This window comes from Gimibacter soli, from assembly GCF_028463845.1.
Taxonomy (GTDB): Bacteria; Pseudomonadota; Alphaproteobacteria; order Sphingomonadales; family Kordiimonadaceae; genus Gimibacter; species Gimibacter soli.
The window spans coordinates 1,928,089-2,043,165 of the sequence record NZ_CP116805.1; the positions used below are offsets into that span (position 1 = coordinate 1,928,089).

98 protein-coding genes (2 of these 98 cut by a window edge) are annotated in these 115,077 nt (G+C 60.9%); 49 read left to right on the top strand and 49 right to left on the bottom strand.

Features of this window, described 5'->3' with window-relative positions; translation table 11 throughout:
• The 6 genes from PH603_RS09050 to PH603_RS09075 form a co-directional block, all read right to left on the bottom strand.
• Positions 1-3,271, bottom strand: the 5' portion of a protein-coding gene (locus tag PH603_RS09050) for an indolepyruvate ferredoxin oxidoreductase family protein (RefSeq protein ID WP_289502017.1). 218 nt of this gene lie to the left of the window's left edge; 3,271 of the gene's 3,489 nt are visible here — the first part of the coding sequence; the start codon lies at positions 3,269-3,271; its stop codon lies beyond the left edge, outside the window.
• A 231-nt stretch (positions 3,272-3,502) separates the two neighbouring features.
• On the bottom strand, positions 3,503-3,937 hold the full coding sequence (mscL, locus tag PH603_RS09055) for a large conductance mechanosensitive channel protein MscL (protein WP_289502019.1): 435 nt from the start codon (positions 3,935-3,937) through the stop codon (positions 3,503-3,505).
• 82 nt (positions 3,938-4,019) lie between these two features.
• On the bottom strand, positions 4,020-5,168 hold the full coding sequence (locus PH603_RS09060) for an isovaleryl-CoA dehydrogenase (protein ID WP_491844600.1): 1,149 nt from the start codon (positions 5,166-5,168) through the stop codon (positions 4,020-4,022).
• 49 nt (positions 5,169-5,217) lie between these two features.
• Positions 5,218-7,218 (bottom strand): acetyl/propionyl/methylcrotonyl-CoA carboxylase subunit alpha, encoded by a 2,001-nt coding sequence (locus PH603_RS09065; RefSeq protein WP_289502023.1) that lies wholly within the window; start codon positions 7,216-7,218, stop codon positions 5,218-5,220.
• Positions 7,218-8,003: an enoyl-CoA hydratase-related protein gene (locus PH603_RS09070; protein WP_289502025.1), complete on the bottom strand. Its 786-nt coding sequence runs from the start codon at positions 8,001-8,003 to the stop codon at positions 7,218-7,220. Before PH603_RS09070 ends, PH603_RS09065 begins: the two co-directional genes overlap by 1 nt.
• Positions 8,004-8,014: 11 nt before the next feature.
• Positions 8,015-9,622 carry a carboxyl transferase domain-containing protein gene (locus PH603_RS09075; RefSeq protein WP_289502027.1) on the bottom strand — a complete coding sequence of 536 codons (1,608 nt, stop codon included), beginning with the start codon at positions 9,620-9,622 and terminating at the stop codon, positions 8,015-8,017.
• Between the two features lie 124 nt (positions 9,623-9,746).
• Here PH603_RS09075 and PH603_RS09080 point away from each other — a divergent pair, with 124 nt between their 5' ends.
• The 3 genes from PH603_RS09080 (at position 9,747) to PH603_RS09090 (ending at position 15,016) form a co-directional block, all read left to right on the top strand.
• The gene (locus PH603_RS09080) at positions 9,747-10,616 is read left to right on the top strand and encodes a LysR family transcriptional regulator (protein WP_289502029.1); all 870 of its coding nucleotides are present in this window, start codon (positions 9,747-9,749) and stop codon (positions 10,614-10,616) included.
• 177 nt (positions 10,617-10,793) lie between these two features.
• Complete coding sequence (locus PH603_RS09085) at positions 10,794-11,891, top strand: efflux RND transporter periplasmic adaptor subunit (protein WP_289502031.1); 1,098 nt, start codon at positions 10,794-10,796, stop codon at positions 11,889-11,891.
• Positions 11,888-15,016, top strand: a complete 3,129-nt coding sequence (locus PH603_RS09090) for an efflux RND transporter permease subunit (protein WP_289502033.1) — start codon at positions 11,888-11,890, stop codon at positions 15,014-15,016. The genes PH603_RS09085 and PH603_RS09090 overlap by 4 nt, the downstream gene beginning before the upstream one ends.
• A 48-nt stretch (positions 15,017-15,064) precedes the next feature.
• On the opposite strand, the gene PH603_RS09095 is transcribed toward PH603_RS09090, so the two are convergent.
• The 5 genes from PH603_RS09095 to PH603_RS09115 form a co-directional block, all read right to left on the bottom strand.
• On the bottom strand, positions 15,065-15,463 hold the full coding sequence (locus tag PH603_RS09095; protein WP_289502034.1) for a group III truncated hemoglobin: 399 nt from the start codon (positions 15,461-15,463) through the stop codon (positions 15,065-15,067).
• A gap of 123 nt (positions 15,464-15,586) precedes the next feature.
• Positions 15,587-16,807, bottom strand: a complete 1,221-nt coding sequence (locus PH603_RS09100; protein ID WP_289502036.1) for a threonine ammonia-lyase — start codon at positions 16,805-16,807, stop codon at positions 15,587-15,589.
• Positions 16,808-16,913: 106 nt separating this feature from the next.
• Positions 16,914-17,780, bottom strand: coding sequence for an alpha/beta fold hydrolase (locus tag PH603_RS09105; RefSeq protein WP_289502038.1), 867 nt, complete (start codon positions 17,778-17,780; stop codon positions 16,914-16,916).
• Positions 17,773-19,323: a class I adenylate-forming enzyme family protein gene (locus PH603_RS09110; protein WP_289502040.1), complete on the bottom strand. Its 1,551-nt coding sequence runs from the start codon at positions 19,321-19,323 to the stop codon at positions 17,773-17,775. The genes PH603_RS09105 and PH603_RS09110 overlap by 8 nt, the downstream gene beginning before the upstream one ends.
• Before the next feature lie 68 nt (positions 19,324-19,391).
• The gene (locus PH603_RS09115; RefSeq protein ID WP_289502042.1) at positions 19,392-21,656 is read right to left on the bottom strand and encodes a TonB-dependent receptor; all 2,265 of its coding nucleotides are present in this window, start codon (positions 21,654-21,656) and stop codon (positions 19,392-19,394) included.
• Positions 21,657-21,819: 163 nt separating this feature from the next.
• Here PH603_RS09115 and PH603_RS09120 point away from each other — a divergent pair, with 163 nt between their 5' ends.
• The 5 genes from PH603_RS09120 to PH603_RS09140 all read left to right on the top strand — a co-directional run bounded on the left by PH603_RS09120 (position 21,820) and on the right by PH603_RS09140 (position 27,783).
• Entirely contained in the window at positions 21,820-22,479 is a 660-nt protein-coding gene (locus tag PH603_RS09120; RefSeq protein ID WP_289502045.1) for a TetR/AcrR family transcriptional regulator, read from the top strand.
• 92 nt (positions 22,480-22,571) lie between these two features.
• The gene (locus PH603_RS09125) at positions 22,572-24,785 is read left to right on the top strand and encodes a S9 family peptidase (protein ID WP_289502048.1); all 2,214 of its coding nucleotides are present in this window, start codon (positions 22,572-22,574) and stop codon (positions 24,783-24,785) included.
• Positions 24,786-24,980: 195 nt separating this feature from the next.
• Positions 24,981-25,442, top strand: a complete 462-nt coding sequence (gene phaP, locus PH603_RS09130) for a phasin family protein (RefSeq protein ID WP_289502049.1) — start codon at positions 24,981-24,983, stop codon at positions 25,440-25,442.
• A 259-nt stretch (positions 25,443-25,701) separates the two neighbouring features.
• Entirely contained in the window at positions 25,702-27,285 is a 1,584-nt protein-coding gene (locus tag PH603_RS09135) for a peptide chain release factor 3 (protein ID WP_289502052.1), read from the top strand.
• A 78-nt stretch (positions 27,286-27,363) separates the two neighbouring features.
• Entirely contained in the window at positions 27,364-27,783 is a 420-nt protein-coding gene (locus PH603_RS09140) for a VOC family protein (protein WP_289502054.1), read from the top strand.
• Here the strand turns inward: PH603_RS09140 and chrA are convergent.
• Positions 27,780-29,030, bottom strand: a complete 1,251-nt coding sequence (gene chrA, locus PH603_RS09145; RefSeq protein ID WP_434783307.1) for a chromate efflux transporter — start codon at positions 29,028-29,030, stop codon at positions 27,780-27,782. The two genes, PH603_RS09140 and chrA, sit on opposite strands and share 4 nt — an antisense overlap.
• A 106-nt stretch (positions 29,031-29,136) precedes the next feature.
• Here chrA and PH603_RS09150 point away from each other — a divergent pair, with 106 nt between their 5' ends.
• Positions 29,137-30,213, top strand: coding sequence for an SMP-30/gluconolactonase/LRE family protein (locus tag PH603_RS09150; protein WP_289502057.1), 1,077 nt, complete (start codon positions 29,137-29,139; stop codon positions 30,211-30,213).
• Positions 30,214-30,217: 4 nt separating this feature from the next.
• Here PH603_RS09150 and fliP read toward each other — a convergent pair whose 3' ends face one another.
• The 3 genes from fliP to PH603_RS09165 are packed head-to-tail and all read right to left on the bottom strand — an operon-like array spanning position 30,218 to position 31,646.
• Positions 30,218-31,039, bottom strand: a complete 822-nt coding sequence (gene fliP, locus PH603_RS09155) for a flagellar type III secretion system pore protein FliP (RefSeq protein WP_289502059.1) — start codon at positions 31,037-31,039, stop codon at positions 30,218-30,220.
• A complete protein-coding gene (gene fliO / locus PH603_RS09160) occupies positions 31,036-31,320 on the bottom strand; it encodes a flagellar biosynthetic protein FliO (protein WP_289502061.1) in 285 nt (94 codons plus the stop codon). Before fliO ends, fliP begins: the two co-directional genes overlap by 4 nt.
• Entirely contained in the window at positions 31,317-31,646 is a 330-nt protein-coding gene (locus PH603_RS09165; protein ID WP_289502063.1) for an EscU/YscU/HrcU family type III secretion system export apparatus switch protein, read from the bottom strand. Before PH603_RS09165 ends, fliO begins: the two co-directional genes overlap by 4 nt.
• A gap of 161 nt (positions 31,647-31,807) precedes the next feature.
• Between PH603_RS09165 and flgB the strand changes: the two genes are divergently transcribed.
• The 7 genes from flgB (at position 31,808) to PH603_RS09200 (ending at position 37,696) form a co-directional block, all read left to right on the top strand.
• A complete protein-coding gene (flgB, locus tag PH603_RS09170; protein ID WP_289502064.1) occupies positions 31,808-32,230 on the top strand; it encodes a flagellar basal body rod protein FlgB in 423 nt (140 codons plus the stop codon).
• A gap of 22 nt (positions 32,231-32,252) precedes the next feature.
• The gene (gene flgC / locus PH603_RS09175; RefSeq protein WP_289502065.1) at positions 32,253-32,660 is read left to right on the top strand and encodes a flagellar basal body rod protein FlgC; all 408 of its coding nucleotides are present in this window, start codon (positions 32,253-32,255) and stop codon (positions 32,658-32,660) included.
• A gap of 12 nt (positions 32,661-32,672) precedes the next feature.
• On the top strand, positions 32,673-33,005 hold the full coding sequence (fliE, locus tag PH603_RS09180; protein ID WP_289502067.1) for a flagellar hook-basal body complex protein FliE: 333 nt from the start codon (positions 32,673-32,675) through the stop codon (positions 33,003-33,005).
• Positions 33,006-33,084: 79 nt separating this feature from the next.
• Complete coding sequence (gene fliQ / locus PH603_RS09185) at positions 33,085-33,351, top strand: flagellar biosynthesis protein FliQ (protein WP_289502070.1); 267 nt, start codon at positions 33,085-33,087, stop codon at positions 33,349-33,351.
• Between the two features lie 6 nt (positions 33,352-33,357).
• Positions 33,358-34,116 carry a flagellar biosynthetic protein FliR gene (gene fliR / locus PH603_RS09190; protein WP_289502072.1) on the top strand — a complete coding sequence of 253 codons (759 nt, stop codon included), beginning with the start codon at positions 33,358-33,360 and terminating at the stop codon, positions 34,114-34,116.
• A gap of 3 nt (positions 34,117-34,119) precedes the next feature.
• Positions 34,120-35,211, top strand: a complete 1,092-nt coding sequence (gene flhB / locus PH603_RS09195; RefSeq protein WP_289502074.1) for a flagellar biosynthesis protein FlhB — start codon at positions 34,120-34,122, stop codon at positions 35,209-35,211.
• Positions 35,212-35,296: 85 nt separating this feature from the next.
• Entirely contained in the window at positions 35,297-37,696 is a 2,400-nt protein-coding gene (locus tag PH603_RS09200; protein WP_289502076.1) for an ATP-binding protein, read from the top strand.
• Positions 37,697-37,707: 11 nt separating this feature from the next.
• Here the strand turns inward: PH603_RS09200 and PH603_RS09205 are convergent, their stop codons facing one another.
• Positions 37,708-38,121 (bottom strand): hypothetical protein, encoded by a 414-nt coding sequence (locus tag PH603_RS09205; RefSeq protein ID WP_289502077.1) that lies wholly within the window; start codon positions 38,119-38,121, stop codon positions 37,708-37,710.
• Positions 38,122-38,300: 179 nt separating this feature from the next.
• Between PH603_RS09205 and recA the strand changes: the two genes are divergently transcribed.
• The 3 genes from recA to PH603_RS09220 all read left to right on the top strand — a co-directional run bounded on the left by recA (position 38,301) and on the right by PH603_RS09220 (position 43,403).
• Positions 38,301-39,383, top strand: coding sequence for a recombinase RecA (gene recA, locus PH603_RS09210; protein ID WP_353507348.1), 1,083 nt, complete (start codon positions 38,301-38,303; stop codon positions 39,381-39,383).
• Positions 39,384-39,571: 188 nt separating this feature from the next.
• Complete coding sequence (alaS, locus tag PH603_RS09215; RefSeq protein ID WP_289502080.1) at positions 39,572-42,220, top strand: alanine--tRNA ligase; 2,649 nt, start codon at positions 39,572-39,574, stop codon at positions 42,218-42,220.
• A gap of 202 nt (positions 42,221-42,422) precedes the next feature.
• Positions 42,423-43,403 (top strand): substrate-binding domain-containing protein, encoded by a 981-nt coding sequence (locus tag PH603_RS09220; protein WP_289502082.1) that lies wholly within the window; start codon positions 42,423-42,425, stop codon positions 43,401-43,403.
• Positions 43,404-43,413: 10 nt separating this feature from the next.
• On the opposite strand, the gene PH603_RS09225 is transcribed toward PH603_RS09220, so the two are convergent.
• From PH603_RS09225 to PH603_RS09235, 3 genes are all read right to left on the bottom strand, one after another.
• On the bottom strand, positions 43,414-43,857 hold the full coding sequence (locus tag PH603_RS09225) for a DUF6265 family protein (RefSeq protein ID WP_289502084.1): 444 nt from the start codon (positions 43,855-43,857) through the stop codon (positions 43,414-43,416).
• A 101-nt stretch (positions 43,858-43,958) separates the two neighbouring features.
• Entirely contained in the window at positions 43,959-45,173 is a 1,215-nt protein-coding gene (locus PH603_RS09230; protein WP_289502086.1) for an NADP-dependent isocitrate dehydrogenase, read from the bottom strand.
• Between the two features lie 138 nt (positions 45,174-45,311).
• Positions 45,312-45,902: an LOG family protein gene (locus PH603_RS09235; protein ID WP_289502089.1), complete on the bottom strand. Its 591-nt coding sequence runs from the start codon at positions 45,900-45,902 to the stop codon at positions 45,312-45,314.
• Positions 45,903-46,054: 152 nt separating this feature from the next.
• On the opposite strand from PH603_RS09235, the gene PH603_RS09240 reads away from it, so the two are divergent.
• Positions 46,055-47,077 (top strand): LysM peptidoglycan-binding domain-containing protein, encoded by a 1,023-nt coding sequence (locus PH603_RS09240; protein ID WP_289502090.1) that lies wholly within the window; start codon positions 46,055-46,057, stop codon positions 47,075-47,077.
• A 9-nt stretch (positions 47,078-47,086) separates the two neighbouring features.
• Here PH603_RS09240 and PH603_RS09245 read toward each other — a convergent pair whose 3' ends face one another.
• Positions 47,087-47,497: a hypothetical protein gene (locus tag PH603_RS09245; RefSeq protein WP_289502092.1), complete on the bottom strand. Its 411-nt coding sequence runs from the start codon at positions 47,495-47,497 to the stop codon at positions 47,087-47,089.
• Positions 47,498-47,734: 237 nt separating this feature from the next.
• On the opposite strand from PH603_RS09245, the gene PH603_RS09250 reads away from it, so the two are divergent.
• Together PH603_RS09250 and PH603_RS09255 are read left to right on the top strand one after the other, a co-directional pair.
• Entirely contained in the window at positions 47,735-48,397 is a 663-nt protein-coding gene (locus PH603_RS09250; RefSeq protein WP_353507349.1) for a phosphatidylserine decarboxylase, read from the top strand.
• A gap of 16 nt (positions 48,398-48,413) precedes the next feature.
• A complete protein-coding gene (locus PH603_RS09255) occupies positions 48,414-49,202 on the top strand; it encodes a CDP-alcohol phosphatidyltransferase family protein (RefSeq protein WP_289502093.1) in 789 nt (262 codons plus the stop codon).
• Between the two features lie 14 nt (positions 49,203-49,216).
• On the opposite strand, the gene PH603_RS09260 is transcribed toward PH603_RS09255, so the two are convergent.
• The 3 genes from PH603_RS09260 to PH603_RS09270 form a co-directional block, all read right to left on the bottom strand.
• Positions 49,217-52,393, bottom strand: coding sequence for an efflux RND transporter permease subunit (locus tag PH603_RS09260; protein WP_289502095.1), 3,177 nt, complete (start codon positions 52,391-52,393; stop codon positions 49,217-49,219).
• Entirely contained in the window at positions 52,390-53,451 is a 1,062-nt protein-coding gene (locus PH603_RS09265; protein WP_289502097.1) for an efflux RND transporter periplasmic adaptor subunit, read from the bottom strand. The genes PH603_RS09260 and PH603_RS09265 overlap by 4 nt, the downstream gene beginning before the upstream one ends.
• A gap of 73 nt (positions 53,452-53,524) precedes the next feature.
• Positions 53,525-54,055 (bottom strand): PadR family transcriptional regulator, encoded by a 531-nt coding sequence (locus tag PH603_RS09270; RefSeq protein ID WP_289502098.1) that lies wholly within the window; start codon positions 54,053-54,055, stop codon positions 53,525-53,527.
• 185 nt (positions 54,056-54,240) lie between these two features.
• Here PH603_RS09270 and PH603_RS09275 point away from each other — a divergent pair, with 185 nt between their 5' ends.
• A complete protein-coding gene (locus tag PH603_RS09275) occupies positions 54,241-54,987 on the top strand; it encodes a hypothetical protein (protein WP_289502099.1) in 747 nt (248 codons plus the stop codon).
• 367 nt (positions 54,988-55,354) lie between these two features.
• Here PH603_RS09275 and PH603_RS09280 read toward each other — a convergent pair whose 3' ends face one another.
• The gene (locus tag PH603_RS09280) at positions 55,355-55,516 is read right to left on the bottom strand and encodes a hypothetical protein (protein ID WP_289502100.1); all 162 of its coding nucleotides are present in this window, start codon (positions 55,514-55,516) and stop codon (positions 55,355-55,357) included.
• 350 nt (positions 55,517-55,866) lie between these two features.
• On the opposite strand from PH603_RS09280, the gene PH603_RS09285 reads away from it, so the two are divergent.
• The 5 genes from PH603_RS09285 (at position 55,867) to PH603_RS09305 (ending at position 61,171) form a co-directional block, all read left to right on the top strand.
• Positions 55,867-56,877 (top strand): Ppx/GppA phosphatase family protein, encoded by a 1,011-nt coding sequence (locus PH603_RS09285; protein ID WP_289502102.1) that lies wholly within the window; start codon positions 55,867-55,869, stop codon positions 56,875-56,877.
• Positions 56,878-56,893: 16 nt separating this feature from the next.
• Entirely contained in the window at positions 56,894-57,634 is a 741-nt protein-coding gene (locus PH603_RS09290) for an RlmE family RNA methyltransferase (protein WP_289502104.1), read from the top strand.
• A gap of 134 nt (positions 57,635-57,768) precedes the next feature.
• Complete coding sequence (gene guaB / locus PH603_RS09295) at positions 57,769-59,238, top strand: IMP dehydrogenase (protein ID WP_289502106.1); 1,470 nt, start codon at positions 57,769-57,771, stop codon at positions 59,236-59,238.
• A gap of 12 nt (positions 59,239-59,250) precedes the next feature.
• Entirely contained in the window at positions 59,251-60,564 is a 1,314-nt protein-coding gene (locus PH603_RS09300) for an RsmB/NOP family class I SAM-dependent RNA methyltransferase (protein ID WP_289502107.1), read from the top strand.
• Positions 60,565-60,649: 85 nt separating this feature from the next.
• Positions 60,650-61,171: a tetratricopeptide repeat protein gene (locus tag PH603_RS09305; RefSeq protein WP_289502108.1), complete on the top strand. Its 522-nt coding sequence runs from the start codon at positions 60,650-60,652 to the stop codon at positions 61,169-61,171.
• Positions 61,172-61,174: 3 nt separating this feature from the next.
• Here PH603_RS09305 and trmFO read toward each other — a convergent pair whose 3' ends face one another.
• Entirely contained in the window at positions 61,175-62,530 is a 1,356-nt protein-coding gene (trmFO, locus tag PH603_RS09310) for a methylenetetrahydrofolate--tRNA-(uracil(54)-C(5))-methyltransferase (FADH(2)-oxidizing) TrmFO (protein ID WP_289502110.1), read from the bottom strand.
• 113 nt (positions 62,531-62,643) lie between these two features.
• On the opposite strand from trmFO, the gene PH603_RS09315 reads away from it, so the two are divergent.
• Genes PH603_RS09315 through PH603_RS09325 form a run of 3 tightly spaced genes read left to right on the top strand, consistent with a single transcriptional unit; the run spans position 62,644 to position 65,646 of the window.
• Complete coding sequence (locus PH603_RS09315; RefSeq protein ID WP_289502112.1) at positions 62,644-63,978, top strand: flavin monoamine oxidase family protein; 1,335 nt, start codon at positions 62,644-62,646, stop codon at positions 63,976-63,978.
• Entirely contained in the window at positions 63,965-65,107 is a 1,143-nt protein-coding gene (locus PH603_RS09320; RefSeq protein WP_289502114.1) for a M28 family peptidase, read from the top strand. Before PH603_RS09315 ends, PH603_RS09320 begins: the two co-directional genes overlap by 14 nt.
• Positions 65,104-65,646: a DUF924 family protein gene (locus PH603_RS09325; RefSeq protein ID WP_289502117.1), complete on the top strand. Its 543-nt coding sequence runs from the start codon at positions 65,104-65,106 to the stop codon at positions 65,644-65,646. Before PH603_RS09320 ends, PH603_RS09325 begins: the two co-directional genes overlap by 4 nt.
• On the opposite strand, the gene PH603_RS09330 is transcribed toward PH603_RS09325, so the two are convergent.
• Together PH603_RS09330 and uvrA are read right to left on the bottom strand one after the other, a co-directional pair.
• The gene (locus PH603_RS09330; protein ID WP_289502119.1) at positions 65,643-67,214 is read right to left on the bottom strand and encodes a mucoidy inhibitor MuiA family protein; all 1,572 of its coding nucleotides are present in this window, start codon (positions 67,212-67,214) and stop codon (positions 65,643-65,645) included. The two genes, PH603_RS09325 and PH603_RS09330, sit on opposite strands and share 4 nt — an antisense overlap.
• A gap of 132 nt (positions 67,215-67,346) precedes the next feature.
• Complete coding sequence (uvrA, locus tag PH603_RS09335) at positions 67,347-70,214, bottom strand: excinuclease ABC subunit UvrA (RefSeq protein WP_289502121.1); 2,868 nt, start codon at positions 70,212-70,214, stop codon at positions 67,347-67,349.
• A 128-nt stretch (positions 70,215-70,342) separates the two neighbouring features.
• On the opposite strand from uvrA, the gene PH603_RS09340 reads away from it, so the two are divergent.
• Positions 70,343-70,771 carry a GFA family protein gene (locus tag PH603_RS09340; protein WP_289502123.1) on the top strand — a complete coding sequence of 143 codons (429 nt, stop codon included), beginning with the start codon at positions 70,343-70,345 and terminating at the stop codon, positions 70,769-70,771.
• Here PH603_RS09340 and PH603_RS09345 read toward each other — a convergent pair.
• Positions 70,762-71,292, bottom strand: a complete 531-nt coding sequence (locus PH603_RS09345; protein WP_289502125.1) for a hypothetical protein — start codon at positions 71,290-71,292, stop codon at positions 70,762-70,764. The two genes, PH603_RS09340 and PH603_RS09345, sit on opposite strands and share 10 nt — an antisense overlap.
• Before the next feature lie 150 nt (positions 71,293-71,442).
• On the opposite strand from PH603_RS09345, the gene ssb reads away from it, so the two are divergent.
• The 3 genes from ssb (at position 71,443) to PH603_RS09360 (ending at position 73,401) form a co-directional block, all read left to right on the top strand.
• On the top strand, positions 71,443-71,964 hold the full coding sequence (gene ssb / locus PH603_RS09350) for a single-stranded DNA-binding protein (protein WP_289502127.1): 522 nt from the start codon (positions 71,443-71,445) through the stop codon (positions 71,962-71,964).
• Between the two features lie 83 nt (positions 71,965-72,047).
• Positions 72,048-72,467: a VOC family protein gene (locus PH603_RS09355; RefSeq protein WP_289502130.1), complete on the top strand. Its 420-nt coding sequence runs from the start codon at positions 72,048-72,050 to the stop codon at positions 72,465-72,467.
• Between the two features lie 94 nt (positions 72,468-72,561).
• Complete coding sequence (locus tag PH603_RS09360; RefSeq protein ID WP_289502132.1) at positions 72,562-73,401, top strand: patatin-like phospholipase family protein; 840 nt, start codon at positions 72,562-72,564, stop codon at positions 73,399-73,401.
• Between the two features lie 11 nt (positions 73,402-73,412).
• On the opposite strand, the gene PH603_RS09365 is transcribed toward PH603_RS09360, so the two are convergent.
• Both PH603_RS09365 and PH603_RS09370 read right to left on the bottom strand, forming a co-directional pair.
• Complete coding sequence (locus PH603_RS09365; RefSeq protein WP_289502135.1) at positions 73,413-74,546, bottom strand: acyl-CoA dehydrogenase family protein; 1,134 nt, start codon at positions 74,544-74,546, stop codon at positions 73,413-73,415.
• A 13-nt stretch (positions 74,547-74,559) separates the two neighbouring features.
• Positions 74,560-75,741: a thiolase family protein gene (locus PH603_RS09370; RefSeq protein WP_289502137.1), complete on the bottom strand. Its 1,182-nt coding sequence runs from the start codon at positions 75,739-75,741 to the stop codon at positions 74,560-74,562.
• Positions 75,742-75,933: 192 nt separating this feature from the next.
• Here PH603_RS09370 and PH603_RS09375 point away from each other — a divergent pair, with 192 nt between their 5' ends.
• A complete protein-coding gene (locus PH603_RS09375; RefSeq protein WP_289502139.1) occupies positions 75,934-76,110 on the top strand; it encodes a hypothetical protein in 177 nt (58 codons plus the stop codon).
• Positions 76,111-76,113: 3 nt separating this feature from the next.
• Here PH603_RS09375 and PH603_RS09380 read toward each other — a convergent pair whose 3' ends face one another.
• Together PH603_RS09380 and PH603_RS09385 are read right to left on the bottom strand one after the other, a co-directional pair.
• Positions 76,114-77,046 carry a sterol desaturase family protein gene (locus tag PH603_RS09380; protein WP_289502141.1) on the bottom strand — a complete coding sequence of 311 codons (933 nt, stop codon included), beginning with the start codon at positions 77,044-77,046 and terminating at the stop codon, positions 76,114-76,116.
• The gene (locus tag PH603_RS09385) at positions 77,036-77,461 is read right to left on the bottom strand and encodes a hypothetical protein (protein ID WP_289502142.1); all 426 of its coding nucleotides are present in this window, start codon (positions 77,459-77,461) and stop codon (positions 77,036-77,038) included. The genes PH603_RS09380 and PH603_RS09385 overlap by 11 nt, the downstream gene beginning before the upstream one ends.
• 78 nt (positions 77,462-77,539) lie before the next feature.
• Between PH603_RS09385 and PH603_RS09390 the strand changes: the two genes are divergently transcribed.
• Positions 77,540-78,532: a glycerophosphodiester phosphodiesterase family protein gene (locus PH603_RS09390; RefSeq protein ID WP_289502143.1), complete on the top strand. Its 993-nt coding sequence runs from the start codon at positions 77,540-77,542 to the stop codon at positions 78,530-78,532.
• Between the two features lie 68 nt (positions 78,533-78,600).
• Here the strand turns inward: PH603_RS09390 and PH603_RS09395 are convergent, their stop codons facing one another.
• Positions 78,601-79,215, bottom strand: coding sequence for a DUF4389 domain-containing protein (locus PH603_RS09395; protein ID WP_289502145.1), 615 nt, complete (start codon positions 79,213-79,215; stop codon positions 78,601-78,603).
• Between the two features lie 197 nt (positions 79,216-79,412).
• Between PH603_RS09395 and PH603_RS09400 the strand changes: the two genes are divergently transcribed.
• The 3 genes from PH603_RS09400 to PH603_RS09410 are packed head-to-tail and all read left to right on the top strand — an operon-like array spanning position 79,413 to position 80,281.
• The gene (locus tag PH603_RS09400; RefSeq protein ID WP_289502146.1) at positions 79,413-79,661 is read left to right on the top strand and encodes a hypothetical protein; all 249 of its coding nucleotides are present in this window, start codon (positions 79,413-79,415) and stop codon (positions 79,659-79,661) included.
• Positions 79,662-79,682: 21 nt separating this feature from the next.
• A complete protein-coding gene (locus tag PH603_RS09405; protein WP_289502147.1) occupies positions 79,683-80,093 on the top strand; it encodes a hypothetical protein in 411 nt (136 codons plus the stop codon).
• Positions 80,090-80,281 (top strand): helix-turn-helix transcriptional regulator, encoded by a 192-nt coding sequence (locus tag PH603_RS09410; protein ID WP_289502149.1) that lies wholly within the window; start codon positions 80,090-80,092, stop codon positions 80,279-80,281. Before PH603_RS09405 ends, PH603_RS09410 begins: the two co-directional genes overlap by 4 nt.
• A 21-nt stretch (positions 80,282-80,302) precedes the next feature.
• On the opposite strand, the gene PH603_RS09415 is transcribed toward PH603_RS09410, so the two are convergent.
• Positions 80,303-82,057, bottom strand: a complete 1,755-nt coding sequence (locus tag PH603_RS09415) for a sensor domain-containing protein (protein WP_289502151.1) — start codon at positions 82,055-82,057, stop codon at positions 80,303-80,305.
• Positions 82,058-82,330: 273 nt separating this feature from the next.
• The gene (locus PH603_RS09420; RefSeq protein WP_289502152.1) at positions 82,331-86,014 is read right to left on the bottom strand and encodes a vitamin B12-dependent ribonucleotide reductase; all 3,684 of its coding nucleotides are present in this window, start codon (positions 86,012-86,014) and stop codon (positions 82,331-82,333) included.
• A 442-nt stretch (positions 86,015-86,456) separates the two neighbouring features.
• Here PH603_RS09420 and PH603_RS09425 point away from each other — a divergent pair, with 442 nt between their 5' ends.
• The 3 genes from PH603_RS09425 to PH603_RS09435 are packed head-to-tail and all read left to right on the top strand — an operon-like array spanning position 86,457 to position 87,793.
• Positions 86,457-86,855 (top strand): NADH:ubiquinone oxidoreductase subunit NDUFA12, encoded by a 399-nt coding sequence (locus PH603_RS09425; protein WP_289502153.1) that lies wholly within the window; start codon positions 86,457-86,459, stop codon positions 86,853-86,855.
• A 25-nt stretch (positions 86,856-86,880) separates the two neighbouring features.
• Positions 86,881-87,357, top strand: a complete 477-nt coding sequence (mlaD, locus tag PH603_RS09430) for an outer membrane lipid asymmetry maintenance protein MlaD (protein WP_289502155.1) — start codon at positions 86,881-86,883, stop codon at positions 87,355-87,357.
• A complete protein-coding gene (locus PH603_RS09435) occupies positions 87,338-87,793 on the top strand; it encodes a DUF2155 domain-containing protein (protein WP_289502157.1) in 456 nt (151 codons plus the stop codon). The genes mlaD and PH603_RS09435 overlap by 20 nt, the downstream gene beginning before the upstream one ends.
• On the opposite strand, the gene aat is transcribed toward PH603_RS09435, so the two are convergent.
• The 4 genes from aat to aroQ all read right to left on the bottom strand — a co-directional run bounded on the left by aat (position 87,730) and on the right by aroQ (position 90,818).
• Positions 87,730-88,404, bottom strand: coding sequence for a leucyl/phenylalanyl-tRNA--protein transferase (aat, locus tag PH603_RS09440; RefSeq protein ID WP_434783308.1), 675 nt, complete (start codon positions 88,402-88,404; stop codon positions 87,730-87,732). The two genes, PH603_RS09435 and aat, sit on opposite strands and share 64 nt — an antisense overlap.
• A gap of 42 nt (positions 88,405-88,446) precedes the next feature.
• Positions 88,447-89,802, bottom strand: a complete 1,356-nt coding sequence (gene accC, locus PH603_RS09445) for an acetyl-CoA carboxylase biotin carboxylase subunit (RefSeq protein ID WP_289502161.1) — start codon at positions 89,800-89,802, stop codon at positions 88,447-88,449.
• A gap of 11 nt (positions 89,803-89,813) precedes the next feature.
• Positions 89,814-90,290 carry an acetyl-CoA carboxylase biotin carboxyl carrier protein gene (gene accB, locus PH603_RS09450; protein ID WP_289502163.1) on the bottom strand — a complete coding sequence of 159 codons (477 nt, stop codon included), beginning with the start codon at positions 90,288-90,290 and terminating at the stop codon, positions 89,814-89,816.
• Positions 90,291-90,356: 66 nt separating this feature from the next.
• The gene (aroQ, locus tag PH603_RS09455; protein WP_289502165.1) at positions 90,357-90,818 is read right to left on the bottom strand and encodes a type II 3-dehydroquinate dehydratase; all 462 of its coding nucleotides are present in this window, start codon (positions 90,816-90,818) and stop codon (positions 90,357-90,359) included.
• Between the two features lie 96 nt (positions 90,819-90,914).
• Here aroQ and thiS point away from each other — a divergent pair, with 96 nt between their 5' ends.
• Positions 90,915-91,937 (top strand): sulfur carrier protein ThiS, encoded by a 1,023-nt coding sequence (gene thiS / locus PH603_RS09460; RefSeq protein ID WP_353507398.1) that lies wholly within the window; start codon positions 90,915-90,917, stop codon positions 91,935-91,937.
• A 6-nt stretch (positions 91,938-91,943) separates the two neighbouring features.
• Here the strand turns inward: thiS and PH603_RS09465 are convergent, their stop codons facing one another.
• The 3 genes from PH603_RS09465 to PH603_RS09475 form a co-directional block, all read right to left on the bottom strand.
• The gene (locus tag PH603_RS09465; RefSeq protein ID WP_289502169.1) at positions 91,944-92,711 is read right to left on the bottom strand and encodes a DsbA family protein; all 768 of its coding nucleotides are present in this window, start codon (positions 92,709-92,711) and stop codon (positions 91,944-91,946) included.
• A gap of 29 nt (positions 92,712-92,740) precedes the next feature.
• On the bottom strand, positions 92,741-94,099 hold the full coding sequence (locus PH603_RS09470; protein WP_289502171.1) for a M48 family metalloprotease: 1,359 nt from the start codon (positions 94,097-94,099) through the stop codon (positions 92,741-92,743).
• A 155-nt stretch (positions 94,100-94,254) separates the two neighbouring features.
• Entirely contained in the window at positions 94,255-97,062 is a 2,808-nt protein-coding gene (locus tag PH603_RS09475; RefSeq protein WP_289502172.1) for an Rne/Rng family ribonuclease, read from the bottom strand.
• A gap of 487 nt (positions 97,063-97,549) precedes the next feature.
• Between PH603_RS09475 and PH603_RS09480 the strand changes: the two genes are divergently transcribed.
• From PH603_RS09480 to prfB, 3 genes are all read left to right on the top strand, one after another.
• Entirely contained in the window at positions 97,550-98,776 is a 1,227-nt protein-coding gene (locus PH603_RS09480) for an N-acetylmuramoyl-L-alanine amidase (protein ID WP_289502174.1), read from the top strand.
• Between the two features lie 97 nt (positions 98,777-98,873).
• Positions 98,874-101,411: a penicillin-binding protein 1A gene (locus PH603_RS09485; RefSeq protein WP_289502176.1), complete on the top strand. Its 2,538-nt coding sequence runs from the start codon at positions 98,874-98,876 to the stop codon at positions 101,409-101,411.
• 43 nt (positions 101,412-101,454) lie between these two features.
• Positions 101,455-102,583 (top strand): peptide chain release factor 2 gene (gene prfB, locus PH603_RS09490; protein WP_289502177.1). Its coding sequence is split into 2 segments (ribosomal slippage): positions 101,455-101,523 and positions 101,525-102,583, totalling 1,128 coding nucleotides; the frame shifts between segments, so codons are not numbered across the junction.
• 78 nt (positions 102,584-102,661) lie between these two features.
• Here prfB and PH603_RS09495 read toward each other — a convergent pair.
• The 5 genes from PH603_RS09495 to PH603_RS09515 are packed head-to-tail and all read right to left on the bottom strand — an operon-like array spanning position 102,662 to position 108,686.
• A complete protein-coding gene (locus PH603_RS09495) occupies positions 102,662-103,027 on the bottom strand; it encodes a bactofilin family protein (protein ID WP_289502178.1) in 366 nt (121 codons plus the stop codon).
• Positions 103,020-104,411, bottom strand: coding sequence for a M23 family metallopeptidase (locus tag PH603_RS09500; protein ID WP_353507350.1), 1,392 nt, complete (start codon positions 104,409-104,411; stop codon positions 103,020-103,022). Before PH603_RS09500 ends, PH603_RS09495 begins: the two co-directional genes overlap by 8 nt.
• Before the next feature lie 55 nt (positions 104,412-104,466).
• The gene (locus PH603_RS09505; protein ID WP_289502181.1) at positions 104,467-105,282 is read right to left on the bottom strand and encodes a ferritin-like domain-containing protein; all 816 of its coding nucleotides are present in this window, start codon (positions 105,280-105,282) and stop codon (positions 104,467-104,469) included.
• A 6-nt stretch (positions 105,283-105,288) separates the two neighbouring features.
• Complete coding sequence (gene bcp, locus PH603_RS09510) at positions 105,289-105,756, bottom strand: thioredoxin-dependent thiol peroxidase (protein WP_289502182.1); 468 nt, start codon at positions 105,754-105,756, stop codon at positions 105,289-105,291.
• Complete coding sequence (locus PH603_RS09515; protein WP_289502183.1) at positions 105,753-108,686, bottom strand: bifunctional [glutamine synthetase] adenylyltransferase/[glutamine synthetase]-adenylyl-L-tyrosine phosphorylase; 2,934 nt, start codon at positions 108,684-108,686, stop codon at positions 105,753-105,755. The genes bcp and PH603_RS09515 overlap by 4 nt, the downstream gene beginning before the upstream one ends.
• Before the next feature lie 113 nt (positions 108,687-108,799).
• On the opposite strand from PH603_RS09515, the gene PH603_RS09520 reads away from it, so the two are divergent.
• Positions 108,800-112,141: a YhdP family protein gene (locus tag PH603_RS09520; RefSeq protein ID WP_289502184.1), complete on the top strand. Its 3,342-nt coding sequence runs from the start codon at positions 108,800-108,802 to the stop codon at positions 112,139-112,141.
• 9 nt (positions 112,142-112,150) lie between these two features.
• Here the strand turns inward: PH603_RS09520 and tyrS are convergent, their stop codons facing one another.
• Positions 112,151-113,392: a tyrosine--tRNA ligase gene (tyrS, locus tag PH603_RS09525; RefSeq protein ID WP_289502186.1), complete on the bottom strand. Its 1,242-nt coding sequence runs from the start codon at positions 113,390-113,392 to the stop codon at positions 112,151-112,153.
• A 152-nt stretch (positions 113,393-113,544) separates the two neighbouring features.
• On the opposite strand from tyrS, the gene PH603_RS09530 reads away from it, so the two are divergent.
• Positions 113,545-114,663, top strand: coding sequence for an anhydro-N-acetylmuramic acid kinase (locus tag PH603_RS09530; protein ID WP_289502188.1), 1,119 nt, complete (start codon positions 113,545-113,547; stop codon positions 114,661-114,663).
• Between the two features lie 53 nt (positions 114,664-114,716).
• Here PH603_RS09530 and PH603_RS09535 read toward each other — a convergent pair whose 3' ends face one another.
• Positions 114,717-115,077 carry the 3' portion of an alpha/beta hydrolase gene (locus PH603_RS09535; RefSeq protein WP_289502189.1) on the bottom strand. The gene runs 287 nt beyond the window's last position, so only the last 361 of its 648 coding nucleotides appear in the window; its start codon lies beyond the right edge, outside the window — the gene reads right to left on this strand; its stop codon occupies positions 114,717-114,719.

Sequence of the window (115,077 nt, forward strand, 5' to 3'; positions counted from 1 at the left end):
GCGCCCGTTCCATCTTGCGTTCGGCGGTGTAGCCGACGAGATCGAGGGGCGTGCCGCGCAGACCCTTGAGTTTCGCGAGAAGGCGGAAGGCCGTGAAAATCCACGGGCCGAACTCGCGCTTCTTCGGGCGGCCGGTAGCGACGTCCTGGCCCGGCAGCAGCGGCGGGGCGAGATGCACGGAAAGGCGCATCTTGCCGTCGAACTGGGTGTTCAGCTTTTCCATGAACTCAGGCGCCGAATAGAGGCGCGCGACCTCATACTCGTCCTTGTAGGCAAGGACCTTGGCATAGTTCAGGGCAACTGCACGGGTGAGCTTCTCATCCTTGCCACCAGCTTTGGCTTCGGCTGCACGCACCTTTTCGACAAGGGCGGTGTAGCGGTCGGCATAGGCGGCATTCTGATAGGCCGTCAGATGCTTCACGCGGCTCGCAATGATTTCGTCCACGGTTTCGGGCAGCTTGGCTTTATCAAGCGTCGTGCCTTTCAGAACCTTCAGGACAGCATCGATATCGTGCGCTGCCATACGGCCCCAGAAGAAGGTGCGCAGATTGCCTTCCACGCCCACCTTGTTGAGGCGGATGGCGCCTTCGATAGCTTCATAGCTGAGCGGGATCAGGCCCTTCTGCCATGCATAGCCGAGAACGAAGGTATTGGTGGCAATGCTGTCACCCATCAGGGCCGCAGCAATTTCCTGTGCGGGTACACGGAAACGCTTGTCCTCGCGGGTCACTTCATCAAGCTGCTTCTGCACAGCCGCCTGCTTGAAGTCGATGTCCTTGTTGCGGACAAAGTCGGCAATCGGCGTGAGGTGCGAGTTGATAACGGCAGCCGAACGGTCAGCGCGCAGGACGCCGGTTGCGTCCTTCGAGGCCGCCACAATGCTGTCGCAGGCGAGAAGCGTGTGGGTACGGCCCGTCACGATGCGGGGGCTGCGCAGCTTGTCGCTGTCTGCGGCAATCCGCACGTGGCTGAGGACCGAGCCGCCTTTTTGCGCAAGGCCGGTCATGTCGAGGACCGACGAAGCCTTGCCGTCAAGGTGCGCCGCCATGCCGAGGATGGCACCAACGGTCAGTACGCCGGTGCCGCCGATCCCGGTGACGAGGATGTTATAATCGTCAAATTCGGGGTCGAAGTCCGGCAGCTTGGGCTCGGGCAGGGCAGGCAGGCCAAGCGTATCAAGCTCGCCGACACCAGCTTTCGATTTGCGCGGCTTGCCACCATGGACGCTGACGAACGAGGGGCAGAAGCCCTTCACGCAGCTGAAGTCCTTGTTGCAGCTCGACTGGTTGATCACCCGCTTGCGACCGAATTCGGTCTCCAGCGGTTCCACCGACACACAGTTCGATTGAACCGAGCAATCACCACAGCCTTCGCAGACGGCATCGTTGATGAAGACACGACGATCGGGATCTTCCATCAGGCCGCGCTTGCGGCGACGGCGTTTTTCGGCCGCACAGGTCTGGTCATAGATGATCGCGGTCACGCCCGGCGTTTCGCGCAGCTCTTCCTGCAAGCGCATCAGCATCGAGCGGTCGTGGACCTCAACGCCTTCCGGCAGCTTGACGAGCGCATAGTCGCCCGGCTTTTCGGAGGCGATGACCACACGGCCCACATGCTCCGACTTCAGCTGGTAGGCGATTTGCGGCACGGTGAGGCCGCCTTCAACTTCCTGCCCGCCGGTCATGGCGACAGCATCGTTGAAGAGGATCTTGTAGGTGATGTTCACACCAGCCGCGACGGCCTGACGGATTGCAAGGCTGCCCGAGTGATTATAGGTGCCGTCGCCAAGGTTCGCGAAGATGTGCTTTTCCTTGGTGAAGGGCGCCATGCCAACCCACGGAACCCCCTCGCCACCCATGTGGGTGAAGGTCTCGTTCCGGCGTTCCATATTGATTGCCATGATATGGCAACCGATACCGGCAGTCGCACGGCTGCCTTCCGGTACCTTCGTGGAGCTGTTGTGCGGGCAACCCGAGCAGAAATAGGGCGTGCGCTTGATTTCCGGCGTATAGCCTTCGGAGGCGCGGCGGCGCTCGGTGAAATAGTCGAGCTTCGCCTCGATATCCTTGTTCTTGTAAAGGCGCGACATGCGGGCTGCGATGACGTGGGCGATGATGCCGACATCAAGCTCGTTTTCAGGCGGCAGCAGCCAGTTATCCTTCTCGTCGTGTTTGCCGACGACAAGCGGACGCACGCTTTCTTTCCAGTTATAGAGCTGCCAGCGCAGCTGGTGCTCGATCATCTCGCGCTTTTCTTCGACGACGAGGACTTCTTCCAGCCCTTCGCAGAAGTGGCGGACCCCTTCGGGCTCCAGCGGCCAGGGCATGCCGACCTTGTAGAGCTTCAGGCCGATTTCCTTGGCAACTTCCTCGTCGATGCCAAGCTCATAGAGCGCCTGACGCACGTCCTGATAGGATTTGCCCGAGGTGATGATGCCGAATTTCGGTTTGGGGCTGTCCCAGATGACGCGATCGATGCCGTTGGCGCGCGCGAAAGCATGGGCTGCGAAGCCCTTGTAGCGCTGCAGACGGAAATCCTGATCGCGCCACACATCCGGCCAGCGGATATTGAGGCCGCCTTCGGGCATTTCAAAATCGGTCGGCAGGATGATCGAGCGGCGCTCGCCCACGAGATCAACGGTGCCCGACGATTCCACGACTTCGGCGTTCGCCTTGAAGCCGACCCACGTGCCGGTATAGCGGCTCATCGCAATGCCGAGGAGGCCGTATTCCACAAACTCGGAAATCGAGGCGGGATACAGTTCCGGCATGAAGGCGGCCATGAAGTTATGGTCCACCTGGTGCGGGATCGTGGAGGATTTGGCGCCGTGGTCGTCGCCGCCGATGCACAGCACGCCGCCATGCGGGGTGGTACCGGCAGCGTTGCCGTGCTTCACCACGTCCATCGAGCGGTCGAGGCCGGGGCCTTTGCCGTACCAGATGCCGAACACGCCGTCGTACATCTTGTGCTCTTCGTGGAGATCAATGAGCTGGGTACCCCAGACGGCGGTTGCGCCGAGGTCCTCGTTGATGCCGGGAACAAATTCGATGTTTTCAGGCTTCAGGTATTTTTCGGCCCGCATCAGTTCCTGGTCGTAGCCACCAAGCGGCGAGCCCCGATAGCCGGAAATGAACCCGGCTGTGTTGAGACCCGCTTCAGTGTCGCGCCAGCGTTGAACCAGCGGCAGACGCACCAGCGCCTGGACACCATTCATATAGACGCGGCCGTCGCGACGGACGTATTTATCGGCAAGGGTTACCTTGTCAGTCATCATATTCTCCCGCCCCACTCCCGGCAAAAGGGAGGTATCAAGTTGCCAGAGTATGCCACTCAGTTGAGGAAATGAGCTTTCGAAGATTCGCGATTTTCGCAATGTTCGGGAAGCGAAACGCAGCCGGATTGAAATAAGCTTGTCCGGGGGCCGTATATTGTAACTTACTGCAGCGCAATAAAAAAGAGGCGGAGAATCCCGCCTCTTTCCTCATCATTTGTTGAATTTGGCTTACTTGGCCTGCGCCTTCAGAAGGTCGCGGATCTCGGTCAGCAGCACTTCCTCGGCGGGCGGGGCCGGCGGCTCGGCAGGTGCAGCCGGGGCCTCAGCTTCCTTGCGCTTGGCGGTATTCACGGCTTTCACCAGCATGAAGACAGCAAAGGCAACGATGACGAACTCGATCGCCACATTGATGAACTGACCATAGGCAATCACCGGCACACCGGCGGCCTTCACTTCGGCGAGCGGAGCGCCCGCAGCCGTTTCGCCGAGGGCGATATAGAGATTGGAGAAATCGAGCTTCCCGAGCATGGGGCTGATTGCGGGCATGATGATGTCGTTGACAAGCGACGACACGATCTTGCCGAAGGCGGCACCAATGATGATACCGACAGCGAGGTCGATGACATTGCCCTTCACGGCAAAGTCGCGGAATTCCTTGAGCATGAAATCAGTCTCCCCTTAAAGAATGGACGGCGCCGAAGCGCCGCCCAGAGTAACACTGAATTTTGTGATCCGGAAAAGCGTTTCACGCTGTCTCGGTGAAAAGCTCGCGGCCGATCAGCATGCGGCGAATTTCGGATGTGCCGGCGCCGATCTCGTAAAGCTTGGCGTCGCGCCACAGGCGGCCGGTCGGATATTCGTTGATATAGCCGTTGCCGCCCAGCGCCTGGATCGCTTCGCCTGCCATCCATGTAGCCTTTTCTGCGGCATAAAGGATGCAGCCGGCGGCATCTTTACGGGTGGTTTCGCGGCGGTCGCAGGCGGCAGCGACGGCGTAAACATAGGCCCTCGCCGCACCCCAGGTGGCATACATGTCGGCAAGCTTGCCCTGCATCAGCTGGAAGGTGCCAATGGGTTGGCCGAACTGCTCGCGCTCATGCACATAGGGGATCACAGTATCGAGGCAGGACCGCATGATGCCCAAGGGGCCGCCCGACAGAACGACGCGCTCGTAATCCAGCCCGGACATCAGCACGCGGGCCCCGCGGCCTTCTTCGCCCATCACATTTTCAAACGGCACGAGGCAGTCCTCGAACACCAGCTCGCAAGTGTTGGAGCCGCGCATGCCAAGCTTGTCGAGCTTCTGCGCGGTCGAGAAGCCCTTCATGCCTTTTTCAACAAGGAAAGCGGTCACGCCGCGTGCCCCAGCGTCCATGTCGGTTTTTGCATAAACCACCAGCACGTCGGCATCCGGGCCGTTGGTGATCCACATTTTGTTGCCATTCAAGAGATAGCCATCGTTCCGCTTGTCGGCGCGCAGACGCATCGAGATGACGTCCGACCCGGCGCCGGGCTCGGACATGGCCAGTGCGCCCACATGCTCGCCCGAAATCAGTTTCGGCAGATATTTGGCGCGCTGCTCGTCATTGGCGTTACGCACAATCTGGTTCACGCAGAGGTTCGAATGGGCGCCGTAGGAAAGCCCGACAGCGCCGGACGCGCGGCTGATTTCTTCCATGGCGATGACATGGGCGAGATAGCCCATGTTGGCGCCGCCAAACTCCTCAGGCGCGGTGAGGCCGAGAACGCCAAGTTCGCCGAGCTTGGCCCAGAGGTCCGCCGGGAAGGCGTTGTTATGATCGATCTCGGCGGCACGCGGGGCGATCTCGTCGGCCGCGAAGCGCGCAACAGTGTCGCGCAGCATATCGATTTCTTCCGAATGGCCGAACTTCAGGTGGGGGAACTCGAACATGGCTGGACTTCCTTGTTTCTAAGGCTTGTTTTCAGGCTTCTTCGATGGTGAGGAGGAGGGCGCCGTCGGCCACCTGCTCGCCTGCGCGGGCAGCAAGGCCCTTCACGGTGCCGGCACGCGGGGCGGTCAACGTCTGTTCCATCTTCATGGCTTCGAGGATGAGGAGCGGCTGGCCTTTTTCGACCACATCGCCTTCCTTCACCTTCACTTCGAGCACCTTGCCGGGCATCGGCGTGACGATGGTGCCGGGGCCGTCCGCATCGTCGTCATGGGCGCCGGCACGGGCATGGCGCTTCAGATGCCTGGTGGCGCGGGCGGTGACGAGATGAACGTCGTCGTCACCGGTAAGCGCGTGGAAATGCTCGGTCAGGCCATCGATGGTGGCGCTAATGGCGGCTCCGTCTGCAGAAAGGGTGGATACGACGACTGACGTTTCGCCGGTTTGAGCGCGGTATGGCAGGCCACGACCGGTGACGGTCACTTTCACGGGCTCGCCTTCTTCTGCGTCAAACAGGAAGCTTTCAGCGGAGGGCAGGTTGACCTTGAAATTGTCGCGCACATCCCACGGATCGGTCGCCGCCACATGCGGGCGGTGAGCGATGATGGCGAGCACAGCCTTAATGTGATCGAGTGCCGTCACGGTCTTCGCCGGGACGAGTGCGGCTTCATGCTCGGCGATGAAACCGGTGTGCACGTCGCCCGAACGGAACACAGGGTGATCAAGCGCGCGGATCAGGAAGTCGCGGTTGGTGACGAGGGGCGCCACCGGTGTTTCTTCCATCAGGGTGATCAGCCGGTCGATCGCGGTGGCGCGGTCGGGGCCGTAGGCGATCATCTTGGCGACCATCGGGTCATAATGGATGGTCACGGCATCGCCAGCGCGGACACCGGCGTCGATCCGGCAGCCTTCGCCGAGCTTGCGCATGGGATCGAATAGGTCAATCGGGCCGGTCGCGGGCAGGAAACCCTTGTCGGGGTCTTCGGCATAAAGGCGCACCTCAACGGCATGGCCCTTGACCCGCGCGTCGATTTCATCCTGCGTGCGGGGCAGGGTTTCGCCCTCGGCGACCTTCAGCTGCCACGCGACAAGATCCTCGCCAGTGATTGCTTCCGTCACCGGATGCTCCACCTGCAGGCGGGTGTTCATTTCCATGAAATAGAAGGGCGCGCCGTCGATCCCGTTCGCGACATCGACGATGAATTCGACCGTACCCGCACCGCGGTAGCCGATGGCCTTGGCGGCGCGCACGGCGGCATCACCCATTTTGCTGCGCATGTCAGCACTGATGCCGGGGGCCGGGGCCTCTTCCACCACTTTCTGGTGGCGGCGCTGCAGCGAGCAATCCCGCTCGAACAGATGCACCGCATTGCCATGGGTATCGGCAAAGACCTGCACTTCAATATGGCGTGGTCGTTCGATCAGCTTTTCGATCAGCAGCGTGCCGTCGCCGAAGGAATTTTCGCCCTCGCGCTTTGCTGCAGCAACCGCTGCAGCAATTTCAGCTTCTCCGTAAACCTTGCGCATGCCCTTGCCGCCGCCACCGGCGACAGCTTTCAGCAGCACAGGATAACCTACGCGGGCGGCTTCACGGGTGAGGGTTTCGAGGCTTTGGTCGGCGCCGTGGTAGCCCGGCACGACCGGGACCTTGGCATCTTCCATCAGGGCCTTCGCCGCGCCTTTCAGGGCCATGGCGCGCATGGCGTCAGCGGTTGGCCCCACGAAGATGATGCCCGCGGCTTCGCAGGCCTCGGCAAAGCCGGGGTTTTCGGAAAGGAAGCCATAGCCCGGGTGAATGGCATCGGCACCCGTGCGTTTGGCAGCGTCCAGAAGCTTGGCGCCGACAAGATAGCTTTCCCCCGCACTGGCGGGGCCGATATGGACGGCTTCGTCAGCCGCTTCCACATGCCATGCCTTGGCGTCGGCGTCGGAATAAACGGCGACGGTGCGGATGCCGAGGGCCTTGGCGGTGCGCATCACACGAACGGCAATCTCGCCCCGGTTGGCGATCAGGAGCTTTCTGATCTTGCGCATCAGGCGTCTCCCTTCCAGCTGGGGCTGCGTTTTTCAAGGAATGCGGCAAGGCCTTCCTTGCCTTCGTCGCTGGCGCGGCGATAGGCGATCCGCTCAGCCGTTTCCTCGCGAAGTTCGTCATTGATTTCTTTGGATGCCACAAAGCTGGCGAGCGCCTTGGCGTCCGCCATCGCGCCGGGGGCGGCGTCAAGGCAGTGGCTGACCCATGCTTCAACGGCCTTTTGCGCGGCTTCCATGTCGGCGGCTACCTCATGCACAAGGCCGATCCGGTGGGCGAGGGCAGCGTCGAACCGCTCACCGCTCGTGAACAGGCGCCGGGCCTGCCGCGCACCGATGGCAGCCACCACGAAGGGGGAGATGGTGGCGGGCGTCAGGCCAAGCTTCACTTCCGAAAAGGCAAAACGGGTGCCTTCCACCGCCACCACGAAATCGGCGCAGGAAAGAAGCCCCGTGCCCCCGCCCATCACGGCGCCATGCGCGATGGCAGCCACGGGCTTCGGGCATTCATACAAGGTATCGAGCATTTCGGAGAGGCGCATCGCATCGTCCAGATTCTGCTCGTAATCATAATTGGCTGCCGCCTGCATCCAGTTGAGGTCAGCGCCTGCCGAGAAGCTTTTGCCGCTACCGGCAAGGACAATCGCCCGTACATCTGTCCGCTTGCCAAGGTCGGCAAAGGCATGGGTGAGGGCCGCGATCAGCTCGGCATTGAAGGCGTTATGCACATCGGGCCGGTTGAGCGTGACGGTGGCAACCCCGTTTTCAAGGAGATCGATATCAAGCATTCTGCCGTCTCCTACATGCGGAACACGCCGAAGCGTGTGTCTTCGATGGGGGCGTTGAGGGCTGCAGACAGGCCGAGCGCCAGCACACGGCGCGTGTCGGCGGGGTCGATGACGCCGTCGTCCCAGAGGCGGGCACTGGCATAATAGGGATGGCCCTGCGCTTCATACTGGTCGCGGATCGGGGCCTTGAAGGCTTCTTCCTCGTCCGCGCTCCACTGGCCGCCCTTGGCCTCGATCCCGTCGCGCTTGACGGTGGCCAGCACGCCAGCTGCCTGTTCGCCGCCCATCACCGAGATGCGGGCATTCGGCCACATCCACAGGAAGCGGGGCTGGTAGGCGCGGCCGCACATGCCATAGTTGCCGGCGCCGAAGCTGCCGCCGATGATGACGGTGAATTTCGGCACATTGGCCGAAGCCACGGCGGTCACCATCTTGGCGCCGTCGCTGGCTATGCCGCCGTTTTCATATTTGCGGCCGACCATGAAGCCGGTGATATTCTGCAGGAACACGAGCGGGATCTTGCGCTGGCAGCACAGTTCAACAAAATGCGCGCCCTTGAGCGCACTTTCGGAGAAGAGCACACCATTGTTGGCGACAATGCCAACCGGCATCCCGTGGATATGCGCGAAGCCTGTGACGAGCGTCTCACCGTACAGCTTCTTGAACTCGTCGAAATGGCTGCCGTCCACGATCCGGGCGATCACCTCGCGCACGTCATAGGGCTGACGCACATCTTTCGGGATCACGCCGTGCAGGGTGGCGGGGTCATAAAGCGGATCGACGGGCGCCTTGGTGACGACCGGCATTTCCTTGCGGCGATTGAGATTGCCAACGATATGACGCGCAAGGCCGAGCGCGTGGGTATCGTCCTTCGCCAGATGGTCGGCGACACCCGAGACACGGGCGTGTACGTCACCGCCGCCGAGGTCCTCAGCCGATACTACTTCGCCGGTGGCGGCTTTCACAAGCGGCGGGCCACCAAGGAAGATGGTGCCCTGGTTCTGGACGATGATGCTTTCGTCCGCCATCGCGGGCACATAGGCGCCGCCTGCGGTGCAGGAGCCCATGACGACGGCGATCTGCGGGATGCCGGCGCCGGACATGCGCGCCTGATTATAGAAGATGCGGCCGAAATGGTCGCGGTCGGGGAAAACGTCGTCCTGGTTCGGCAGGTTGGCGCCGCCGCTGTCCACGAGATAAACGCAGGGGAGCTTGTTCTCGGCAGCGATCTCCTGCGCCCGCAGGTGCTTCTTCACCGTGATCGGATAATAGGTTCCGCCCTTGACGGTGGCGTCGTTGCACACCACCACACATTCGCGGCCCGCCACGCGCCCGATGCCGGTGATAACACCCGCCGCCGGGATATCCTCGCCGTACATATTGTGCGCAGCAAGCGCCGACAGCTCGAGGAAGGGTGAGCCGGGATCGAGGAGCGTCTGCACCCGTTCGCGCGGCAGCAGTTTGCCGCGAGCCACATGCTTGGCACGGGCAGCTTCGCTGCCGCCTTCGGCAACCTTGGCGGACAGGGACTTCAGGTCATCAACAAGCGCGCCCATGTGGGCGGCATTGGCCTTGAAGCTCTCGGACGCGGGGTCGAGGGTGGATTTCAGCTGGCTCATCGAGCGGGTCTCCCAGGGTCAGGCCCGTTTTTGCTGCGGCTAGGCAGGCTTGTGGCTGGCATCCTATCCGGGGCTCTGCTATTGGTACAGTTGAAAGCAAATATGGTTACGATAGATAGCATCTATGATTGATCTGTATCTTCTGCGCTATTTTCTGGCGGTTGTTGAAACCGGCTCCTTCACGCGGGCGGCAGAGCGCGCCTTTGTCACGCAGCCCACGCTTTCGTCCGGGATCAAGAAGCTTGAAGCCGAGCTTGGCACCACGCTTTTCGACCGCTCGAGCAAGCGGGTTTTCCTGACGGATGCCGGCATCCGCTTCCTGCCGCGCGCCAAGGCGATCCTTCATGAGTGCAATCTGGCGGTGGAGGCCGTGCGGGCGGTGGAGGAAGTGCCGGTGCTGCGGCTGGGGCTTCTCGGCACCCTCGGCAACAGGCAGGTGGAAGCTTTCGTGGCGGGCTACCGGGAGCGTGGCCCCAAGGTGACACTGGAGATTTACGACGGTACCGAGCAGGAACTGTTGAACCGGCTGGATGACCGCAGCCTTGATTATGCAATCTCGATCTGGCGTGGAGATGACGGGCATGGGGCCATTCGCCTGGGCGGTGAGCCCTATGTTTTCATCCTGCCGCGCGACCATAAACTGGCGGAGCGGGAAAAGCTTTCAGCGACCGATCTGGTTGAGGAGCGTATGATTGTGCGCAGCCGCTGCGAGGTTCTCTCTGAGACCAGTCGCTATTTTACGGACCATAATGTGCGGCCCCGGCTGGTTTATCGCACACCAAACGATAGTCGGGCGGTTGCGATGGTGGCGGCGGGTGTCGGGGGGACTGTCGTTCCGTTCAGCCTTGCAGACGAACGGGTCGTCGCAAAACCCCTTGAAGGTTTTGCTTATCGGCGTGATCTGGCTTTGCTTAAACCGCGTTACCAGCCAACTCCTGCCATAGAACGTGTGGCGGGGGTTCTGGAACGTTGGGTTACCGACTTTTGGGGGTAGTCAGGTTTAGGTAAAACGCAAAGGGATCACAGATATGTGATCTCGAAGTTATGCCCTGTACGTATAACGGACGCAGGAAACTGCCTCTGACGGTCGTATATCTACGAGGCTAAAGAATTAGGGACATGGGCGCTGATCGCAGTGCCCGCATTGATTTGGTTATTGGGGGTCGTCTGTATGTCGCGCGCGAAGGTTTATCTGTCCGGTCTGTTGGTCGCCGTTATGGCGGGCAGCGCCTGGCTTCTGCTCTCTGACCCGAAAGGGGGCGAGGGGCAAGGTCGGGGCATGTCGGCCATCACGGTTCGGGCCGTTCCGGCGGAGAAGCGCAAGTTCGCCGATATTGTGGAAGCCATCGGCACAGCGCGTTCGAAAGAATCCGTGGTGCTGATGTCGCGCGTGTCGGAAACGGTCAGCAAAGTGCTTTTCGATGACGGGCAACTGGTTGAGGAAGGCCAGCTTCTGGTGAAGCTGACCGACGACGAGGAAAAGGCCGCAATCGAAGAGGCGGGTGCTTACCTGCGCGAGGCCCAGCAGCAGTATGACCGTATCACCGATCTGGTGCGTCGTGGCAACGCCTCCACCGCGACGCTCGATAATGCCAAGCGCCAGCTTGATGAAGCACAAGCACGGCTTGACGGTGCCAAGGCGCGGCTCAATGACCGCCGCATTGAAGCCCCCTTCGATGGTATCCTTGGCCTGCGGCAGGTCAGCGAAGGTTCGCTGATCACCACCACGACGCCTATCACCACAATCGACCAGATCGATGTGATGAAGGTTGATTTCTCGGTGCCGGAACGCTTCATCGCGGCCCTCAAGCCGGGTCAGAGCGTTGACGCGCGGGTCGAGGCCTATCAGGGCGAAACTTTCAGCGGCAAGGTGACCACGGTCAATAGCCGGGTTGACCCGATCTCGCGCACCATCATTGTGCGCGCGGAGGTCGATAACAAGGACCTGCGCCTGCGTCCCGGCATGCTGATGTCGGTGGAACTGACAAGCCGCACATGGGACGGTCTTGCCGTGCCCGAGGAGGCCGTGGTGCCCACTGCCGGCAAGGATTATGTGTTTGTCGTTGAAAACGGATTGTCGAACCGCAAGGAAGTGATGCTCGGCCTGCGCCGCCCCGGTTACGTGGAGATCACCGGCGGTCTCGGTGAAGGTGACCTCGTGGTGACCGAAGGCACGCTTCGTCTTGGTAATGACGATGTGCCGGTGCGGCTGCTGGGACAGGCGGCAGAAGCAGAAGCTGGCTCGAACACGGTGGAGGCCGCACAATGATCCTCTCCGAAGTTTCGGTCAAAAGGCCGGTTTTCGCCACTGTCATCAGCCTTCTGCTGATGGCGTTCGGCCTTCTGTCATTTTCCAAGATTTCCGTGCGCGAACTGCCGGACGTGGATCCGCCGATCGTTTCGATCAGCACCGATTATCCGGGCGCCAACGCGGCGGTTATCGAAACCCGCGTGACGCAACTTATCGAGAATGCGATTGCCGGTGTGGCCGGGATCAAGCTGATTGAATCGACGAGCCGTGACGGCCAGTCGAACATCGATATCGAGTTCAATCTGGACCGCGATATCGATGCCGCCGCCAACGACGTGCGCGACCGGATCAGCCGTATCCTTGACAACCTGCCCGAAGATACGCAGCCGCCCGAGGTCTCAAAAGCGGATTCGGATACGCGTCCGATCATGTATTTCAACCTGACCAGCCCTTCGATGGATACGTTGCAGCTGACCGACTTTGCCGAGCGCAACATTGTCGACCGGCTTTCGGTCGTCGACGGTGTGGCGGCAATCCGGGTAACCGGGTCCAGCCGCTATGCGATCCGCATCCATCTGTCGCGGCAGGCGATGGCGGCGCGCGGTGTGACCATTGGTGACGTGGAAGCGGCGCTTCGGTCTGAAAACATCGAACTGCCGGCAGGCAAGATCGAATCCGTGCACCGCGACACCATCGTTCGTATCAACCGCGAATATACGCGCCCCGAAGAGTTCAACGAGATCGTCGTGCGTCTGTCGAAAGACAGCGGGCAGGGCGAGTTCGTGCGGCTTGGCGATATCGCCCGGGTGGAGCTTGGCAGCGAGCGCGAGCGTCAGGAATTCCGTGGCAATGGCAACCCGCTTGTCGGCATTGCTGTTGTGAAGCAATCGACCGCCAACACGGTGGCGGTGGCCGAAGGCGTGCGGCAGGAAGTGGAACGTATCCGCCAGACGCTGCCTGAAAGCATGCGGCTGTTGTCATCCTATGATAGCTCGGTCTTTATCGAACGCGCGATTGATGAGGTTTACTTCACCCTCACCATTGCCATGAGCCTCGTGGTGCTGGTGCTGTATCTGTTCCTTGGCAATATCCGTACGGTGATTGTGCCCGCAGTAACTGTGCCTGTGTGCATCATCGCCAGCTTCTGGGCGCTGGCGGCGACCGATGTCAGCATCAACCTTATCACTCTCCTCGGCCTCGTGCTCGCCATCGGCCTTGTGGTCGATGACGCCATTGTGGTGCTGGAGAATATCTATCGCCGGGTGGAAGAGGGCGAGCCGGGCCTTCTGGCTGCCTACAACGGCGCCAAGCAGGTGGGTTTTGCGGTGATCGCAACCACGCTGGTGCTGATTGGTGTGTTTGTACCGATCATGTTCCTGACCGGGAACGTCGGCCGCCTGTTCGGCGAGCTTGCGATTACCATGTCTGCCGCCGTTGGATTCTCCAGTATCGTGGCGCTGACGCTGACCCCGATGATGTGCTCGCTTTTCGTGCGGCGCCGTCACAAGAAACCGGCCTTCGCCCAGTTCCTTGATCGCTTCTTTGCAAAGGTGCAGGACGGATATGGCCGCACGCTGCAATCCACGCTGGCCGCGAAGCCGCTTGTGATCCTTTGTTTCGTCGGTGCGTTTGCCGTGATCGGCGGGCTTGCCCGTCAGGTGCCGAGCGAACTGGCACCGATTGAAGACCGCAGCATGCTGTTCCTCAATATCCGTTCGCCGGAAGGCGCCAGCTTCGATTTCATGCGTGCCCGTGCCCGCGAGATTGAAACGCAGGTTCTGCCCCTTGTCGAAAAGGGCGAACTGGAACGCTTGCTTGTGCGTGTGGAATCCGATGGCGGCTTCGGCTTCATCGTGATGAAACCGTGGGAAGAACGTCAGCGTTCGGCCGGTGAAATCGCCGAGGAGCTCCGCCAGAAGCTTGAAGCCAATGTGCCGGGCGTGCGCGCCATCCCGATCCAGACATCGGGCCTGTCGTCCTCACGCGGTGGCGGATCGGATTTCGAGCTTGTCGTTGGCGCCAATACCTACGAAGACCTCGGCCGTTACCGCGACGTCCTTTTCGAAGCCATCCAGAAGTATCCGGGGCTCACGAACGCCGATATCGATTACCGGGAAGACCAGCCGCAATATGCGGTGAAGATCGACCGCACCCGCGCCGCCGACATGGGCGTTTCGGTGCAGACCATCGGCTCAACGCTTGAAACCATGATGGGTGGCCGCCGTGTGACCACCTATGTGAATGACGGCGAGGAATATGACGTGATCCTGCAGGCTGAAGCGCAGGACCGCGAACAGCCGATGGATATGACCAACCTCTATGTGGCGGCGCAGGGCGAGGGCAACCAGCTTATTCCGCTATCGAACCTCGTAAGGGTCGAGGAAGTCTCGGGCTCGGCAGCCCTTCGCCGCTTCAACCGCGTACGGGCCCTGACTATCGAAGGCAACCTCGCACCTGGTTACAATATGGGCGAGGTGCTGGAAGATATGGTGGCGCTGGTGCGCAGCGAAATCCCCGATGCGACCTCCATCGACTACAAGGGCGCGACCCGCGAATATGTGGAAGCAGGCTCGGACATCTATTTCACCTTCGCCATGGCGCTGGTGGTGGTGTTCCTGATTTTGGCTGCGCAGTTCGAAAGCTTCGTCCACCCGGTGGTTATCATGTTCACCGTGCCGCTCGCAGTGATGGGCGGACTTCTGGGGCTGTATCTCGCGGGCAGTACGCTCAATATCTACAGCCAGATCGGGCTGATCATGCTCATTGGCCTTGCCGCCAAGAACGGCATCCTGATCGTGGAGTTTGCGAACCAGCTGCGCGATGAGGGCCTTGAAATCCGTGACGCGCTCATCGGCGCCTCGAAACTGCGCCTGCGGCCGATCCTGATGACCAGCCTTTCGACCGCGATGGGCGCTGTGCCGCTGATGTTTGCAAGCGGCGCGGGCTCGGCCAGCCGCCAGACGATTGGCGTTGTGGTGTTCGGCGGGGTGATCGTCTCCACCATCTTCACCCTCTATATCGTGCCTGTTTTCTACGACATGCTCGCCAAATATACGAAGTCACCCGGCTTTGTGGCCGAGAAGCTGAAGAAGCAGCAGCATGAAGAAGAGGGCGGCACGCCAACAGGCGCGCCAGCCGAATGATTTGAAAGACCGGCCGGGAGGAAACTTCCGGCCGGTTTTGCATCCGGATTATTCCGCCGCGCGGGGGATAAGATCTTCCGGGCGGAAGAAGAGGGAAAGTTTCAGGCTTTCGCCGATGCGTGTGGCCTTTTCCTGCAGTTCAGCGGCGTCTACTGGCGTCATCAGCTCGTTGGTTGTTGCCGCCCAGAGGGCAAGCCATCGGTCGAACATTTCGGGCCGGATATGGGCCTTGTGCTTCATATGCGCAGGCATCGGGCGGCCCTTGTAGCGACCACTTGTCAGCATCACCGATGACCAGAAGGCGGAAAGCTGCTCCAGATGATGGGGCCAGTCGGAGATCGCATTGTTGAACACCCAGCCGATCATGTCGTCGGCGCGGACGCGGGCGTAGAAGGCATCCACGAGCCGGGCAAGGCCTTCGTCAGTGAGGGGCAGGGGCGGGGTCATCGCTGTCTCGTTTTAAGTGGTATTTAAAATACATCTATTATGGCGAGGCAAACGACGCAAGCAGAATGCACCGGGTGCGACAATCCGCCCCGTCACGTTCGGGTGAGCGGGGCGGGTGTCCGGTTATACGGTTTTGGCGGCGCTTACCGAGAAGCCGACGGCTTCCAAGGCCTCGACCAGACGGTCCGCGTGGGCGCGGTCCTTGGTTTCGACCACCAGTTCCATTTCGGTCATTTTCAGTGAAACGGCGCCGAATTCGCGCTGGTGCTTCACCTCGATGACGTTGGCGCCAAGGCGCGCGACGACTTCGGTAACACGGGCGAGATTGCCCGGCTGATCCATCATCTCGATCCGGAGGCGCGTCAGGCGGCCATCGCGGGCCATGCCGCGCATGATGGCGGAGGCCAGAAGGCGGCTGTCGATATTGCCGCCGGTCAGCACGATGCCGACCTTGCGACCGTGGAAATATTCCTTGTAGTGCATGAGGGCTGCGAGCCCGATGGCGCCGGCGCCTTCCACGACGACCTTCTCGACTTCCATCATAAGGAGGATGGCAGCTTCGATACGGCTTTCGGGCACGATCAGGATGTCATCGACCAGCGCCTTGACGACCTCGCGGGTTTTCTCGCCCGGCTTTTTCACGGCGATGCCCTCGGCTACCGTGACGGACGAGCCCTTGAGGTCGGTGCCGTCAACCACCGCTTTCATCGAGGGGAAAGCCTCGGTCTGCACGCCTACCACCTTGATGCCCGGCTTGATGGCCTTGGCGATGGTGGCGATGCCCGAGATGAGGCCGCCGCCACCGATCGGCACGATCAGGGTGTCAAGCTCGGGGCATTCATCGAGCATCTCGAGGCCGACTGTGCCCTGGCCCGCCATCACGAGCGGATCATCAAACGGATGCACGAAGGTGAGGCCTTCCTTCTCGGCAAGATCATAGGCGGCCTGTGTGGCTTCCTCGAACGTCTTGCCGGATAGCACAACGCGGGCGCCCAGTTCCTCGGTGCGCTTCACCTTGTTGAACGGGGTGCCTTCCGGCATCACGATGGTCGCCGGGATGCCAAGGCGACCGGCATGAAAGCTGACACCCTGCGCATGGTTGCCGGCGGACGCGGCGATCACGCCGTTCGTATCCTTGGGCAACGACAACAGCTTGTTCAGCGCACCGCGCTCCTTATAGGCGGCGGTGAACTGGAAAATCTCGAACTTCAGCCAGACGTCGGCGCCGGTGATGGCGCTGAGCGTGCGGGAGTGATGCATGGGTGTGTGCGGGATGGCGCCTTCAATGGCCATGGCCGCGCGGCGCACATCTTCAGCATTGATGGGCAGTTTTGCATCGGTCATGGGGGCCTCCTCGGTCATTATTCACGTGCGCGAGGCGGACAGGCCTGCGCCGGACTGCTGCTTTGCCACAGTCCGGCCCTGCCTGTCCATGGCTGAAATGAAGGGTTTAGCGGCCTTTGGCGATCACGGCGTCGATGGCGGCAAGGCATTCGGGCTCGTTGAGGATCGGTGTGTGGCCGACATTCGGGATGGTGACGGCGACCATGCCCTCGTGGCGGCGGCCCATCTCTTCCATCGTTTCGGCCGACAGAAGATCGGAAAGCCCGCCGCGTAGCACGGCCAAGGGGGTGCCCTTCAGGCTTTCAAATGCGGGCCAGATATCGGAGGGCGCCGCGTCAGACGTCGCATTCTTGAAAGGAAGGGCGATGTTCGGGTCATAATCGAGGATCGGCTGGCCATCCTTCTCGACAAAGATCTTGCGGGTGAAGCTGTCCCATTCCGCGTCCGTGAAATCGGGATACACATCGACTGCCATGGCCTTCACGCGTTGGATGGCCTCGGCCCAGTCCCTGGCCGGGGTGATCTTGCCGACATAGCCCTTGATGCGCTCGATGCCGACCTGATCAATCACCGGGCCGATATCGTTGAGCGTGGCGGATTTGAAGAAGCCGGGCTTCATCGAGGAGATGATCATCGTCATCAGCCCGCCAAGCGAGGTGCCGACGGCATGGACGCGGGCCACGCCGGCGTCCGCGAGCAGTGTGAACATGTCGCCGATATAGGTGCCGGGATGATAGTTCGCCGGGTTCGGGTCCCATGCCGAAAGACCACGGCCGCGCTGCTCGGCGACCAGCACCCGATAGCGGCCTTTCAGGTGATCGGCCACTTCGGTGAAGTCGCGCGCGTTGCGGGTGAGGCCCGGCATGCAAAGGACCGTTTCGACACAGTCGCCGGTGCCCGCCGCGTCATAATCGCGGTAGTGCAGGCGCAGGCCATCGCTGCTGGTGTAATAACGATCCTTATAGTCAGCCATAGTGTCGGTCCTTGTAACGTTCGCGCAGTTCGCGTTTCAGGATTTTGCCATTGGGGTTGCGCGGCAGTTCATCGATGAAATCGACCGCCGTCAAGCGTTGCTGGCGTCCGAGGCGCGCATTGGCCCAGTCGAGCATGGCACTTGCCTCGGCTTCTACCTTGCGGACGATCACTGCGAGCGGCGTTTCGCCCCAACGTTCGCTGGGCACACCAATGACAGCCACCTCGCTGACGGCCGGATGTTCCATGAGGACGGCTTCGATATCCTGCGGGTAGATATTCTGCCCGCCGGACAGGATCATGTCCTTCTTGCGGTCGACGATATAAAGATAGCCGTCTTCATCGAAGCGGCCGATATCGCCTGTCCTCAGCCATTTGTCGCCGTGGCCGTCGGTCCATGTGGCGTCGGCTGTGGCTTCCGGGCGGTTCCAGTAGCCGGGCATGACGATGCGGCCGCGCCCGACGATCTCGCCCGCGGTGCCGGTAGGGACTTCGATGCCTTCATCGTCGATCAGCTTCAGTTCCGTGCCGAAAAGTGGCAGGCCGACCGAGGCCCAGCGGCCTTCGGCGTCTTCGGGGTCGAGCGTGGTGATCAGCCCTTCGGTCAGGCCGTAAAGCTCGATCACCTTGGGGCCGAGGCGCGTGAAAAGCCGGCGCTTCAGGTCGGCATGCAGGGGTGAGCCGCAGCTCATAACCGCCTTGAGGGATGAAAGGTCAAAATCCGTTTCATCCGGCACATCCAGAAGGCGTTGATACTGGATCGGCACCATCGAGAAATGGCTGATGTGGTCGTCTTCGATCCGCTGTAGCACACGCCGGGCGTCAAAGCCGTTCTCGATATAAAGCGTGCCGCCACAAAGGAGGGTTCCGAGAAAGCCGACCCAGCTGATGTTGGAATATAGCCCGATGGTGAAAAGTGTGCGGGCCGCGCTATCGTAGCGCAGCGTGATGGCCAGATCGCGCGCCCAGCCCAATCGCCCGGCCTGCGTATGCACGATGCCTTTGGGCAGCCCCGTGGTGCCGGACGAATAGATGATGTTCATCGGTGTTGCCGGGTTCACTATCGGCAGGGTGTTAGGGCAGGGGCCTGTATCAAAGAGGCTCGTGAAATCCATCCAATCGGCGGGCAGGTCTGCGTCCGCCGCGATCCAGCGGATGCCGTCCAGTCGCCCTACGAGCGGCTGAAGGCGCGCGATCTGGTCACCTGTCGCGATCACGGCACGGGCGCCTGCGTCTTTCAGCATATTTTCAAGTGCGGCGTCGCTGACCGACAGGTTGATCGGCACGGAGGTGAGGCCTGCGGCGATACAGCCGATCAGCGCTTCGGCCATCGGGGCGCCGTTCGACATCACGATGCCGACCCGGTCGCCTTCATCAAGGCCAAGCGAGCGAAGTGCATGGGCAAGGTGGTTCATGCGGGCAGTGAGTTCGCCCCAAGTGAGCCGCACGCCATCCGCCACAAGGGCTGTCTTGCTGGCACGCTGCCGCCCGTGGAGTGCAAGAATGCGGGGGAGCAAGGGTGCCCTGTCATCGAATGCGGACATGATGGCCTCGACGCCTGGGTGAACCGGGAGGAAGGCAGGGGCCGAAGCCCCCGCCATAGACCTGTGTCTTAGAAATTGACACCGAGCGTCGCGGTTACGGTGCGCGGTGCGCCGTAATAGACGGTCGTATTGTTTTCGAGCCCGAGTGTCGGGAAATAATAGCCCGAGGTCCGGTAGCGCTCGTCGAAGATGTTTTTGCCATGCAGGCCAAGCGACCACATGCCGTCTTCCGATGTCCAGACGATGCTGGCGTTGAAGATATCGGTCGGGCCCTGATCGAGTTCGGTATAGGGCACTTCAAACTGCACGACCGAGCTCTTGTGCGCCCAAGCAGCATTGAGGTTGAGGCGGCCTGTCGAAAGTTCGCGGTTATAGTTGAGCGCGAGGTTCGACATGAATTCCGGCGTATTCTGCATGCGGCGCTGGTCAGCAACGTTCTGCCCGAAATAGTCCCATTCCTTGATTTTCGCATCAAGAAGCGACACGGCGAACTGGGCCGTCAGTTCTTCGGTAAGGAGGGCTGTACCTTCAAGTTCGATGCCCTTGATGGTCGACTTGCCGGCGTTCGTCAGCGTGCCAGCGAAGGAATCGTCGGTACCGTCGTTGTCTGAGTCATAGATCAGCGAACCCGGAATCTGCATGTCTTTATAATCGCTGTAATAAACGGCGATGTTGGTGCGCAGGCGACCATCGAGCCAGGTGGATTTCAATCCGGCTTCGAAGCTGTCGAGAATTTCAGGCTTGACGCCCTCGGCGATTTCCGGGTTCAGGAAGTTCGCACCGCGCGGGTCGAACATGCCGGCCTTGAAGCCACGGCTGTAGGACGCATAAACATTGGCGTCATCGGTCAGGTCATAGGCCAGCACGACGCGCGGCGAGAAGTTTTTATAGGTGCGCTCATTCTCGAAATCGCTGGTGACAGCCACAAGCGGGGCTGATGCGTTGCCGAAGAAGGGCGACTGCAAGCCAAAATAGTTGGCGCGGAACACATCAGCAGACCGTTTGTCATGTGTGTAACGACCGCCGACGGAGACCGAGAAATCGTCGGTCACGTCATAGGTGAAATCGCCGAACAGGGAGGCGGCCTTGGTGTCAACCACGCCGCCTGTGTAGGCAACAAGAGGCAGGCCGTAGAAGATGCGTCCAAGCTGACCAAGGACAACATCGAAATCGTTCGAAGCAGTGGCGTCCAGATAGTAGAAGCCGAGCACGCCATTCAGCTTTTCAGACGTATATTGGGCCTGGAATTCCTGGCTGAACTGGCGATTGTCATAAATGACAGGGGCGTCAGCATCGTCAACCGGCAGGGCATCGAAATCGATGACCGACTCCGTATAGTCGGTGCGGAAGGCGGTGATTGATTTCAGGGTCAGCGATTCACTGGCATTCCACTCGACAAGGCCATGAAAACCTTTGGATTTCACTTCATTGTTGCCATCGATCCCCGCAGTTGATGCATTCTCGCTGGCGCCTGCTTCGGTGTCATATACGTCCTTCAGGACGGTATTCCCGCTGATGTTGGCAGGGTAGAAGCGGTGGCCGCCGAGCGCATTCGAATCGTCATCGGTCTGGTCGAAGCTGAAGCGCATGAAGACGTCATCGCTTGGCAGCAGTTCGAGGCTGGCGCGAATGGCGAAGACCTGCTTGTTATAGTTTTCCTCTCCGGTCGTCAGATTCTTGCCGAAACCGTCACGGTTCAGCGAAGCGACGGCGGCGCCGAAGCGGACTGTATCGCCAAGCGGCAGCGAGACCTTGCCGATGGCATCAATCTGGTTGTAGCTGCCATAGGACAGTTTTACCGATGCTTCGGGCTCGTCTGCCAGGCGCTTCGTCACATACTTGATGGCGCCGCCCACGGCGTTGCGGCCATAAAGCGTGCCCTGCGGGCCGCGAAGCACCTCGATCCGCTCGACATCATAGATATCGAGAAGCGCGCCTTGCGGACGGGCAAGGAAGACATCGTCGATATAAAGCGCCACGCCTTGTTCGTAACCGGCAAGCGGGTCTTGTTGGCCGACGCCGCGGATGAAGGCGGTGAGGGTCGAGTTGGTGGCGCGCGAGGCTTCAAGCGTCAGGCCGGGAACGGACTGCGCGAGCTCGGTGATGTCAGCGGTACCGCGCATCTCCAGCTGTTCGGCCGTGAAGGCCGAAACCGCAACCGGCACATCCTGCAGGCTTTCCTCGCGGCGGCGAGCGGTGACGACGATTTCTTCAAGCGAGAGACGCTCTTCCGCTCCGGCATCCTGTGCCAGTACGGGGGCGGACGTGGCAAGGAGCGCGGCGGCGCAGACACCCTGCAGATAGAGTCCGACTGTCGATTGATTGCGTAGCATGAATTGGTTCCTCCCCAGGAATGCAGACAAGGCAAATCACCCCATCCTCGCTATCTATAAAATTCAACACATGTTGAAATGTCAAACGGGAAATTCAATGAGCGTTGAAATCAAACGCAGAATCCTTCAGGCTGTCGCCGCAAAGCCACAGATGGGGGTTCCTATGGCGCTCAAACCCGCAGGCAAGGACCAGCAACGGCGCAAGGACAGGATCCTTGATGCTGCCGAGATCCTTTTCGCCAAGCATGGCTTCGACGGGGTGACGCTGCGCAAGGTGGCGGCCCTTGCCGAAGTTGATCTGGCGCTCGCGAGCTATCATTTCGGGTCGAAGCAGGGGCTGTTCGATGCGGTTCTCTTGCGCCGCGCCGAGGTATTGAACGAACGCCGCCTTGCCGCGCTCGAAGCCTGCGAACGGGCGGCTGCCCCGAAGGCGCCTGCGGTCGAGGAAATCGTCCGGGCCTTTCTGGCGCCGATGTTCGCGGCCGATCTCGCCCGCGATCCGGGTTGGCAGCATTATTTCGAACTGATCGCCTATGTGAACAACGCGCATGACATGGGCGGCCGGGTGATGACCCAGTTCTTCAACCCGCTGGTGGTGCGTTTCATGGATGTGTTCAAGCGCGCCATGCCGGATACGCCGCATGAGCAGATCTACTGGTCCTACCATTTCATGTCGGCGGCCCTGTCGCTGACCTTCGCCCAGACAGAGCGGATGAAAATCCTTTCAGGCGGCGCCATCGACAGCCGCGATCTTGAAGCTGCGGTCGAGCAGATGATCCCGTTTGTAACGGCGGGTTTCGAGCGCCTCTGCAAAACAGCCTGAGAATAGCGCGGGACTGATTCCGGTTGGAGGTCGGCGGCGGCCTCTGCTATGCCCGTGCCTTATCCATATAAGAACGAACGGGGGGATCAGGCATGATCGACAGACTGGCGAAGGCAGCCGTGCTTGCGGCGATGATCGGAGGAGGGGCCATGGCGGCGGAAACGGACCTGACGGTAGAACGCCTTGAGGCGAGCCCGGCCCTTTCCGGCCCCAATGTGCAGGGCCTGAAATTTTCCCCCGATGGCAAACGGCTGACCTTTCTGCGCGGCAGTGCGGACGAGGCTGCCCGGCTGGACCTCTGGGAATATGATCTGGAGAGCGGCGAGGCTTCGCTTCTGGTCGATTCCGCCGCGATGCTCGACGGCGCCGAGGAAGTGCTGAGTGAAGCCGAAAAGGCGCGGCGCGAGCGTGACCGCAGCCTTACCGGCAAAAGCGGTATCGTCAGCTATGACTGGAACGCCGCCGGTGACGCGCTTCTCATCCCGCTTGGCGGTGATCTTTATGTGCTGCCGGTTGGCGGCAAGGCGCGCCAGCTGACGGCAACGGACGCCTTCGAAGGCGACGCCCGGTTCAGCCCGGACGGCAAATATGTCTCCTTCGTGCGCGACCGCGACCTTTATGTCGTTGATGTTGAAAGTGGCGCCGAGACGCGCCTGACGACCGCCGAAAGCGACACGATCTCGAACGGCATGGCCGAATTTGCGGCTGCCGAGGAACTGGGGCGCTACAGCGGTTACTGGTGGTCGCCCGACAGCAAGACGATTGCCTTCGCCCGCGTGGACGAGGCCCCCGTCATGGTGCTGCAGCGCTATGAAGTGAATGACGACGGCGGCGTCACCTCCATCGAGCAGCGTTACCCGAAGGCGGGTACGCCGAACGCCGAGGTCAGCCTTGGTCTCGCGCCCATCGATGGCGGTGCCACGCTCTGGGTCAATATGGGCAAGGACAAGGATATCTACCTTGCCCGCGTGAACTGGGCACCGGATTCGAAAACATTGCTGGTGCAGCGCCTCAGCCGCGATCAGGAAACGCTTGATATCCTGCGGGCCTCGGCCGCGACCGGGATCACCGATACGCTGATGAGCGAGAAAAGCGATGTCTGGGTCAACCTGACCGACGACCTCACCTTCCTGCCCGATGGCCGGTTTGTCTGGACCAGCGAGCGCACCGGTTTCCGCCATGTCTATCTTTCAAACGGCGTGAACGGTGACCTGAAGCAGCTGACAAGCGGCGACTGGGTCGTTGATTCCGTCCTCAAGGTGGATGCGGATGCAGGGCTTGTTTATTTCGCGGGCTGGATGGAAAGCCCGCTTGAACAGCATCTCTACAGTGTGCCGCTTGCTGGCGGGCAGGTGCGGCAGGTGACGCTGGAGGAAGGCTGGCATGATCCGGTCGTGGGGGCAGGGGTCTTCATCGACAAATTTTCGAGCCCCGACCAGCCGCCGCAAGTGATGGTGCGCGACCTGAAGGAGGGCACCACGCGCTTTGCCGTGATCGAGAACAAGCTGGATGATAGCCATCCCTATGCGGCCTTTGCGGCGAATCGCGCCCGGACCGAGTTCGGCAGCTTTGAAGTGGCAGGTGGCACGGAACTGCATTACCGGCTGTATCTGCCGGCTGATTTTGACGCGAGCCGGCAATATCCGCTGATCCTCAACCCCTACGGCGGGCCGCACGGGCAGCGCGTGAAGAAAAGCTGGTCGCTTGATTTCAATGAGATCCTCGCCCGCCGGGGCTATGTCGTGATGGTGATCGATAACCGGGGCATGTGGAACCGCGGCCTGAAATTCGAGGCCGCCATCAAGAATGCCATGGGCACGGTGGAAATCGCCGATCAGGTCGCCGGTGTCGAGCATCTGGTGAAAGAGGGTTATATCGACCGGGAGCGAGTCGGCTTCTGGGGCTGGTCATACGGTGGCTATATGACCCTGATGGCGCTGTCGCAGGCGCCGGATGTGTTCAAGGCCGGTATGGCGGTGGCGCCCGTCACCGACTGGCGGCTTTATGATACGGCCTATACCGAACGCTATCTCGGCATGCCGGACGCTCCGGGTGATGTGTATGAGAAAAGCTCGGTCTTTGCCCATCTGGGCGGCCTGAAAGGCAAGCTCCTCCTCATTCATGGCATGGCGGACGATAATGTCTTCTTCGACAATTCGGTGCGCCTGATGGGCGTACTTCAGACCAATATCGTGCCGTTCGAGCTGATGACCTATCCGGGCAAGCGTCATGGCATCCAGGGTGAGGCCGTGCGGGCGCACCTGTGGGGCAGGGGCCTCGACTTTTTCGAACGAAACCTGAAATAACCACGTCATTTTCAGGGTTTAATTTGATGGGGAGGCACGGTGTGTCTCCCCATTGTCTTTTAGTATCAACGGCTTAGTAATTTTGTGCATTGCAACAAAAATAATCTTGACACTTTGGTGCAGCGCACATATATTTTGCTCATGAACGCTGCAGTGCACCATGAAGATGGCGCCGGCGAGAAAGGAACAAGAGCCATGGCTACCAAAGCTGAAGCTAGTGTTGAGAAAAAGATCGAAGAGGCAACCGAGAAAATGACTGCTGACCTCAAAAAAGGTTTCGAAGCTTTCGCGGACTTCTTCAAGACCCCGAAACTTGACGTGACGAGCGTCATCGAGTTCCAGAAGAAAAATATCGAAGCTGCCGTGGAAGCAAACAAGATTGCTTTCGAAGGCGCTAAAGCAGCTGCCCAGGCGCAGATCGACATGACCAAGGACGCCGTTGCGAAGTTCAACGATGCAGCGACCGAAGTCTTCTCGACCAAATCGCCGGAAAGCTCGGTAACCAAAGGTTACGAAGTGGCCCAGAAGATGTTCCAGTCGAACCTTAAGGGCTACCGTGAAGTGACTGACCTCGTCATCGCTTCCAACCAGAAAGCAGTTGCTGTCCTGCAGGCGCGTTACACCGCCGGCGTGGAAGAGCTCAAAGCTTCGGCCTAAGGGCCGACCGGAAATCAACCGGCCCGGGGTTGGATACCTCCCCTCCCTCCCCTCCCCATCTGATCCCGGGCCTGTTGATCGTTCCTGAAAAGGAACCAAGGATGAAGCCGGATGACCTCCCCTCGGTCGTCCGGTTTTCCTTTTGGGGCAGGGCCCCCGTGCGCGGGCACATTTTCCTTGGCATTTGACGAGAAAACGCTAGTGTGCGCCCCGAATTGACGCGCGCCCGAGGGCCGCTTTCTGATGTACCGGAACGATCATGGCCTTTGACCAGGAAATCGAACGGCGCCGCACTTTCGCGATCATCTCGCACCCGGACGCCGGTAAAACCACGCTGACCGAGAAACTCCTGCTGTTCGGGGGTGCCATTCAGCTTGCCGGCGAAGTGAAGGCACGCGGTGATCGCCGCCGGGCTCGTTCGGACTGGATGAAGGTGGAACAGGAACGCGGTATTTCGGTCGCGTCGTCGGTGATGACCTTCGATTATGAAGGCCACACCTTCAACCTCCTGGATACGCCGGGCCACGAAGACTTTTCGGAAGATACCTACCGCACGCTGTCAGCCGTCGACAGCGCCGTGATGGTGCTTGACGCCGCCAAGGGTATCGAGACCCAGACCCGCAAGCTTTTCGAAGTGTGCCGCCTGCGCGACATGCCGATTGCCACCTTCATCAACAAGATGGACCGCGAGGCCCGCGATCCGTTCGACCTGATCGATGAAGTGGAACAGAAACTCGCGCTTGATGTGACGCCGGCAAGCTGGCCGATTGGCATGGGCCGCGATTTCCTCGGCTGTTATGACCTGCTGAACGACCAGCTTGTGCTGTTCGATCGCGGCAAGGGCGATGTACTGACCGAAAGCATCCAGTGTTCGGGTCTTGACGATCCGAAACTTGAAGAACTGCTGCCGGATCATGCCCTTGAGAAGCTGAAAACGGATATCGAGATGGTGCGTGCCCTGTGCAAGCCGTTCGATATTGAAGCCTATCTTGAAGGGCACCTGACGCCTGTCTTCTTCGGCTCCGCGATCAACAATTTCGGGGTTCGTGAACTGCTTGCCGCGATTGGCAAGAATGCACCGAGCCCGCGTCCCGGCAAAGCGCTGGAGCGCAGCGTAACGCCGACCGAAGACGCGATGTCGGGCTTCGTGTTCAAGATTCAGGCGAACATGGACCCCAAGCACCGGGACCGTATCGCTTTCCTGCGCATCGTTTCGGGCCGTTTCCGCAAGGGCATCAAGGCCAAGCATGTGCGCTCGGGCAAGATCATGGCGATCCATAATGCCCAGCTTTTCCTTGCGCAGGACCGCGAGGTCGCCGAGGAAGCTTTTGCTGGCGATATCATCGGTATCCCGAACCACGGCAATTTGCGGATCGGTGACACGCTCACCGAAGGTGAGCTGATCCGCTACACGGGTGTGCCCTCGTTCGCGCCGGAAATCCTGCAGAAGGTCCGCTCGGAAGACCCGATGAAGGCGAAGCACCTTGGCCGCGCACTTGAGCAGCTGGCGGAGGAGGGCGCTGCCCGCGTCTTCAAGCCGAACCTTGGCAGTGACTGGGTCGTGGGCGTGGTTGGCCCGCTGCAGTTTGACGTGCTGGCCGACCGTATCCGCACCGAATACCAGCTGCCCGTGAAGTTTGAGGCGACAACGCTGATGACTGCCGAATGGGTGGACGGCGACCCGCGCGAAGTGAAGAAATTCGTCGATGCCAACCGTGCCTCGATGGCGGTGGATCATGCGGGTGCGCCTGTTTATCTGGCGCGCAACAACTGGCATCTCGACAAGGCGAAGGAAGATTATCCGACGCTGCGCTTCCTGAAGACCAAGGAAGAAGTTTACTAAGGCTTGTGTGACGGCTGCGCTGCCGTCACACTGATTTCTGTTCGGAGTTCCACCTGTCAGGCAATTGGGGGGATTCCGATGGAATCGCAAACAGGCAAGGTGATCGGCATCGGCGGGGTCTTTGTGAAATGCAAGGACCCGGACGCCACGGTCGCCTGGTACAAGAAATATCTTGGCATTCCGTTCGATGGTTACGGCGCCAGCTTCCCGTTCAGGGAAGGGGCCAGTACCGACGCGCCCGGCTATTCGGTATGGGGGCCGTTCAAGGCCGATACCGTGTATATGAAGCCGTCGACCAAGGACTTCATGATCAATTTCCGGGTCGATGATCTGGATGCGATCCTCACACGCCTGAAGGCCGAAGGCGTCCAGCAGGTTGATGAGGTCGTCGACGAGCCCTATGGCCGCTTCGCCTGGATCATGGACCCCGATGGCATCAAGATCGAACTGTGGCAGCAGATCGGTCCGCCGCCACCGCCGCCCTCGGGTGATGCCTAAGCCATCAGGTGCAGGCCGGCGCCGGCATTTGCCCCCAGAATAACGATGCGTGGTGCGCTCCAGCCTTGTCGTTCCATCAGCCACAAGGCGATGGCGGCTAGGGCCATGGCGGCGATGTCGATCTTCGCGTCTGGCAGGAAGGTATGCTGGCCAAGCGTGAGCGCAAGGCTGCCGATAACGCCGACGACCGCCGCGGTGATCGCCTTCAGGGGTTTGGCGATGCCGGGCAGGTGACGGGTGGCTTCCACATAAGGGGCGCCCGCGAAGATGAACAGGAAAGATGGCAGGAAGGTCACCCACGTGACGATGAGGGCGGCCAGCCAGCCGGAGACGGCGGCGGGGCCTTCGCCGCTTTGGAAGCCGCCGACGAAAGCCACGAAGGTAACAACCATGATCAGAGGGCCGGGTGTTGCTTCGCCGAGCGCGAGGCCGTCCATCATCTGCGGGCGGCTGATCCAGCCATGGGCCGATACTGCCGCCTGATCCACATAAGGGAGCACCGCATAGGCGCCGCCGAAGGTCAGGAACGCCGCCTTGGTGAAGAAAAGCCCCATTTCGGTGAGCGTGGAGCCTGCGCCGCCCATCACCACGGCCAGCACCATCGGGACAAGCCACAGCAAGAGGCCGATGGAAAGGACCGGCAGCAAGCGGGGCTTCCGGCTTTTCGCGGGTTCCGTTGTCGCGGCAGTCGTTGTGGTGGCTGCTTTGTCCTGCCGGTGGGCGATCCAGCCCGCAAGGGCGGCGCCGCCGACAACCAGCGGGAAGGGCAGGTGGAACACCGCAAGGGCGATGAATGCCGCAATGGCAATGCAGGCAAGGAAGGGCGTGGCAAGCGTCTTGCGGCCCATCTTCAGCGCGGCATGCACGATGATGGCAACAACGACCGGCTTCAGGCCGTAGAAAAGGGCGGCGACCGCCGGCAGGCTGCCGAACGCCATATAGGCCCACGCGAGCCCGGCAAGCAGGAAGAAAGACGGCAGGATGAACAACAGCCCGGCTGCCAGCCCGCCTTTCACCCCGTGCATCAGCCAGCCGAGATAGGTAGCAAGCTGCTGCGCCTCCGGCCCCGGTAGCAGCATGCAGTAATTGAGGGCGTGCAGGAAATGCGCTTCATCGATCCAGCGACGTCGGGTGACAACCTCGTCATGCATGATGGCGATTTGCCCGGCCGGGCCGCCGAAGCTGATGAAGCCAAGCTTTGTCCAGAAGCGTAAGGCCTGCCCGAAAGGAATGGTCGTCACTGCCATCTTCTCTGAAATTTGCCCGCATGCTTCAGGGGCGCACGTGCAGAGGCCCTTGACCGCACCATTGTCGCAGGCACAATAGCCACTTGGCAAGAGGAGGGGGAACTCCATGAAGCTGCATCATTTTCTCGTCGCCTTCGCGGCGCTCATTCTGGCGTTCATCGTTTGGCCGGCGCCCATTGCGCCGGAAGCCTATGATCCGCCGGCCGATCCCGGCTTCACGGGGCCTTATGCGCTGAATGACGCGCTTCAGTTCGCCGAAGTGCTGCCGCTGAAGGACGGCGCCGGCCCCGAGGATGTCGCCGTGGACGCTGAGGGCCGGATATACGGTGGCCTGCAGGACGGTCGGATCGTTCGCCTGTCGGCGGATGGCAAGGCACAGGAAACCTTCGCGACGATTGAGGGCGGACGCCCGCTTGGCCTCGCATTCGACGCGGCGGGCAACTTGATCGTTGCCGATGCCTACAAGGGGCTGGTGAGCGTGGCGCCCGATGGTAGCTGGTCGGTGCTGACGGACAGCGTGGACGGCAAGCGCTACGGTTTCACCGATGATCTTGATATCGCCTCCGACGGCAAAATCTATTTCTCGGACGCCAGCGACCTGCATGGGCAGCGCCATTACCGGCTTGATCTTCTGGAAGCCATGCCGCGCGGTCGCCTGATCGTTTATGATCCGGCAGCGGGCGAAGCGAAGCTCCTGCTCGATGGGCTTTATTTCGCGAACGGCATCGCGCTTTCTGAAAACGAGGACTTTGTTCTCGTCAATGAAACCGGCCGCTACCGCATCACCCGCTACTGGCTGAAGGGCGAGAAGGCCGGCACCTCGGATATTTTCATCGATAATCTGCCGGGCTTCCCGGATGGCGTTTCAGCGAACCGCAAGGGCACCTTCTGGCTGGCGCTGGCGTCGCCCCGTAACCCGCTGCTGGATAAGGTGCACCCGAAGCCCTGGGCCAAGGCGCTGCTTGCCAAGCTGCCGGCATCCCTGCAGCCGTCTGCGATCCATCACGGCATGGTCGTCGGGCTCAATGAAGACGGCAAGGTGATCGCCATGCTGCATGACCCCGAAGGCAAGCACCTTTACATGATCACGTCGGTCGAGGAGGCAGGCGGCTATCTGTATCTCGGCAGCCTTGAAGCCCCACAGATCGGGCGGATTGCGCCGCCACGGCCGTTCAATATGTGAACGGCTAACCGGTGACAGGTGGCAGGGGGGCGGTGCCGAAGCTCTGGATCAGGGACCCGGCAACGAGCCCCCAGCCATCGACCAGCACGAAGAAGATCAGCTTGAAGGGCAGGGCGATCATCACCGGCGGCAGCATCATCATGCCCATCGACATCAGGATGGACGCGACCACCATATCAAGAACGATGAAGGGTACGAACAGCAGGAAGCCGATCTCGAAGGCGCGGCGCAGCTCGCTGATCATGAAGGCGGGCAAGAGCGTGGTCAGCGGCACGTCTTCGGCGCGTTCGGCAGGTTCGGCATTCGCGAGGGTCTGGAAAAGGCCAAGGTCTTCTTCCCGCACCTGCGCCAGCATGAAGCCCCGAAGCGGTACGATGGCGCGGTTGAAAGCCTCGCGCTCGTCGATTTCTTCGTTCATCAGGGGCTGGATGCCGGTGTCATACATGGCGTTGAAGGTGGGTGCCATCACATAGCCCGTCATGAAAAGGGCCAGTGAAATCAGCACGATATTCGGCGGCGTGCTTTGCGTGCCAAGCGCACTCCGCAAGAGCGACAGCACCACGATCATCCGGGTGAAGCTTGTGGTCATCACCAGAATGCTCGGCGCCAGGCTCAGGATCGTGATCAGCAGGATCATCTGCACGACGCGGCCGGAAAGCGAGCCTTCCTGCCCAAGGTCAATGCTCAGCGACTGCGCTGCGGCTTCAGGGGCAATCAGGAAGACGCTCGAAAGAGCAGCAACACAAAGCCCGGCCACAGCCAGTGGCTTCAGCCATGATTTGAAGCCTTCAATCAGCAGTTCGCGGCGGGTCGGGGTATCGGTCACGCTTTGGCCTCGTCCTTGGCCGCGCCTTCGCGGCGGTCGATCAGGCGAAGGCCTTCCGCCCCCGCGCCGACAAGATAGTCTGCGCCGTTCCAGCGCACAAGCACCAGCCGGTTGCGGGCATCCAGCGCGCGAACCTCGAGGATTTCAATCTCCTTCGCCCGGCGCGGCAGCACAGGCTGGCCGGGCACAAGGCCGAAACGGCGAGCCCCCCATGCGATGAGCGCGATGAGGGCTAGGACGAAAAGAAGGGCGACAAACGCGCCGAGCATCTCACCGATCATGATTGGCCTTTGTCTTCAGCCGGCAAACTGGTGCCGGTGGGCGGGTTTTCCTCAGGCTCGCCAGCGAGGCGGCGGTTTTCCTGATAGACCCGGTCGAGGATGAGGGAAACAGCATGCAGGGCCTCAAGGGGGACGGGGCTTTCCACCTCGAACTGGTCAAGGATATCGGTCAGCTCGCTGTCCTGGCGCACCTTCACCCCTTCGGCGAAGGCGATATCAAGGATGCGTTCGGCATTGAAGCCCTTGCCCTTGGCAACGATCTTCGGGGTGCCGCCGGACGTGCGTTCGCCGTCGATCGCCACCGCTTTCGTCGAGGGCGTTTTCAACTGGTCCGCTTCTTGCAAAGTCTTGTCCTGCATAAGCCTATTGAGCGGCGAAACGGCAAAAATTGCAAGAACAAGCTCAAAGGCGGTTTTGGTAAGATGAAGCAGAAGCCGGAGACGAGGCGCAAAAGCCAGCCGGTAGAAAGCAGAGACAAGACATGGACTTGAACCAGATTCCTATCATGGGCGCGCTCAAAGAGCGGATGCGCTGGCTCAACGAGAACCAGAGCGTGATCGCCGAGAATGTGGCCAATGCCGATACGCCGGGCTACCGCGCCCGCAAGCTCGAGGAACAGGACTTCTCTTCCCTGGTGGAAAAATTTGCCGGGGACAAGGAAGTATCTGCCCCCCGCGGCACCGCCATGCTGCGTACCGATCCCCGCCACATGAGCCCGACCGGCGCCGTGGAAGGTGAGTTCAAGACCACGAAAGACAAGTCGATGGAGGAAGACCCCGATGGCAGTGCGGTCATCCTTGAAGAAGAGATGGCCCGCATGGCCGACAACCAGATGCAATATGGTCTGGCTGTCAATCTCTACCGCAAGAATGTCGGGCTGATGAAAAAAGCCCTCGGCAAGACGCAATAACGGATAGGCAAGGAGACAGACGATGGACCTCAACACCGCCATGAAAGTTTCTGCATCCGGCCTGCACGCACAGTCTGTGCGGATGCGTGTGATTGCCGAAAACCTCGCCAACCAGGATTCGGTTGCCGACAACGCGGGCGGCGCGCCTTATCGCCGCAAGCTCGTTACTTTCGCGAACGAACTGGACCGGGCCATGGGCGTAAACCTTGTGAGCCCCGGTCGCGTGCAGTATGATCAGTCCGAATTCGGTTTGCAGTATGATCCGGGCCACCCGGCCGCAGACGATGCCGGCTATATCCAGACAACCAACGTCAACGGCCTTGTCGAGGCCATGGATATGTCCCAGGCCCAGCGTTCGTACCAGTCGAACCTTAACGCGCTCGAGACCAGCCGTCGCATGGCCTCGCTGACGCTGGATCTGATGCGCTAGGAGTTCTGAGCCATGGATATCAAGCAGCTTGACGCAATGAATGCCTACGCCCAGGCGGCCCGTACGGGAACGTCGGGGCTCACGGGTCGGGACGGTGACGATGGCCTTTCGGCAATCGGTGCCCAGGGCTCTGCGTTCGGCTCGCTGGTGGATGGGGTGATGGGCGACGTTGCGGCGTCTTCCGGCACCATGGAAACCGTGGGTGTCCAGTCGCTTGTCAATCAGGCTGACCTCGTGGACGTTGTCACTGCCGTATCGAACGCTGAAATGGTGGTCGACACGGTCGTCACGGTGCGCGATAAAGTGTTGAACGCATACAACGATATCCTGAAGATGCCGATCTGATCCCGCGTTGTCGGCTGGCAGCTTCGGGTGGCATCATCCGGACAGCGGCTGGTATGCCGAGAGATAAGGGGATCATACGATGACCGGACCGGACGTACTTGATGTGGCGCGCGACGCCATGACCACGCTCCTTATCCTGATCGCCCCCATTCTCAGCATCGGTCTTTTCATCGGCCTGACGATTGCCTTCTTTCAGGCCGTTACCCAGATCAACGAAATGACGCTGACCTTCGTGCCGAAGATCATTGCCGTCTTTTCCGGGCTCCTGTTTATGATGCCCATGATGGGGCGCCAGCTTGGCGGCCTGATGGAGCGCATCGCTGACCGCATCATTGCGGGCGGATAGTAACCCATGCTGGACGATGTCCTGCCAAGCGAGATTTTTGGCGTCCTTCTGGTGCTTACGCGGGTTGCGGCCCTTGTGATGCTGATGCCGGGGCTGGGCGACGCCTCGATCCCCGCGCAGATTCGGGTCTCTTTCGCCTTTCTCCTGTCGATTGTCGTGTATCCCGTGGTTGCGCCGCTGCTGCCGGCCATGCCGCCGTCATTCGTCGGCCTTGTGATGCTGATGCTGCATGAAGCCTTCCTAGGCATTCTGATCGCCCTTATCGTGCGCATCTTCATGTCGGCAACCCATGTGGCAGGTACAATCATCGCTTACCAGTCAGGCCTTGCAGCGGCACAGTCCTTCGACCCCACACAGGGCACCCAGTCGGCGATCATCGGCACCTTCATGACGCTGATCAGCGTGACGCTGGTGATGGTGACGAACACCCACCACCTGATGATCATGGGCATGGTGAACAGCTATACGCGCTTCCCGGCGAACGAGGTGGTTGCCGTGGCGGATTTTGCGCGGGTGATCATCCATTATGTCGGCTATTCGTTCCAGATCGGGATGCAGCTCGCGGCGCCCTTCATTGTGTATGGCCTTGTCTATAACGTAGGGCTTGGTCTGATCGCACGGATGATGCCGCAGTTTCAGGTCTTCTTCATCGGGATGCCGCTCAATATCTTCCTTGGCTTCGCGCTCTTCGCCATGGTGTTATCCTCCATGATGCACTATTTCATGGATCATCTTCAGTCTGTTCTGATGCAATTTCTGGGGTAGGACATGGCCGAGCAAGACGACAGCCAGAAGACTGAAGAGCCGACTTCCAAGAAGCTTCAGGACGCGATCGACAAGGGCAACGTGGCCTCCAGCCAGGAATTCAAGACCTGGTTCCTGCTGCTTGGCGCCACTTTCATCATCGTCAGCCTGTCGGACTTCCTGACCGCCCGGATCATTGCTCCGATCACAGCGTTTCTCAGCCGTACGCACGAAATGACGTCGGACGAAGGCGGCATCGCGGGCCCCACGTTCGAACTGGTGCGGGAAGTGTTCCTGATTGCGCTGATCCCCATGTTCATCCTGATGATCATGGGGCTTGTCGGCACGCGCATCCAGCAGCCACCGGTTTTCACACTCGAAAAGGTCAAGCCGACGCTCGAGAAGGTGTCGCCGCTCAAGGGCATCAAGAAGATTTTTTCGGGCCGCACAGTGGTCGAATTCTTTAAAATCCTCGCCAAACTGATTGTGGTTTCAGGTGTCGTTTTCATCATTGTCTGGCCCGAGCGCGACCGGCTGGACAGCCTGATGATGGTCGACCTTTTCGACGTCCTCAAAATCATCCAGGATTTGGCCGGCCAGCTTTTCATCGGTGTGCTGATCATCCTCACCTTCATCGCGGCGGCGGACCTCGCTTACCAGCGTCACCAGCATCACAAGCAGCTGAAGATGTCGAAGCAGGAAGTGAAGGACGAGCACAAGCAAACCGAAGGCGACCCGATGGTGAAGGCGCGGCTGCGCGGTATCCGCATGGAACGCGCCCGCCAGCGGATGATGGCGAACGTACCGAACGCCGATGTGGTGATCACCAACCCGACCCACTTTGCCGTCGCCCTTGAATACAAGCATGGCCAGATGGACGTGCCGAAACTGGTGGCTAAGGGGGTGGATAATGTGGCCCTCAAGATCAGGGAAATCGCCGAGGAAAACGGCGTGCCCATCGTTGAAAACCCGCCGCTTGCGCGCGCCATCCATGCCACGGTCGAGATCGACGAGGAAATCACGCCGGATCATTACAAGGCGGTCGCCGAGGTGATCGGCTATGTGATGAAGCTCCGTCGCGCGACCGGCGGCATCGGCAAGCGTACCGCGCGCTGAGGTGTTCTCCATCTTCCCGGACTTGCGCTTCCCCTTGGCCTGCCGCTAATCTGGCGCCAAAGCACGTGGGGGAGGATTGCGCATCATGGATAGCCGGTTGCCGGACCGTTCGGCCGAGACCCTGACCTACGGGGCCTCCACCGCTGGTATCAGCCTTGTGCTGATGGCGCTGGCCGGATTGATGATGTCGGGCGGGATTGCCGCAATCGCTTATCTCCTTGGCGGCATTGACGGCATGGTCATGGGCGGCGGGCTTGCGCTGACGCTGGCGGCCGGGATCGTGATCCGACGCCTCGCGCTACTTGACCAGCCTCGCAAGGCCATTGATTTCCTCGACCCCGAACTTGTCCGCATGCTGTGCGGCATTAACCGCCGCGCCATGCTGGTGACCGGCCTTTCCGGCAATCCGGTTTCGCTCAATTCCGCGTTCGAGCGGCTGACGGGATCGGGGGCGGCTGGCCTTCATGACCTGATCGCTGGTGAGGCCGCGCACCGTTCGCTCGCCACGCTCGTGCGCAATGTGCGGCAAACGGGCGAAGGCTCGGGCGCTTTTCCGCTCGCCTCCGATCCGGCGCAGGAAATCACCCTTCGCGGGCGCCGCACCGCGCACTATATGATCTGGGAAGTGTCGGTCGACAGCTATGAAGCGCGGCTGGAGCAGGAACGCGAGCGGCTGGCGGGCTTCGCCGCTCCGTTGTTTGATCGTATCCAGGCCGGCATCGTGCTGGAGGACAAGACAGGCCGCCTGATTGCCGCCAACCAGACGGTGCGGGACTGGCTCGGGATAACACCCGATGATCCGCTGCCGGCGAGCCTGCCGCTTGACCATGAAGGGCGCCACCTGAAGATCGGCCGCCGCCGCGATATGGCGGTGCGGTCGGTGACCCACGAGCTGACGACGCGGGAAAAGGACCGGCATATCGGCCGTTACCGCTTCCTGATCAGCGCGGAATCGCTGCGTCAGCGCCCCGGCCGGGAAGACGGCGCTATCCTGATCGACCCGATGCTGGACACAGCGCCTGTTTCAGTAGCGGTTGCCGACCGTGCCGGCACGGTGCGGGAGACGAACGCCACCATGAAGGGCGCCTCCATCGGGCGCGGCCTCAAGGACGGCGACAGTATCCTGAATATCGTGCACGAGGAAGACCGGGCAGAACTGAAGCAGCATCTGGAACTCGCCGCCACCGGCGAAATTTATGACCGGCCCATCGACGTGCGCTTCAATGTGCAGCCCGAGCGGGTGGGGCAGATCTATTTCTCGAACGTGGCGACCGAGAAAGAACAGCTCGCCATTCTCTATTTCCTTGATACTACGCAGGAAAAGAGCCTTGAACGGCAGTTTGTGCAGGCCCAGAAGATGCAGGCGGTGGGCCAGCTCGCCGGCGGCGTGGCGCACGATTTCAACAATCTGCTGACCGCCATTCTCGGCTTCTGCGATCTTCTTCTGGTCCGGCACGATGCGGGGGACCAGTCCTTCTCGGATATCATGCAGATCAAGCAGAATGCCAACCGCGCCGCCAACCTTGTGCGGCAGCTTCTGGCCTTCTCGCGCCAGCAAACCCTGCGCCCCAAGGTGCTCCTTATCACCGATATCCTGGCCGAGGTTTCAAACCTGATCCGCCGCCTGATCGGCGAGACGATCGAGTTGAAGGTGGTGCATGGCCGCGACCTGATGCCGGTGAAGGTGGACCAGGGCCAGCTTGAACAGGTGATCATCAACCTCGCCGTTAACGCGCGCGATGCGATGCCCGAAGGTGGTCGGCTTGAAATCCGCACCTCGGCGATCAGCGCCGATGATCCCTTCGTGCAGAAATACGATATCGTCGAGCCCGGCGATTATGTGCTGATCGAATTCGAGGACACCGGCTGCGGTATTCCGAAGGAAGTGATCGGCAAGATTTTCGAACCCTTCTTCACCACCAAGGAAGTGGGGCAGGGCACCGGCCTTGGCCTCGCCACCGTTTATGGCATCGTGAAGCAGACCGGCGGCTATGTGTTCGTGGAATCCGAAGTGGGCGTTGGGACCACCTTCTATCTTCTGTTGAAGGGCTACGCGCAGGCCGGCGAGGAAGTCGTCAAGGCACAGATCGGCGAAGACGAGGGCCCGGCGCGGGACCTGACCGGCAAGGGCGTCATCCTGATTGTGGAAGACGAGGACCCGGTGCGGATGTTCGCCTCCCGCGCGCTTGCCAACAAAGGCTATACGATCCTTGAAGCCAACTCGGGCGAGGCGGGGCTTGAGGTCATCGAAAGCCATGACGGGCCGATTGACCTGCTGATTTCGGACGTCGTGATGCCCAATATGGATGGGCCGACGCTCGTGAAAACTGTGCGCGAAACCATGCCGCACCTGCCGGTCATCTTTGTCTCGGGCTATGCCGAGGATGTGTTCCGCCAGAATCTTGAGGCCGAAGACTTCCATTTCCTGCCGAAACCCTTCTCTCTCAAAGACTTGGCCGAGAAGGTAAAGTCCATTCTGGGCTAACTGCTGTTGCGCTAAGTGATCTTCCCCATCAGCCAAATCAGATTGGCTGCGATGAATGCAACGGTGAAGCTGAAGGCTATGCTTGGCCACAGGCTTGTCAGCTGCCATGAAGCGAAAAGATAGGGAAGGGCAAGTGTGCTAGCAGAGAATATTAGCGCGACGATCGCGGCTGCCAAAATGAACCATATCCAATGAAGGCCCGCGGACAATGGGAATGCGTGCAATATTCTGACGCCTGTTACCAGGCCGATAAAAATCAGAACGGTCAATCGAACAGTTTCTTGGATGGAGGATGCCTCCCCAAAGAAGTTCTGCCAAAGAAGCCATGCGATTGGCGCAAGAAAAATAGTGTGCAGCAGCGCTGCACCGATAGTGAAACGCCATGAAGGCTTGTTGCTGCGTTCTTCGTTGTCCGACGATATCATCGTCACCCCCGGTAGGCCGAAACGATGGTTAAATTCTTTCTATGATTGATCAAAGTGTCAATTGGGCTGCGTGAGCAGGTTGGTACAAAAACAGAACAAACAATATTGCGCCATGGGAACAAACATGGTACGAATGCCGCATTGCAAGCATATCCAGCCTGTGGAATAAGGGGGCTCTCATGGCAATGCCGGAACTGCAACTCGTTAAAGGAAACTCAGTGGATAAGTCCAAAGCGCTAGAAGCCGCCCTCAGCCAGATCGACCGTGCGTTCGGCAAGGGTTCTGTGATGAAACTCGGCCAGAAGGGAACGGCCATCGAGATCGAATCGATCTCCACCGGTTCTCTCGGCCTTGATATCGCGCTTGGGATTGGCGGCCTGCCCAAAGGCCGTATCGTTGAGATTTACGGCCCGGAAAGCTCGGGTAAAACGACGCTCGCGCTGCATGCCGTGGCGGAATGCCAGAAGAAGGGCGGCACCGCTGCTTTTGTTGATGCCGAGCATGCCCTTGATCCCGTTTATGCCCGTAAGCTGGGCGTGGACCTGAACGAACTGCTCGTCAGCCAGCCGGACACCGGCGAACAGGCGCTGGAAATTGCCGATACGCTCGTTCGTTCGGGCGCTGTCGATATCCTCGTCGTTGACTCGGTCGCAGCCCTTACGCCACGCGCCGAACTTGAAGGCGAGATGGGCGACAGCCACGTGGGCCTGCAAGCCCGCCTGATGAGCCAGGCGCTGAGGAAGCTCACTGCTTCGATCTCGCGCTCGAATGCGATTGTTATCTTCATCAACCAGATCCGCATGAAGATCGGTGTGATGTATGGCAGCCCGGAAACCACCACGGGCGGTAACGCGCTCAAATTCTATGCGTCGGTTCGTCTCGATATCCGCCGCGTCGGCCAGATCAAGGACAAGGAAGATATCGTCGGCAACACGACCCGCGTGAAAGTGGTGAAGAACAAGGTTGCCCCGCCGTTCAAACAGGTTGAGTTCGATATCATGTACGGCGAAGGCGTTTCCAAGAACGGCGAAATCCTCGATCTTGGCGTCAAGGCCGGTGTCGTCGAGAAATCGGGTTCCTGGTACAGCTATTCCAGCCAGCGCATCGGGCAGGGCCGCGAGAATGCCAAGAAATTCCTCGCCGACAATCCGGATGTGGCTGCCGATATCGAGCGGGTGATCCGCCAGAATTCCGGCACCATGAACGAAGCGATGCTGACCTCGCCGGATGATGAAGACGGCGGCGACTATAGCGACGAATAAAAGCCTGGCCCGAAGGGCACGGCAGCAGGATCAAGGGAAGGGCCGTCCGGCAGCGGGCGGCCCGCTGCTTTTTGCGCGTTTCGCCCACGGGGCATGCTGGACACGGGCGCCCATGCCCGCTAAATAGGCGCTCTTGGTGTACCCATCATGGGTATGGTGCCACGAACGCTAGTGACAGGAACGGCTTCATGACCGGTGTTAACGACATTCGCAAAGGGTTTCTCGACTATTTCGGCAAGGCTGACCATACGGTCGTCGCCTCCGCGCCGCTGGTGCCGATCAACGACCCGACGCTGATGTTCACGAACGCCGGGATGGTGCCTTTCAAGAATGTCTTCACGGGTGCCGAAGTCCGCGATTACAAGCGCGCGGCATCCAGCCAGAAATGCGTTCGCGCCGGCGGCAAGCATAACGACCTCGATAACGTCGGCTACACCGCCCGCCACCACACCTTTTTCGAAATGCTCGGCAACTTCTCGTTCGGCGACTATTTCAAGGACGGCGCCATCGAACATGCCTGGAACCTGATCACCAAGGATTTCGGCATCGATGCCGACCGCCTTTGCGTCACCGTTTATCACGAGGACGAAGAAGCTGCCGGTCTCTGGCGCAAGATCGCCGGCCTGCCGGACGACCGCATCATCCGCATCGCGACAAGCGATAACTTCTGGTCGATGGGCGATACCGGCCCGTGTGGCCCGTGCTCGGAAATCTTCTATGACCACGGCGACCATATCTGGGGTGGCCGTCCGGGAACGCCCGAGGAAGACGGCGACCGTTTCGTCGAAATCTGGAACCTCGTCTTCATGCAGTATGAGCAGCTGGCCTCCGGCGAGCGCATCAACCTGCCGAAGCCGTCGATCGATACCGGCATGGGGCTGGAGCGTATCTCCGCCGTGATGCAGGGCGTGCACGATAACTATGATATCGACCTTTTCCGCCGCCTGATTGCGGCGTCCGTTGATGCAACGGGCGCGAAAGAGGTGAAGGAAACCCGCGCCTCGCACCGCGTGATTGCCGATCACATGCGCGCCATGTCCTTCCTGATCGCGGACGGCGTGCTGCCGTCGAACGAAGGCCGTGGCTATGTCCTGCGCCGGATCATGCGCCGCGCCATGCGCCACGCCCATATGCTGGGCGCGAAGGACCTCGTGATGCACAAGATCGCCCCCACGCTGGTGGCTGAAATGGGGGCGGCGTTCCCCGAGCTCGTGCGCGCCGAAAAGCTCATTCAGGAAACCCTGAAGCTTGAGGAATCGCGTTTCCGCGCCATGCTCGAAAAAGGCATTCGTCTTCTCGATGACGAAGTCTCGAAACTTGCGTCGGGTGCTGCCCTGCCGGGTGATGTGGCCTTCAAGCTTTACGATACATACGGCTTCCCGCTGGACCTGACGCAGGATGCCCTGCGCGAACAGGACCGCACGGTTGACGTGGCTGGCTTCAACGAGGCCATGGACCGCCAGCGGGCGCAGGCGCGCGCCGCCTGGGCGGGCTCTGGCGACACGGCCACCGAAAAGGTCTGGTTCGATATCCTCGACCGCGCCGGCGCCACCGAATTCATCGGCTACACGACCGAGCATGCCGAAGGCGCCGTTGTGGCGCTCGTCAAGGACGGCCAGGAAGTCACCGCTGCCAATGCAGGTGACGAAGTGCTTGTCGTGATGAACCAGACGCCTTTCTACGGCGAATCCGGTGGCCAGATGGGCGACGCCGGTATCATGAAGGCTGGCAGCACGGCACTGGATGTATCCGACACCGCCAAAATGGTTGGTGCGCTGCATGCTCACCGTGCCACCGTGAAGGCTGGCAACGTTAAGGTCGGCGACAGCCTTGACCTTGTCGTCGATGGCAACCGCCGCACGCGCCTGCGTGCCAACCACTCTGCCACGCACCTTCTGCACGAAGCCCTGCGCCGCAAGCTCGGCGAGCATGTGACGCAGAAAGGGTCGCTGGTGGCGCCCGAGCGGCTGCGTTTCGATATCTCGCACCCGAAGCCGATTGAAGAGGCCGAGCTGCGCGTCATCGAGCAGGAAGTGAATGCCCTCATTCGCGGCAATGCCGATGTGGAAACCCGCCTCCTTTCCTATGACGATGCCATTGAAGCCGGCGCCATGGCGCTGTTCGGCGAGAAATATGGCGACGAGGTCCGTGTCGTTTCGATGGGCGACGAGCTGAAAAGCAGCCGTCCGCATTTCTCGGTGGAACTTTGCGGCGGCACGCACGTGCGCCGGCTGGGCGATATCGGGCTTTTCGTGATCGTTTCCGAAGGCGGTGTTTCTGCCGGCGTGCGCCGGATCGAGGCACTGACGGGCGAAGCCGCCCTCAATCACCTGCTGGCCCAGCAGACGCTTCTGAAGGAAGCCGCCGGTACACTGAAAACCAAAGCCGAAGAATTGCCGGAGCGCGTTGCAGCCCTTGTGGCCGAGAAGCGCACGCTGGAGCGTGATCTGGCCGATGCCCGGAAGAAAGCTGCCCTTGGTGGTGGTGCGTCGAGCGGCCCGGTAGCGAAGGATGTGAACGGCGTCAAGTTCCTCGGCAGCGTGCTTGAAGGCGTCAGCGCCAAGGACCTGCGCGGCCTTGTAGACGAAGCCAAGGGCCAGGTGGGCTCGGGTGTCGTGGCCTACGCTGTGAATGCCGATGGCAAGGCCGCTATCGCGGTCGGCGTGACGGCGGACCTGACGGATAAGGTGAGCGCGGTTGACCTCGTGCGCGCAGCCACAGCAGCCGTTGGCGGGCAGGGTGGCGGCGGCCGCCCGGACATGGCGCAGGCCGGTGGCCCGGATGGCGGCAAGGTCGCTGATGCCATTGCGGCAATCGAAGCTGCGCTCGCTGGTTGAGACCTTGAGTATAAATCAAATCAAGATGATAGGGGTGGCGGTGACGCTGCCCCTTTTCATTTGAAAATATTGTTTCATATGCAATCACTCGTTGACTAAGACGAGTGGATTGCGCAGTCTTCTCGCGTGTTTATGAGTATTGCGGGGGCAAGATGTGAAGCGCATTGGCTTTGGAACGCTTGTGCTGGCGTTGGGATTAATAATGCCGGCAGTGAAGGCTGAGGCTCGTCTTGAACTTGACGGGCTGAGAGTTCAGACCTTCCAGAGCGACAATCCGGAACAGGCGGAACGTACTGTTCGCTTCGAAGGCCCCGAGGCCGCAAGCAAGCCCTGGCGAATTTGCGCCGTTCTTCCGAATGTCAGCGACAGCTACTGGGACTGGGTCGTGGATGGCCTGCGTCAGGAAGCAGCTGCCCTTGGCGTGAGGGTCGCTGTTTTCGAGGCGAGCGGCTATGACGCTTCGGGCCTCGAGCAGCAACGGCGTCTTCTGATGTCCCGCTGTGTGGGCGGCAAGTATGATGCGATCCTCATCGCCGCCATCGAAGACGGTGGCCTGAATGAGCCATTGGCAGCTGCCCGCACCGCCGGTATCCCGGTTATCGACCTGATCAACGGCTATGACGACACCAAAGTTTCAGCGCATGCCATGGTCGACTTTTGGCATCTCGGCAGTCTGGCCGCCAAGATGACGCGTGATATGGCTGCCAAGGGTGCTGTGGGGGCGAAGGGCAAAGCGCGGGTCCTGTGGGTGCCCGGGCCGGAAATGGCCAACTGGGTGCAATGCGGGCACAAGGGCTTTACCGAAACGCTGGCAGACGTGCCGGGGATCGAGGTCATCTCGCTGTATGGCCCGCCGTTCGAACGTGTACAGGCGCAGCTCATCCGCGACGCATGGGACAAACACGGCCCCTTCGATATGGTGGTTGGCACGGCGCCGACTGCGGCTGCCGCCGTTTCCCTGCGGGCATCGGGCATGCTACCCCACGGCATGCCGGTCCTTTCCTACTATGCCACGCCGACAGTGATGGACCTGTTCGCGCGGGGCAAGTTGATGGCGGTTGGCACCGATGAGCCCGTGGTGCAGGCGCGGATCGGGGTATCGCTGGCTGTCATGTTGCTGGAGGGCATGCCGGTGCCGCGGGTCGTTGGCCCCATTCCCCGCATGGTCCATCATTCGGACTAGTGGCCGGCCTTTATTCCTCGACGAGGGTCCATGCCCAGCTGGTGGCATCCGCACCATCAGCCTTGGAGATGGTGGCGGTGAGGCGATTGCCGTCCCGCACATAGCTGATTTTCTGCGGATAGTCGTGATCCGGCTTCAGGAACACGGCGCTGCTGGCGCTATGTTCCACCAGCGGGAAGGCGACCGGTGTGCCGCCGCCCGGCTGGGCGATATAGGCGGCGTCCGGCCCCGTCGTGATCCGGATGAATTCAAAATTCCCCGTCTTGCCGTCCTTGAGGCTGCGGTTGACCGCGAAATAGACGCCGCCTTCGCCGTTCGTCCACATTTCCTCGCTCACCTTGCTGCCTTGCTCGCTGCGCCAATGGCCGGTCAGCCAGTCGAAATCGCCGGCATGGGCTGAGGGACAGGCGAGGAAGGCGATGGCGGCATAAGCAAGCAGACGAGGACGAGGCATGGCAGGGCTCCGTGGTGGCTGGGTGCGATGATCATACCCTTAAAGAGAAAAGGCCGCACCATCCGGCACGGCCTTTCCTGAATTCTGCGCTGAAACGTGGCTTAGCCGAGCTTGGCTTTCAGGTTCTGGTCGATCTTGTCGAAGAACTGGCCGGTGGTCATCCAGCTCTGGTTCGGGCCGATCAGCAGTGCAAGGTCTTTGGTCATGCTGCCGCGTTCAACGGTTTCAACGCAAACCTGCTCAAGCGTTTCAGCGAAGGCCGATACTTCCGGCGTGCCATCGAGCATGCCGCGATACTTGAGGCCTCGCGTCCAAGCGAAGATCGAGGCGATCGGGTTCGTCGAGGTTTCCTTGCCCTGTTGGTGGTGACGATAGTGACGGGTCACCGTGCCGTGGGCGGCTTCGGCTTCGATGGTTTTGCCATCGGGCGTCATCAGAACCGAGGTCATCAGGCCGAGCGAGCCGAAGCCCTGTGCCACTGTGTCAGACTGCACGTCGCCGTCGTAGTTTTTACAGGCCCAGACGAAGCCGCCAGCCCACTTGAGGGCGCTTGCGACCATGTCGTCGATCAGGCGGTGTTCGTAGGTGATGCCGGCGTCCTTGAACTTGTCTTTGAACTCGGTCTCGAACACTTCCATGAACAGGTCCTTGAAGCGACCGTCATAGGCCTTGAGGATCGTGTTCTTGGTGGAAAGGTAAACCGGCCATTTGCGGTCAAGGCCATAGTTCATGCTGGCGCGGGCGAAATCCATGATCGAATCGTCAAGGTTATACATGCCCATGGCCACGCCGGAGCTCGGGAAATTGAACACTTCGTGCTCGATGGCTTCGCCGCCGTCCTCGGGCTCGAAACGCATGGTGAGCTTGCCCTTGCCGGGTACTTTGAAGTCGGTCGCGCGGTACTGGTCGCCAAACGCATGGCGGCCGATTACGATCGGCTTGGTCCAGCCCGGCACAAGGCGCGGTACGTTCTTGATGATGATCGGCTCGCGGAACACCGTACCGCCCAGAATGTTGCGGATGGTGCCGTTGGGGCTTTTCCACATTTTCTTGAGGCCGAATTCCTCAACGCGCTGCTCATCAGGGGTGATGGTCGCGCACTTCACGCCCACGCCATGTTCCTTGATGGCATTGGCGGCATCGATGGTGATCTGGTCGTTGGTTTCGTCGCGCTTTTCGATCGAGAGATCGTAATAGAGGAGTTCCACATCGAGATAGGGCTGCACAAGGCGCTCACGGATCCATTGCCAGATGATCCGGGTCATCTCGTCGCCGTCAACCTCGACGATAGGATTTTTGACTTTAATCTTGCTCATCTTGTCCTCAATTGTTGGCCCGGTAAACGGTGTCAGAAACCGGGCAGCGCGTTCGGGCGCAGGGAGGCTGCGCCAATATTGGGCGGCACCCTAGCATCAAGCTTTCGGCGTTTGAAGCCCTTTATGGGCCGGGACTTGTCAGATCAGTTCACTCAGGCCCTCGCCCTCTACCATAGCCACGCTATCAAGGTGGGCAAGCGCTTCTGCAGCCGATGCCGTCACCGTGATCAGGTCGGCGTGGGCGGGCTTTGCAAAGCCTTCGGTGACGATGCTTCGCACCAGCGTGACGAGTGCATCCCAATAGCCGCCGGAATTGACGAGAACGATGGGTTTGCGGTGCAGGCCGAGCTGTGCCCAGGTGACGATCTCGAACAGTTCGTCAAGCGTGCCAAGGCCGCCGGGCAGCACGAGAAAAGCGTCGGACCGGTCGAACATCATTTTTTTGCGTTCATGCATCGACCCGGTGACATGGATTTCAGCAAGGCCCCCTTGCGTGATTTCCACGGCGTCCAGATGGTCGGGGATGATGCCGATCACACTGCCGCCGGCGTCCACCGAGGCGCGGGCGACAAGGCCCATCAGGCCGATAGAACCGGCGCCGTAAACGAGATCAAGCCCGCGTTCGGCAAGGCCTTTGCCAAGCTCGGTTGCTTCGCGCGCATACACCGGATTGGCCCCGGTGCGCGATCCGCAATAAACACACACGGATTTGAGGGGTTGAAGGGTCATATTCTCTCCACAATATAGGGCGACAAGGGCATTATGGCCGTCGATGCTTCTATCTGGCCGCAAGGCCGGAATCGGGCCGCTCTCAGAAACATCTTTCAACATTAGCGGCCGATTGTTAATGAACAACAAAACTAACAGGCGTTCGACCCATCATGGCTTTTGAAACAGAAAACGACGGATTGCCGCCGAAGGTCAAGCTGGCAGCGATCATTGTGATCGTCCTCGCTGTCTCGGCTGTGATCTGGCAATTCACTGCAGGCAATGGCACCCCGGCTCCGACCGGCCCCGTTGTCCCCGGCGCCAAGGAACAGCCGGTTGCCGAAGCACCGCAAAAGCCGGCGTTCGATCTGGTGCGGATCGCGCGTGGTGGCACAGGCGTTATCGCCGGTCGCGTGGCGCCCAATGCCCATGTCACGCTTTATGCCAATGATGTGAAGATTGCCGAAGTGGATGCCGACGCCCAGGGTGAATGGGTGATCGTGCTGGAACAGCCGCTGGAAGCCGGGTCTGTTTCTCTCAATCTGAAAAGCCATGATCCGGCGACCGGTACGGTGGCCGAAGCCGATGATGTGGTCGTGGTATCTGTCCCTGAGCCCGACGACCGCAGCTTTGCCGAACGCGACGAAAGCGGTGTTGTTGCCGTTCTCAGCCCCAAATCGGGCGAGGGTGGCAGCCGCCTGTTGCAGAAGCCGGGTACGGCCTCCATTGCCGAAGTAGGTGACAGCCTTTCGGTGGACGCACTTGACTATGGTGACGGCGGTTCGCCGGTCATCAGTGGCCGCGCCCTGCCGCGCGTTGATGTGCGGGTCTATGTTGATGATGAATTCATCGGTGTCACCCGGGTGAAGGATGATGGCACCTGGTCGGTGACCGCAGCCAACACTATTGGTGGCGGCCGGCATACGATCCGGGTGGACCAGACGATTGGTAAGGATGGCACCGTGCAGCTCAGGATCGAGCAACCGGTGGAAGCTGGCCTGCCGCTTGACCCCCGTCAGGCTGCGGGCGGTGTGATCGTGCAGCCGGGCAACACGCTGTGGCACATCGCGCGGCAGCTGTATGGCTCCGGTGTGCGCTATACGATGATCTTCAAGGAAAACAGCGAAGTGATCCGCGATCCGGATCTCATCTATCCCGGGCAGATGTTCCGCCTGCCGGAAGGGGAACGGGGCTGAGGTGCTGCCTCAGTCCAGCGGCTTCAGGTGCGCGCGCAGCGACCGCAGGTGATTTTCCGATTCGAGCAGGATAAGCGTCAGCGCGCCCATCAGGCTGGCGCCGGCCATATAATCCTCGGTCGTCGTGATGCTCGAAAATTCAACCATGCCATCGCGGTTCATCCGGTAGGCGCCGTCCACGCCGCGATTGTTGAGGAAAAGCCGCTCAAGCGCGAGGCCGCGCTGCAGTTCGTCCTCGATGGTGAAATAGACCTGCCCGAGCTTGGCATTCAGCCGGATTTCGCCGCCATTGCCGCCCTTTTTCAGCGAGCGTGCATGGAAGTGAATGCCTTCCCACTCGAAATCGATCTCGTCGAAGCGGGCCTCATCAAGGTTTTCAAGATGCCCCTTGGCGCGTTCGAGACTGTCATGCAGTTTCATAGGTCGAAACTTTCACCCGTTTGGGAAACGAAAGGACGGTTCACCCGCAATAGCTTGAAGAAGCTCTTTTAAACAAGCGTTAAATTGTAGGAAGACGTTCGTTGACAATTGCCCCGCCATCTTGCCATGAAGCCGCCTTTGGGGCCAGCGTGATCGGGCTAAGCTTGACGACGCGGGCCCAAATCGTCAGTGTGTCCTGAATTTTACAGGTCCCCATACGGGAAAAGGTTTGTTTCGATGAAAGCAATGGATGTCGTGATGACGCCGATTCACCGCGAAGGTCATCTCTTCGTGGCTTTGTTCTTCGCGGCGTCGATCGTCTTGATGGCGCTGTGGGCGCCGCTTGGCTGGATCGGCCTCGTGCTGACAGCATGGTGCCTTTATTTCTTCCGTGACCCGCACCGCGTGGTGCCGGAAGAGAAGGGCATCCTCGTAAGCCCCGCCGACGGCACCGTTTGCCTGATTATGGAAGCGACCCCGCCCGCCGAGCTCGGCATGGGCGACGAGAAGGTTACCCGTGTCTCGATCTTCCTTTCCGTGTTCAACGTGCATGTGAACCGCGTGCCCGCCGCCGGCACCATCACCGGCCTTGCCTATGTGCCCGGCAAATATCTGAATGCCGCCGCTGAAGAAGCGAGCGAGGAAAACGAGCGCCAGCTTGTCCGTATGACGACCGAAGACGGCGACGATATTGCCTTCGCACAGGTTGCAGGGCTCGTGGCGCGTCGTATCCTCTGCGACCTTGAAGAAGGCCAGAAGGTGGACCGCGGCGATCGCATGGGCCTGATCCGCTTTGGCAGCCGCACCGATATCTATCTGAGCGCCAAGCTGAAGCCGATGGTGAAAGTGGGCCAGACCATGATTGGCGGCGAGACCGTCATCGCGCGTCGTTCGGCCTGAAGCATCGGGACGCCCCATGGATAATCGTCCCCTTCTTTTCCGCGAGATATCGATCCGCACCATCTTGCCGAATGTGGTGACGCTGCTTGCCTTTGTGGCTGGCCTCACCGCCATTCGCTTCGCGCTTGCCGGCAAGTGGGAACTGGCCGTCTGGGCCGTGATCGTGGCCGGTGTGTTCGACGGGCTGGATGGCACCGTCGCAAGGCTTCTGAAAAGCACCAGCCGTTTCGGGGCGGAACTTGATTCGCTTTCCGATAACGTCGCCTTCGGTGTGGCGCCGGCGGTTGTGCTTTATCTCTGGACGCTTGAAAGCATCGACCGGCTCGGCTGGGCCTTCGCGCTTCTCTATGCCATCGCCATGGCGCTCAGGCTTGCCCGCTTCAATGCGCGCATGGAAGACGAGGACGAGCCCCGCCGCCGCCTCGGTTTCATCACGGGTGTGCCAGCGCCGATGGGTGCGGCGCTCATGCTGATGCCCATCATGATCGATCTGGTGGCGGAAACCGATCTGGTGCGCGGTTATCCCCGCATCATCGGCCTTTATGTGATGTTCGTCGCCATGCTGATGGTTTCGACCCTGCCGACATGGTCGCTGAAGTCGATCCGCATGCCGAAGCAATGGTTCTCGCCCTTCATGCTGTTGATCGGCGCGATTATCGCCGGGCTTTTCGCCCGCACGTGGGAAGTGATCATCCTTCTGGGGCTCACCTACCTTGCGACGCTGCCGTTCAGCTATGTGGCCTTCAAGCGCCGCGTAGGGCAGAAGCAGCGGCAGGGCGCCGAGCTGCACTCACCGAAAGAATGACGAAGAACTGGCCGCTACTCAGCGGCCAGTTTGTTTTCGTCAGCACTTGCAGCGACGTCGCTGTCGGCTTTGCGGCCACGGCGGGCTTGCCATTTGATCCGCAGCTGTTCGCGTGCGGCGAGGGCGGCGGGCGTGAACACAAGGGTCAGCATCGTGGAGGCCCCAAGGCCCCACACAACGGCAACCGCCAGATCGACCCAGAATTTCGAGGTCGGCGAGCCGAACTCGATATCCGCATCGAAGAAATTGACGTTGAATTCAAGCGCCATCGGCAGCAGGCCGATCATCGTGGTGCCGGTGGTGAGAAGGATCGGCCGCAGGCGCTGGGCGCCCGTGTGTACGATGGCCTCAAGCGGGTCGATGCCATGCTCGCGGAAGCGGTTATAGGTGTCGATCAGCACGATATTGTTGTTCACCACGATCCCGGCGAGGGCGACGATGCCGATGCCCGTCATGATCACCGAAAATTCGCGCCCCGTGACGAACAGGCCAAACAGCACACCGATGGCCCCCATGATCACGGCAGTGAGGATGAGGGCGGTCTGGTAGAAGCTGTTAAACTGCGCCAGCAGGATGAGGCCCATCAGCGCGAGCGCGAGGAGCATGGCACCGAACAGGAAACTTGAGGCTTCCTGCTGGAATTCGTCGCTGCCCTCGAATTTCACATTCACGCGCGGGTCCAGCTTGGCGGCGCCTTGCCATTCCTTCATGGCATCCACCACGCGGTTCACCTGCACATCGTCGCGCACGTTGGCGCTGACGGTGACGGAGCGCTCGGCGTTCGTACGGGTGATTTTGCCGATCTTCGGCGTCGGCACCCGGTCCACGAGGTTGGTAAGCGCGACCGGCCCCTTCGGCGTCATGATCGTCAGTTCGTCAAAGGCCTGGATGCCACGGGCATCCTGAGGCAGGCGGATGCGGATATCTTCCTCGTCGATGGAATCAGCGGGTCGGTAACGCCCGGCGAGCATGCCGTTGGTCATCAGCTGGATGAAACTGCCGACGGTGGTGACATCGGTGCCATAACGCCCGGCTTCGGCGCGGTCCACATCAAGCGACCAGTCGATACCCGGCACATGGAGCGTGTCTTCCACTTCCACCACACCGTCAATCTCGCCGAGCTTGGCTTTCACTGTCGCGACGGCACCTGTCAGCAGGGCAGGGTCTTCGCTGGAAAGCCTGATCTGGATATCCTTGCCCTGGATCGGGCCGAAGCTGACTTCGGAAAGTTCCACCTTGATGCCTGCCATATCGGCCGTGCGTTCGCGCAGCTCGTTCTTCAGGTCTTCGTAGCTCTGGCGTTTGTTCCAGTCATCAAGCATCAGGTTGACGCGGCCGACGACGTCTTCGGAGCCGGTGATATCGTTGTTGGTGAGCATCGTGGTGCTCCACACCGCTTTCACGCCGGGTGTGTCGTAAACGCGGTTGCCCACGCTACGGACAAGCCGGTCGATCTCGCCAATCGACATATTGCCGCGAGCATGCACCAGCAGGCGCACCAATGGCGGATCACCTTCCGAGAAAGTGCGGCTGCCAAGGTTAGCCGCACCATAGGCCATCACGATCATCACCATGATCACGACAGTGCCGGCCAGAACGCGGAAAGGCCTGCGCACCACGGCTTCAAGGATTTCACCGTACCAGCGGGTGAAGCCGGTGAGCCGGTTGACCGAGAAGCTCGCGTCCTGCGACAGGGCCTGCATGGCGGCGACATTCACCTCGCTCGGCTTGCCGATGGTAGCGCCAAGCGTTGGCAGGAAGACGAGGGCCACAAGCAGCGAGCCCATGAGGGTATAGATCACCGTGATCGGGATATATTTCATGAACTCGCCCATGATGCCGGGCCAGAAGATGATCGGCAGGAAGGCAGCAACTGTGGTGAGCGTCGAGCTGATGATCGGCAACCCCATTCGCTTGGCGGCAAGGCTGTAGGCTTCCTGCCGGTCAAGGCCTTCAACCATCTTGCGGTCGGCGTATTCGGTGACGACGATGGCGCCGTCGACCAGCATCCCGACCGCGAGAATGAGGCCGAACATCACAACGTTGTTGATGGATTCGCCTGTGTAATGCAGACACATGATGCCGAACAGGAACGAGGCGGGCACGGCCACGCCGATGAGCATGGCTGCGCGTGTACCAAGGGCCGCTACCACGATGATCACCACAAGCACGATTGCGGACACCACGTTGTTGCGGAGCGTATCAAGGAAGTCGGCGACCTCCACCGACTGGTCGAACAGGTAGTCGATCTGGATACCGGCGGGCCAGCTGGCACGCATCTTTTCAACCACCGTTTTGGCCTGTTCGGCCGCTTCCACCACGTTCGCCTCGGTGCGTTTCATCACATCGATCGTGTAGGCGGGCTGGCCGTTATAGTGCGACAGGCGGGTTGCATCCTTGAAGGTGCGGCGAACGGTCGTCAGGTCGCGAAGCGTTACCACGCCGTCAGTCGAGGCCTTGATGGGCAGGTTGAGGACATCGTCCGGCTCTTCCACCAGCCCGTCCACGCGCACCGAGAAGCGCCCCGATGCGGTGTCAAGCGAGCCTGCCGCCACCAGCCGGTTGTTGTTGGCAACAACGCTGTATAGCTCGGCAGGGGTGACATTATAGACGGTCAGCTTGGCCGGATCGATCAGCACCTCAAGCATCTGTTCGCGCTCGCCGCCGGTTTCCACTTCGCGGATCAGCGACTGGGCCTCTAGCTCCTCGCGCACTGAGCGGACGATCTGCGCCATGGTGCGTTCGGGCACGGGGCCGGAAAGAACAATGGTCAGCACCGGCTCGTCGGACGTGCTGAATTCCGAAAGGGTCGGCTCCAGCGTGTCGTCCGGCAGGCGCGAGCGGGCCATGTCCATCGCGTCGCGCACCAGCTGGCGGGCGCGGTCCTGGCTCTGGTCCGGGTGGAACTCGGCGATCAGGTAAGCGCCGCCCTCGCGGCCCACGGCATCCAGCCGCTTCAGGCCTTCAAGGCCGCGCAGCTGCACTTCCATCGGTTTGATCAGCAGCCGCTCGGCATCTTCCGGCGAGATGCCGTCATGCGAGATATTGATCAGGAAAACCGGGAAGGGGATATGGGGATCCTCCTCCTTCACGATATTGGCGTAGGAAAGCATCCCGGCGATCAGGATGATCGACAGGAGCGTCAGGATAAGGCGTTTGGAGCGGACGAAGAAGTCGATCATGCCGCTCATGACGTGGCACTTTCTTCAACAAGGCGGACCTTCTCGCCGTCAGCCACAAAGTCCTGACCCGTGGTGATGATGCGGATATCGTTCGGCAGGCCCGCCACCCAGACGCCGCCTTCGGCGTCATCCAGCACCTCAACCGGCATGAAGGTGGCGCGGTCTTCCCCATCCACCAGCCGCACGCCAAGGCGGCCTTCCTTGTCGAGGATGAACCACGACGGCGACAGGAGATGCGCATGGGTGCGACCGATCGGCAGGCGGATCGTTGCGGTCAGGCCTTCCTTCAAGGTGTGCTCAGGGTTCGTAAGCTCGACTTCCACCCGGAAACCGCGGGTTTCCAGATTGGCGGCGGACGCGACGTAACGGATACGCCCGGTCATGTCCGGCAGGCCCTTGACGGAAACCGTGGCAGGCTCGCCAACATCGAGATCACTGACGAAGGCTTCAGACGCCTCGGCAACGGCCAGGAAGGGCTCTTCCAGCATCAAGGTTGCGCAGGTCGAACCCTTTTGCAGGTAGCTTCCGACTTCGGCCTCGCGGGTTTCCACGATGCCATCGAACGGGGCCTTGATGCCGGTGTGGGCCAGATCAAGCTCGCGCCGGTCAACGGCGGCGAGGGCGGCATCGAGCTGTGCCTTGGCGGCTGCTGTTTGCGTTTCAGAGCGGTGCCCCTTGGCCGCAAGCGCGACGGCGGCGTTATATTCAAGCTGGCGCTGGTCCAGAAGCGCCTTTGCCTCGGCAAGGCTTGCCGCGCGGTCGGCGGTATCGATCCGGCAGATCACGTCGCCCTTTTTGATCCGCGTGCCTTTCTCGACCGGTGTGGCGATCACGCGACCATCGATCTCGGACTTCAGGGCGACTTTGCGCAGGGCTTCCGTATGGCCGCGCACCGAGGCTTCATGGCCGAAATCGCGGGCCGTGAAGGATTGATAGACAACGGGAAAGGCCTTGTCGCCGGTTGCCGCTTCCACCGCCTGTTCGTGGCGGGGCCCTGAAACGATGCCAATGGCAAGATAAAGGGCAAGGGCACCAGAGATTACAAGGGCAGTCGTGACCGGCTTCATAAGCTATTCCAGTATCTTCAAATATATGCCTGCGCGCAGTTTTCGGCGAATTGCGGCAATTTTACGTCAGATGTTACGAAGCCGGGGCCATCATGCCTGCGATCAGGCCCTTTTTTTTCTTCACGAGAAAATCATGGGCGGCTTTCTGCATGACGATCCCGTATTCCAGCACGAAGCGAGAGGCAGCACCTTCCTCGGCGCCCAGCATGACCTCGAGCGCCTCGATCTGCTCGCCGTGGTGGGCGATGCGCTCGTCGATCAGGTCCTCGATACGGTGCGGGGCCACGGCTTCAGCGAACAGAAGGGCGGCCAAAAAGTCCGACCGGTTGCGGTCAGGCCCCGGCGAGTTGGCGAGGGCGGCCTCAAGCTCGGCGCGGCCAGCGGGCGTCAGGCTGTAAATCTTTTTGTCCGGGCGTTTGGACTGGGCTTCTGCGCGGCAGGAAATCAGGCCTTCTTCGGTGAGCCGGGTAAGGGCAGGGTAGATCGAGCCAAAGCTCGCTTCGCTGAAGAAGCTGAAGCTGCCTTCGGCAACCATCTTCTTGATCTCGTATCCTGTCGCGTCACCAAGGCTGAGGATGCCAAGGCAGAGTGTGGGGATATCCATTCTTTGTCTTTCTATATCGGGCTGTCATATGAAGATGGCATCTGTGGCGCCTTTGTAAAGGGGGGAGGCACAGAAATCGGTAGCCCTTCGGGTTTTGGCGCGCCCCTTGCTTGCCAATCGCGTCGGGTATGGCATTCCGGTTGCGGGCGCCATGAGCTAAAGTGACGTTCCAAGGATGGGGTGCAGTGATGTTCAATCATTATACGAAGACTTCTCTTTCCGGCCTTCTGGTTGCCCTCACACTTTCGGGCTGCGGCGCGCTCGGGATCGGCGGCAAGGACGAGGATGTGCAGAAAACATCTGACCGCCGTGACCAGATTCTGGTGAACACGGGGGCAACCGGCCCGCAACCCGGCCTCAACGGCCCGGTCGAAGATCGGGTGCTGCGCGACAAGTTCCGTGACCTTGAAGGCGTGTTCATGCGCGTGGAAGAACGGCTCGGCAATATTGAAGGTCGGCTCAACGCGCTTGAAGCCAATCAGGTGGCCTCGGCGAGCGAAGCGATGACTGCCCAACGCGATTCGGCCTCTGCTTTCAGTGCCGAACTCGACAGCCTGAAGCAACAGGTTGCCACCCTGAACAACGTGAACCGCAATCAGGCGCAGGAACTGCAGCGCCTCAATGCAGATGCCGAGCGGGCGCGGCAGGCCTCGATGCCGCCTCGCTTCAGCGTGCATCTTTCATCCTACCGTACCATCGAACAGGCGCGAGTCGGGTGGAGACAACTTGCGGCTGCATTCGGTGCGCCGCTTGGCGAGCTGAAGCCATATATTGTGACAGAACAACAGGATGGCCTCGGTTCCTTCATCAAATTGCAGGCTGGCGTGCTGAACAGTCAGCAAGCAGCGGACGAACTTTGCGCCACATTGAAGCGCATGTCGGGCGATCAATTCTGTGCTGCAATGCGGCTGGCTGGCGATCCGTTACAGTAACGAAAACGGCAACTTGCAGGCATGGTGCAGTGCGGCAAATAATATTCGCATGCGCAACAAGTTCACATAACGTACAAGTATTTGAAAAAAATAATAAAAAGGCCGTCGTGAGGCCTTGACAAAAGAGGCCATTTTTTGTCGGATACACCCACCTTCGGGGAAATGCTTCAGATAGTGCGACTTGGGGAGGTTGAGCCCTATCTGATACTAGCGCTGGTCAAACGGCTGCTGACATTTCCTCGAAAGGCCGGGCAGCGTCCCGATGGGGGGAAAACGCTCGGATTCTGGCGCGGCGAGAGGGTGCAAGCCCAATCTGCCGCGCCATTTTTTATGTGCTGGCCTCAGGGCGCACAGCCAATCCCGAACTTCAGTTGAGACGCAGGCCGCTGGCGCTGCCCATCGGGCGGCTGGCCCGGCGTTGCCGCCAGAAACGCGACACGGGGCCAAGGGCATCCTGGAACGCGGTCATCCCGAAGGCGCCGATCATCACAAACAGGCCGAAGAGCAGGGCATGGAGCAGGCTGGTCATCTGGTCGTCCTCTTGAATGTTCTTGTTGTGTTCTTATTCTGCTATTGTGCGCCCGTCAAGAACAAAAAAAGAACATATCACTTGAGGTGGTGTACGGATGGCTTTGTGTTGCTAAGGCCTGCCTGCTGGTGTTAAGAGGAACTCAAGTGCGCCGGAACGGGCGCCTGCCTTGGAGGCAGGCCCAAAACGATCCGGCTAGAAAATACGAAGAGCGCCCTATGTCGTTAGACGAAATCAACGCGGGGTCGCCGGGCGCCGATGGGGAAATGACTCCACCGCGCAGCACCGAGCGTTCACCAGCCCGGGCCGATGGTCCGGGATCGCGCACCAGCCGCCCTCAGGCGCGGCCCGTGTATAGCGCGATCGACCTTGGCACCAACAATTGCCGTCTCCTGATCGCCCGACCGACCGCCGGTGGCTTCCGTGTCATCGATGCCTTTTCGCGCATCGTGCGGCTCGGCGAAGGCGTTGCGCAAACCCGTCGCCTTTCCGACGACGCGATGAACCGTACCATCGAAGCCCTGAAGGTCTGCGCCGACAAGATCGACCGGCGCGGCGTCACCTGCATGCGCCATGTGGCGACCGAAGCCTGCCGCATGGCCGAGAACAGCGACGAGTTTCTGGCGCGGGTGCGCGAAGAAACCGGCATCAATCTGGATATCATCAGCGCGGGCGAGGAAGCGCGGCTTGCTGTCATGGGCTGCCAGTCGTTGATTGCCCCCGGCAACCGGCATGCGCTGGTGTTCGATATCGGCGGCGGCTCCACCGAGCTGATCTGGGTGAAGGTGCTGCCTGAGCGCCGCACCGAGATCCAGGGCTGGATGTCGATCCCGTGGGGTGTGGTCTCGCTGACCGAAGCCTTCGGCGCCTCCGGTGCTACGGTGGGGATCGATAAATATCACCGCATGGTATCGACCGTGCGCGATCACCTGCAGGCGTTCGAGGACGCACATCAGCTGTCGAAGGTCGTCAAGCGCAAGCGGGTCCAGTTCCTGGGCACGTCGGGCACGGTGACGACGCTCGCGAGCCTGCATCTGAAACTGCCGCGATACAGCCGGGACCGTGTGGACGGCGCCTGGATGAAATCGTCGGAAATTGCCCGTCTTTCCTACAGTGTCGCCATGATGTCGCATGAGGAACGGGCAGCCGAGCCCTGCATCGGGCACGAACGCGCCGACCTTGTGGTGGCGGGTTGCGCCATCCTCGATGCGATCCTCGGCATGTGGAATGTACAAAGCCTGCGCGTGGCCGACCGTGGCATCCGCGAAGGCATCCTGCGCGGCCTGATGTCGCCCGAACGCTCGCTGCCCCAACAGGCGCGGCGCGGTTATCGGGGCGGGCGGCAGCAGGGCCAGCGATGAGTGAAGGACAGGACTGATGGCGAAGGGCTGGAACAGTCAATCGAAGACAAAAAGCCGGGCGCGCGGCCCCAAGGTGCGGGTGAAAACCGCCCGTGGCCGCACGGTCAGCTCCACCCGCTGGCTGGAACGCCAGCTGAATGACCCCTATGTGGCCGAAGCCAACCGGCTGGGCTATCGCTCCCGCGCGGCATTCAAGCTTCTGGAGCTTGACGAGCGCTTCAAGGTGCTGGACGGTGCCAAGCGGATCGTCGACCTCGGCTGTGCGCCGGGCGGCTGGACACAGGTGGTGATGCAGAAATTCAAGGGCCAGATCCCGGTCCTCGGGATCGACCTGCAGGAAGTGGAGCCGATCCCCGGTGTCACCTTCGTGCAGATGGACTTTCTGGAAGAGGGCGCGGACGACAAGGTCCGTTCCTATCTCGACGGCGCACCGAATATCGTCCTGTCCGACATGGCAAACTCCGCGACCGGCCACCGCCGCACCGATCAGGTGCGCACGATGATGCTGGCGGAAGCGGCACTCGAGTTCGCGATCGACAATCTCGAGGAAGGCGGCACCTTCGTCGCCAAGGTGCTGCAGGGCGGAGCGGATAACGACCTGATGGTGCGGATGAAGAAGCATTTCCGCACGGTCAAGCACGCCAAGCCGCCTTCAAGCCGTCAGGACAGCAAGGAATGGTTTGTGGTGGCCCAGGGCTTCCGCAAACTTTCGCCTGCCGAAGCCGCCGCGGAAAGTGATCGCGAAAGCGCAGAATAAGGCCAAATTACGCGTTGTTTTTTCCGCGCTCCCGGCGTATTGAACGGCGAACATCAAAAGAAGCCCGGCTTGCCTCTCGTCCTTTGCGGGAGGCTTTGTCCATTCGGCTTCTCCCTCAAGCGACAGGAAAGACAATGGATATTCGTCTCGGCCTTACTTTCGATGATGTTCTTCTGGTTCCCGCTGCAAGCGACGTGATGCCGGCACAGGTGGATGTGAAAACCCGCATCACCCGTGATATCGAGCTGAATATCCCGCTTCTCTCCGCCGCCATGGATACCGTGACCGAAGCCCGTATGGCCATCGCCATGGCGCAGAACGGTGGTATTGGCGTGCTGCACCGGAACGTGACCGTTGAAGAACAGGCCGAGATGGTCCGTCAGGTGAAAAAGTACGAATCGGGCATGGTCGTCAACCCGCTGACGCTGTATCCCGACGAGACGCTGGCTGAAGCCATGGAACTGATGTCGCGGGCCAAGATTTCCGGCATTCCGATTGTGGAACGCAACGGTGGCCCCGGCCCCAAGAAAATCCTCGGTATCCTCACCAACCGCGACGTGCGCTTCGCGTCCAACATGGCGCAGCCGATTGCCGAGCTGATGACCCGCGATGTGGTCACCGTGCGTGAGGGCGTTTCGAGCGACGAAGCCAAGCGCCTGTTCCACCAGCACCGCATTGAAAAGCTGATCGTGGTGGATGATGAGCAGCGCTGCGTGGGCCTTATCACCGTGAAAGACATGGAAAAGGCCGTCGCCAACCCCAACGCCGCCAAGGATGCGCAAGGCCGCCTGCGGGTGGCTGCTGCCACGACCGTGGGTGACAAGGGCTATGAGCGTGCCGCAGCGCTTGCTGAAGCCGAATGTGATCTGGTGGTCCTTGATACCGCCCATGGCCATTCCGAGCGCGTGGTGGAACAGGTTCGCCTGATCAAGAAGGCTTTCCCGAAGCTGCAGCTGGTGGCGGGCAATATCGCCACGGCTGACGCCGCCGCAGCCCTTATCGACGCTGGCGCCGATTGCCTGAAGGTCGGTATCGGACCGGGCTCCATCTGCACCACGCGGATCGTGGCCGGTGTGGGCGTGCCGCAGCTGACGGCTGTCAGCGACGTTGCCTCCTACGCGTCCAAGCACAATATCCCGATCATCGCCGATGGCGGCCTGCGCACCTCGGGTGACGTTGCCAAGGCGATTGCCGCCGGCGCCAGTGCCTGCATGGTGGGCTCGCTGCTGGCCGGTACGGAAGAGGCACCGGGCGAGGTGTTCCTCTATCAGGGCCGTTCCTACAAGGCATACCGCGGTATGGGCTCGGTCGGTGCCATGGCGCGCGGCTCGGCTGACCGCTACTTCCAGGACGATGTGAAAGACACGCTGAAACTGGTGCCGGAAGGCGTTGAAGGCCAGGTGCCCTATAAAGGCCCGGCTGCCGGCGTGATCCACCAGCTGGTGGGCGGCCTGCGGGCCTCGATGGGCTATACCGGCAACCGCACGGTGCCCGAGATGCGCAGTAACTGCCAGTTCGTCCAGATCACCAACTCGGGCCTGCAGGAAAGCCACGTCCACGACGTGACGATCACCCGCGAGTCGCCCAACTATCCCTCGAAATAAGGTGCCTCGGGCATGACGCCCGCTGCCCGTATCGCAGCCGCCATCGAACTTCTCGACGAGATCGAGAAGGCGATGGTGTCGCGCGGCGCACCGGCCGACGCGATTGTCGCCAGCTTTTTCCGGGCGCGCCGTTATGCGGGCTCGGGGGATCGGCGCGCCGTAACCGGGCTTGTCTATGGCATCCTGCGCTGCCGGGCGCTCCTTGTGCATATGGCGGGCGCTGCCGGGCTTGAGCCTACAGCCCGTGCGCTGGTGATTGCTGCCCTGAAGCTGGACGGTGAAGCACTCGATATGTTCGGCACGGAAGACCGTTTCGCGCCGGCGGCGCTGACACCTGCGGAAGAGGGCATGTCGGTGGATGTGGGCAGTGCGCCCGAAGATGCCCGCCTGAATATCCCGGATTGGGCGGCGGCTGGCCTGCATGCCCGCTTTGGTGACGCCTTGGCGCCCGCCATGACTGCACTCGCCGAAACCGCCCCGCTGGACCTGCGCATCAACCCGCTGAAACGGGTCAGTGAAAAGATAATCAATAACTTTAATAATGATTTTGAACTTATTGATTTAAAAGAATATACAGAAATTTCGATTCGCAGCGCGCATCACCGCATGCTGACCAACGAAGCGCTCTACCGCGATGGTCAGATCGAGGTGCAGGATGTGGCCGCGCAGGTTGCCTCGCTGCTTGTCGGTGCTAGGCCCGGCGAGCAGGTCGTCGACTTTTGCGCGGGCGCGGGCGGCAAGAGCCTCCTGATGGCGGCGACCATGGAAAACCATGGTCAGATCCATGCCTTCGACATTTCAGGGAAACGGCTGGACGCGCTGAAGGAACGCGCCAAGCGCGCCGGTGCCCACAATATTCAGGTCAAACGGCTGCCGTTCGAGGATGACGAGCGGTCGGCGCTGCAGCGTCCGCTCCTTGGCCGTATGGACCGGGTTGTCGTTGATGCGCCGTGCTCGGGCAGCGGCACTTGGCGGCGCAACCCGGACCAGCGCTGGCGGCTTGATGATGCCGCGCTTGCAGAGCAGGCAGCGCTGCAAGGCTCGATCCTCAAGGAGGCCTCGGCGCTCGTGAAGCCCGGCGGGCTGCTGGTTTACATGACCTGCTCGCTGCTGCCGGCAGAAAACGAGGCGGTTGCCGATGCGTTTGCCGCAGATAACCCGGATTTCGTCCGGCGCGATTTCCGCGATTTCTGGACGGGGCCGTGGCTCAAAGGCGAGGCGCCCGCATCGCTTGCCCTGAATGGCACCGACCTGCAGCTGGCGCCGCATACCCACGCCACAGACGGTTTCTTCATTGCCTTCTTCGAACGCAAGCCCGGCGCATAAAGTTGCAGACAGCCACAGGCGGACTGGCTATGCTTCCATTAATGGACGGCAGAGTTTTGCCGGCAAGAAGACGAACGAGGACGGAATGACTTTCTTGAACCTGCGCAAATCCATCACCGGTGCGGCCCTCTGTGCGCTTCTGGCGGCCCCCGTGGTGGCGGCCCAGACGGCGCCCCAGTATCAGGCCCTGTCGAAAGATCTGGTGACGCAGGCGGAGGCCGCCCTTGCCAAGGATGCAGCCGACGCGCAGCTCCTGTTTGAACGCGCGCTGGTGGCAGACCCTGCAAATGTTGAAGCGCTTGTGGGCCTTGGCCATGCGTTTGAAGAGCAGGGCAAACTAGGCCGCAGCCTGAAATATTACCGGCAGGCCCTCGAAATCCGCCCGAACAATGTGGTGGCACTGGAAAGCCAGGCGCTGGCCTTCCTCAAGCGCAAGCTGCCGGACCGTGCCGAGCGCAACCGTGCCCGCATCGCCGAGATTTGCGCGAACGATTGCCCGTCGCTGGATAAAGTGACAGCCGCTATCGAGGCGCATCACGCTGCAGCCGAAGCTGCCGACGCCAAGTCCAAAATGGCGGACGCAACGCCCGCCACTGAAGGGCGCTGAGCCTTACTCGGCGGCGACCGAAAGGCCGCCGAGCTCCGCAATCCACTGATCGATATCGGCGTTCGCCCGGCGGGTGATCGCCTGTTTGCGTTCGTTCTTGCGCACCCGGCCTTCCGGCGGCGGCATCAGGCCGAAGTTCACATTCATCGGCTGGAAGGTCTTTTCGTCCGCCCCGCCGGTGATATGGCCAATGAGCGCGCCGAACGCGGTGGTCGCGGGCGGAATGGCAGGCTCGTGGCCCAACCGGTCAGCTGCCGCGAAAAGGCCGGCGATCAGGCCGACGGCCGCACTTTCCACATAGCCTTCAACGCCGGTGACTTGCCCCGCGAACCGCAGGCGCGGATCGGCCTTCAGGCGCAGGCGGCCATCCAGCACCTTCGGGCTGTTGATGAAGGTGTTGCGGTGCAGGCCGCCAAGGCGGGCGAACTCGGCATTCTCCAGCCCCGGAATGGTGCGGAAGATGCGGGTCTGCTCGCCGTATTTCAGTTTCGTCTGGAAACCGACCATATTGTAGAGCGTGCCGAGCTTGTTATCCTGCCGCAGCTGCACGACAGCTTCGAGCCAGTCGTCAGAATGCGGGTTCTTGAGGCCCACAGGCTTCATGGGGCCGAACTTCAGCGTCTGGGGGCCACGTTCCGCCATCACCTCGATCGGCATGCAGCCTTCGAAATAGGGGGTGTCTTTCTCCCATTCCTTGAAATCGGTCTTGTCGCCATCCAGCAGTGCCTGCACGAAGGCCTGATACTGTTCGCGGCTCATCGGCAGGTTGATGTAATCGGCGCCGTCGCCCTTGTCATAGCGGCTCTGGTACCAGGCTTTCGAGAAATCGATGCTTTCCTTGTAAACAATCGGCGCGATGGCATCGAAGAAGGCGAGGCTGTCCTCGCCTGTCAGCTTCAGCACGGCTTCCGAAAGCGCCGGGGAGGTGAGCGGGCCGGTGGCCACAATCACATTGTCCCACTCGGCGGGCGGCAGGCCGTCCACTTCGCCGCGCTCGATGGTGATCAGGGGATGGGACGACAGGATCGCCGTCACTTCATCGGAGAAGGCGTTGCGGTCCACGGCGAGGGCTGATCCCGCCGGCACCTTGTGCTTGTCCGCCGCTTTCATGATGATCGAATTCATCTTGCGCATTTCGGCGTGCAAAAGGCCAACTGCGTTATTCTCGGCATCGTCCGAGCGGAAGCTGTTGGAGCAGACAAGCTCGGCAAAGCCTTCGGTTTCGTGGGCGTCGGTTTTGCGGACAGGGCGCATTTCATGCAGCACCACCGGCACCCCGCGCGAGGCGACCTGCCATGCGGCTTCGGAGCCCGCGAGCCCGCCGCCGATGATATGGACCGGTTTCATGCTGTCTGTCATGGAATGTGCCTTTTATCCGTTCGATTTCGGTCGCCTGTTTACAGATATGCGGGCGCTTCGTTAAGAGAAAAAGGGGATGACGGGATGGCAGCCACCAGCGTCAGGGGGAAAGTATGGATGTTATCGTTGTAGGAGCCGGACTTGCCGGCCTCGCCACAGCCCGCCAGCTGCTGGCGGCGGGCAAGTCGGTAACACTGATCGAGGCGCAGGACCGGGTGGGTGGCCGCACCGACTCGCGCGCCGGGCCGGGCGGTACATGGCTTGATGTCGGCGCGCAGTGGATCGGCTCGAAACACACCCGCATGCAAGCGCTGGCGGGCGAGCTGGGTGTCGGTACCTTCAAGACCTACACAGACGGCGGCATCATCTTCAACTGGAATGGCCGCCAGCATAGTTACCGGGGCCTGATCCCGCGCATCAATCCCTTCGCCCTTGTCAATTTCGCGCTGGCCCAGCTGAAGCTCGACTGGATGGCCCGCAAGGTTGATCTCGCCAAGCCGTGGGAACAGTCCCAGTGGGACCATGAGACCTTCGAAAGCTGGATCAGGCGGCACACGGTCGGCAAGAAGGCCCATGCGCTGTTCACGGCCTACACGAACGCCGTGTTTGCGACCGAGCCGAAGAATGTGAGCCTCCTGCACGCGCTTTATTACACGCATTCGTCGGGTGGCAGTGAATGGCTGTCGAAATCCACCGGCGGGGCGCAGGAGACGCGCTTTGAGGGCGGCACGCAGGCGGTGGCCAAGGCGCTTGCCACTGCCTTGCCGCCGGGTGTCTTGCGGCTTGGCTTGCCGGTGCGCCGGGTGCAGGCCACGAAGGATGGTGTGGCGGTCACCGCTGGCAAGGAATTGTTCCTCGCCAAGCGGCTGGTGATGGCTGTGCCACCCGCGCTGATCCCGACGATCGATTTCCAGCCGATCCTGTCGCCAAAGCGCGCGCAGCTTCTGCAGCGCATGCCGATGGGCAGTGTGATCAAGGGGCAGGCTGTCTATGCCTCGCCTTTCTGGCGGGGGCGTGGGCTTTCGGGTCAGGTAGTCTCCAACGAGGGGCCGGTGAAAATCATGTTTGATAATAGCGCCGCTGACGGCAAAACCGGCGTGCTGACCGGCTTCTTCGAAGGCGAAGCTGCGATTGAATGGTCGGAACGTACGGACGCCGAGCGGCAAGCCGCCTTCCGCGACTGCGCCGTTCGCTACTTCGGGCCGGAAGCTGCCGACATGATCCATTTCGAACAGAAGGTCTGGGCTGCCGATCCGTGGGCGCGGGGCTGCTACAGCGCCCATTTCGCACCGGGGGTATGGACGCAGTTCGGTGACGTACTCCGCCGCCCCGAGGGCCGCGTGCATTTCGCGGGCACGGAAACGGCAGTGCAGTTCTCGGGCTATATGGAAGGGGCGGTACGGTCCGCCGACCGTGTGGTGGCGGAGGTGATCGATGCCCTCGATTGAGGCTGATCTTTTCGCCCGCCTTTCCGAATGGCCGCACCGGGGTGTCGGCACCGAAGAAGAAATGGAAGCACGCGAAAGCCTGATGGCCGCGCTGATGGACGAGCCGGACCTCGATATCACCGAGGAAGGCTTCATGGCGCCCGCGTCCTACCTGAATATGGTATGGGCGATTGCCGGCGGGCTGGCGCTGTGCCTGTGGGTGGCGCCGTTTGCGCCCCTCTGGGTGGGGCTGGCGGGACTTGGCCTCTTTGCCTCGCACCTGTTGTTCTTCGACTGGCGCCGCTCGCCGCTCGCCTGGATCAGCTCGAGCCGGGTGACGGCCAATCTGGTGGCCTCCAAGGGTACAGGCCGGCGGCTCCTCATTCTCATGGCGCATCTGGACAGCGCACCGGCTTCCTTCGCTTACCGGGCCAATCAGGTCCCGCATTTCAAACAGTCGGTGTGGCTTGGCACCGCCATCATTGGCGTAGCGGCCCTTGCATGCTTCATCGGCGGCGGTTTGCCCATCTGGATCAAGGCCGGGCTGACGCTGGCGCTTCTCGTCACTGCCATCATGACATCCATCGATTTCTGGCGTTTTGGCTATGTGCCGGGTGCGAGCGACAATCTTTCGGGCGTGGTGGCCGTGGCCGCTGCAGCGCGGCGCCTGTGGCGGGATATGCCAGCCGACACCGAAGTGCGGCTGGTGGTGACGAGCGCGGAAGAAGCCGGGATGCTCGGCGCGCAGGCTTATTGGCAAACGCACAGGGATGCCCTGATGGCGCGGGAGACCTATCTGATCAATGTGGATACCGTGGGGGTCGGGGAGCTTGCCTTTGTCACCGAAACAGCGGGCTTCACAAAGCAGGCTTATGGCAATGCCCTGACGGCAACGGCTGCAAAGCTTGGTGCGTCCATCGGTATCGGCCCTGCCAGCCATCATGTGGGGGACTTTGACAGCGTCTGGTTCAACCGGGGCGGGGTGGCGTCTGTCACACTCGCGGCTTATGACGGGGAGGGCCTGATGCCCCGTATCCATACGCCCGATGACCGGCCGGAACATGTATCGACAGACAAGATCGCGAAGGCCGCCGCCTTCGCCGAGGCCATCGCCCGCGATGTGTTGGCAACAACAGGAGAGACCCCATGATCCGCCCCGACGATATCCTCTATTTCTGGTTCACCGAATGCAGTCCGAAGGACTGGTGGCAGAAATCGAAGGCATTTGACGATCTGGTCCGGCGGCGTTTCCTTGACCTTTACGAGGCGGCAGTGGCGGGGGAACTGTCGGTCTGGCGCAGCAGCATCCGCGGGCGGCTCGCCGAAATCATCGTGCTTGATCAGTTTCCGCGGAATATGTTCCGCGATAGCGCCCGGGCCTTTGTGGCAGATACCGTGGCGCTGGTGCTCTCACAAGAGGCCATCAAGGCGCCGGGCTATGGGCGGCTGACGGCGGAGGAGAAGGCGTTTCTCCTCATGCCCTTCATGCACAGCGAAAGCCCGGCGGTGCATGCGCAGGCGGTGCTGCTGTTCGATCAGCCGGGGCTTGAGAATAATCTGGATTTCGAGCATCGCCACAAGGCGATCATCGACAGGTTCGGGCGCTATCCGCACCGCAATGCGATCCTCGGGCGCGCCAGCACGCCCGAGGAGACTGCCTTCCTGAAGGAACCCGGCAGCAGCTTTTAATAACTGCGCGAGATCTGCTTGCCGTCCGGATAGCTGATCCGGTAGCCGTGGCGGATCGTCCAGCTTTCGCCGGGCTGCAGGGTTTTCTTCCATTTCAGGATGCCGGGCTCATCCTCGCCGCCTTTCGAGGTGGCGGGGGTGGCATCCTTGGCGATTTCCACTTTCACATCCTCGTGGGTGGATACCGGCACGCGGTCGATGATCTCGACGGTCGTCGGGCGGTCGTGATTGTTTTTCACATTGATCAGGTGACGGCTTTCATCGCCCGATTTACCCCGGAATAAGCCGCCTTCCTTGTCTTTCTCGGCTTCGCGGACATATTCCACGGTGACGAGCGGGTCTTCGCCGTAAGGGAGTTCAACCTTTTCGTCCGGCACAAGATTTGGCCACTGGCCTTCGCCCACGAAATTGCCATCGCGGATAAGGCGCGCGGTGACATTGTTAAGCGTCGTCTTGCCGCTCCAGGTCAGGTCCGCAAAGACGAAGGCGGTGGGATTTTGCGACGGGATGGCGCGCACCACGAATTCGGCCTTTTCGTCCACGACCTCAAGGTCAAAGCGCTGCTCATCGCCGCCAGAGGGCAGGGAGAGGGCATCCTTCAGCGCATAGCGGCGGTCAAAGGCGGTCATCTGCAGGTCAGCAACATCGGCCATCTGGCCTTTTCTCATGCGGGCGGATTCGGCCTGCATCGGCGCTGCCATGGCAAAGGTGGCCGTGGGGCGGGGCACCTCAAGGCCGACATAGGACGGGCTGAGGTCGGCATTGCCAAAATAGCCGGACGGGCGGTGAACGGCGAGATCAACCTTCACGCCTTGCCAGTCTTCCCCGGTTGACTGTGAAATCTCGCCCACATAATGGATTGCCACTTTGCCCGTTGCGCTGTCGAGATAGCTTTCAACCTTCGGGCGCCAGCTTGCCTCGTTGAGGAAATAGCTGAGCGATAGCGGCGCCGTGACGGCTTTCGGCGAGTGGACGCTGAGGATCACCTCGGCGGACCGTCGGACCTGGCCACCGGCGCGGTTAAGCTCGGCCTGCAGGGCATTCATGGCGGGCATGATGCCGTCGATGGCTTTCTCTTCCATGCGGCGGGCAGCGATCAGGGTTTCGGTCTGTTCGCCTGCGAACTTGAGCGCAGCGCCCCAGCCTTTGGGGTCACCGGCAAGGCCGCCTGTGTTGCCAAGAAGGCCAAGCTGGATATCGATGCCGCGGATCGTGTCGTTATGGCCGTCGATTTCGGCCTGCAGGGCGTCGATCTGGTCTTCAAGTGTTTTGAGGCGCGGGTTGGGATTGTCGGTTTCATCGGCTGTGCGCACGCGCAGGTCGGTCAGCACCACGTCGCGGCCAAGGGTGGCGCGGACGAAGGCAGGGTTTTCGGCGAGGCGCGCCGGCAGATCACGGATCACGATTTCATGGTCGCCAGCCGGGACGTTCACGGACCCGACCCGTGTGGCATCCACCCCGCCGTAAACATAAACGGTAGCATGATCGAGCCGTGTCGAGGCCGTATCGGCAAAGGCGGGGGCGGTCAGCACCGTGGCGGCGAGAAGGGTGGCAAAGGAACGGGACATAATTTCCTCCATCATGAAATCCTTTGTGGGCAACAGTGCCCGGCAATCAAGGCAACCATGAGGCGCAAAAGATGACCCTGTGATGAATGCGCCAGTCAGGAAGGAGCAGGGCTCCTGCCTGGCGCGATGTCGCTATTCTGCCGCCACACGGGCGAGAACCGGGGCCAGATACTGGCCGGTATAGCTGCGCGGATTGTCGGCCACTTCCTCGGGCGTGCCCACGGCCACAATCTCGCCGCCGCCATCGCCGCCCTCGGGGCCAAGGTCGATGATCCAGTCGGCGGTCTTGATGACCTCGAGATTGTGTTCAATCACCACAACCGTATTGCCCTGATCAACGAGCGCCTGCAGGACTTCCAGAAGCTTCCTCACATCCTCGAAATGCAGGCCGGTGGTCGGCTCGTCCAGAATATAAAGCGTCTTGCCGGTGGAGCGTTTGGAAAGCTCCTTGGCGAGCTTCACGCGCTGGGCTTCGCCGCCCGAAAGCGTGGTGGCCTGCTGGCCAACGCGGATATAGCCGAGGCCGACTTTTTCGAGCATTTCAAGCTTGGTACGGATAGCGGGCACGGCCTTGAACAGCTCGACGCCGTCTTCAACCGTCATATCAAGAACGCCTGATATCGATTTGTCTTTAAAGCGAACTTCCAGTGTTTCGCGGTTGTAACGCTTGCCCTTGCACTGGTCGCATTCCACATAGACATCCGGCAGGAAATGCATCTCGATCTTCAGCATGCCGTCGCCCTGACAGGCCTCACAGCGCCCGCCCTTCACGTTGAAGGAGAAGCGGCCCGGCTTGTAGCCCCGCGCCTGCGCTTCAGGCAGGCCCGCAAACCAGTCGCGGATCGGCGTGAAGGCGCCGGTATAGGTGGCGGGGTTGGAACGCGGCGTGCGGCCGATGGGGCTCTGGTCGATGTCCACGATCTTGTCGAGATGCTGCAGGCCTTCGATGGCATCATGCGCGCCCGGCACTTCGCGGGCACCGTTCAGATGCTTGGCGACGGCCTTGTAAAGCGTCTCGATCGTGAAGGTGGATTTGCCGGAGCCCGACACGCCAGTGACGCAGGTGAGGGTGCCGAGCGGGATCGAGGCGGTCGCACCTTTCAGGTTGTTGGCGGTGGCCCCCTTGATCGTCAGCTTCTTGCCCTTGTGGCCGGTGCGGCGCATGGCCGGGATGGGCACGCTGCGGGCGCCGGTCAGATACTGGCCGGTCATGCTTTTTGGGTTGGCCATCACCTCGGCAGGGGTGCCTTCGGCGACAATCGTACCGCCATGCTCGCCGGCACCCGGTCCCATGTCGATCACATAGTCGGCCACACGAATGGCGTCCTCGTCATGCTCCACCACCAACACGGTATTGCCGATATCACGCAGGTTCTTGAGCGTTTCCAGCAGCCGGTCGTTGTCGCGCTGATGCAGGCCGATGGAGGGCTCGTCGAGCACATAAAGCACGCCTGTGAGGCCGGAGCCGATCTGGCTGGCAAGGCGAATACGCTGGCTTTCGCCGCCAGAAAGCGTTCCGGATGAACGGCTTAGTGTAAGATATGAAAGTCCGACATTAACAAGAAAACCGAGCCGGTCCTGAATTTCCTTCAGTACCTTGGCGGCAATCTGTTGCTGCTTGTCGGTCAGTTGATCGGGCAGCGCGGTGAACCAGTCGTGCGCGGCTTTCACCGACAGGCTGGAGATTTCACTGATGGGGCTGGTGCCCACCTTCACGGCCAACGCTTCGGGCTTCAGGCGGGCGCCGTTGCAGGCCGAACAGGTGGTGGCGGCCTGATAGCGGGAAAGTTCCTCGCGCATCCAGTTGCTGTCGGTTTCGCGCCAGCGCCGCTCGATATTGGTGATCACGCCTTCAAACGGCTTGCGGGTTTCAAACCGCCGCTTGCCGTCGGCATAGACAATGGTGATGGCCTCGTTACCGGTGCCATAAAGGATCGCCTTCTGCGCCTTCTCGGGCAGCTTGCTCCAGGGCGTGCGGGTGTCGCAGCCATGATGGTGCGCCACGGCCTCCAGTGCCTGAAAATAGAAGGGTGACGGGTTCTGCAGCTTGTTCGACCAGGCGGCGATGGCACCATCGATGAGCGACTTGGTGTGATCGGGCACCACAAGGTCGGGATCGAAATAGAGCTGGTTGCCAAGCCCGTCGCAGGTGGGGCAGGCGCCATAAGGGTTGTTGAAGGAGAAAAGCCGGGGCTCGATCTCTTCAATCGTGAAGCCGGAAACCGGGCACGCGAACTTGGCGGACATCAGGTGGCGGGCTGGCGCTTCGCCGTCAGCCGGCTTGTCGGCCATCTCCACGATGATCAGGCCATCAGAAAGCTCGAGCGCGGTTTCCACGCTGTCTGCCAAGCGCTGGGCGAGGCCTTCCTTGATCACAAGGCGGTCCACCACCACTTCGATCTCGTGCTTGATCTTCTTGTCGAGCGCCGGGGCTTCCTCGATGAGGTAAAACTCGCCGTCGATCTTCACGCGCTGAAAGCCGCGCTTCTGCAGCTCGGCCAGTTCCTTCTTGAACTCGCCCTTGCGGCCGCGCGCGATGGGGGCAAGGAGGTAAAGCCGGGCGCCATCACCCAGCGCGATGATGCGGTCCACCATCTGGCTCACCGTCTGGCTTTCGATAGGGAGCCCGGTGGCGGGTGAATAAGGGATGCCGACGCGCGCCCACAGAAGGCGCATATAGTCGTAAATCTCGGTCACCGTGCCGACGGTCGAGCGCGGGTTCTTGCTCGTTGTTTTCTGCTCGATGGAAATCGCCGGCGACAGGCCCTCGATATGGTCCACATCCGGCTTCTGCATCAGTTCCAGAAACTGGCGGGCATAGGCCGACAGGCTTTCCACATAGCGGCGCTGGCCTTCGGCATAGATTGTATCGAACGCCAGCGAGGACTTGCCGGAGCCTGAAAGGCCGGTGATCACCACCAGTTTGTCGCGCGGGATATCCACATCGACGGATTTCAGATTGTGTTCACGCGCACCGCGGACGGAAATTTGGGTCAGCATCGAAGAACGGCCTTGTTCGGGGAGTTTCTTGGTTTCATCAAGTGGCTGTCACCAGCCTCGCTGTCAAGCGCCTTGACATTAGCGTGCGGCTGGGAACAAATAAAGAACAAATAAGCGAGGAGCAAAACATGAGCGATTGGCGAGAAGGCGGCTGCCTGTGCGGGGCGGCGCGCTACGAGATTGATGTGGAGGGTGCCCGCACCGGCAATTGCCATTGCCGCGATTGCCAGAAGAATGCCGGCGCCCCTTTCATGACTTTTACGAGCGTTGTGCGCGGCCGGTTCAACTGGGTTGCAATGCCGAAGGGCGAAGCCCATGCGAGCGACATAGCCGTGCGTCGTTTCTGCGAAAAGTGCGGCACACCGCTGACATGGGAGGCACTGGACGGCGCCGAAAGCGTGGGGGTTTCAACGCCAACGCTTGATCAGCCTGCCGATATCCCGGTGCAGTACGAGATTTACACCCGCACCCGTTTCCCCTGGATGGCGCCAGTGGCGGGTGCCTTGCAGTTTGATGCGGACGGCACGGTGCAGGCGATGGATGGTAATCAGGGCTGAGGCACGGCCTTCACCCGTTCGTAGCGCCCATCGAACCAGTCGTTCCAGGTGGACGTTTTGGCGTCATATTGTTGGAAATACTGGCGCACGCTGCCGTCGGCCTCGGCGCTCCATGTGCCCCGGAAGGGGATGGCAGCCGGTTGGCCATAATAGAAGATACTGCCTTCAAGGACCATGGCACCGTCCTTGAGGCGGCCTTCGATATCGATGGAATAACCACCGGCCGATACCCAGACCTGCCGCCATCTGGCAGTGACAGGGTTATAGAGATTGAGGCTCATGCCGGTGGAGCCGCCATTGCCGGCCCAGGTTTCGACAAGGGCACAATGGGCCTCGATGGCCTCGATACGGTTTTCGCCGGCATGTTTGCCGGTGGCGCGGTCAGTGACCGACCAGTTGCCGAGCCAGAAATCGAAGTCGTGAAAGCCGGGTGTGTCGGCGCAGGAATAGGCTGACTGGGCCGTTGCGGGCGCGCTGAGCGCGAACAGGGCAATCGCCGGGGCAAGACAGATGGTGCGCATGATAGGCCTCCCTCCCTTGGATGGTGCCATGGTAACAGGCGCGGGCAGGGCAGGCAGCGCAACTTTCGTTGCGGCGGCGCTTGGATTCAGGCGGCGACTTGTCTAAAGTCCGCCGACATAAACATACACTCTAGATATCAGGGGGCTCTTATGGCCGGTAGCGTCAACAAAGTCATTCTCGTCGGCAATCTCGGGCGCGACCCGGAAGTGCGCAACATGCAGGATGGCTCGCCGGTGGTGAATTTGAGTATCGCAACGAGCGAATCGTGGCGCGACAAGAACACGGGCGAACGCCGGGAAAAGACCGAGTGGCACCGTGTGGTGATCTTCAACGATCAGCTTGCCAAGGTGGCCCAGCAATATCTGAAGAAAGGCTCGACCGTTTATATCGAGGGCCAGCTTCAGACCCGCAAATGGACCGACCAGTCGGGCCAGGAAAAATATTCGACCGAAATCGTCCTGCAGCGCTATCGCGGTGAACTGACGATGCTCGGTGGCCGCGGTGATGGCGGTGGCGGCGGCGACTTCGGTGGCGGCGATTACGGCGACCAGTCGGGCGGCTATGGCGGTGGCAACGGCGGCGGTGGCCGTTCGGGCGGCGGCGGTGGTCGTGGCGGCCAGCAAGGCGGCTTCGGCGGCGGCTCGGACCTCGACGACGAAATCCCGTTCTGATCGCGGATCAAATATCCATCACAAAGGGCGGCGCCATATGGGGCTGCCCTTTTCTTTTCATTTCCAGCTGATAGGGTTGAAGGATGACCGATACCAACCCCATCAATCTTGCAATGATCGACCATGTGGTGCTGCGCGCCGAGGATGCGCCGCGGCTGATTGCTTTTTACTGCGATGTGCTCGGCTGCCGGCTGGAAAAGGTGCAGGAAAAGATCGGGCTCTGGCAGCTCCGTGCCGGGGCGTCGCTTATCGATATCGTCAGCGTGGATGGCACCCTTGGCCAGCGGTTCGATGCCCCGCGCCGGGACGCGCCGAACATGGATCATTTCTGCCTTCAGGTGACACCATGGGACGGGGAGGCGATCCTCGCCCATCTGGCGCGCCACGAGGTCTCAAGCCTTGAAATTGTCACGCGCTACGGGGCTTTGGGCGAGGGGCCTTCGATCTATCTCGATGACCCGGAAGGCAATTCGGTGGAGCTGAAAGGCCCAGCTTTCGCCTGAATTTCGTGCAGGATGACTTGTAGTGGCGGATTGCGGCTCCCATGTCAGGGAGACCAACCGGCCCAAAAGTCATAGACAGCGAGGAAACGACGGCATGATCGGATTGGCATTAGGCGGCGGCGCCGGGCTCGGCTGGGCCCATATCGGTGTCATCCGCGCCCTTCAGGACGAGAATATCCCCATCAGCGCCGTTGCCGGCACCTCGATCGGCGCCATCGTCGGTGCGGGTGTGGCACTCGACCGGCTTGACCTTGTGGAGGAAACCGCCCGGTCGCTTTCCTTCCGCACCATGCTCAGGATGGGCGAATTTTCCTTCCGCTCCGGCGGGCTTATCGGCACCAACAAGATCGAACAGGAACTGCGCCGTCATTTCGGCAGTGTCCTGATCGAGGACCTGCCAGTTCCATATGCGGCGGTGGCGGCTGACATGATCAGCGGCGACCGGGTCATCCTCGATGGCGGTGATCTTGTGATGGCGCTCAGGGCATCATCGGCCATTCCCGGCGTGTTCCCGCCAGTGCAAACAAGCCGCATGCTCCTTGCCGATGGCGGCATGGTTGACCCCGTGCCGGTGGCAGTGACGCGGTCGCTGGGCGCGGCCCATGTTGTGGCGATTGATCTGCAAGGCGATTATATCGGGCGGGCGCAGCGCATGGGGCTGGAGGCCAAGGGGATTGGCACTAAGATGCCCGGCCCCTTGAAGATGGCGCGGGCTGCCCTTTTCATGACGATGCGGACGCTTGGCCGCGTGCGGATGGCCCACGAAGGCGCCGATGTGGTGATCACACCCAAGATCGGCCATGTCGATGTGGCGGATTTCACGAAGGCGGATGAGCTGATCGCGCTCGGGCGACAAGCGGGGCAACAGGCGATCCCTGAAATCCTCGATCTTCTGGAGAGGGAACCGGCGCCCGCGATGGAGAGCGCCGGTTAAAAGAAAAGGGATCAGCGCGCCAGTTCGCGCTGGATCACGATCCGCTGGATATCGGACGTGCCTTCGTAAATCTGGCAGACCCGCACATCACGGTAGATTTTCTCGACCGGATAGTCAGCGAGATACCCGTATCCACCGAGCGTCTGGATCGCGGCAGAGCAGATGCGCTCAGCGGCTTCCGACGCAAAAAGCTTGGCCATGCAGGCTTCCTTGAGGCAGGGCTCGCCAGCATCCTTTTTGGCAGCAGCGTTCAGTACCAGCAGTTCAGCGGCTTCAAGGTCAGTTGCCATATCGGCAAGGCGGAAGCCAACGGCCTGATGGTTGAAGATCTGTGTGCCGAAGGCCTCACGTTCCTTGGCGTAGGCAAGGGCATAGTCGAACGCGGCACGCGCCATGCCGACCGATTGGGCGGCGATGCCGATACGGCCGGTTTCAAGGTTGGCGAGTGCGACCTTGTAGCCGTCACCTTCCTTACCGAGCAGGCAATCAGCGGGCACTTCCATATCCTCGAACACCAGCGAGCAGGTGTCGGACGCCTTCTGGCCAAGCTTGTGTTCGACGGACGCCACCGTGAAGCCCGGCGTGTCGGTCGGCACGAGGAAAGCTGAGATGCCCTTCTTGCCGGCTGCAGGGTCGGTCACCGCGAAAATGATCGCTGCCTTGGCGATCCGGCCCGACGTGATGAACTGTTTGGTGCCGTTCAGTTTCCAGCCGCTGTTGGTGCGCTCGGCCCGGGTTTTGAGCATCGAGGCGTCAGATCCCGCCTGCGGTTCGGTCAGGCAGAAGGCGCCGATCCATTCGCCGCGGGCGAGCGGCTTCAGATAAGTTTCCTTCTGGGCGTCGGTGCCATTCTGGTAAACCGCGGCGCAGACGGGGGCATTGTTCACGCTCATCAGTGTGGAAAGCCCGCCATCCCCGGCGGCGATTTCCATGAGTGCGAGGGCATAGGATACATAGTCCGTCTCGGCGCCGCCCCATTCTTCGGGGATGGTCATGCCAAGAAGGCCCAGTTCACCCATTTCTTTCAGGATGTCGGCGGGGATTGCCCCGGCGGCTTCCCATGCACGGCTGTTCGGCCCGATACGGTCGCGGGAAAAGTCCCGCGCCATATCGCGCACCATGCGCTGTTCTTCTGTCAGGATCATGGCTGTTGCCGGATCACACCAGTTCGATCGCCACGGCGGTGCCTTCACCGCCGCCGATGCAGATGCCGGCGATGCCTTTTTTGAGGCCGCGTTTCTGCAGGGCGTTGATGAGGGTCACACAGATGCGCGCGCCCGAGGCGCCGATCGGGTGGCCAAGCGCACAGGCGCCGCCATTCACATTGACCTTCGCGTGATCGAGGCCAAGTTCGTGCATCACTGCCAGCGGAACAACGGCGAAGGCTTCGTTGATCTCGTAAAGGTCAACGTCGTCCTTGGTCCAGCCGGCTTTGGCCATCACGTCCTTGATCGCTTTCACGGGCGCGGTGGTGAACCATTCCGGGGCCTGGCTGTGGCTGGCGTGCGCCACGAGGCGGGCAAGCGGCTTCAGGCCTTTGCTGGCGGCTTCGCCGGCCGACATAATCACAAGGGCGGCCGCACCATCCGAGATCGAGCTGGCGTTGGCCGCGGTTACCGTGCCGTCTTTCTTGAAGGCGGGTTTCAGGTTCGGGATCTTGTCGAGGCGCGCCTTGCCGGGCTGTTCGTCAACAGCAACCACAACGTCGCCGCCGCGGCCTTTGACGGTCACGGGCACGACTTCGCCTTCGAAGCTGCCATCTTCAATCGCACGCTGGGCGCGTTTCAGCGACTCGATGGCATAGGCGTCCTGCGTTTCGCGGGTGAACTGGTAATGCTCGGCGCACATTTCGGCGAAATTGCCCATGGGCTCGCCCTTGTAGGCGTCGGTCAGGCCGTCGAGGGCCATGTGATCCTTGAGGGTGCCGTCGCCGTATTTGATGCCGGTGCGGGCGGTGGGCAGAAGGTGCGGCGCGCGCGACATGCTTTCCATGCCGCCAGCCACGACGATCTTGTTGGTGCCGGCCTTGATGCTGTCATGCGCCTGGATCATGGCCTGCATGCCCGAGCCACACATCTTGTTGATGGTGACGGCGTGGGTGTCGTCCGGCAGGCCGGCATGGCGCATGGCCTGGCGGGCAGGCGCCTGGCTGAGCCCGGCGGGGAGGCAGCAGCCCATGATGGTTTCGTCGATAGCGTCTTCAGCGACACCGGAAGAGGCAAGCGCGCCCTTGATGGCGGTCGCGCCAAGCTCAGGCGAGGATACGCCGGAAAGGTCGCCGAGCAGGCCTCCCATCGGGGTGCGGGCCATGCCTACAATGACGATTGCGTCTTCAGCCATTTTTGTCTCCTTGCGATATCTCTGATTTCTGGACATAGGCGTGTCGCGACACCCGGGGAAGGGGATAGCGCCGCCGGTTGCGGCTACTGTCGCAAATCCTGTTCATTTCGCAAGTGCAAAATATTCACATGCGGTTGACCGGTGTGGGGCGCACGGCCTATAGAAACCCGGCATTCATAAGGGAGCACAGCGATGACGACGCGGATTGGTTTCTTCGGATTTCTGGGCCTTGTGCTCGGCGCTATCATCGGCAACTGGCTGCCGTTCGCCCCGACCATCGAGGCGGTGGCCGGCTGCGTGATCGCCATCGTGCTCGGATTTCTGCTGGATCGCCGCGCGCCCGAAAACCGCAAGAAAGGCGACAGCTGAGGCTTACTCGGCCGCGATATCGGCGGGCTCTGTGCCCTTCACAGCCTGGCGGCGCTTCCAGTCTTCCTTGATCATGTCGCTTGTCATGCGGCTGCCATCGGGCGTCCAGCCCGGCGGGCCGACAAGGAACATCAGCTTGTTTTTCAAGCCCTTGGCGTGCCACATGTCTCGCGCGATGCCGACCCATTCATGAACCGCGACCCGCAGGGGGTTGAAGGTGCCAAGGTCGTGAACGAGGCCGTAGCGGCAGGGGTTGCCCGCCTTGTCCTCGGGGATGAAGGTGCCGAACATCTTGTCCCAGATGATGAAGACGCCCGCATAATTGGCATCCAGATAATCGGGGTTGGTGGCGTGGTGCACCCGATGATGGCTCGGCGTGTTCATCACGGCCTCAAACCAGCGCGGGCATTTGTCGATGGCTTCGGTGTGGATCCAGAACTGATAAATCAGGTTGATGCCGCTGACGAAGGCGATGATTGCGGGCTCGAAACCCACGAAGGCGAGCGGCAGGGCAAACAGGAACCCGGGCGTCAGTTTGCCCGTCCATGTCTGCCGAAGCGCGGTCGAGAGATTATAATGCTGGCTTGAATGGTGGATGACGTGCGCCGCCCACATCCAGCGCATCCGGTGGCCGAAGCGGTGGACCCAGTAATAGGCGAGGTCATCGAGAACGAAGGCGACAACAAAGACCCACCATGCGTAGCCAAGGTCGAAAAGGCGCCATTCGTTCCAGATATAATAGGCGGCCCCATAGCCGAGGCCAGCCGGGATCAGCCCGGCCACCACACTGCCTGTACCCATCAGAAGAGAGGTCAGCGTATCCTTGCCTTCATAAACCGCGCGGCCGGACATGCGGCCATAAATCATTTCCGCCAGCATCAGGACGATGAAGCCGGGAACGGCGAGGTCGGTCGGCTTAGGCAGATCAAGCGGCATGGGCGTGTCCATTCGGCGCATCAAGGAGGGCGAGCCATGATTCGGCCCGGGCAACGCCTTCCGCATCGAGGGCGAGGGTGATCTTCGGCTCGGTGAAATCGTCGGTATCGAGCACGAGGCCGGTGGGTGCAGGTGCTGCCGTGACCTTGGTGCCCGGCGCCCAGTGGCGCAGCACGGCTTTGTCGCCAAGGCGGCGGACAGCGACAAGCCCCATGCCGCCTGAAAGGCGCAGGAGGGCGGCATCGCCCGCCTGGTCGATCAGGATTTCCTCAGCCGTCAGATCGGGGTAAACCCGATCAAGTTCATGGCGCAAATGGGCATCATCCAGCCGGAAGCGGACAGGGAACAGCCAGCGCGCGATGGCGGCAACGATGAAGACGGCGATGACAGAGCCAAGAAGCTGTAATAGTGACATGGTAGGCATGTTCCTTACGGTTTCATGGACCGTCAAGTCTGAAAATAGAATTGCCATCGAGTATGAGGGAAAAGGGTTTTGAAAAGGTTGAAAATGATGGGGCTGGCACTGGCGGGTTTCGCCGCAGTGATCAGCACGGAAGGAACGGCAGTCATGGTGGACGAGCCAATCATCATCGCGCACCGGGGTGCGAGCGGCTATCTGCCCGAACATACGCTGGCGGCTTACGACCTGGCGATCGAGCAGGGCGCTGATTATATCGAGCCCGACCTTGTGATGACAAAAGACGGGCATCTGGTGGTGCGCCATGATCCGTGGCTTTCGGATAGCACCGATGTGGCCGATCATCCCGAATTTGCCGACCGCAAGCGGGTGATCCAGGGCATGGAAGACTGGTGGAGCATCGATTTCACGCTCGCTGAACTCCGCACGCTGAAAGCCAGGCAGGTGCGCCCGGCGCGTGGCACCGAAGCCGACGGCCAATATGACATCCCGACCTTTGACGAAGTGATTGCCCTTGCCATCAAGACGCGCGCTGGCGGGCGCGATATCGGCATCTATCCGGAAGTGAAGCATCCGGCGCTGTTCACGCAGGCGGGGCTGGACCCGACGGCAGCCGTCCTTGAAGCGCTTGGCCGGGTTGAGGCGGCGGGCGTACCGTATTTCCTGCAATGCTTTGAGCCTGCATGGCTGAGTTCGGTGGCGGGCAAGGTGAAGGGGCCGCGTATCCTGCTGATCGACGGTAAGGAAGATGCCCCCAACACACCGGCACTGCCGCTGTCGCTGGCTGCGGCTGAAGGTTTCGATGGTGTGGGGCTTTATAAGGAACTGCTGGTGTCAGCCGAGGGCCATCCGACTGACATTGTGACCCGTGCCCATAATGCCAAGCTGAAGGTGCATGTGTGGACGGTGCGGCAGGATCAGGTCGGCCCGAATTTCAAAACGGTGGAACAGGAATTCAAGGCCATCTTCGCCTCGGGCGTTGACGGCATCTTCACCGACTATCCGGATATCGGCGTCGCGGTCAGAGGCTCCTTCGACCTGATGAAGCCGCCGGCGGATATCGACTGACCATCTGAATAAGCCAAAAGAAAAGGGCGCCGCATCGGGCGCCCTTTCTGTTTCCGCTGCTTGCTGGCTCAGTCTTCCACGGGGAAGGGCTTGCCAAGCGGGAAAGGCTGGTCGTCGCTTTTGAAGCTGAGGAAGGCCAGCGCCTGGCTGATATAGTCGCCAAGGCCGATGATCCAGCGCTGCAGGTTGCCGTTCGGCTCGCCCGTGAGGGCTGCGAGGATCAGTTGCACCAGCGACAGGCCAAGGCTTGCCAGCATGGCGATCCACGCGAGGACACCGAAAAGCAGCATGAAGGCAGCCCGGACCAGAAGCTTCGACCAGAATTCGTTCTTGTCTGCGTCCGGCGGGGGCAGGGTGGTGTCTGCCGAATCTGCCATTGCCTCGGCTTCGTAGCTTTCGATTACCGGCGGCTCTTCTGCCTTGGCAGCGGCAGCGGCGGGTTTCGGCGCGGGCTTGGGCTTCGGCGCTGCTTTCGGCTTCGAAGCTGGCGCTGCCGCCGCTGCAGCTTTGGGCGCTGCAGGGGCCTTGGCAGCTGCCGGCTTTTTGGCTGCAGGCTTGGCTGCAGCAGCTTTCGGGGCGGCGGTTTTGGCGGCTGCGGGCTTTTTCGCTGCTGCCGGTTTCTTTGCCGGTGCCTTTTTCGCGGCGGGGGCGGCAGGCTTGTCCGGGCTCGTCTCGTCGCTCATCAAAAAATCTCCCATGGGTTTGGAGCTCGAAGGCATTGGTTCTGCAACAGTTTAGGCGCTCCCGCATATAAGGCAAGCCCTGTGTCAAATGCGAGTTTCCAAAAAACGTGTAAAGTGTGCTTGACAGGGCAATCTGCCGGGAATATGTAAAGGACAGTTGACAGTCAAGGAAGCTTTACACATAAAGGAGAGCGAGGATGCAATGGAAGAAACTGGTACTTTGGACCGTATGGCCGCTGGCCGCCGCTACCTGGGTGGCACTGGTTGTGCTGTACTTCACCAACCCTTCGACGGCGGTCTGGACCGGTGCGGTCGTGGCGGCCGCGGTCATGACCGAGGTGGCTTTCTGGGGAACCGCCGTGGTGCTTGGCACCAATCTCTGGGGCAGCCGTCGCCGCGTGTTTGATTTTATCTGTTCGCCGTTCAGCACCCGCCAGAACGGCTGATAACCAAGACGAGACATAAAGATGACAACCATACCGAACGGCAAGAAACGCATGGGCAAGTTTGCACGCCATTTCCTGGAAGCAGCACTCGCCACCGGCTTTGTAATCAGCTTCGTAGCTGGCAAGGATCTTGTCGCGGTAGAGGGAGTCACGACAGCAAGCAGGCTGATGGGGGCGTTGGTCCCCGTCAGCTTGCTGACCATCTGGTTCCTCTATTATTTCTTCCAGATCAGGCGGATGGACGAGCTCGAGCGATATCTCGAGGTTCTCTCCCTTGCCGTCGCTGGCGGCGTCTGCATGTGGATCGTGATCGTTTGGGGTACGCTCAGCGCCTTCATGCAATGGGAAGAGGCTGATATCATGCTTGCGGCCCCCATTGTGGCCGGGGTTTACGGCCTGATCCGCGGCTTCATGATGGTGCGCTACCGGTGAATAATCATCTGAAAGACCTGCGCAGTGAGCGTGGCTGGAGTCAGGGCAAGCTCGGCGAGCTTCTCGACGTTTCCCGCCAGACCGTGAATGCCATCGAGACCGGCAAATATGATCCGAGCCTGCCGCTCGCATTCAAGATTGCCCGGCTGTTCGAAATGGCGATTGAAGATATCTTTATCGACGAGTGAGGCTTCGGCCTCACCCTTATGCTATTTCAGCCAGGGCAGGCGCCCGCTGATCAGGTTGCCCACATCGCTTGCGGGCATCGGCTTCGAGAAATAGAAGCCCTGCGCGAAATTGAAATCGAGATCGGCCAGCATCTGGATATGGTCGATATCCTCAAGCCCTTCCGCCACAACCTCAAGGCCAAGGCTTTTGGCCAGAAGCCCGATCATCGACAGAATCTTGTAGGGTTCGTTATCGAACTGCAGCTGGTTGATGAAGCTGCGATCGATCTTGATCACGTCAATCGGGAACTGGTGGATATAGTTGAGGGACGAATAGCCGGTGCCGAAGTCATCGAGCGCGACCTTGACGCCCAGCCGGCGCAGGCGCGACAGCGATTCCGAGATGCGCACCGGGTTCGCCATGATGGCGCTTTCCGTCAGCTCGATCCGCAGCCATTCGCCGGGCACCTGATATTCTTCAAGCGAAGCTTCCACCATCGCGGCCACATCGTCGCGCGCGAACTGGATGCCTGAGACATTCACGTTGATCGGCATCACCTTTTCGGTCCCGTAGGCATCCATCCAGGTGCGGATTTGCGCGCACGCCGTGCGGGTGGCCCAGCGGCCGAGCGCCACGATCACGCCGGTTTCTTCAGCCAGCGGAATGAATTCGGCGGGCGATACGAAGCCGCGTTCCTTGTGGTGCCAGCGGGTGAGGGCTTCAAAACCATGGATTTGCGAGGTCTTCAGGTCGACGATGGGCTGGTAGTAAAGCTCAAGGTCATCGCGTTCCACGGCGCGGCGGAGCTCGGTTTCCAGATGGAACTGGCTGCGTACCCGCTGGTGGCTGTCGCGCTGGTAAATCTCCGTCCGTGCCTTGCCGGCCGCTTTCGCGCGGTGCATGGCAAAGTCGGCGTCGCGGATCAGGTCCTCGGGGTGCGTCGAGCTCGAAAGCGTTGTGGCAACCCCGATGGAAACCGAGGTGAAGACCTCGTTGCCGTCCAGATCATAGGGCAGTTCCATCGCTTCATGGATGCGGCCGGAGACCAGATTGACTTCTTCAAGGTCGCGGCACTTGCCGACAAGGATCGCGAATTCATCACCCGAGAAGCGGGCGAGGGTATCGGTCGAACGGATGCAGCGGCGGAGCGTGGCGGCCATCGCGACAAGGAAGCGGTCGCCGGCCGAGTGCCCGAAGCTGTCGTTGATCTGCTGGAAGCGGTCGATATTGACGATCAGGACGGCGCAGCCGATTTCCTTGTCGTCCCCCATCGGGCGCGACACGGCTTCTTCCAGTTTGTTCCGGAACAGCACGCGGTTCGGCAGGCCGGTCAGCGCGTCGTGGAAGGCATGGTGCAGAAGATTGCGTTCGGCCAGTTTCTCGGCCGTCTGGTCTTCCACGGTGCAGATCACCTGATAGACCATGCCTGTATGATCCTTCAGCGGGATCAGCTGGCTCGAAAGATAGCGTTCCACCGCGCCGTGCCGCACGCTCCATTCGAAATTGGAACGGCGCTGGCTCCTGAAGGTTTCCTGCACCTGGCCTGACAGGATGTAATTCTCGCCCGAGCCCCAAAGCGCCTCGATCGGGCAGGGGGCTACAAGGTTGGTATCGGTGGTGAAAATGTCGCGCGCGAATTTGTTGATGAACAGAATTTCGATAGCCTTGCCGGGGGTGAGCCCGCACACGAGCACACCTACAGGCAACCGTTCTACAACCGCACTTGTGTTTACAATGCGGGAAACGAAGCTGCCACCTTCCGCATGACTTGCGATTGGCGCAATCTTGGATTCCATTCGCGCTTAACCCCCCGGCGCTATACTGCAAACAAGACGTGTCGAATGCCGGACCCGGCCACGCCACCACAGCTCACTTCAACAGCTTGAAGTAAATAAAGCGTAAAAGCCTTCTCAACAACAGGGCTTATTTTTCAAATAATTGAAGCGCCCTGATGTTTCTTTGCAACTGCCTGCGGGGCCACAAAAAAATGGGGGAAGGACAAGCCTTCCCCTGAGGAAATCCACCCGCTGGGACGGGTTAGCAGGTGGATAAAACTTCAATCAGTGCGTTCACGAGCAGCCGCTTGTGCCACCGCAAGTATCGCATTTCAGGCAGGTGCCGTTGCGAACGAGGGTGAAATTCCCGCATTCGCCGCAGGCGTCGCCTTCATATCCTTTCATGCGGGCGGCTGCGCGGGCGTCCATTGTCGCCTCGGTGCCGCCGTTCGCCATCGCCGAGCCAAGCGTAACGCGGGCCGTGCCATCGGTGCCGGTGGCACTGGTGGCGGTCACCAATTCGCGCTCTTCCTTGATGGCTTTCTTCGATTTCTCGGTTTTGGACTTCAGCACCACAAGGTTGGTGCCGCGTACATAGCCCGAAGAAGCGAGTTTCTGCACGCGCTCCAGCGTTTCGGTCACGTCGTGATCGAGCTCCGGCAGGCCGTCGCCCGCGTCACCACGGCCGGTAGTGTCGTGCAACAGGTCTGCCGGCGAGGCATGGGCCAGGTCGTCGCGACCGAGATAGGAAATTGCCAGTTCGCGGAAGAGATAGTCGAGAAGCGAGGTCGCCATCTTGATGGCTTCGTTGCCTTCCACGCGACCGAACGGTTCGAACCGGGTGAAGGTGAAGGCATCGACGAATTCCTCGAGCGGTACGCCGTACTGGAGGCCTATGGAGATGGCGATGGCAAAATTGTTCATCAGCGAGCGGAAGGCGGCGCCTTCCTTGTGCATATCGATGAAGATCTCGCCGACCGAGCCGTCGTCATATTCGCCGGTGCGCAGGTAAACCTTGTGGCCGCCGACGATGGCTTTCTGGGTGTAACCCTTGCGGCGCTCGGGCAGGCGGCGGCGCTTGGCCGGGCCCTGGCGTTCCACCTCGATGATCCGTTCGACAATGCGTTCGGACACGATCTCGACCTTCTCGGCGAGGGTCTTGTCTTCAAGGTCCTCGGCAAGGTCTTCGTCATCCAGAAGGGCCGAGTTGAGCGGCTGGCTGAGTTTGGAGCCATCGCGGTACAGCGCATTGGCCTTGAGCGCGAGCGACCAGCTGAGTTCGTAAGCCTTCAGGCAGTCCTCAACGCTTGCGGCGTTCGGCATGTTGATGGTTTTGGAGATGGCGCCCGAGATGAAGGGCTGGGCTGCCGCCATCATAAGGATATGGCTTTCCCAGCTCAGGTAGCGCTTGCCGATCTTGCCGCACGCATTGGCGCAGTCGAACACGGCATAGTGCGTTTCTTTCAGGTGCGGTGCGCCTTCGAGCGTCATGGCGCCACAGCAATAGATATTGGCCTTGGCCACATCGTCCTTGCTGAAACCAAGCTCGGCCAACAGGTCAAAGCCGAAATCGCTCAGCTGGTTGCGGTCGAAACCTAAAGTATCGGTGCAGAAGTCGGCGCCAAGGGTCCACTGATTGAACACAAATTTGATATCGAAGGCGTTCTTGAGCTGGGCTTCGACAAGGCCGATTTCGCGGTCGGTGAAGCCTTTGGCGCGCAGAAGTTCGTGGTTGATGCCGGGCGCACCATCCAGCGTGCCATGGCCGACGGCATATTTGTCGATGGCTTCGATCTGGTCGGCATTGTAGCCCAGCACTTCAAGCGCTTGCGGCACAATCCGGTTGATGATCTTGAAATAGCCGCCACCGGCGAGCTTCTTGAACTTCACCAGCGCGAAATCAGGCTCGATGCCCGTGGTGTCGCAGTCCATGACAAGGCCGATGGTGCCCGTGGGTGCGATCACGGTTGCCTGCGCGTTGCGGAAGCCGTGCTGCTCGCCAAGTTCCAGCGCCATATCCCACGCACCGGCAGCAGCAGCAGCGAGCGCTGCGTTCGGGCAGCCTTTGATATCAAGGGCAACCGGGTTGGTATTCAGGCCCTCATAACCTTCATCCTGCCCGTAGGCGGCGCGGCGGTGATTGCGGATCACGCGCAGCATATGATCGGCGTTTTTCTTGTAGCCCGGGAAGGCGCCAAGTTCGCCTGCCATTTCGGCGGACGTCGCGTAGGAGGTGCCGGTCATCAGCGCCGTGATGGCACCGCAAAGCGCGCGGCCTTCGCGGCTGTCATAGGGCAGGCCAAGGCTCATCAGCAGGCCACCGATATTGGCGAAGCCAAGGCCGAGGGTACGGTACTCATAGGAAAGCTTGGCAATTTCCTTCGAGGGAAACTGTGCCATCAGCACCGAAATCTCAAGCACAACGGTCCACAGCCGGCAGGCATGGCTGAAGCTTTCGATCCGGAAGCCGCCATCCTCGGTGCGGAAGGTCATCAGGTTCAGGGACGCCAGATTGCAGGCCGTGTCATCCAGGAACATATATTCCGAGCACGGGTTGGAGGCGCGGATATCGCCGGACGCCGGGCAGGTGTGCCAATCGTTGATCGTGGTGTGGAACTGGATGCCGGGATCGGCGCAGGACCAAGCCGCATGGCCGATATCGGACCAGAGTTCCTTAGCGTTCAGCTCTTTCGACACCGCACCTGTGGTGCGGTTGGTGAGTGCCCAGGCGCGGCCTTCGGCAGCGGCCTTCATGAAATCGTCGGTTACCCGGATCGAGTTGTTCGAGTTCTGGCCGGAAACGGTGAGATAAGCGTCCGAATCCCAGTCGGTGTCGTAGGTCTTGAACTCGATCGAGGTATAGCCCTGTTCGGCGAACTGGATGACCCGTTTGATATAATTCTCGGGGATCATCACCTTGCGCGCGGCAATCACCTCTTTCTTCAGGTCCTTGTTGGCCTTCAGGTCAAAGGCATCCTTGCCAAGCATCTGCCGGCGATCCCAGCAGGCCTTGATGATGCGATTGAGATGGATTTCGTTGAGCTTGGAGCCGGAAACGAGGGCCGCCACCTTCTGCTCTTCGATGACCTTCCAGTTGATGAAGTTTTCGATATCGGGGTGATCGACATCCACTACCACCATCTTGGCAGCGCGGCGGGTCGTGCCGCCCGACTTGATGGCGCCCGCTGCACGGTCACCGATCTTCAGGAAGCTCATGAGGCCCGAGGATTTTCCGCCGCCCGAAAGCCGTTCGCCTTCGCCGCGCACGTTCGAGAAGTTGGTGCCGGTGCCGGAGCCATATTTGAAGAGGCGCGCTTCACGGGTCCAGAGATCCATGATCCCGCCTTCATTGACGAGATCGTCGGAGACGGACTGGATGAAGCAGGCGTGCGGCTGCGGATGCTCGTACGAGCTTTTGGAACGCACCAGCTTGCCGGTTTCGAAATCCACATAATGGTGGCCTTGCGCCGGGCCGTCGATCCCGTAAGCCCAGTGAAGGCCGGTATTGAACCATTGCGGGCTGTTCGGTGCGGCCATCTGCGCGGCCAGCATGAAGCGCATTTCATCGAAGAAGGTACGGGCGTCGGCTTCGCTATCGAAATAGCCACCTTTCCAGCCCCAATAGGTCCAGGTGCCAGCAAGCCGGTCGAAGACTTGCTTGGCACTCTGTTCGCCGCCATAGCGTTTCTCTTCCGGCATGGAGGCGAGAGCCGTTTCATCGGCAGCCTTGCGCCACAGCCATGCGGGTACCTCTTTTTCCTTCACGGCCTTCAGGGCCTGCGGCACCCCGGCCTTGCGGAAATATTTCTGGGCGATGATGTCGGTCGCGACCTGGCTGAAGGTGGCGGGTACTTCGACATCGGCAAGATGAAAGACAACCGAGCCATCAGGGTTGCGGATTTCACTCGTCGCCGAGCGCCAATCAAGCGCTGCATACGGGCAGACTTCTGTCGACGTGAAATGCCGGTTGATCTTCATGGCCGATCGTTCCCCCTGAACAAAAAATTACAAAGTCTCGATGCCGGGGGCGCGCTTCTTATCAAGCGTCGGCGGTCATGGCACGGGAGGGCTCCTCATGGCTGGGAGCGGCGCACTATAAGCTGATGTCTGTCCCCCGTGGGTTTGCCAGTCCCGACACAATATCTTGGGATTGGCCCCCGATCAGGACACAATCCTATGGATCATATTGGGGTGCGACAAGCGCAAAATTCCAGATATTGTGGTTGACACCGGGGGGCTGAACGAAGGTTGGGGTTCGACTCGCGGTGGCACTTGGTATCGCCGCAATTTGGCCCCGATTGTCGGGCATCCAGTCTTTTGTGCATCGTTTGCTTTTCAGGCTGGTGCGACTATGCTAAACGGGCGCACATGATGCGGAACCGTCCGTAGAGAGCCTTTATTCCCAAGGACCTGAAACCCTATGGCAAACCTGATCGAGAAACTTTTCTCCTCTCCGATTTTCACCTGGTGGAACAGCGCGACCTTCGGTACGCGGCTTTACACTGCCCGCAAGGGCGTCAAGGTCGGTGAAGACAAGGAAGGCAACGTCTATTACCGCGAGAAGGACGGTAAGCGTCGCTGGGTCATCTACAAGAATGGCCCGATTGAAGCTTCCCGCGTGCCGGCGGAATGGCATGGCTGGCTGCATTATACGGTGGACACCCCGCCGAGCGAGCAGCCGCTGCCGACCAAATCCTGGGAAAAAGACCATGTGCCGAACCTGACCGGCACCGCCGGCGCCTATGTGCCGCCGGGCAGCCAGCGCGCCGGTGGCCAGCGGGCGGCCTCGTCCTCCGATTATGAAGCCTGGAAGCCCTGACGGCATCCGGGGAGTTTGACCTGATATGACATCCAACTGGATTGAAACGATTGTCGGCGCCGCTGTTCTGGTGGTGGCCGGCTGGTTCCTCATCTTCGCCTACGACCGCACGGAAGGCGGTATGGGGGGCGGCTATGAGCTTTCGGCCCGTTTCAACCGGGTCAGCGGCCTCACGATTGGCAGCGATGTGCGCCTTTCGGGCATCAAGGTTGGTGCCGTGAAGTCGCAGAAGATCGACCCCGAAACCTATCAGGCGATTGTCACCTTCTCGGTGACGAAAGAGGTGGAGCTGCCGGAAGACTCGGGCGCTGCCATCACGTCGGAAGGTTTGCTCGGCGGCAATTACCTTGCCCTGATCCCCGGCGGCAGCGATGAAATGCTGGCCGACGGCGACGAGATTTCCGAAACGCAGGACGCCGTGGACCTGATGGGCCTCATTGGCAAATTCATGTATAGCGGCGATGACAAGAAAGCGTCGGGCAGTGAGAACAAGCCGTCCTGACCGCGCGCTGGCGCTGATCCTTGGCCTGATGCTGGCCGCCCCCGTGGCGGCGCAGGAAACGAGCCTGCCTATCGAGCGGCCGAGCGCGGTCGAGATCGAGGCTGCCGAGCCGACAATCGCCGTTCTCCGTGCCCTCGACAAGATCACCGCCCGTATCACCGAGCTTGAAATCCCGGTTGGCGGCAAACAGGGCTTCGGCACGCTGACCATCGACGTGCAATATTGCCGCTCGCGCCCGCCCATCGAGGCGCCCGAGAGCTTCGCTTACCTGACGATCCATGACCGGCCTGCCGGGCAAACCGAAGAAGTGAAGGTGTTTGAAGGCTGGATGCTGGCCTCGTCGCCGGCGCTCAATGGCCTTGAGCATCCTGTCTATGATGTCTGGGTTATCGCCTGCAAGGCAGCAGCCCCCGAAAGCGACGCTGGCAGCCGCTGAAAATCGGCGTCTTCAATCGCCAGCGAGTCGCGCAGGCGTGCCTTATATTCCCCGCGCGGAATTTCTATAGCCCCGAACTGTCTCAGATGCTCGGTCACGAACTGGGTGTCGAGAAGCCCGAAGCGTCCGGCTTTGAGGCGTGCAGCCAGATGCACCAGCGCCACCTTGCTGGCATCTGTTGCCCGGTGGAACATGCTTTCCCCGAAAAAGGCCCCGCGCAGGCGAACGCCATATAGCCCGCCGACCAGTTCGCCGTCCTGCCAGCATTCCACGCTGTGCGCGAAGCCCATCTCGTGCAGCTCGGTGTAAAGATCCTCGATCCGTTCGCTGATCCAGGTGCTTTCGCGTGCGCGGGCAGGGGCGGCGCAGGACCGCACAACCTGCCGGAAGGCGCTGTCCACCTTCACGGTGAAAACATCGCGGCGCACCGTGGCGGCAAGCTTGCGGGAAATATGGAAATTCTTGAGCGGCAGGATGCCGCGCGCGTCCGGATCAATCCAGAAAAGGCTGTCGTCGTCGCGGGCCTCCGCCATCGGGAAGACCCCGGCGGCATAGGCCTGCAACAGAAGCTCAGGGGAGACAGTGCGATCGCTCATGTCTCCCCCTTGCATGCATGCGTGACGCGCCGCTCAAACGCCGCGCGGGCTTTATGCCTACTTTTCCTTGGCGTTGTGAGTTGCCAGGAATTTCTCGAGCCAGTGGATGTCATATTTTCCGGCGCGGAAGTCATCATTTTCAATCAGGGTCTGGTGCAAGGGGATCGTTGTCGTGACACCCGAAACCACGAACTCCTCCAGCGAGCGACGCAGGCGGAGCAGGCAGCCTTCGCGGGTGTAACCCGAAACGATCAGCTTGGCGACCATGCTGTCATAATAGGGCGGGATCGCATAGCCCGCATAGATCGCGCTGTCGCACCGCACATTGAGGCCGCCCGGTACATGATATTGGGTGACCATGCCGGGGCTCGGCACGAAGGTGAAGGGATGCTCGGCATTGATGCGGCATTCGATGGCATGACCGTGGAAGCGCACCATATCCTGCGTGTAGGAAAGCGGCGCGCCCGAAGCCACGCGGATCTGCTCGCGCACGATATCGATGCCGGTGATCATTTCTGTCACCGGATGCTCCACCTGCACGCGGGTGTTCATCTCGATGAAGTAAAACTCACCGTCCTCATAAAGGAACTCGATGGTACCGGCACCCGAATAGCCGAAGTCCGCCATGGCCTTGGCGACGATGCCGCCCATGCGCTGGCGGGTTTCCTCGTTGATCACGGGCGATGGTGCCTCTTCCAGGACCTTCTGGTGGCGGCGCTGCAGCGAGCAGTCGCGTTCCCCGAGGTGGATACAGTTGCCGTGATTGTCGCCGATGATCTGGAATTCGATATGGCGCGGTTTTCCGAGGAATTTCTCGATGTAAACAGCGTCATCCCCGAAAGCGGCCTTGGCTTCGGTACGGCAGGCATTGAGCGCGGTCGGCAGCTCTTCTTTCGAGCGCACGACTTTCATGCCACGGCCACCACCGCCGGCAGCGGCCTTGATGATGACCGGGTAGCCGATCTTTTCGCAAACGGCGCGGGCTTCCTCGTCGGTCGTCACGCCACCGTCCGAACCGGGCACCACGGGGATGCCGAGCTTCTTGACGGTTTCCTTGGCGATGATCTTGTCGCCCATCATGCGGATATGTTCGGGGCTCGGGCCGATGAAGGCGATGCCATGGTCGCGCAGGATTTCTGCGAACCGGGCATTTTCCGAAAGGAAACCATAGCCGGGGTGAACCGCATCGGCGCCGGTGATTTCAGCGGCAGCGATCAGGCGCGGGATATTCAGGTAGCTTTCACGCGACGGGGCAGGGCCGATACAGACCGATTCGTCTGCAAGGCGCACATGCATGGCATCGGAATCGGCTGTGGAGTGCACAGCCACCGTCTTGATGCCCATCTCGTGACAGGCCCGGTGAATCCTGAGGGCGATTTCGCCCCGGTTGGCGATCAGGACTTTCTTGAACATTGGCTGGCGCCTTATTCGATAATCATCAGGGGCTGGCCGAATTCAACCGGCTGCGCATCGCCGATCAGGATTTCCTTCACGGTGCCGGATTTGGGCGCGGCAATCTGGTTCATCACTTTCATGGCTTCGATGATGAGGATGGTTTCGCCTTCCTTCACCTGCTGGCCAACCTTCACGAACGGCGCAGCTTCGGGAGACGGCGACAGGTAAACGGTGCCAACCATCGGCGAGGGCACAGCACCCGGATGATCTTCGGCAGCGGCGGCGGCAGCCACTGGGGCAGCGGCAACGGGTGCTGCGGCAGGCGCCGCAACGGGGGCAGCGGCCATGGGGGCCGGCATCGAATAGGTCATCGCAGCCTGCGGCACTTCGCGGGCTACACGGATGCGGAAATCATCCTCTTCGACCTCGATTTCGCTCAGCGTCGACTTGTCGAGCAGTTCGGCGAGTTCGCGGATAAGTTCTTTATAATCATTGAGTTTTGACATCAGGGTATCCCCCAGTTCTGACTTGTTCTGTTATCTGATTAGAGTGACCGGCCTTGGCCTGGCCGGTCAGGTCTTGGCCCGGTCGAGAAGGGCACTGGCTGCGTCGATGGCGAGCCGGTAGCCGTCCGCGCCAAACCCGCAGATGACCCCGGCAGCAACCGGCGACACATGCGAATGATGGCGGAACTCTTCTCGCGCGAAGATATTGGAAAGATGCACTTCGATCACCGGCAGGGCGACGGCACTGAGCGCGTCGCGCACGGCGATCGAGGTGTGCGTATAGGCGGCGGCATTCAGGATGATGACATCCGCGTCCCCCTTGGCGGACTGAATCCAGTCCACAAGCGTACCTTCGCTGTTGGTTTGTCGGAAATCGGCAGCAAGGCCATGCCTGCCCGCAGCCTCATGGCACAGGGCCTCAATATCGGCGAGCGTCGTGGTGCCATAGGTGGCCACTTCGCGGGTGCCGAGAAGATTGAGGTTAGGACCATTAAGGATCAGGATTTTTGCGTCCCGGGTTTGGGGCATGCCACCGTCCGATCTGTCGACTGAGCGCTTGATGGCCCCTGTATAATGCCATATGTAGGCAATGCAAAGCCGGAACCGCATGGTCCATGTTTGATGATGCGGACAGCCCCACCTTCCCGCACTGACGAAACGGACAGAGACGTGATTCATCTGACAGTTAACGGCGACCCCAAATCCATCGAAACGCCGGTCACCCTTGATGCCTTCCTCACCTCGCTCGGCCTTGATCCGACCAAGATCGCGGTAGAGCGCAACCTCGCCATCGTGCCGAAATCAACCTACGGCGAAACGACGCTGGCGGACGGCGACAGGCTCGAAATCGTCCATTTCATCGGGGGCGGCAACACGAAGGGCGACAGCTGGTCGGTCGGCGGCAAGACATACTCGTCCCGCCTGATTGTAGGCACCGGCAAATACAAGGATTTCCAACAGACCGCCGAGGCCATCACGGCTTCGGGCGCTGAAATCGTCACGGTGGCCGTGCGCCGCGTGAATGTGACAAACCCCAACGAGCCGCGCCTTGTGGATTTCGTGGACCCGAAAAAGATCACCTATCTGCCGAACACGGCGGGTTGCTTCACAGCGGACGACGCGCTCCGCACCCTGCGGCTGGCGCGCGAGGCCGGGGGCTGGGATCTGGTGAAGCTTGAAGTGCTGGGCGACCAGAAGACGCTTTACCCGAATATCGTGGAGACGCTTTCAGCCGCTGAAACCCTGATCAACGAGGGTTTCAAGGTGATGGTCTATACGAACGATGACCCTATTATCGCCAAGCGGCTGGAAGATATGGGCTGCGTGGCGATCATGCCGCTTGGCGCGCCCATCGGTTCGGGCCTTGGTATCCAGAACCCGGTGCAGATTCGCCTGATCATCGAACAGGCGAAAGTGCCGGTGCTGGTGGACGCGGGCGTTGGCACGGCCTCAGACGCTGCCATCGCCATGGAACTTGGCTGTGACGGTGTTCTCATGAATACCGCGATTGCCGAGGCAAAAGACCCGGTCCTGATGGCGCATGCCATGAAGCTCGCGGTCGAATCCGGCCGGGCCGCCTATCTCGCCGGGCGGATGCCCAAGAAGAAATATGCGGACCCGAGCTCGCCGCTCTACGGCCTGATCTGATCCTGCTTACTGGCCGGCCTTCGCCTTGTCCGCACGGGCACGGGCGATGGCCTGCCGGACGCGGTCGGGGCCCTCAGCGCCGAGCAGGATATCATTGCCGATGATATAGCCCGGCGTGCCTTCGAAGCCGATATCGCGGCCGATGGCGAGGGCGTTTTCAATCGCCTTGTCGATGAGCGAACTTTTCATATCAGCCTGCAGGCGCGTGGTATCGAGGCCGACACGTTCGGCAATCGCCAGCATTTCCTTTTCGCTGGCCGGCGTCTTTGGTGCCGTCATCAGCGCGTCATGGAAGGGCGCAAACTTGCCTTGCAGGTTGGACGCGAGTGCAGCGCGCGAAAGGATGCGCGACATCGGCGTTTCGCCGTCGCGGTCGAGGATCGGGAATTGCAGTGCCGTGAGCCGCACATTGCCGTCTTTCGCGAGGATATCCTTCATCACCGGATAGTGGCGACGGCAATAGCCACAGCGATAGTCGTAAAACTCGACAATCGTCACGTCGCCCTTGGGGTTGCCAAGCACTGGGATCGAGGGATCGTTTTCAAGATAGCCACGATAGAGCCCCACGGTCGGCAGCATCTGCTCGGTCTGGCGGCGGCGCTGCCATTCGCTGATCGAGCGGACGATCAGTTCGGGATGCTCCATCAGGTAGCTTTCGATAACGGCCTCGATTTTCTCGCGTTCTGCGTCGCTCACCTTCACGTCAGAAGACTGGGCGAGGGCGGGCAGGCTGGTCGAAAGCACGAGGGCAAGGCTGGCGATCTGGCGGCGCATGGATATTCCTTGGAAAAGAGAAAGAGGTGTCAGCGGCGGCGCATCCGCTCGCGCATCTGTTCGGCATAGGGCTCGGATATCATCAAAATATCCTGCGCGCGAATCCAATCTGGCGATCCTTTTTCAAGGCCTTCCATGGCATTGCGGGCATGATTGACGGCAAGATGCAGTGCGCCTACCGAATAGAAGCGTTCGGCAGTGGCAAGGGCTGCATGGGGTTCATCCTCAAGCCAGCTGTAGGCGCGGGCGAGATTGAACCAGGCGAAGGTGTTGGTCGGGTCGATCTTGGCGGCGCGTTGCAGGACGGGCAGGGCGATTGCCATTCGTGCCGCATCCTCGTGACTGACAAGGGCCTGGCCGTAGGCTGTCAGGATAAGGGCTTCGCCCGGGGCAAGGTCAGCGGCGCGCTTCAGCACGGTGATGGCTTCGTCTACCCGGCCGTTCTCAAACAGGATCTGGCCTTTGATTTCGTGGAAATAGGGGTTTTCCGGCTCCATCTGGATCAGCGCATCGGATTCAGCGAGCGCCTTGTCCCATTCCAGCGCCTTGTGCCACGCGTAAACGCGGGCGTACCGCGCGGCGGCACTCTTATCGCTTTCCGGATATTTGGCCAGCACCTGACGCGGCTTGGCGAGATAGCCGACGAGCTTTGCCTGAAGCCGTTTGAAGGTTTCTTCCTCGGCTGCATCGGGCTTTGTGTCGCGGAACGGGCTTTCATTCACCCGCTGTTCCAGTTGCAGCATGCGGGTGGAGTTCAGCGGGTGGCTCCGCACATAGGGATCCTGCCGGACCTGCGCGAGGATTTCCTGATTCTGGAGCTTGCGGAAGAAGCGCACCATGCCGGAAGCGGAGGTGCCGGTTGCCTCAAGGAAGGTGGCGCCTGCCTGATCGGCCGCACTTTCCTGTACGCGAGTATAGGCCAGGAACTGGCGCTGCGCCATCGACTGGCCGGCCATCAGGATGCCCATGCCGGCATCCCCGCCGCCCGCCGCAATGGCAGCGGCACCCAGCACCAGCGAAATGACCGACATCATCGTGGCGCCCTGGACGCCTTCCCCCATGCGGGCGAGGTGGGCGCCTGAAATGTGGCCGGTTTCGTGGGCGATCACGCCTTTCAGTTCGTTCACATCGTTGGCGGCTTCGATAAGGCCAGAATGGATGAAGATATTTTGCCCGCCGGTGACGAAGGCGTTGATGCTGTTGTCGCCGAGGAGATAAATCTCGACCGAGCGCGGGTCGAGCCCGGCGGCCTTGAACATGGGATCCGAAATTTCGTGGAGGAAACGTTCCGTCTCCGCATCCCGAAGGATGGACTGGGCCTCGGCAGGAGCGGCAAGGGCGATGGCGAGGGCACTGACGGCAGCAAGTTTCTTCAGACTGGACGGCATGGTCACCGATTCATTCTCCGGCTTGTCTCGGGCCTCAGGCTAGGGCGACAGCACTGAACCGTCAATGAACAGTGCGGTGAAAAGCTGTGATCGCACGCCAGAACGAAAACGGGCCCCCGCAGGAGCCCGTTTCTAGGATCGGATCGTGGCTTTTCTTAGCCGAAGGTGCGTTGCCACCAGCCTTTGCGCTTCGGCTGGTCGCCATCGGCGCCAGCTTCCACCGTGGTGACCTGCAGCGCCGGATGTGCGGCAGGTGCGGCGGTCGCGGGCTCTGCGGCCGGTTCTGCAGCGGACTTTTCCGCCTTCACGGCTGCTGCCGGTGCTTCGGCTGCTGCTGTTTTCGCAGGCGCCTTGCGCTTGCGGGGGGCAGCTTTCTTCTTCGGCTCGGCCGGTGCTTCCTCAGCCGGGGCTTCAGTGGCTTCGGGGGCTGCCTCGGGGGCGGCTTCCTCAGCCTTCGGCTTGGCTTTGGTGGTGCGGCGGGCGCGCGGCTTTTTGGCCGGTGCTTCTTCCGCTTCCACCTTTGCTTCCTCAGCGGGTGCTTCCACGGCGGTTTCCGCTGCGGCTGCTTCGGCCTCGGCGGCGAGCTGTGCCTTGGTCTTGCGACGGGCACGCGGCTTTTTGGCCGGTGCTTCTTCCGCTTCAGCTTTCACTTCCTCAGCCGGTGCTTCTGCGGTTTCCACAGCAGCTTCGCCTTCGGCACCCTCAGCACGTTTCACGCGGCGACGACGGCGCGGCTTGGGTGCCGGGATATTGCCATCGGCAGCGGCTTCTTCGCCTGCATCGGCGTCGGCTGCTTCAGCGTCAGCGGCTTCCGAGCGAGCCTCGGTCGCAACGCCTGCGTCTTCGGCTGCCACGTCATCGCGCTGGCCTTCTTCGCCGCGACCGCGACGACGACGACCACCACGACGACCGCGACGACGACGCGAGCGGCTTTCACCGTCAGCGCGGGCTTCGCCTTCGCCATTATCTTCGTCGGCGCCTTCGCCGGCTTCATCAGCGGCAGCTTCTTCGCCGTCTTCATCACGGCGAGCAGTGCGCTGTTCGTCACCACGTTCGGCTTCGCCACCACGGCCCCGACGACGACGACGACGGCGCTTGCGGCGCGGGTCGGCATCACCGCGTTCTTCGCGGGCATTGGTGCGGACTTCTTCTTCCTCGATGTCCTCGATATCGTCTTCTTCGTCTTCAGCGTCGAATTCGGCGATATTTTCCTGCGTGATAACCGTTGCGGGCTCAACCGCGCGGATCGTCGGCGTGCCGGCTTCACGGGTCAGTTCGATATCCGAATTGCCGAAGCCGGTTTTGGCGATCACTTCGATCTGGTAGCCATACTGGGCTTCCAGTTCGACAAGGGCGTCGCGCTTCTTGTTCAGGATATAGATGGCAACGTCCGGGCTCGTGGCGATTCGGACAACCGTGCTGCGGGCGCGGATGCCTTCTTCCTCAAGCTGGCGGAGCGCATTGAGTGCAGCGAATTCAACCGACAGCACAAGCCCCGTCCCTTTACAGGTGGAGCAGGTGACCATGCTGGTTTCCTGCAGGTTCGGACGCAGGCGCTGGCGCGACATTTCCATAAGGCCGAAGCTCGAGATGCGGCCCACCTGAATGCGGGCGCGGTCGGCCTTCAGGGCTTCCTTCATGCGACGTTCGACATTGCGGTTGTTACCGCGTTCTTCCATGTCGATGAAGTCGATGACGATGAGGCCCGCAAGGTCGCGCAGGCGCAGCTGGCGTGCGATCTCGTCTGCGGCTTCAAGGTTCGTGTGAAGCGCGGTTTCCTCGATATTGTGTTCTTTCGTCGCCCGGCCCGAGTTCACGTCGATCGAGATCAGCGCTTCGGTCGGGTTGATGACGATATAGCCGCCGGACTTCAGCGTCACGACCGGCTGGTACATGGTCTCCAGCTGGCTTTCCACCTGATAGCGATGGAACAGCGGGATGCGGTCCTTGTAGTGCTGAACCTTCCTTGCGTGGCTCGGCATCAGGAGCTTCATGAAGTCCTTGGCGGCGCGATAGCCTTTTTCGCCCTCGACAAGGATCTCGTCGATCTCGCGGGTGTAAAGGTCGCGGATGGTGCGCTTGATCAGGTCGCCTTCCTCATAGATGAGGGCAGGGGCCACCGATTTCAGGGTCAGTTCGCGGATGCCGCTCCAGAGGCGCAGCATATATTCATAGTCGCGCTTGATCTCGGCCTTGGTGCGCTGCATCCCGGCGGTGCGGATGATGAGGCCCATGCCGGCAGGCACGTCCAGCTCGCCGATCACGCTTTTCAGGCGTTTGCGGTCAGCCGTCGACGAAATCTTGCGGCTGATGCCGCCGCCGTGGGTCGAGTTCGACATCAGCACGCAGTAACGGCCGGCGAGCGACAGATAGGTAGTCAGCGCAGCGCCCTTGTTGCCGCGCTCTTCCTTCACGACCTGCACAAGGATGATCTGGCGACGCTTGATCACTTCCTGAATGTTGTAGCGACGCTTCAGGGTGCGGATCGAACGGCGCCGTTCAGCTGCTTCCTCAAGGTGGGCGTCAGCCTCTTCCTCGGCGTTTTCCTGCAGAACGGTGGCTTCGATCGGCTCTTCGCCGTCGGCATCTTCATGCTCGGCGTCAGCGTCTGCTTCGGCTTCTACCGGGGCAGCAGCTTCTTTCACCGGTGCAGGCAGGATTTCCTCGACCTTGGCGGTCTCGAATTCCTCGGCTTTCAGCTTGTCGCGGTCTTCAACCGGGATCTGGTAATAATCCGGGTGGATTTCGCTGAAGGCCAGAAAGCCATGACGGTTGCCGCCGTATTCAACGAATGCGGCTTGCAGCGACGGCTCGACGCGGGTGACGCGGGCCAGATAGATATTGCCTTTAAGTTGACGGCGGGAAGCGGATTCGTAGTCGAATTCCTCGACGCGGCTACCCTCGATTACGGCAACCCGGGTCTCTTCCGGGTGGCGGGCATCGATCAACATACGTGTGGACATAGAAAATTCTCCAGGCATCTGGCCGCGCGGAATCGCCCGCGGGCATGCGGGGCGCGCTGGCCATGCCATTGATGTGAAGGGATCCCGAAGGAACGAGGTGGGCAGAAATCGGCGTATTCCGGTCGATAAGGCGAGCATCGTCCCGCAGCGTAACCAAGCGGCTGGAGTGTGATGCGTCCTGGTGGCTAAGCCGTTCGACCATTGCCGGTTCTTGTCCTTATTATGACCCGGTCTCGCCCGTTTTCTGCCGATGGCCATAACGGCGGCCTCTCGGATAGTCACGGCCTGCCCTCGCGTTGCGATCGCGTCGGGGCCGGGTCATGGTTCGCCGCCCGAAAGCGCCAAACCGATAATCTCGCGCCGCTAACGTAGTAACTTCATCCGTCTTTTACAACGGAAAATGTTGAGACTGTTGCCACTTCTAAATAGTATGCTGATCAAACGGGATGTGCCGGGGACTAAACCTTCCGGCCCGTCATGAGTGAACATGAGCAGGGTTTTGCGCGTGAACTGCAGGATCATCAAGGCTTGTCTGGCGTTCGCCCTTTGGTGCTGCACGTCCTTTGCCGTGGCGGCGGAAGTCGCCATCAGCAGCATCCGATTTGGCGAAAATGGCGCTACATCGCGGGTTGTCCTTGATGTGGACAGCGCGATCGAGCCCCGCATCTTTCTTCTGGCCGGCCCCAACCGCGTCGTGATCGACGTGCCGATGGGCGCATGGCGGGGCAACGGCGCCAACCGTGGTCTCGGCCTGATCGGCCAGTTCCGGCATGGCCTTTTCGATGCCGATACCTACCGGATCGTGCTTGATCTCGAACGCCCCGCCCTTGTCTCATCAAGCTTCGCGCTGCCTCCGCGCGAGGGTTATAACCACCGCTATGTCATCGACCTGAAATCCACGAATGCGGCGGATTTTGCCGCTGCTGTGGCGGCTGACAGGGCGGTTGCCTCTGCCGCACGCCCCGATGTGGCGTCGGTGGCGCCGAGTGTGCCTGCAACGCGCCCGTCTGCCATTCCCGGCGCCAAGAAGGTTATCGTGCTGGATGCCGGGCACGGCGGGCCGGATCCCGGTACTCTGGGTGTGCTTGGTGTCAACGAGAAGCATATCGTGCTCGCCATGGCCAAGGCCATCAAGACCGAGCTTGAGCGCACCGGCCGCTATACGGTGAAGCTGACCCGCGACAGGGATTTCTTCATCCCGGTGCGGGAGCGGTTCGTGCTGGGTCGCAAGCTTGGTGCTGACCTCTTCATCAGTATCCATGCGGATTCGATCCAGAACCCGACCGTCACTGGTGGCAGTGTGTATAGCCTTTCCGAAACCGCGTCGGACAAGGAAGCCGAACGGCTGGCTGCCCGCGAGAACAAGTCTGACCTTGTAGCGGGGCTTGACCTCAATGAAGCGGACGACGAAGTGGCGGGCATCCTGATTGACCTCGCGCAGCGCGAGACGCTCAATTATTCCGCCCAGTTCGCCGAAATTCTGGTGAACGAGATGAAGCGCGACAACCCGATGCTGTCACGCGCACACCGCTACGCCAACCTCGGCATGCTGAAAGCGCCGGATGTACCGAGCGTGCTGATCGAATGCGGCTATCTTTCCAACAAGGATGACGCGCGCCGGCTGGGCAGTGCTGAGGGGCAACGCAAGATTGCCCGCTCGGTCAGCCGTGCCGTTGACCGCTATTTCGAGCATATGATCGCGCTTGGGCGCTGATTTCCTTGTGCACCCCAGTGCGTTTGCGCCTTACCAGCGCCACAAAATTCTGGCATAGGGTGCGCCCGAACGTGAACAGGAAGAGCCTGACCCGCCCATGACCCCGAAAGACGATATGAAACCTGCCGACCAGAAGGGCAGCGAAGACACGCCAAAGCGCCCGACGCCGCGCTGGCGCAAAGTCGTCTATTGGGGGGCGGGGCTCTCGCTTTTCGGCATGGTGGCGGGCGCCGGCCTCGTGCTTGGTGCTTTCATCCATTATGGCCGGTCCCTTCCGGACTATAAGACGCTGGCGGAATATGAGCCGGCGGTGACGACGCGTATTCATGCGGGCGACGGCAGCCTGCTCACCGAATTTGCGCGCCAGCAACGCCTGTTCATGCCGGTCGAGGCCGTGCCTGACCTGGTCGTTGAAGCGTTCCTTGCCGCCGAGGACAAGAATTTCTTCGAGCATGGCGGGCTTGATTACATGGGCATGGTGCGCGCCGCCATCAACAGCGGGCTCAATCTCGTGCGGGGACGCAGCAACCTGCAGGGGGCATCGACGATCACCCAGCAGGTAGCGCGGAACTTCCTCCTTACGCTTGATCAGCGGCTGGACCGCAAGATCAAGGAAATGATCCTGACGCTGAGGATCGAACGTGCCTTCACCAAGGACCAGATCCTCGAGCTTTACCTGAACGAGATTTATCTCGGCAACCGCTCCTACGGGATCGGGGCGGCGGCGCTCAACTATTTCGGCAAGTCGCTGCCGGAGCTGACGATTGCGGAAGCCGCCTATCTTGCCGTGCTCCCGAAGGCGCCTAACAATTATCACCCGGTGCATGATCACGACCGCGCACTTGGCCGTCGCAATTGGGTGCTGTCGCGCATGCATGATCTCGAATTCATCAGCGACGCCGAATATGAAGAAGCCGTGGCGACCGATCTGGAGCCGCCGGTGCAGGGTGTGCGGGCAGAGTTCAAGGCCGACTATTTCGCCGAGGATGTCCGGCGGCAAGTGGCGGCCCTTTACGGCGAAAAATCGCTTTATGAAGGCGGCCTCTCGGTCCGCACCACGCTGGAGCCGCGCCTGCAGGAAATCGCCGAACGGCGCCTGCGCGACGGGCTTGTCACCTATGATCGCCGCCATGGCTGGCGCGGGCCGGTGACACGCATAGGCGTTGACGCTGACTGGCGTGAGAATCTCCTGAAAATTCGTCAATCGGTCGGCAAACCGGGCTGGCGGTTGGCGCTGGTGCAGGAAGTGCGCGAAGACGGCGCAATCATCGGCCTCGCCGATGGCACGTTCGGCTTCATTCCGCTGGAAGCCATGCGCTGGGCGCGGGAGTGGCGTGAAGGTGAACGCCTTGGGCCGAAGGTCGAATCCACCGGGCAGGTGCTGAAGATCGGCGATGTGATCGTGACCTCGAAAGGCGAGGGCGAGGCGAGCTTTGCCGCCTATAATACCTTCACTGGCGAAACGCTGACTTCGGCACGCACCTATAATCTCGACCAGATCCCCGCAATCGGCGGTGCACTGGTGGCGCTCGATCCGCATACGGGCCGGGTGCTGGCGTTGGTTGGCGGCTTTGATTTCAATGTCAGCCAGTTCAACCGGGCAACGCAGGCAGAGCGGCAGCCGGGTTCGGCCTTCAAGCCGTTTGTTTATGCAGCCGCCCTTGAGCATGGGTTCACCCCATCGAGCCTGATCCTTGATGCGCCCTTCGTGATGGATCAGGGCGACGGGCAGGGCACATGGAAGCCCCGCAACTCGTCGAACAAATTCTATGGGCCGAGCACGCTGCGGCTGGGCCTCGAGAAATCGCGAAACCTGATGACCGTGCGGCTTGCCCAGAATCTCGGCATGCCGATGGTGATGGATTATGCCCAGCGTTTCGGCCTTGCCGATAATATGGCGCCGACACTGGCGGCATCCCTTGGTGCGGGTGAAGTGACGCTCCTGAAGCTGAGTGCCGCCTATGGCATGCTCGTCAATGGCGGCAAGAAGATCGAGCCGACACTGATCGACCGTATCCAGGACCGCTACGGCAAAACCATCTTCCGGCACGACACCCGTGCCTGCACGGGCTGCGAGGCGACCCTTGATGCCGCCGCGCCGCTTGTGGAGCCGGAACTGCCCGATACCCGGTCGCAGGTGGTGGACCCCATCACGGCCTACCAGCTTGTTCACATGCTGGAAGGTGTGGTCGAGCGCGGCACCGGCGTGCGTATCCGTGCGGTCGGCAAGCCGCTGGCGGGCAAGACCGGCACCACCAACGATTCCACCGATACCTGGTTCGTGGGCTTCGGGCCTGACCTTGTGGTGGGCGTTTTCGTGGGCTTTGACCAGCCCCGCTCGCTCGGTGCGGGTGAGGAGGGCTCAAGCGTCGCCGTCCCCGTCTTCCGTGATTTCATGATCGATGCCCTGAAAGGCCAGCCGAGCATTCCGTTCCGGATGCCGACAGGCGTTCGTCTTGTGAAAGTGGACGCATCGACCGGCCAGCTGGCGGGTGCGGGCAACGCGCATGTGATCCTTGAAGCCTTCCGCCCCGGCACCGAACCGAAGTTCGGCGAGGTCACAGTGCTTGACGGGTCGCTCCCGATCGGTCAAACACAGGGCACAATTCGCAAGGGCACCGGCGGAATTTATTGATCCGCCTGCCTATTCTGCAAACGAGTAACGATAAGGAACTGACATGCGCGCGGAAGCCCAGGCAACCGTCGACCAACTCAAGCAGTCTATGGCACTGCTGAGGAGGCATCTTTGACTGGGATCAGGCTCTGTTGCGGCTTGAGGAACTGAACGCCCTCGCCGAAGATCCCGATCTCTGGAACGATCCCCAGAAAGCGCAAGCCCTGATGCGCGAGCGCACCAAGCTCCACGATGCCGTCTCCGGCCTCAAGGCGATTGACGCTGACCTCAATGACACGCTCGAACTGATCGAGCTTGCCGAGATGGACGGCGACGATGCGATGCAAGCGGAAGCCGAAGGCTCACTGAAAGGGCTGCAGGCCAAGGCCAAGGACGCAGAGCTCAAGGCGCTGCTTTCGGGCGAGGCTGACGGCAATGACACCTATGTCGAAATCCATTCGGGCGCTGGCGGCACTGAATCGCAGGACTGGGCGAGCATGCTGTTCCGCATGTATTTCCGCTGGGCCGAGAAGCGCGGCTACAAGGTGGAAACCGTCCAGTACATGCCGGGCGAGGAAGCCGGCATCAAGTCTGCCACGCTGCAGATCAAGGGCGAGGATGCCTACGGCTGGATGAAGACCGAAAGCGGTGTACACCGGCTGGTGCGGATTTCGCCCTACGATTCAAGCGCGCGGCGCCATACGAGCTTCGCGTCCGTCTGGGTCTATCCCGTGATCGATGACAATATCGATATCGAGATCGTCGAATCCGACCTGAAGGTCGATACCTACCGCGCCTCGGGCGCCGGTGGCCAGCACGTGAACACGACCGATTCCGCCGTGCGCATGACTCACATTCCTTCGGGTATCGTGGTGCAGTGCCAGGCTGAACGCTCGCAGCACAAGAACCGCGCCTCCGCGCTTTCGATGCTGAAAGCCCGGCTTTATGAGGCCGAACTGAGGAAGCGTGAGGAAGCGGCCAATGCGCTGAACGCGACCAAAAGCGATATCGGCTGGGGCCACCAGATCCGCTCCTATGTGCTGCAGCCATACCAGATGGTGAAAGACCTGCGCACGGGCGAGGAATCAGGCCAGCCGCAGGTCGTGCTGGACGGTGACCTTGACCGCTTCATGGCAGCGGCCCTTGCGGCGCGCGTCTATGGTGAAAACAAGGACGTTGGCGATATCGACTAAGTCGTCTCGCCCTCCAATACAAAAGCCCCGGCGCCAACTGGCTGCCGGGGCTTTTTGTTTTCGCCTGATCGTTCGCGCTTATTCAGCGGCGGATTTGGCGGCGGCGCGGGTGACCGTCGAAAGGTCGGCAATGCGGCCGGTCAGCTTGGCACCGGCTTCGACCGACAGGCTTTCCTGATAAAGGTCGCCGTTGATGACGGCGGACTTTTCAACGCGCAGCACGCGGACCTTCACTTCACCCTTGATGTTGCCGCGAATGGTGGCGCTGTCGGCGGTGACAGTGCCGGTGACCGAGCCATGCTCGCCCATCACAAGCTCGCCGCATACGACATCGCCCTTGATGGTGCCATCAAGCTGCAGTTCGCCGTTCACGGTCACATTGCCTTCGATTGTCACATCGGCGGAAAGGATGGAAGGGGTAGACGGGCCGCTGACGCTAGCCATCGGTCCTTTCTTGTTTTCTTTGGAAATGTCGAACATCCGCTGCCACTTTCAGGAAGGGCATGGGGTCCAGGATCCGGTCCCCCTGCCAGATTTCATAATGGAGGTGGGAACTGGTTGCACGGCCGGTGCGTCCCATGTCTCCGATTTGCTGCCCCGCCGCGACAGTCTCACCCACAGAGACGCGCAACCGGCGCATATGACCATAACGGGTTCTGAGCCCATTGCCATGGTCGATTTCGATCATATTGCCATAGGGGCCCCATTTGCCAGACTTGATCACCTTGCCGGCGCCTGTGGCATAGATTGCGGTGCCCGGCCAGCCAGCGAGATCAAGCCCCTTGTGGCTTTTCCATTTGTTGGAGAAGGGGTCGCGGCGGCTGCCGAAACGGCTGGAAACATAATAGTCGGCGGCAGGTTCAGCGGCCGGGAAGGCCTCAAGGAGCACCAGAAGATTCTGATACTGGTCCCACTTTTCCTTCAGTCCGACGAAGGCGGGGTCTTCATATTCCATGCCGAATTCGCTGCCGGGCAGCTTGTTCGTCAGGTACGTGGCCGGATGCCAAAGCGAGCGGCCCTTGGGGGCCAGTTGCTCGCTCGTCAGTTTGGTGGGCTTCAGGATTGCATCAAGGCTTTCCATCTTGGAGTCGAGCGCAAGTGCAAGCGACCGGGCAACGCTGCGCTGGCGGAGGTCCATTTCCGCAAAGCGCGCTGTCAGCGCATCGGAGCGCGATTCGGCGGCATCTGGCAGCGACGCGTAGGCGTCACCAGTGTTGAAGATTTCGCGCAGGAAGCCGGTAACCGGCCCTTCGGCCTCAGCCGGCGCTTCGAATACGGATGGTGCCAGTGTCGCTGTCTTGTCGCCCGCCGACTTTTCGGCTTCCTCGCTCGCGGGGCTTTCGGCGGTGCCTTCAGCTTCCGGACGGGGCGGGGCGATCTGGTCGACGATTTCCTCGAGATATTGCTGGCGGCGCTCAAGCTTGGCGGCGCGGCGTTCAACATCATTCTCGAGGGTCGACAGGTCTTCCGTCACGCTTTGCATATTGGCGGACATGACCTTGATGGTGCGATTCTTGGCGTCAAGCGTGAGATCGCGGCTCACGTACGCGATGGTTGCAACGAGGCCCCACAGTACAAATAGAAGAAGCAGCCCGGAAAGGGCCACTTGGGTGTAACTGCCGATGGTAAGGAATCGCACACGGCCTTCGCTGCGCAAAAACAGTTGCCGCTCAGGAAAGTGCCTGAGCCGCAAGCCGTCAAGGCGTGCAAAAAGTTTTTTCAGTGCGTTCAAGCCTTTAGCCCCGTTTCGAGAGACCCTTTTTCGGGTCTTTTCTTCCCTTGGCACCTGTCTGCACTGGTTTCCCCCCGCACATCTGGCGCAAGCCACGGCGCATTCCAGCGACTCGAGGGGGGCTGAGTCAACCCCTAATGCGGTGAGGCGTTCAAAGTAACATGTCCGCGAGGGGATCGTAGAAGCTGAAGGGCAGTCCTGCAGAATCGCGGGCCGGTCGGTTGAAGGGGCGCTTCAGAAGGCCTTTGAAATAGGTGCGAACCAGAGACTGGAACTTTTCTTCAGGCTCGGCGCCCTCGATGGCGCACAGGTGATGGAACCAGCGAGAGCCCGCCTCCACATGGCCGACTTCCTCGTCATAGATCGTTTGCAGCGCTGCCGCTGATTCTGCGTCGCCAAGCCGGGCGAAGCGGTCGATCATCTGCGGGGTGACATCCAGCCCCCGCGCTTCCAGTACCATGGGCACAACAGCAAGCCGCGCGGCGATATCGTGCGCGGTGGCGGTGGCGGCTTGCCACAGGCCGTCGTGGGCGGGCAGGTCACCATAGGTACAATCAAGGGCCGCGAGGCGAGCCGACAGCAGGCCGAAATGCCGGGCTTCATCGTCGCCTACCCCGATCCAGTCATCGGTGAAGGCACGCGGCATCTCGCCGCCAAAACGGGCGACGATATCGAAGGCGAGATCGATGGCATTCAGCTCGATATGCGCAACCGCATGGATGAGCGCGCGGCGATTGTCAGCCGTACCCGCCTTGCGGCGTTTCGGCATGTCGGCGGGCAGCAGCAGTTCGGGCCTTGCCGGACGGGCAGGGCGATCCGGTGGCGGCGTATCGTAGGTCGCTGCAAGAGATCCGGCGCGCCAGGCAGCTGCCGCCGCGCGGGCAGTGGCGGCCTTTTCGGCGGCGCCGGCGGTCGTCAATACAGCGACGGCTGCTTCGCCGATGGTTTGCCAGTCTGGTTGGCGCATGATGGATCAGGCAAGCGCCTTCGCGGTTTCAAGCACAGCGTCGGCATGGCCTTTCACCTTCACCGAATGCCACACTTCACGGACCTTGCGGTCGCCGTCCAGAAGGAAGGTGGCGCGTTCGATGCCCATATAGGCGCGGCCATAAAGCTTCTTCTCGATCCACACGCCCCAGGCCTCGATCACCTTGCCGTCCACATCGGCTGCAAGCTGAACTTTCAGGTCATGTTTGGCAGCAAACTTGGCATGCTTTGCTGCCGTGTCTTTCGAGATGCCGATGACAGTGCAGCCAAGCGCCGCGAAATCGGCGATGCGGGCGCTGAAATCGATGGCTTCCGTGGTGCAGCCCGGCGTGTCGTCTTTCGGGTAGAAATAAACGACCACCGGTTTGCCCGCGAAGGCGGAAAGGGTGATATCGGTGCCGTCACCGCCGGGCAGGGTGAAATCGGGGGCAATGTCGCCGGGTTTCAGGCTCATGTCGCGTTCCTCTGATCATTTTCCGTGTCGTTGCGGTCGTCCCCTAGCATGGACTGATAGAGGGCGTAAACCGCCGCCTGGGTACGTGCGAGGCTCGCCTTCAGATCATCGAAGCAGGGAATGCCGAGGGCCGTGGTGAGAATATCACGCAAACCTGCGGAGATTTCGGCGTCATCCGCCGGCGATTTGCCAAGGCACAGCCGGAAGATCGATTGCAGATGATGCTGCAGCACATAGGCATCCTTCAGTGTGGCGGCGTCTGCAGCATCAAGCGCGCCGCAATCGGTGAGCCGGTCGAAGGCTGCCATCAGTTCGGGTATGAAAACGCCGGTGTGGCGTGCCCCTTCGCGCAGCATCAGATACTGGCCGATAAACTCGATATCGACGAGGCCGCCGCGCACATGCTTCACCGAGTAGAGGTTCACGGTGCCGAACTCCTTGGCGAGCCGCAGCCGCATGTCGGCAACAGCAGCCTTGAGGGCGATACCGTCGCGGGGGGCGGTCAGCACACCGTGAATGGTGCTTGTTATAGCCTTGCCGAAAGCGTCTGAGGCGATCACCACCCGCGCGCGGGTCAGGGCCATATGCTCCCATGTCCAGGCGGCTTCGGTATAATAGTCCGAGAAAGTCTTGAGTGTGACGACAATCGGCCCCTGGTTACCCGAGGGGCGCAGGCGCGTGTCGACCTCGAACAGTCGGCCTTCGGGCGTCAGTGCCGTAATTGCCGTGATGATATTCTGGCAGAGGCGCGAGAAATACTGGCTCGGCATCAGGGGGCGGTCGCCGTCTGACTGCGCATTCATGTCCGGCACGTCATACAGGAACACGATATCAAGGTCGGAAGTTTGGGTCAGCGCGCCGCCGCCATATTTGCCCATGGCAAGCACGGCAAGGCTGCCGCCGGGGAAATGTCCGTGGCGGCGGGCGAATTCCTCGGATACTGCCGGCACCAGCGCCTTAAGCGTTACATCGGCAACACGGGCAAGGGCGTGGGCGCATTCCTCGACGCCGGCGATGCCTTCAAGGCCGTGCACGCCGATGCGGAAGCGATAGTCCGCCACAAAGCGCCGGGCGATATCGAGGATATCCTGATAATCCTTGGCGCGCCGGAGCATAGATTTGAGGATGGCGGCAAGCTCGTCTTCTTCCTCCACCGGCATGAAGAAATCGGGATCAAGCACCGCATCCCAGAGGGAAGGCTTTTTGGCGAGCGTTTCAGCGAGTGCGGGCGCCAGCCCCATCACGCGGGCCAGCAGCTTGAAAAGCGAGGGGTTGGCATCGAGAAGCGAGAAAAGCTGCACACCCGCCGGTAGTTGTTCGATGAACTGGTCGAAACGGGTGAGGGCTGCCGACGGCGCGTCGGTCGCTGCAAAGGCATCGACAAGCCGGGGCAGCAGCTTCTTCATCAGGTTTTTCGAACGGTCATTCTTGAGTGCACGGTATCGGCCCCGGCGCCAGCCATCGATGATCGCGGCTATGCTCGGCACATCGCTGTAGCCAAGCTCGGTCAGCGTTGCCTCGATGGCTTCGGGTTTGGTGCGGGCGTCTTCGTCGTCGGCGCTTTGCGGCAGGAAGGCATCATAGATGGCCTTCACGGCGCGGGTGTGATCGAAAAGGGCGTCCTTGAGCTCGGCAGGGCTCGCGAACCCGCAGAAGGTGGCAAGGCGCGCGATATCGTCCGGCTCGGTCGGTATCTCGTGGGTCTGATCGTCATTGACCATCTGGATGCGATGCTCAAGCGTGCGCAGGAAAATGTAGGCTGCGGCAAGGGTATCCCTGATTTCGGGCTCAATGAGCTCCTCCGCCACCAGCGCATCCAGTGCTTCGAGTGTGCCGCGCAGGATCAGCGACGGATGCCGCCCGGCAAACAGCAGCTGATGGACCTGCGTATAAAACTCCACCTCGCGGATGCCGCCTTGCCCGAGCTTCACATTATAGCCCTCGAACGAGAGCTCCTGCTGGCCATAGTGCCGGTTGATCTGGTTCTTGATCGCGGCAATGTCGGCAAGGGCGGCGAAATCGATGGTGCGGCGCCAGATCCAGCTTGAAAGCGAGGCAAGGAAATCGGCACCCGCCTGCCGGTCTCCCGCCACTGTCGCCGCCTTGATCATGGCGGAGCGTTCCCAGTTGACGGCCATCGAATGATAGTAAACCTCGGCGGCCCCCACCGTCATGGCGAGCGGGTTGGAGGCAGGATCAGGTCGAAGACGCAGGTCGGTCCGGAAGACATAACCGTCGCCGGTGCGCTTCTCCATCATCTCGATCAGGTCCCGGGCGAGGCGGACATAACAGTCGCCCAGCGTTTTGCGGCCGGTGTAGCTGATCGCTTCGGGCTCGTAGAACAGGATGAGGTCAATGTCGGATGAATAGTTTAGCTCGCCGGCGCCAAGCTTGCCCATGCCAAGGACAAAAAAGCCGGTGCCCGCCGACAGGCGCGGGCTGACGGATTCGGGCTCGCCACGCGGCCATCCGAGTTCACCCGCCCGCATGCGGATTTCCAGCAGGTGGGCGACCGCGAGGTCGAGCGCTTTGGAGGCAAAATCGCTGAGGGCAGCAGTGACCTTTAAAAGCGGCCATTCGCCGCTCACGTCGGCAAAAGCTGTGATCAGCGCCACATCTGCCTTTGCCTGCCGCAACACCGCCATCAGGCTTGCGGTATTCTCGCCCTCCAGCCTGTCTGCATCCAGTACTGCGAAAACGCTGGCGAGGCAGGCGTCCGGCCCTTCGGCCAGAACCCGGATCGCGGTGGCAGGGCGGCGACGGGCGGTGGTGGCGAGGAACGGGCTGTTACCGAACACAGCATCAGCGAGTGCGCGGTTCGCGGGCAGGGGATCACCATTCTCTGCCGCGACTTCACAAAGGATTGCCCAGATTTCGTCCGTATTTGCTGTATCATGGGGATTGGGATATGGACTGTGACAGGCGGTCATGCTCTAACCCATGGCAGAAGGGGACGTGTCCCGCCAGTCTTTCGTGTTGGACCGATGAAATCAAGCAAAGTGGCTATCGGCAGAGTTCCTGATCACCCCAAGATGAGCATCCGATGCTGATCCGTTCCTGTATGTTCGCAGGCAGGGCGCTCGTTTGGGCCGTAACACTCGTTGTCGTGATCGCGTGCCTTGTGACGGCACGGTTGGTGATCGCGCCGATCGATCTTGGCTTTGCGCGCGGGATGATCGAGGCTCGCGTCGAATCCCTCCTGCCCGGATGGCACATCAAGTACGACAGCGCCGAGGTCGGCTGGGACTGGCGCGGCGTGCGGCCTTGGGTGGAGATGAAAGGCGTCGCAATCGATGATGGTGCCGCACGCGGGCGTATCCGTATCCCGGAAATGGCTGTGGGCCTCAGCCGCAGCACGCTTCTTGGCAATATCGGGATCGCGACCGTGCGGCTCGACAGGCCAAACGTGCATTTCGAAAAGCTTGATGCGCTGATGGGTCAGCAAAACGGCCCCAATCCGTTCAAGGACCTGATGGCCGATGGCCGCCCGGTCCGGCCCGACCTTGCAGGCCCTTTCACCCATATCGTCTCCGGCCTTGCCAGCCAGTTGATGAAGGATATTTCCGACCTCAGTTCGGTCGAATTTCGCCAGCTTCATCTGACCATTGCAGGGAATGAAACCCGCGCCGCCACGGACCTGATGATTTCCCGCATTACCTTCGGGCAGGATGGCCGGCGGCTGGATTTCGATATCCGTGGTGATCTTGCGATTGGCGACATGCCGGCGTCACTTGGCATTACCGCCACAAGCTATCCTGAAGACGAGACGCTCGACCTGATGGTGCGCGTCGGGAAGCTGGTGCCGGCTGAACTCGCGCGCCATATGGAAGCGCCGGAAGTCGTTTCCTATTTCGATCTGCCGGTCGATGTGCAGGCGAGCCTCAGCCTATCGACTGCCATCGGGCTTGAATCCGCTGATGTTGAAGTCAGCCTTGGTGATGGGCGCCTTTCACACGTAACCGCTTTCCCCGATGGCTCGCCGGTGCCCTACGGCGAAATCCGCGCCTACTGGCAGCCGGACGAAAAGGCTTTCGAGATTGAAAAGGTGGAAGTTGCCGCTGGCAAGCGCGTCGTGAAGGGCGACGGGCTTGTCTATTGGGTGGACGCCAGCGACACGCCGGGCGTTCAAATGAATGCGACCATCGACGAGGCGACGATCCCCGAAGTGCTGTCCTATTGGCCGATCAAGGTCGATGAGGAAGGCAATGAACGCGGCGCTCGTGTTTGGGTGAAAGAGCATATCTCGAAGGGCACGGCAAGGCGCGGCAAGTTCGAATTCTATATGCTGCCGGATGGCAGCGGCGGTTTGTTCGACAAGCACTATCTGGCGCTTTCCTTCAGCCTCGACGATGTGACGACCAGCTATCTGAACGATATGGCGCCGGTTTCCTCGATCAGCGGACGCGGGCTCCTCACCGAAGACAGGCTTGATATCGCCATCGACCGCGGCGTGATCATGGATATGCCGCTTTATGGGTCGCGCGTGCTGCTGACCGACATTGATGTTAAGAATGGCGCAAAGGGTCAGTTCGATATTCGTGTGAAAGGCGGGGTTGATCAAATCCTCGCCCTTGTGACGCCACCGCCGGTGCGCGTGGCGGATCGTATCGGCATCGATCTCGCCCGGCTTGGCGGCGAGGCCGAGCTTTTCGCCAGCATCAAGGTGCCGCTTATCAAGGATATGCCCGCCGACGCTGTTCGCTATGACGTGGCGGCGGATATAACGGATGCGCGGGTTTCCGATCTCCTCGGCGGCGAGGGCATCCGCAATGGCGCCTTGCGGCTGGAACTTGATAACGACCGGATCGACGTAGCGGGCGACGCACGCTTCAACGGTGTGCCGATGCGCCTGCACTGGAAGGAAGATTTCGCGGCTGGCCGCAAGGACGCCGAGGCGGAAACCACCCTTGTCGAACTGTCGGGTCGGCTGGATCACAACGGCCTCAAGGCCTTCGGATTGAATTTCGATACCTATATCAATGGCGACATGCGCGCGGATGCCAGCTTCACCGGCCGCAATTTCAAATTCACCAAAGGCAGCTTCAAGGCAGACGTGACGGCGACGCGCGTGATGGTGCCTGAACTTGCATGGGCGAAGGCAGCGGGCGTGAAGGCAACGGCCGCCGGGCTTATCGAATTTGAAGCTGACGGCAGTACGCGGGTGGCGCCGATGTCGTTGAAGGGCGATGGGATCGATGCCGATGCGCTCTTTATCTGGGGTGCGCCGGATACGGGCCGTTTCGAACTCAGCTTCGATGCTCGCGCGCTTGATAACAACCGGTTGAGTGGCATTGTGGTGCGCACGGCGGGTGACCAGCCCTACCGGGTTGAAGTCGCCGCCGAGCGGCTCGACCTTTCAGGTTTCCTCGGGTCAGACCTTGAAGACGAGCCGGTGTCACCAGCCGTGCAGGCGGCAGAAGGGGAGCCGACACCAACCATTGACCTCAGCCTGCATGCAGACCGGGTTGACCTCCTGAACGGTGAAACGCTGCAGGACCTGCAGCTTGATACATTGTTCCTGAACGGCGCCCCGACCGCGACCGACCTGACGGCGATCCTTTCGGGCGGCGATGTCGGGCTGACGATCAGCGCGGACGTCAACGGCGACAATACAATCCGGCTGAAGGCCGCAGATGGCGGTGCCTTCGTACGCGGCCTTGGCTATTTCAGCCATCTTGATGGCGGCGCGCTTGATCTTTCCGGCGAGACAAGCGGCTGGGGCCGCACCCTGCGCCTGGACGGCGAGGCGAAGATCGCCAAATCGTTGATGGTGCCGACCGCCAAGCTTGATCCAGCCGTTCAGAAAGGCACCATGCCGGCGCTCGACAAGCAGCTTGGCGACGATGGTATTCCGCTTGACCAGATCAATATGAAATTCCGCCTGCGTCACGGGCTTCTGGATATCGACGACCTGAAAGCCAACGGCGCCTCGCTTGGCGTGACGCTAGCGGGCCAGGTGGATGCGATCCAGAAGAAGGTGAATGTGAACGGCGTAATCGTGCCCGCCTATGGCATCAATGCAGTAGTCGGCAAAATCCCGCTGATCGGTGCGATCCTGACCGGCGGCGAAGGCAAGGGCGTCATCGGCATCACCTACCGGGTGAAGGGCATGACCGATAATCCGGAAGTCTCCGTGAATGCACTATCCGGCCTTGCACCCGGCTTCCTGCGCTTCTTCTTCGAAGGCGCCAAGGGCAAGGTCGCGACCGTCAAGACACCAGATGCACCACCTGCCGCCGAAGGTGAGGCGCCGAAGGTGGAAGAAGCCCCGGTCGAGGATTTGCCGGATCAGGAAGCAGCCGAAGAAGAAAAGCCGGACAGTGGAAACGAAGAACCGGCCGAAACGCCCGAGGCGCCGACCGGTTCCGAAACCCAAGCTGAATAGGTTAAGAGCCTAACCTTCGAGGGAGAGAAGACCGTGGTTCTTCTTGCCCTTCGAAAGCTTGATCTTGCCGTCGATCAGTTCGGTGCCAGCGTCGATCACGGCATCAACATCGCTGACTGCATTGTTGTTCACCTTCACCGCGCCCTGCTGAATCTGGCGGCGCGCATCGCCCTTGGAGCTGGCGAGGCCAAGGCCGACAAGGGCGTCCACAAGGCTCGTGCCCGCTTTCACACTGATGGTCGGCAGGTCTTCACCGGCACCACCTTTTTCGAACACTTCGCGGGCTGTGGCTTCGGCGGCTTCGGCAGCGGCACGGCCACGGCAAAGCGTGGTGGCCTCGTTGGCGAGCACGGCCTTGGCATGGTTGATTTCCGATCCGCCAAGCGCTTCAAGGCGCGCGACTTCATCCATCGGCAGCTCGGTGAAGAGGCGCAGGAACTTGCCAACGTCGGCATCCTGCGTATTGCGCCAGAATTGCCAGTAATCATAAGCCGGCAGCTGCGCTTCATTGAGCCAAACGGCGCCAGCGGCGGTTTTGCCCATCTTCTTGCCGTCGGCAAGGGTGACAAGCGGCGTGGTGAGGCCAATGACATGCGCGCCGTCCGTACGGCGGGTCAGTTCCATGCCGTTCACGATATTGCCCCACTGGTCCGAGCCGCCCATCTGCAGCACGCACTTGTGGCGGCGGTGCAGTTCCATGAAGTCATAGGCCTGCAGGATCATGTAGTTGAATTCGAGGAAGGTCATCGGCTGCTCACGCTCAAGCCGCAGCTTCACGCTATCGAAGGTGAGCATCCGATTGATCGTGAAGTGGGTGCCGACATCGCGCAGCATTTCAATGTAGGAAAGCTTAGAGAGCCAGTCGTCGTTATTCACCATGATGGCGTCCGAGCCGGTGTCGCCGAAGGTCAGGAACTGGCTGAAGATCGAGCGAATGCCATCCATGTTGGCGTTGATATCGGCGTCCGTCAGCATCTTGCGGCTTTCGTCGCGGCCGGTCGGGTCGCCGATCCGTGTGGTGCCGCCGCCCATCAGGACGATCGGCTTGTTGCCGGTTTTTTGTAGCCAGCGCAGCATCATGATCTGGACAAGGCTGCCCACATGCAGCGAGGGCGCCGTGCAATCGAACCCGATATAGGCCGTGATCGGGCCTTTCTTCAGCTGGTCGGCAAGGGCCGCCTCATCAGTGATCTGATGAACGAAGCCGCGTTCCTTAAGGATGCGAAGAAAGTCGATATGGGAAGCACTCATGAGATCAAGGGTCCGCTTGCAAAAATTCGTTTCCAAGGTCGGGCTGATGTAGCATAGGGTGGCTGAAAGGCAAAGGTTTTAGCCGCATATTCGGCGTGTCCTCGGGGAGTTCTTCAGTCATGACATTTTTCGGTGAACCGGCGGAAATCAAAATGGCCGTCGGTCTGATGAGCGGCACCTCGATGGACGGGATCGATGCGGCGCTTGTCTATACGGATGGTGTCCGCGTCGAACGCCTTGGCCCTTCGCTGATCAAGCCCTATTCAAATGCCGTGCGGTCGCGCCTGCGGGACGGGCTGAGCGTGGCTGCGACCTCGCAGACAAAGGATATCTCGGCACCCGGCCTTGCGATGCTGGAACGCGAGCTGACCGACCTTCATGCCGAGGCGGTTTTCGATCTTCTCTCCGTCAACAACCTGCACCCGACACAGATCGATGTGATCGGCTTCCACGGCCAGACGCTGACCCACCGGCCCGAGCGTGGCTGGACATGGCAGATCGGCGACGGCGGGCGGCTCGCCGGGCGCACCGGTATTCCGGTTGTGAATGATTTTCGCACGGCTGATATGGATGCGGGCGGGCAGGGCGCGCCCCTGGTGCCGCTCTATCACGCGGCGCTCCTGTCGCGCGAACGCCGCCACCAGACGGTCGCAATCCTCAATCTGGGCGGTGTGGCGAATGTGACGTGGGTATCCTTCGCAGAAAACCCCGAAGCCCCCGCCATCATGGCGTTCGACACCGGGCCGGGCAATGCCATGCTCGATGACTGGACGATGCTGCACACCGGCAAGCCATTTGACGAAGACGGCGCGCTCTCCTCGCGTGGGCTGACGCATGATGAAGTGCTCTCCGGCCTTATGGCGTCGCCTTTCTTCGATGAAATGCCGCCAAAGACGCTGGACCGTGATGATTTCAATATCCAGACGGTGCGGGGCCTGTCGGTCGAAGACGGCGCCTCCACGCTCACCGATTTCGTGGTGGAAACGATTGTCTCCTCGCAGAGCCATTTCCCGTCGCCGCCGGATGCCTGGTATATCTGCGGGGGCGGGCGCCTGAACACCACGCTGATGCGCCGCCTGCGCCGCCGCATGCCGGTAACGGTCGATCCTGTGGAAGTGCTGGGCTGGCGTGGTGGCGCGCTGGAGGCGGAGGCCTTCGCCTTCCTCGCCGTGCGGTCGCTGCGTGGCTTGCCGCTCAGCCTGCCGTCCACCACCGGCTGCAATGCGCCCACGCCGGGCGGCGTCTATCACGAGCCGCATACGATCCGCTGACAAAGAAAAACCCCGGCGAAAGCCGGGGTTTTCGTTAGTGCCTGCGCGTTGGCTCAGCGACCGCTGGTCAGCCGTTTCGTCAGGTAATTGTTCACCGAGGTCATCAGCTGGGCCAGTTCATTCTCGAAGAAATGGTTGGCGCCCTTGATCGTCTCATGATCGATGGTGATCGACTTCTGCGCTTTCAGCTTTTCGACGAGCTTCACGATCGAGATCGGCGTGACGAGGTCGTCGTCTTCCGCCTGCACGATCAGGCCTGAAGACGGGCAGGGTGCAAGGAACGAGAAGTCGTAGAGGTTCGCCGGCGGCGCAACCGAGATGAACCCCTGGATTTCCGGGCGGCGCATCAGGAGCTGCATGGCGATCCAGGCGCCAAACGAAATGCCGGCGATCCAGGTGCCGGTCGAATTCGCA

What these genes read in the sequence shown, in the direction of transcription:
- PH603_RS09140 (WP_289502054.1), top strand. Translation starts at nt 27,364, where the DNA reads ATGGAATCGCAAACAGGCAAGGTGATCGGCATCGGCGGGGTCTTTGTG.
- PH603_RS09110 (WP_289502040.1), bottom strand. Translation starts at nt 19,323, where the DNA reads ATGTCCGCATTCGATGACAGGGCACCCTTGCTCCCCCGCATTCTTGCA.
- PH603_RS09250 (WP_353507349.1), top strand. Translation starts at nt 47,735, where the DNA reads ATGAAAGCAATGGATGTCGTGATGACGCCGATTCACCGCGAAGGTCAT.
- flgC (WP_289502065.1), top strand. Translation starts at nt 32,253, where the DNA reads ATGGACCTCAACACCGCCATGAAAGTTTCTGCATCCGGCCTGCACGCA.
- PH603_RS09400 (WP_289502146.1), top strand. Translation starts at nt 79,413, where the DNA reads ATGCAATGGAAGAAACTGGTACTTTGGACCGTATGGCCGCTGGCCGCC.
- PH603_RS09120 (WP_289502045.1), top strand. Translation starts at nt 21,820, where the DNA reads ATGGCGCTCAAACCCGCAGGCAAGGACCAGCAACGGCGCAAGGACAGG.
- PH603_RS09290 (WP_289502104.1), top strand. Translation starts at nt 56,894, where the DNA reads ATGGCGAAGGGCTGGAACAGTCAATCGAAGACAAAAAGCCGGGCGCGC.
- PH603_RS09495 (WP_289502178.1), bottom strand. Translation starts at nt 103,027, where the DNA reads ATGGCTAGCGTCAGCGGCCCGTCTACCCCTTCCATCCTTTCCGCCGAT.
- aroQ (WP_289502165.1), bottom strand. Translation starts at nt 90,818, where the DNA reads ATGCCCCAAACCCGGGACGCAAAAATCCTGATCCTTAATGGTCCTAAC.
- PH603_RS09090 (WP_289502033.1), top strand. Translation starts at nt 11,888, where the DNA reads ATGATCCTCTCCGAAGTTTCGGTCAAAAGGCCGGTTTTCGCCACTGTC.
- PH603_RS09095 (WP_289502034.1), bottom strand. Translation starts at nt 15,463, where the DNA reads ATGACCCCGCCCCTGCCCCTCACTGACGAAGGCCTTGCCCGGCTCGTG.
- mlaD (WP_289502155.1), top strand. Translation starts at nt 86,881, where the DNA reads ATGACATCCAACTGGATTGAAACGATTGTCGGCGCCGCTGTTCTGGTG.
- PH603_RS09300 (WP_289502107.1), top strand. Translation starts at nt 59,251, where the DNA reads ATGACGCCCGCTGCCCGTATCGCAGCCGCCATCGAACTTCTCGACGAG.
- PH603_RS09360 (WP_289502132.1), top strand. Translation starts at nt 72,562, where the DNA reads ATGATCGGATTGGCATTAGGCGGCGGCGCCGGGCTCGGCTGGGCCCAT.
- thiS (WP_353507398.1), top strand. Translation starts at nt 90,915, where the DNA reads ATGCGGACAGCCCCACCTTCCCGCACTGACGAAACGGACAGAGACGTG.
- guaB (WP_289502106.1), top strand. Translation starts at nt 57,769, where the DNA reads ATGGATATTCGTCTCGGCCTTACTTTCGATGATGTTCTTCTGGTTCCC.
- alaS (WP_289502080.1), top strand. Translation starts at nt 39,572, where the DNA reads ATGACCGGTGTTAACGACATTCGCAAAGGGTTTCTCGACTATTTCGGC.
- PH603_RS09135 (WP_289502052.1), top strand. Translation starts at nt 25,702, where the DNA reads ATGGCCTTTGACCAGGAAATCGAACGGCGCCGCACTTTCGCGATCATC.
- PH603_RS09520 (WP_289502184.1), top strand. Translation starts at nt 108,800, where the DNA reads ATGCTGATCCGTTCCTGTATGTTCGCAGGCAGGGCGCTCGTTTGGGCC.
- accB (WP_289502163.1), bottom strand. Translation starts at nt 90,290, where the DNA reads ATGTCAAAACTCAATGATTATAAAGAACTTATCCGCGAACTCGCCGAA.
- PH603_RS09105 (WP_289502038.1), bottom strand. Translation starts at nt 17,780, where the DNA reads ATGGCTGACTATAAGGATCGTTATTACACCAGCAGCGATGGCCTGCGC.
- mscL (WP_289502019.1), bottom strand. Translation starts at nt 3,937, where the DNA reads ATGCTCAAGGAATTCCGCGACTTTGCCGTGAAGGGCAATGTCATCGAC.
- PH603_RS09465 (WP_289502169.1), bottom strand. Translation starts at nt 92,711, where the DNA reads ATGCGCCGCCAGATCGCCAGCCTTGCCCTCGTGCTTTCGACCAGCCTG.
- PH603_RS09420 (WP_289502152.1), bottom strand. Translation starts at nt 86,014, where the DNA reads ATGAAGATCAACCGGCATTTCACGTCGACAGAAGTCTGCCCGTATGCA.
- PH603_RS09070 (WP_289502025.1), bottom strand. Translation starts at nt 8,003, where the DNA reads ATGCTTGATATCGATCTCCTTGAAAACGGGGTTGCCACCGTCACGCTC.
- tyrS (WP_289502186.1), bottom strand. Translation starts at nt 113,392, where the DNA reads ATGAGTGCTTCCCATATCGACTTTCTTCGCATCCTTAAGGAACGCGGC.
- PH603_RS09315 (WP_289502112.1), top strand. Translation starts at nt 62,644, where the DNA reads ATGGATGTTATCGTTGTAGGAGCCGGACTTGCCGGCCTCGCCACAGCC.
- PH603_RS09355 (WP_289502130.1), top strand. Translation starts at nt 72,048, where the DNA reads ATGACCGATACCAACCCCATCAATCTTGCAATGATCGACCATGTGGTG.
- PH603_RS09530 (WP_289502188.1), top strand. Translation starts at nt 113,545, where the DNA reads ATGGCCGTCGGTCTGATGAGCGGCACCTCGATGGACGGGATCGATGCG.
- PH603_RS09245 (WP_289502092.1), bottom strand. Translation starts at nt 47,497, where the DNA reads ATGAAACTGCATGACAGTCTCGAACGCGCCAAGGGGCATCTTGAAAAC.
- PH603_RS09515 (WP_289502183.1), bottom strand. Translation starts at nt 108,686, where the DNA reads ATGACCGCCTGTCACAGTCCATATCCCAATCCCCATGATACAGCAAAT.
- PH603_RS09230 (WP_289502086.1), bottom strand. Translation starts at nt 45,173, where the DNA reads ATGAGCAAGATTAAAGTCAAAAATCCTATCGTCGAGGTTGACGGCGAC.
- PH603_RS09475 (WP_289502172.1), bottom strand. Translation starts at nt 97,062, where the DNA reads ATGTCCACACGTATGTTGATCGATGCCCGCCACCCGGAAGAGACCCGG.
- aat (WP_434783308.1), bottom strand. Translation starts at nt 88,404, where the DNA reads ATGCAAGGGGGAGACATGAGCGATCGCACTGTCTCCCCTGAGCTTCTG.
- fliO (WP_289502061.1), bottom strand. Translation starts at nt 31,320, where the DNA reads ATGATCGGTGAGATGCTCGGCGCGTTTGTCGCCCTTCTTTTCGTCCTA.
- fliR (WP_289502072.1), top strand. Translation starts at nt 33,358, where the DNA reads ATGCTGGACGATGTCCTGCCAAGCGAGATTTTTGGCGTCCTTCTGGTG.
- PH603_RS09395 (WP_289502145.1), bottom strand. Translation starts at nt 79,215, where the DNA reads ATGAGCGACGAGACGAGCCCGGACAAGCCTGCCGCCCCCGCCGCGAAA.
- PH603_RS09325 (WP_289502117.1), top strand. Translation starts at nt 65,104, where the DNA reads ATGATCCGCCCCGACGATATCCTCTATTTCTGGTTCACCGAATGCAGT.
- chrA (WP_434783307.1), bottom strand. Translation starts at nt 29,030, where the DNA reads ATGGCAGTGACGACCATTCCTTTCGGGCAGGCCTTACGCTTCTGGACA.
- PH603_RS09320 (WP_289502114.1), top strand. Translation starts at nt 63,965, where the DNA reads ATGCCCTCGATTGAGGCTGATCTTTTCGCCCGCCTTTCCGAATGGCCG.
- PH603_RS09225 (WP_289502084.1), bottom strand. Translation starts at nt 43,857, where the DNA reads ATGCCTCGTCCTCGTCTGCTTGCTTATGCCGCCATCGCCTTCCTCGCC.
- PH603_RS09340 (WP_289502123.1), top strand. Translation starts at nt 70,343, where the DNA reads ATGAGCGATTGGCGAGAAGGCGGCTGCCTGTGCGGGGCGGCGCGCTAC.
- PH603_RS09330 (WP_289502119.1), bottom strand. Translation starts at nt 67,214, where the DNA reads ATGTCCCGTTCCTTTGCCACCCTTCTCGCCGCCACGGTGCTGACCGCC.
- PH603_RS09370 (WP_289502137.1), bottom strand. Translation starts at nt 75,741, where the DNA reads ATGGCTGAAGACGCAATCGTCATTGTAGGCATGGCCCGCACCCCGATG.
- PH603_RS09075 (WP_289502027.1), bottom strand. Translation starts at nt 9,622, where the DNA reads ATGAGCCAGCTGAAATCCACCCTCGACCCCGCGTCCGAGAGCTTCAAG.
- PH603_RS09265 (WP_289502097.1), bottom strand. Translation starts at nt 53,451, where the DNA reads ATGAAGCCGGTCACGACTGCCCTTGTAATCTCTGGTGCCCTTGCCCTT.
- PH603_RS09405 (WP_289502147.1), top strand. Translation starts at nt 79,683, where the DNA reads ATGACAACCATACCGAACGGCAAGAAACGCATGGGCAAGTTTGCACGC.
- phaP (WP_289502049.1), top strand. Translation starts at nt 24,981, where the DNA reads ATGGCTACCAAAGCTGAAGCTAGTGTTGAGAAAAAGATCGAAGAGGCA.
- PH603_RS09470 (WP_289502171.1), bottom strand. Translation starts at nt 94,099, where the DNA reads ATGCCGTCCAGTCTGAAGAAACTTGCTGCCGTCAGTGCCCTCGCCATC.
- flhB (WP_289502074.1), top strand. Translation starts at nt 34,120, where the DNA reads ATGGCCGAGCAAGACGACAGCCAGAAGACTGAAGAGCCGACTTCCAAG.
- fliQ (WP_289502070.1), top strand. Translation starts at nt 33,085, where the DNA reads ATGACCGGACCGGACGTACTTGATGTGGCGCGCGACGCCATGACCACG.
- PH603_RS09375 (WP_289502139.1), top strand. Translation starts at nt 75,934, where the DNA reads ATGACGACGCGGATTGGTTTCTTCGGATTTCTGGGCCTTGTGCTCGGC.
- bcp (WP_289502182.1), bottom strand. Translation starts at nt 105,756, where the DNA reads ATGAGCCTGAAACCCGGCGACATTGCCCCCGATTTCACCCTGCCCGGC.
- PH603_RS09200 (WP_289502076.1), top strand. Translation starts at nt 35,297, where the DNA reads ATGGATAGCCGGTTGCCGGACCGTTCGGCCGAGACCCTGACCTACGGG.
- PH603_RS09385 (WP_289502142.1), bottom strand. Translation starts at nt 77,461, where the DNA reads ATGTCACTATTACAGCTTCTTGGCTCTGTCATCGCCGTCTTCATCGTT.
- PH603_RS09205 (WP_289502077.1), bottom strand. Translation starts at nt 38,121, where the DNA reads ATGATATCGTCGGACAACGAAGAACGCAGCAACAAGCCTTCATGGCGT.
- PH603_RS09415 (WP_289502151.1), bottom strand. Translation starts at nt 82,057, where the DNA reads ATGGAATCCAAGATTGCGCCAATCGCAAGTCATGCGGAAGGTGGCAGC.
- PH603_RS09100 (WP_289502036.1), bottom strand. Translation starts at nt 16,807, where the DNA reads ATGACCGATGCAAAACTGCCCATCAATGCTGAAGATGTGCGCCGCGCG.
- PH603_RS09365 (WP_289502135.1), bottom strand. Translation starts at nt 74,546, where the DNA reads ATGATCCTGACAGAAGAACAGCGCATGGTGCGCGATATGGCGCGGGAC.
- PH603_RS09305 (WP_289502108.1), top strand. Translation starts at nt 60,650, where the DNA reads ATGACTTTCTTGAACCTGCGCAAATCCATCACCGGTGCGGCCCTCTGT.
- PH603_RS09150 (WP_289502057.1), top strand. Translation starts at nt 29,137, where the DNA reads ATGAAGCTGCATCATTTTCTCGTCGCCTTCGCGGCGCTCATTCTGGCG.
- PH603_RS09255 (WP_289502093.1), top strand. Translation starts at nt 48,414, where the DNA reads ATGGATAATCGTCCCCTTCTTTTCCGCGAGATATCGATCCGCACCATC.
- PH603_RS09380 (WP_289502141.1), bottom strand. Translation starts at nt 77,046, where the DNA reads ATGCCGCTTGATCTGCCTAAGCCGACCGACCTCGCCGTTCCCGGCTTC.
- recA (WP_353507348.1), top strand. Translation starts at nt 38,301, where the DNA reads ATGGCAATGCCGGAACTGCAACTCGTTAAAGGAAACTCAGTGGATAAG.
- PH603_RS09425 (WP_289502153.1), top strand. Translation starts at nt 86,457, where the DNA reads ATGGCAAACCTGATCGAGAAACTTTTCTCCTCTCCGATTTTCACCTGG.
- PH603_RS09260 (WP_289502095.1), bottom strand. Translation starts at nt 52,393, where the DNA reads ATGAGCGGCATGATCGACTTCTTCGTCCGCTCCAAACGCCTTATCCTG.
- ssb (WP_289502127.1), top strand. Translation starts at nt 71,443, where the DNA reads ATGGCCGGTAGCGTCAACAAAGTCATTCTCGTCGGCAATCTCGGGCGC.
- PH603_RS09125 (WP_289502048.1), top strand. Translation starts at nt 22,572, where the DNA reads ATGATCGACAGACTGGCGAAGGCAGCCGTGCTTGCGGCGATGATCGGA.
- uvrA (WP_289502121.1), bottom strand. Translation starts at nt 70,214, where the DNA reads ATGCTGACCCAAATTTCCGTCCGCGGTGCGCGTGAACACAATCTGAAA.
- PH603_RS09065 (WP_289502023.1), bottom strand. Translation starts at nt 7,218, where the DNA reads ATGCGCAAGATCAGAAAGCTCCTGATCGCCAACCGGGGCGAGATTGCC.
- PH603_RS09235 (WP_289502089.1), bottom strand. Translation starts at nt 45,902, where the DNA reads ATGACCCTTCAACCCCTCAAATCCGTGTGTGTTTATTGCGGATCGCGC.
- accC (WP_289502161.1), bottom strand. Translation starts at nt 89,802, where the DNA reads ATGTTCAAGAAAGTCCTGATCGCCAACCGGGGCGAAATCGCCCTCAGG.
- PH603_RS09080 (WP_289502029.1), top strand. Translation starts at nt 9,747, where the DNA reads ATGATTGATCTGTATCTTCTGCGCTATTTTCTGGCGGTTGTTGAAACC.
- PH603_RS09085 (WP_289502031.1), top strand. Translation starts at nt 10,794, where the DNA reads ATGTCGCGCGCGAAGGTTTATCTGTCCGGTCTGTTGGTCGCCGTTATG.
- PH603_RS09485 (WP_289502176.1), top strand. Translation starts at nt 98,874, where the DNA reads ATGACCCCGAAAGACGATATGAAACCTGCCGACCAGAAGGGCAGCGAA.
- PH603_RS09220 (WP_289502082.1), top strand. Translation starts at nt 42,423, where the DNA reads ATGCCGGCAGTGAAGGCTGAGGCTCGTCTTGAACTTGACGGGCTGAGA.
- PH603_RS09280 (WP_289502100.1), bottom strand. Translation starts at nt 55,516, where the DNA reads ATGACCAGCCTGCTCCATGCCCTGCTCTTCGGCCTGTTTGTGATGATC.
- PH603_RS09240 (WP_289502090.1), top strand. Translation starts at nt 46,055, where the DNA reads ATGGCTTTTGAAACAGAAAACGACGGATTGCCGCCGAAGGTCAAGCTG.
- trmFO (WP_289502110.1), bottom strand. Translation starts at nt 62,530, where the DNA reads ATGACAGACAGCATGAAACCGGTCCATATCATCGGCGGCGGGCTCGCG.
- fliE (WP_289502067.1), top strand. Translation starts at nt 32,673, where the DNA reads ATGGATATCAAGCAGCTTGACGCAATGAATGCCTACGCCCAGGCGGCC.
- PH603_RS09480 (WP_289502174.1), top strand. Translation starts at nt 97,550, where the DNA reads ATGAGCAGGGTTTTGCGCGTGAACTGCAGGATCATCAAGGCTTGTCTG.
- PH603_RS09505 (WP_289502181.1), bottom strand. Translation starts at nt 105,282, where the DNA reads ATGCGCCAACCAGACTGGCAAACCATCGGCGAAGCAGCCGTCGCTGTA.
- PH603_RS09115 (WP_289502042.1), bottom strand. Translation starts at nt 21,656, where the DNA reads ATGCTACGCAATCAATCGACAGTCGGACTCTATCTGCAGGGTGTCTGC.
- PH603_RS09345 (WP_289502125.1), bottom strand. Translation starts at nt 71,292, where the DNA reads ATGCGCACCATCTGTCTTGCCCCGGCGATTGCCCTGTTCGCGCTCAGC.
- PH603_RS09270 (WP_289502098.1), bottom strand. Translation starts at nt 54,055, where the DNA reads ATGGATATCCCCACACTCTGCCTTGGCATCCTCAGCCTTGGTGACGCG.